The organism is Micromonospora cynarisoli (assembly GCF_030518815.1).
Taxonomy (GTDB): Bacteria; Actinomycetota; Actinomycetes; order Mycobacteriales; family Micromonosporaceae; genus Micromonospora; species Micromonospora wenchangensis.
Genome location: NZ_CP130426.1, coordinates 5,208,450 through 5,323,018, shown reverse-complemented (window position 1 = coordinate 5,323,018; position 114,569 = coordinate 5,208,450). Strand labels below are relative to the sequence as shown.

The following is a 114,569-nucleotide window of genomic DNA, read 5'->3' as shown; positions in this document are numbered from 1 at the left end:
GCGCGGCCGGGACAGCTGGTAGAGCTTCAGGTACACGTCGTGGGTGAACTTCAGCCGGCCACCGGTGGTGAGCTGGAGGTCGTCCCACGCCTTGCGGGCGTAGGGCACCAGGTACTGGCCGAGGGCCCGGTTGTCGGCCCGGGAGTAGCCGTCGACCCGGGGACCGTGTTGCATGCCCGGCTCGTCGTCGGCCGAGTTGAGGAACCGGCCGACCAGTTCCATGACCAGTCGGGCCAGGGTGGTTGGCGCGAGGGGTGCCAGCTCCCCGGCGATCTGCACGGGGCTGTTGAAGCCGAGGAACTCGGCGACCTGGCGGGCCGGCACCCGGGGGCCGTTGAGGCGGTCCCGGTAGTGCCGGCCGACCGGCCCGAACGCCAGGGAGTGCGCGGTGCGGCAGTCCACGGCCGGCGGGAAGTCGGCGCGGGCCGACACCGCGAGGGCCTTGTTGTACGCGACGTAGAGGCCCTTGCGGTGGGGCTGCGTCTGCGCGGCCATCTTCAGGGTGCTGCTCTTGCCGCAGCCGGCGCCGGCCTGGGTGACGATCGTCGGCCGGTCGGCGGACCGGAAGGCGTCGATGACCTGCTGCTGCTCGTCGGTGGGCTTGTGGCTCATGCGGTCGCTCCGATCGGCTGGCGGCGCTGCCGCTGCTGGCCCTCCAGGGCCCGGATGATCTGTTCGATGTCTTTCGCGTCGGTCACCTCGGACATGGAGGTCACCTCGCGGCCGAGAACGCGGGCGGCGATGGTGCGGCGCTGCTGCTGGTTGGCGGGGCCGTCGTATCCGAGGTCCCGGAACAGGGCGAAGAGCCGCTTGCGGCGCCGGTCGGAGAGGTCGTCGCCCGAAGCCGCGGGCATCTTCGGGTCCAGCTCCTTCGCTCGGCGCTCCATGAGCACCGAAAGCTGCTCGTCGTCACCGTGCTCGTTGGTGACCCGCTTGGCGGCGACGGCCGGGTGTTCGCTGAGCAGCTTCGTGGCGGCCTTGCGGATGCCGTCGGCGGTGCGGTCCGGCTTCAGCGTCCAGTCCCGGACCCCGACGGCGGTCGGCGCGGGCCGCGGCTCGGCAGCCGGCGGCGAGGACACCGGACGCTCGGGCTGCGCCGGCTCCTGGTGCTCGTCGACGGCGGCCGGCGCGGTGCCGGGCTCCGGCTGCACCGGGGCGTCCTCGGCGGGCAACTGCGCCGGCTCGACCGCAGCCGTCCCGGCCGGGCCGACCAGCGACCGATTCACCGTCGCCCCGATACCGCCGCCGTTGTAGAGCGACAGGCCGAAGCAGTCGCCGAGGTTGACCGCGCACCGCTTCAGCGCCTGCGACAGCGCGGTCTTGGAGGCGTTGTCGTGGCAGTCACCCACGCTGGGCTGATTGGTCGAGTCGCCGCACGCGCCGTCCTCGAGGACGACCTTCCCCCCGAACTGGTCGTACACGGTGAGCCGGACCTGAGCCCGGTAGACGACGGTCCAGATGGTCTTGTCGTTCGACCCGCCGTTGCGGTACTTGATCGTGCCCGGCGCGATCTCCAACTCCTTGACGAGGTCCAGGGCGATGGTCTCGACGTCGAAGCAGCCGAAACCGAAGACGCGGATCAGCCAACGGCGGACGTCCCACGCCTCCAGGTGGGAGAAGCCCTTCGGGTTCTTCCCGACGCGGTTGCCGTCGAGGGGCATCGTGAGGCGTTCGTACTGCTCGGGGGTGAGCTGGAAGCGGGGTCGCAGGGCGTTCACCGCTGCTGCTCCTCTCGGGTGTCGGTCAGGGCGCGGACGGCGGCGGTGTCGATCGGCGCAGTCGACGCCAGCGCGGTCAGACCGCCGGTCGGCACGGTGGGGCGGAGTCCGTCGACCCACTGCTCGATCTCGTCGGGCTGGTCGGCGGCGGCCCGCCGGGTGATGGCGGCGAGCACCTGCCGGGGGCTCACCGGTTGCCGTCCCGGTGGCGGCCGGTGTAGCCGGCGGGCGCGGTGTCGGCCGGGGCCGGCTCCAGACTCGTCGACGGGCGGCGGACGGCCGGGAGGATGGTGGTGGGCAGGTCGCGGTGGTCGGCGTCGGGCCGGCGCAGGGCCGTCAACTGGCGGTACGAGGTGACGCTCATCTCGGGTACTCCCGCTCGTGAGTCATGGGCAGGGCGTCGAGGTCGGCGAGCATCGCGGCGGTCGCCGACGGCCGGGTCCGGTACTGCACGTCCAGCTCGTCCCGCAGGGCCTCGATGCGCTCCTGCTTGTGCCGGATCTGGATCTGCCGGACGCGCAGCCGGTCGGCCTGGCGGTGGGCGATGTGGGCCCAGCGGTCGGCGTCGCGGGCGTCGATGCGCCAGAGGGCGCAGACGCCGACGAGGACCGCGATCAGGCCGAGGACGGCGAGGGTCAGCCAGGTGATCACGCGACACCGCCCAGCGCCTGGTCCCGCAGCGGCACCAGGCCGGGGGCGTGCACCGGCAGCACCACGACCGAGCCCCAGTCCGGCAGCGCGTACTCGCCGTCGCCCCGGGCGATGGACGCCCAGTACGCGCACGACCCGTCGTGCATCTCGCCGGGCAGGTGCCCGCAGTACTCGCCGACGATGGTGACCGCGCCCGCGATCGGCGTCGGCCGGCCAGACCGGTGCCGGCGCGACGTCCGGACCGGTCCGGCCGCCGGTGCCCGGGAACGGGCCCAGGGGGCGGGTCGGCGCGTGGTCCGGGACCGGGTCCGGCGTCGGGTCGGCCGCGCTCACCGGGTGCTGCCCTGCTGCGACTCCAGCTCGGCGACCCGCGCCCGGAGCCGCTCCAACTCGCCGCGCGGCTCCGGGTGGGTCTGCGCCCTGACGTGCAGCTCCTCAAACCGCTCCCCGAGGCGCAGGGTGCGCTTGACGTGCGGGATGCCGCTGGTGGTGTCGACCTTGACCGTGCTGTCCAGGTAGGCGGCCCACCGGTCCAGGTCGGCCCGGTTGTCGAGCACACCAAGGCTCAGCCCGGTGTCGTCGGCGATCGGCAGGTCCAGGCGGGCGATGTCGTCGACGATGCGGTGCAGCTCGGCCGTGAGCCGGTCGCGGACGGTCAGCGGCGAGTCGGACGGCCCCGGGATGGACTCCCGCAGCGCCCGTACCTCGTCCGCGAAGTCGGCCAGGGCCTGCCCATCGGCCGGGGAGTAGGCGGCGTTGGCGCGCTCGTCCATCTGGCCGGCGAGTTGGCCCAACTGCCGGCGGAACTGCCGGCGGTCGGCGTACAGCCGGTCGACCAGGTCCGACGCCTCGTCGTGCATCTGGTGGGCCCGGTCGGCGTCGGCGCGAGCGTTCGCCAGGATCGCGGCCATGGTCGGGCTGACCGACTCGGCCGGCGGGGTGGTCGTGTCGGGTAGGGTCTGGGACTGCATCGGGACTCCTTGCTGATGGGTTGATGTCCTGGTGGAGCCCTCGCGCCGTGGCAGCGGCCGGGGGCTCGCGCGTGTCAGGCGGCGATTGCCACGCGGGGGTCGCCGTTCCGGGCGGCCCGCGCCTTCTGCTTCTGGCGCTCGATGTACGCCTCGACCGATTCGCGCAGCACCATCCGGGTGCCGCCGACGTAGATCGCTTCCAGCTCGTCCTCGGCGATCAGCCGGGACACGGTCTGGCGGTTGATGCCGCCGAGGACGTGGCCGGCAGCCGGGAGGCGCAGCACAAGGGGTTCGATCTGGACGACGACGGCAGCCGGCGGGGTGCCGACTTCGGCTCTCTCAGTGCCATGCATGGCAATGACGATAGCGCCCATGTTGAGCTATTGCCAACTATGGCAACGCTCGTACTTTCGGTCACTCTGCTCGGGGCCGGTTGGCCCTAGGCTGTCGCCATGTCTCTCGTCGATATCCGCCCAGTACCGCTTCCCGCGCATCCCGGGCTAACGAGCCGCATGCGGCAATCGAGCCGCGTTCGGCAACCTAGTACCGAATCCGGCACCTATGGTGAGATCGTGCCGCCGACTAGCAACGACCCGCGCGTCCGCCTGTTCGGCGGCTTCATCAAGCGCGCTCTCGATGAAGCCCGCGGCAGGGGCTTGAGCATCGAGGACATCGAGCGGCTGACCAGCGTCGGCAGAGCAACGTTCTATCGCTGGTCACGCTCCGAGAGCCCGAACCCGCAGCGGGAGAAGGTGCTTGCTTTCTGCGAGGGCCTCGGCATCCCCGCACACACCGCCTCACAGATCCTTGGCTGGGATGGCAGCCGACAGCCGACCGAGCCTGAGCCGATCGTTGAGCCCGACATTCGCGCGATCATGCGCAAGCTCAACGACCCCAACGTCACGGCCGCGGAGAAGACCGTTATCCGAGCAACGCTGAGGCACCTCGCCAAGGAGTGATGCAGCCGTGCCACGACAGCCCAACCGTCGCCCGTCGATCTACCTGGGCAGCGACGGGCTGTACCACTGCTGGGTGACCCTCGGGACGAAGCCGAACGGCAAGCCTGACCGCAAGCACCGCAAGGGCCGGACCGCCACCGAGGTGGCCGCGAAGGTCGACGAGCTGCTGGAGCGGGCCAAGCGCGGGCACGGCGTACCGCAGAAGATCGAGACGGTCGAGCAATGGCTGACGCACTGGCTGGAGCACGTCATCAAGCCACGCCGGGCCTACGGCACGTACACCGCCTACCGGGCGCTGATCAACAACTACGCCATCCCGCACATCGGGGCCTGGAAGCTCGACGGGAACAACCGCCGCCTGGAGCCGGAGCACCTCGACGCGATGTACACGGCGATGGCCGCGACGAAGGTCGTGCGGGGCAGCCGCGGCAAAGACCGGGCGCCGCTGATGGCTGCCGCCACCATCCACAAGACGCACCGGATGCTGTCCGTCGCTTTCAAGGCCGCAGTCCGCCGGGGCAAGGCCGCCCGCAACGTGTGCGACCTCATCGACCCGCCCAGCTACCGCGCCAAGAAGGTCGCCGCCCTCACCCTGGCCGAAACTGAGGCGGTCATCCGCGAGGCGCTCCAGGATGAGATGGCGGCCCGCTGGCTACTCGGCCTGCTGATGGGACCGCGGCAGGGAGAGACGCTGGGGATCCGCTGGCCCCGGGTGCACCTCGACCCGCCGGCCGGGGAGGAGCCGTGCGTCGAGCTGGAGACGCAGCTGCAGCGGCGGGCGTGGCAGCACGGCTGCGACGATCCGGTGGCGTGCACGGAGGGCAAGCACCGCACCGAGGCGTGCAGGCCGCCGTGGGAGCACGGCTGCAAGTCGCCGGCCGCCTGCCGGCCCCGGCCGCACTTGTGCCCGTCCCGGTGCCCGGGGAAGGGCTGTGCCCGGCACACCCGACCATGTCCCCCGCTGTGCCCGCCGGGCTGCACCGGCCACGCCCGCCGCTGCCCTCGGCGGGTCGGCGGCGGCATCGTCGAGGTCGACCTCAAGACCGAGAAGTCGGTCCGGCCGCTGGCGCTACCGGCGGTGCTCGTGGAGCTGCTGCGCCGGCACCGGGAGCGGCAGCAGCAGCAGTTCCGCACCCTCGGCCTGGAGTGGGCGGCGGAGGGGCTGGTCTTCACCTCACCGTGGGGTCGGCGGCTGGACGCCGGCCAGGACCACCAGGCGTGGGAGGCCCTGCTCTGCCGCGCCGGGGTGGCCGACGCGAAGTTGCACGCTGCCCGGCACACCGCCGGCACCATGCTGATCGCCTCCGGCGCGGACATCAGCGTGGTCCAGGAGGTGCTCGGCCATACCCAGATCTCGACGTCGCGGATCTACGTGGACGTGGCGAAGAAGACGCAGCGGGAGGCGGTCGACCGGGCGGTGTCGGCGCTGATGGACGGCAACCTCGCGGCGCTACTGCAACCGAAGGGCGCAACCCAGACCCCTCCGGGCTGATCTCCCCGAGCGTAGAGAAAGGCCCCGTGACCGAGGCGTTGAGCCTGGTCACGGGGCCTTTCGGTTACCCGAGCCGCCTGACGGAATCGAACCGTCGACCTACGCATTACGAGTGCGTCGCTCTAGCCGACTGAGCTAAGGCGGCAACGACCGCCAAGTGTACGGTACGACCCCCGACGGGACCGAGGGGGTTCCCCGGCCGGAGGACCCGGACATCAAGGGACATCGGTGTCGGGCGGGAGGGCTAGGCTGCCCGGGTGAGCGACGATCCCGCCACCCCCGAGCGCCCCGCCACCCCGGGCGGCCCCGGAACGGACCCGGACGCCGAGCACGCCCCCGGGGAGCGGGCCGTGCGCAGGCCACGCGGCACCGATCCGGTGGAGCTGGGCTTCACGCCCCGCAAACCGGTCCCCTGGCTGGCGCCGTTCCTGCTGATCAGCACCGGCATCCGGACCCTGCTGGCGATGCTGTTCGGGGCGTACCTGGACAAGCGGGAGTTGCAGAACGCGCTCGACGCCAGGATCGGCACGCAGGTCGGCCCCGACGGTGGGCTCTGGCTGGACTACGTGGCCGACCTGGGCGACGGCTTCGACGCCACGTACTCGGTGGCGTACCTGCTGGCCCAGCCGGAGCTGACCGTGGACGGGCACCGGCTCCCCCGGGCGCAGACCCTGGTGATGGGGGGCGACCAGGTCTATCCGTCGGCGGCCTACGAGGCGTACGAGGACCGGTGCAAGGGGCCGTACCAGGCGGCGCTGCCGGTGGCACCGCCGCAGCGGCCGATGCTGTTCGCCGTGCCCGGCAACCATGACTGGTACGACGGGCTGACCGCGTTCCTGCGGCTGTTCGTCCGCTCCCGGGACCGCAACTTCGGCGGCTGGGGCACCGGCCAGTCCCGGTCGTACTTCGCGGTGGAACTGCCGGCCGGGTGGTGGCTGCTCGGCCTGGACGACCAGTCGGGGTCCTACCTGGACGATCCACAGCTGTCGTACTTCGACGAGGTGGCCCGCCGGCTCGGCCCGGAGTCCCGGGTGATCCTGGCGGTGCCGGCGCCGACCTGGGTGAAGTCCGTCGATCATCCCACCGCGTACGACTCGATCGACTACTTCGTCCGGACGATCATCGCGCCTACCGGCGCGCACGTGCGGCTGCTGGTCTCCGGCGACCTGCACCACTACGCCCGGTACGCCGGCCCGGAACGCCAGTTGATCACCTGCGGCGGGGGCGGGGCGTACCTGTATCCGACGCACACCCTGCCCGAACGGATCGAGGTGCCGCCGAAGGACACCCTGTCCCGCCGGGCCAGCCGCACCCGCGCGTACGACCTGGTGGCCCGGTTCCCGGACGCGGCCCGCTCCCGCCGCTACGGCTGGGGGATCTTCCACCGGCTGCCCCGGCGCAACCCGGGTTTCGGGACCCTGCTCGGCACCCTGCACACGCTGCTGATGCTCGCCATGGCCGGGGTCGCAGGGAACCGTACCGGCACCGAGCAGCGGTTGTTCAGCGTCCCGCTGGTGATCATGTTGGGGGTGACGCTGCTCGGCGCGGCCTTCTTCGCCAAGCCGCCCAGCGCCGGCGGGAAACGGCACGTCCGGCACTGGCTGCTCGGCATCGGTCACGGCCTGGCGCACGTGGCACTCGCGGTCGCCGGCACGTGGGCCTGGCTGCACCTGCCGTTCTACCACTGGCCGTGGCCGCTGCCGGCGGTCGCCGCCGCCGTGGTCTACGGCCCGGTGATCGGGCTGGCCGCCACCCAACTGGTGGCCGGATACCTGCTCGTGGCGGGAGCCTTCGGGGTCAACGTCAACGAGCTCTTCGCCGGGCAGGGCATCGAGGACTCGAAGTCGTTCCTGCGGATGCGCATCGACCCGGACGGCACGTTGACCGTCTATCCGATCGCCGTCGACCGGGTCTGCCACGACTGGCAGCTCAACCCCGACCAGGCCCCCACCGCCTCCTGGCTGACCCCCCGCACCCCGCTGACCCCCCGCCTCGCCGAACCCCCGGTAACCCTCACCTGACTTCCCGGCCACACCCGGACCACACCCCGGCACGGACCCCGCCGCGCCGCCCGCGCCCCACCCGACCACCCACCACCCGCTGCCCGCCGCCTCCGCCGCCCGCCGAAGTTGACCAAGAAGTTCGCGTCACCCGCCGTGCCCACACTGACGCAAACCTCTTGATCAACCCCGGTCGCCGGCGGGGGGCGGCGGCGCGGGCGGGGAGGCCAGGGAGTGGATCATCGACTTGAGGGCGTGGAACGCGGCTGAGCGCTCGGGGCCGGTCATGCCGGAGAGCATTCTGACCTCGACGGAACGGACCGCCGCGCTCGCCCGCTCCAGGCTGCGTCGACCGCTCGGCGTGAGTCGCGTGGGCAGCGCCTTGCCGACGGGTGCCGCCGCCGGCCTTACCACGTAGCCCTCCCGTTCCAGATTCTGGAGCAGCACGTTCATCGTCTGCCGGGTCACGAACGCGCCCCGCGCGAGTTCGGAGTTCGACATGCCCGGCCGCTGCGCCAGCAGTTCGAGGCAGGCGTAGTGCGTCACACCCATCCCGAGTGGTCGCAGCACCTCCTCCATGGCCGCCCGCAGGGCGCTCGACGCCTCCTTCAGCAGGTAACCCAGGGACGTCTCCAGGTCGATGCCGGCATCAGCTTGACTCATGTCAGCATTCTGACATAGCTTGTGCATGTCAGGAACCTGACATTACTGAAGGAGTATCGCATGCCCGTCACCGGCCCCGACTTCATCTCGTTCCAGACCCGCGACCTCGCCGCCTCGCAGGCGTTCTACGAGCGCTACCTCGGCCTCGTCCGCTCGCCGGCCGGGCCGCCGCACGCCGTCGTCTTCGCCACCACACCGATCGCGTTCGCCCTGCGCGACGTCGTCCCCGGCACCGATCTCGCCTCCGCCGCCCGGCCCGGCATCGGTGCCGCGATCTGGCTCCACGCCACGGACGTACAGGCCATCCACGACGCGCTCGTCACCGACGGGCACACCATCGTCTCCGCGCCGGTCGACGGGCCCTTCGGCCGGACGTTCACCTTCGCCGACCCCGACGGCTACCAGGTCACCCTGCACGACCGCGCCTGACGGGCCGGGCCCGACACCCGTGAACCGTCGGTCAGTGCGCGGCCCCTCCGGGGCCGGCCGGGCCACGGCTCTCGTAGGCGCTCCGGGAGCCGCAGACGTCCGCGCGGGAGCACAAGGAGCGCGAGCCGTCGGCATCCAGGCGGACGGTCACCGCGTCCCTCGGGACGCTGTGGCCGACCACCCGGCCGTCCCCCTCGGGCGTGCTGACCCGGCTGCCGATCGCCGGGGCCGACTCGGTGAACCTGGCGTACAGCGGGTGCTCGTACTTCAGGCAGCACATCAGCCGGCCGCAGGCGCCCGAGATCCGCAGCGGGTTCAACGGGAGATCCTGGTCCTTGGCCATCCGGATGGTCACCGGCTCGAAGTCGTTGAGGAAGGTGGCGCAGCACAGGTCCCGGCCGCAGGAACCGATGCCACCCTGCACCCGCGCCGAGTCCCGGGCGGAGAGCTGCCGCAGCTCCACCCGGCAGTGCAGGGTCGCGCCCAGGTCCCGGACCAGCGAGCGGAAGTCCACCCGGTGCGGGGCGGTGAAGTAGACGGTCGTCCGGTCCCCGGCACCCTCGGCGGCGGCGAGGACGTGGTCCACGGCGACCACCTTCATCGGCAGACCGTGCTCCCGGATCAGCCGCTTCGCCGCCACCTTCGCCTCGGCCTTGCGCCGCCGCAGCAGTTCGTCGCGGCGCAGGTCGTCGTCACCGGCCATCCCGGCCAGCTTCGGGAAGCCGTCGGTCTCCTCGGAGACCCACTGCGCCGCCCAGACGCACTCCGCCACCTCGGGGCCGTCGTCGGTGGGGACGAGCACCCGGTCACCGACCTGCGGGCTGAACTCCCCCGGGTCGAGGTAGTAGAGCCGCCCGTACCGGTTGAAGCTGACCGCGCAGAGCATGCCCATGCGTTCAGCCTACGACGGATCGACGGAACCGGTCAGGGCGCGACGGACGGGCCCCCGCCGGGTCGGTAGGTCCATCAGCCGATCCGCACCGGGCCGCCGTGGTACGACGGCCCGCCGGTCGGCCGCCAGGTCGACTCGGCGAGGCTGGGCGACCACTGACGCAGCAGTGTCTCCGCCCCGTCGTAGGCCACCCCGAGCACCGAGAGCACCCGGGTGGCGATCTCGGCCGCCGCAGCCGCCCCGGCGGGCCCGGCACCCGCCCCGGCCGCCGCCCGGACCCGGACTGCCTCGGTGGAGCCGAGCACCTCGGCCAGCACCCGGGCCACCGCCAACCGGCTGCCCTCCACCCAGTCGGCCAGCGCGTCGGCGTAACCGGCGGTGGACTCCAGCCGGCCCACCAGGCTCTCCGGGCCCTCGTCCAGGTGGCGCAGCAGGGCGGTACGGGCCTCGTCGTAGGACGCCCCGGCCGGGCCCGACCAGACACCCGGGTCGGTGAGGGCGGCGCACGCGTCGTCGTACCCCCGCACGAGACGGCGCACGGCGTGGCCGGCGGTCGCCAGCGGCGCGGGATGCAGGTCGAGGAAGGCGCGCAGGGCCTCCCCCGGCAGCAGTTGCATCCGGCGCAGCAGCGGCCAGACCGGGTGCGCCTCGGGCGCACCGGCGGCGAGCAGCGTGTCGACCCGGGCGAGCAGGTCCAGGCCCGGTTCGGCGAGCCGGTCCAGCGGGTCCATCACGCCTCCCCGGCCAGCCGGCGGCGGGCGGCCTCGTCGGTGGACGTGTAGCGGTCGGCGGCGCTGCGGACGGCCGACGCGGCGGCGGCCAGCCGGGCGGCGGCGGCACCCGCCTCGCGGGCCCGCCCGTCGGTGGCGGTCGTCCACTGCCGGTGCAGGGCCCGGCCGACCTCGCCGGGACGACCGGCGGCGTGCGCACCGAACGCCGGGTGCGGCGGGTCGGTGGCGGTGACCGTACGGGACAGCGCGGCGAGGGTGGCGCTGGCCTCGTCGAGGCGGTCGGCGAGGGCGCGCAGGGCGTCCATCTCACGCCCCCGCGAGCGGGCGGTAGGCGGTGAACGTCTCGTTGTGCAGCTTCTCCCGGGCCCACTGGGCGGCGTCGGCGGCGGCCGTGACGGCGGCCTGCACCGAGCCGGCCACGTCCCGGGGGTGGCGGTTGTGCAGCGGCCCGAGGAAGCGCACGTCGGTGATCCGCCCGCTGGCGGTGACCACCACCTCGACCAGCCCGTCGGGCGAGCGGACGGTCACCTCGACGGTCTCCACCGCCCGGTCGAACTCGGCCTGGAGGGACTCGATCCGGCGGTACCGCCGCACCGCCTCCTCGATCCACGCCTCGTCGATCTCGCCGCGCGGCATCCGATCTCCCCCCAGGTCGACCTCACCCTGCGTGCCACCACGATCACCGCGGCCCACCGGGACCGTACCGCACCCCGTCAACACGTGTCGATGGGCGGGAACCGGGGGTCAGCCGCGCCAGAGCGAGAGCATCATCGCCTCCACGGCGATGCGGGGTTTGACGTTCGCCTCGATCGCGGCCCGGCACTCCAGCACCGCCTCCAGCCGGCGCAGCGCCCCCTCCGGGGCCCACTTCTGCCCACCCGCCTCGGCCAGCGTGGCGGTGTCGGTGTGCACCGGGGCGACCGGCGCGCGCAGCGCCGAGGTGAGCGCGTCCCGGTAGAAGCCGGCCAGGTCCACCAGGGCCCGGTCCAGGGCGTCCCGCTGGGCCCTGGTGGCCCGCGACTTCTGCCGCTTCTCCAGGTCCTTGAGCTGGCCGGCGGAGCCGCGCGTCGCGCCCGCCGCACCCCGGCCGGTGCCGCCCGCGCCCAGCGCGGTCTGCAGCGCGGCCCGCTCGGCCGCGTCGGACTCCGCCACCGAGGCCGCCGCCTCCGCCTCGGCCGCCTCGATCAGCGCCGACGCCGCGTCCAGCGCGGTGCCCACCCCGGTCAGCCGGCGCGGCACCGCCAGCACCGCGTCCCGGCGCTGACGCGCCTCGGGGTCGCGGGCCAGCCGCCGGGCCCGCCCCACGTGCCCCTGTGCGGCGGCGGCCGCCCACTGCGCCACGTCGGGCGCGATGCCGTCCCGCCGGACCAGCACGTCGGCGACCGCCGCCGCCGAGGGCTGCCGCAGCGGTACGACCCGACACCGCGACCGGATCGTCACCGAGACGTCCTCCGGGTGGGTGGACGGGGCGCAGAGCAGGAAGACCGTCCGCGGGGGCGGCTCCTCGACCGCCTTGAGCAGCGCGTTGCCTGCCGCCTCGGTGAGCCGGTCGGCGTCCTCGATGATCACCACCTGCCAGCGCCCGCCGGACGGGGTGCTCGCCGCCCGCAACACCAGGGCGCGCATCTCGCCGACGCCGATGGAGAGCCCCTCGGGGGCCACCAGCCGGACGTCGGCGTGCGTGCCGGTGAGCGTGGTGTGGCAGCCGGGGCAGACGCCGCAGCCGGTGCCGTGCACGCACTGGAGGGCGGCGGCGAAGGCGCGGGCGGCCACCGACCGACCGGAACCGGGTGGGCCGGTGAAGATCCAGGCGTGGGTCATCCCGGCACCCGGGTCGACGGCCGTGGCGGTCCCCCCGGCGGCGGTCCCGTCGTCGGCCTCGGCCAGGGCGGCCAGGTCGTCGTCCGGGTCACCGGCGGCGGCGGAGGGTGCCGGGAGGTGGGCGGCGCGCAGCACGGCGGCGGCCGACGCGGCGGCCCGGCGCAGGGTGTCGACCGCGTCGTCCTGGCCGACCAGATCGGCGAAGACGTCAGGCATCAGGTCCGGTGCTCCATCCCCACCAGCTCCGTGTCGGATAACTCGGGCTGGACCGAGGTGTCCGGCCCGTTCGCCGGGCGCGGGTGCACGATGCCGGCCGGGTCCACCAGGAGCTCCTGCACCCGGCGGCCGACCTGGCCGGCGATCTCGTCGACCGGGCGGGAGGCGTCGAGCACCAGGTAACGCTTCGGGTCGTTGGCCGCGAGGTCGAGGAAGGCGTAGCGGACCCGCTCGTGGAAGGCCACGGACTCGGCCTCCAGCCGGTCGGCCCCCTGGTTGCGGGCGGCGGCCCGGGACAGTCCGGTGCGCGGGTCGACGTCGAGCAGCACCACCAGGTCGGGCTTGAGCCCACCGGTGGCCCAGGAGGAGAGCCAGGAGACCTCGTCGACCGGCAGCGTACGACCCGCGCCCTGGTAGGCCAGGGACGAGTCGACGTACCGGTCGCTGATCACCACCGCGCCCCGGATCAGCGCGGGGCGGACCACGGTGGCGACGTGGTGGGCCCGGTCGGCGGCGTACAGCAGCGCCTCGGCGCGCGGGGAGGGGGCGTCCGCGCCGGAGTCCTCCAGCACCAGGGCCCGGATCCGCTCGCCCACCGCAGTGGCCCCCGGCTCCCGGGTCACCACCACGTCCCGGCCCTGCTCGCGCAGGCGGGTGGCGAGCACCTCCAACTGGGTGGACTTGCCGGCCCCCTCACCGCCCTCGAAGACCACGAAGAGCCCGTTGGAGACGAACGGCTCGGCCGGCATCAGCGGTCGGCCGCGCATCGAGCCCCACAGGTCGGCCAGGACCGGCACGCCCTTCTTGTCGTCCATCTGACCGAACGCGCTGATCCCGGCGAAGATGCCGGCCAGGCCGGCGGCGAGCAGCAGCAGCCGGGTGGAGGAGACCGAGATGCCGAGGTCGGCGATGGCGAGCTGACGCGAGCCGCCGACCCCGACCAGCAGGCTGCTCAGCGCGATCGCCAGGATCAGCACCAGCCGGGTGCCGATCTGCACCACGGCGAAAACCCGGCCGCGTACCTCGTCGGCGACCTCGCCGCCGAGCAGCGTGGTGCCGGCGAGGAAGGCCATGCCGGCGCCCGCGCCAACCATGATCGCGCCGAGGATGGCCATCGACAGGTGGATGGCGAAGGCCAGCACCAGCACGGAGGCGCTGGCCAGCACGATGCTCATGCCGAACCAGCGGCGGCGGGACATGTCCCGCACGACCATCGGCCCGAGCCCGATGCCGACCGCCAGGCCGATGAAGATCGCGCCGAACAGCATGTAGAACGCGGCGTCGCCGGCACCGAGCGAGGCGGCGAAGAACTTGGCGGTGCCGATCACGATGCCGCCGCCGGCGAACGCGCCGAAGATGCCGAGCACCAGGCCCCGGACCAGGGGGGTCTGGCCGATGAACTTCCAGCCCTCGGTGAACTGGCTGAACATGCCCTGCTCGGGGCGCTCGCCCCGCTCCCGGGCCTGGGCCTGGCTGATCTCCTTGATGCCGAAGGCCACCACCAGTGCGGTGGCCAGCCGGGAGAGGGCGTTGAACCAGAGGGCGAGCTGGGCGGGCTCGGCCCAGCTCGGCATCTCGCCGCCGGTGACCCCGCGCACGCTGCGGTCCAGCACCGCCAGGGCGATCGCGGCGGCGACCGGGGTCAGGCCGTACGTGGTGATCAGGGTGAGCTGGTTGGCCGTCTCCAGCCGGGCGCGCGGGATGAGGTTGGGGACCGCAGCCTCCTTGGCCGGAATCCAGAGCAGGGTGATCGACTCGATCAAGAAGGTGGCGACCGCCGCCCAGGTGACCACCACCCCGCCCCGGACGCCGAGCAGCGCGACCAGCGGGATCGAGGCGAACAGCAGGAAACGCAGCAGGTCGCAGATGACCATCGTCCAGCGCCTGTCGAACCGGTCGGCGAGGACACCGGCCACCGGCCCGAGCACCAGCGCCGGGAGCAGCCGGATCGCGATCACGCCACCGAACACGGCCCCCTGGGCGGTGCTGCCGGAGACCTGCGCGGCGGCGAAGACGGAGGTGGCGAGCAGGCCGAGCCAGTCACCGAAGGAGGCTGCGCCGAGCACGATCCAGAGCCGCCGGAACGGCCGGATACGCAGTACCGACCGGATCGCCGCAGCGCCGGACCGGTCGGTCTGGGCGGCGGCACCGGCGGGCCCGGACGACGGCACGCCGGACGACTCGCCGTTCTGCTGGCTTTCGATGGCCGTACCTCCACGCGCCGGCCCAACACTGGGCAGTCCCGGTGCAACACTCTAGACCCGGTGGGAGCCTCCCCACCGGCGACATTCTCCTGTTCGCCGAGCCTAGGCCGCGGATGCCACCGACCGCAGCCCGGTAGGACGTGAGGGTATTTCGCATTGCCGTCCGGACAGTTAGCGTGCATTCGTGGCCATCGACAGCGACACCCTGCGCGAACGCCTCGACAAGGCGACCGCCCACCTCGACCCGCCCTACGCCGTGGTGGACCTCACCGCCTTCGACGCCAACGCCGCCGCGTTGGCCGCCCGCAGCAGCGGCAAGCCGGTCCGCGCCGCCAGCAAGTCGATCCGGTCCCGCGAACTGCTCGGCCGGGCGCTCGGGCAGGCCGGCTGGGCCGGCGTGATGGCGTTCACCCTGGCCGAGGCGAACTGGCTGGTCCGCTCCGGCGCGACCGGCGACGCGCTGGTGGCGTATCCCACCGCCGACCGGGGGGCGCTCGCCGCCCTGGCCGGTGATCCCCAGCTCGCCGCTGCGGTCACCCTCATGATCGACAGCACCGAGCAGCTCGACCTGATCGACACGGTGTGCGCCCCGGGCCGCCGCCCCGAACTCCGGGTCTGCCTCGACCTCGACGCCTCCTGGCGACCACTGCGCGGCCGGGTGCACGTCGGGGTCCGCCGCTCGCCGGTGCACAGCGCCCGGGCCGCCGGTGCGCTCGCCGCCGCCGTCGCCCGCCGGGCCGGTTTCCGGCTGGTCGGCCTGATGTCGTACGAGGCGCAGATCGCCGGGCTCGGGGACGCCCCGCCCGGACAGGCCGCGCTCAGCGCCGCGATCCGGATCGCCCAGCGCGGGTCGTACCGGGAGCTGCTGGCGCGGCGGGGTGCGGCGGTGGCCGCCGTCCGCGAACACGCCGACCTGGAGTTCGTCAACGGCGGCGGCACCGGCAGCGTGGCCGCCACCAGCGCCGACCCCTCGGTCACCGAGGTCACCGCCGGCTCGGGGCTGTACGGCCCGACGCTGTTCGACGCCTACCGGGCCTGGCGGCCGACCCCGGCGGCGTTCTTCGCCTGCTCGGTGGTCCGCCGGCCGACGCCGGAGATCGCCACCGTGCTCGGCGGCGGTTGGATCGCCTCCGGACCGGCGGCGACGAGCCGGCTGCCGCGGCCGTGGCTGCCGGCCGGGCTGGACCTGGTCGGCACCGAGGGCGCGGGTGAGGTGCAGACCCCGCTCACCGGCACCGCCGCAGCCGCCCTGCGGGTCGGCGACCGGGTGTGGTTCCGGCACGCCAAGGCCGGTGAACTCTGCGAACGGGTCAACGATCTGCACCTGGTCGACGGGGACAGCGTGGTCGCCACGGTGCCCACCTACCGGGGCGAGGGCCACGCCTTCCTCTGATCCACCCCGTCGTGGCCGGTGCCGGGCCGCCCACGGACGGCACGGGCCCGGCTGCGGCCGGTTCCGGGGCGGCTCGCGGGCCGGGTCGGCCGGCCGGTCAGGGCTGGGCGGCGGGTTCGGCCGGGGCCTCGACGTGGCGGTGCAGGTATTCCCTGATGAGCGCCTTGGCCTCGGCGAGGACCCGCTCGTCGCCCTCCTGCTTGCGGCGGAACGCCAGCTTGATCAGGGCGTCGGCGGCCTCGACGGCGATCTCCAGGCAGAACCGCAGGCGCGGCTCGTCGGCCATGCCGAACCGCTCGGTGAGCACCCGGGCCAACTGGTCGGCGATCACCCCGTTGTTGTCCCGCTGCTCGTCGAGCAGGTGCAGGTCGACGACGTCACCGAAGTGCAGGGTCCGGAAGCCCGGGACCGTCCGGTGCATCGAGATGTACTCGTCGATGCCCGCGTCGACGCCGTCCCACCAGTGGGTCAGGTCGTCGGAGGCGAAGCGCTCGTCGAGCCGCTGGAGGTAGGACTCCATCGTGCGCAGCGTCAACGCCTGCACGATCGCCCGCTTGTCCGGGAAGAACTGGTAGACCGACCCGATCGCCACCTCGGCCCGCTCGGCGAGCAACGTGGTGGTCAACCCCTCGTACCCCACCTCGTCGACGAGCTCGGCACAGGCGTCCAACATCCGTTGGACGCGCGCGACACTTCGACCCTGCACCGGAACGCGGCGCAGCGGCCCGGTCGTGGCGGCTGGTGTGGACACTCGACGCCACCCCCCTTCGACGGAAGAACATATCCACATGTCACGAGGCCGTGACTACCGGTACAACGAGCGGGCCTCGATTGCGGTATTTACCAGGCACAACGTTCCTGATATGAAGTCAGTTCACGTTCATGTCGAGGAGCGCCGATGGCCGGTACCACCACCGCTTGGTCCAACTGGGCGGGCAACCAACGCAGCGTCGCCACCGCCATCCTGCGCCCTACCACCGTCGAGGACACAGCCGAGGCGGTCCTGGACGCGGCAGGCGCGGGTGAGCGGATCAGGGTGGTCGGCAGCGGCCACTCGTTCACCCCGATCGCCCTGGCGGACGGCCGACGGATGGAATTGTCCGCCCTCGACACCGGCGTCCGGATCGACCGGGACGCCCGGCTGGTCACCGTGCCCGCCGGGACGACCCTGCGGGCGCTCAACGCACTGCTCGCCGGGCACGGCCTGGCCATGCCCAACCTGGGCGACATCGACGCGCAGACCATCGCCGGGGCGATCTCCACCGGCACCCACGGCACCGGTGCCGCGTACGGCTGCCTGTCCACCTTCGTCGAGGCGCTCACCCTGGTCACCGGCACCGGCGAGGTGCTGCACTGCTCGGCCGAGGAACACCCGGACATCTTCGCCGCCGCCCGGGTCGGCCTGGGGGCGCTCGGCGTGCTCGTCGAGGTCACCCTGCGCTGCGTCGACGCGTTCACCCTGCGCGCACACGAACGCCCCGCCCCGCTGGACGAGGTGCTGGGCGACCTGTCCGGCCTCATCGGCCGGCACGACCACGTCGAGTTCTACTGGTTCCCGTACACCGACCGGGTGCAGCTCAAGACCAACGACCGGGTGCCCGCCGACGACCGGCCGCTGCCCCGCTGGCGGGGCTGGCTGGACGACGACTTCCTCGCCAACACCGTCTTCGCGGGGGCCTGCCGGCTCGGTCGGGCCGTACCGACGCTGGTGCCCACGATCAGCGCGGTCTCCGCCCGCGCGCTCACCGAACGCACCTACACCGGCCGCTCCGACACCGTCTTCTGCACCCCGCGCCGGGTCCGCTTCGTGGAGATGGAGTACGGCATCCCGCGCGCCGCCCTCCCGCAGGCGCTGGCGGAACTGCGCCGCCTCGTCGACCGGCTGCCGTTCAAGGTGCTCTTCCCCGTCGAGGTGCGGTTCACCGCCGCCGACGACATCTGGCTGTCCCACGGCTACGGCCGCGACTCCGCCTACCTCGCCGTCCACCAGTACGTCGGCATGCCCTACGAACCGTACTTCCGGGCGTTCGAGGAGGTCGCTGCCGGGCTGGGCGGCCGACCCCACTGGGGCAAGCTGCACTACCGGGATGCCGCCTCCCTGGCGGCCGCGTACCCGAGGTTCGCCGACTTCCAGGATCTCCGGGCCCGCCTCGACCCCGGCCGGGTCCTCACCAACCCCCACCTCGACCACATCCTCGGCCCCTGACCCACCCCGCGACGATCTTGGAGAGAAACGGCCCCTGCGGGGGCACTTTCCCTCCAAGATCTGGTGGACCCACGGGGAGGGCCGGTCAGCCGGGCCAGCCGGCCGCACGCAGGGCGGCACGGAGTTGGGCGACGACCTCGTCGGGGCGGGCCCGCAACGCCCAGGCCGGAAAGCGGAGCACCCGGTCTCCTTCGATCCAGAGAGAGTTCTGCCGTCGCATGTCCGCCCAGGCGTGGGCCGGGTCGAGATGCTGTCCTCCGTCTATCTCCACGTGCACCCGCCACGGGGCGAAGTACGCGTCGAGGTAGCGGCGTCGGCCGGCCGGGTCGTACCGGACCTGTTGCCGGGTCGGAGCCGGCAGGCCGGCCCGGCGGGTCAGGTCGAGGAAGTCCAGCTCACCGAGTGAGTGGGAGCCGCCTGCGGCATCGGTGACGGTCGCGGTCACCAGTGCCCGGCGGCGCAGGCGCGGCAGCCGGGCCAGCACCTCGTGTACCTCCCCGCCCGTCACCAGGCGCCGCTGGAAGGCCGCCGCGACGATGGCGCGCCTCGTCGTCACCTGCCGCCCACTGGGCCGCGTCGACGACCGACCGCGCCGGCCTGGTACGGGGAGGCTGCCCGACGGCGAGCACGTCCTGCGGGGGCAGGAGGCTTGTCCGGTGTACGCGTACCCCCGGCGGCAGCACGTCGCGGCGGGACGACGCGGGGAGCAACAGGTCAACCGGGCGGGCCCGGAAGCCGCGCAGACCGCCGGCCTGGGCCGCGCTGAGGCCACCCAGCACGGCGTGCGGCCCGGCGGCCAGCACGGCGATCCAACGAACTGTCCGGCGTCTACGGGACCGTTGTGTGTCACGAACACCGCCCGGTGGACCTGCCGCCACCGTCCCGTCTCCACCCGGTGCCGGATCGCCTTGCGGGACAGGTACCGGGACGCCTGGGCCAGGCTGATCACGTCCTCCTGTCGGAAGCGCAGCCAGGTCAACTCGTCCGCGTCGTCGGCGGGAAGCGCCCGCCGGAGCCCCGCACCCGCCCGCACCCGTGGACCGGACCCCGTACCCCTTCGAACCGTCACCCCCGCACACTGCCCACCCGCACCCGTCACGCGCAGCCCCTGTGGACAACGGGTGGATCTAGCCGGCGAGGCCGGCGGACGGGTCACTCGGCGGCGGTGGTGGCCTTGCGGGGGGCGGCCTTCTTGGCGGGGGCCTTCTTCGCCGGGGTGGCCTTCGCCGCGGTGCCGGTCTTGGCGGTGGTGGTCCGCTTGGTGGCGGTGGACTTCGCGGCGGCGGTCTTCTTCGCCGCGGTGGTCTTCGTCGCCGCGGCCTTCTTCGCTGTCGCCTTCTTGGCCGGGGCCTTCTTCGCCGCCTTCTTCGGGGCCGGGCCCTTCGCCCGCTTCTCGGCCAGCATCTCCGACGCCTGCTCGATGGTCAGCTCCTCCGGGGTCTGCCCGCGCCGCAGCGACGCGTTGAACTCCCCGTCGGTCACGTACGGCCCGAACCGGCCGTCCTTGATCACCAGTGGCTTCTCGGTCAGCGGGTCGACGCCCATCTCGCGCAGCGGGGGCGCGGCGGCCCGACGCTGGCGGGTCTTCGGGGCGGCCAGCAGGGCCAGCGCCTCGTCGAGGGTGACGGTGAACATCTTGTCTTCCGAGTCCAGCGAGCGGAACTCGTCACCGCGCTTGACGTACGGGCCGTAACGGCCGTTGTTGGCGACGACCTCCGCGCCGTCCGGGGCGACCCCGATCACCCGGGGCAGGCTGAGCAGCTTCAACGCCTCGTCGAGGGTGAGCGAGTCCGGGGTCTGCGTCCGCAGCAGCGACGACTTGCGCTCGCCGCTGGCGACGTACGGGCCGAACCGGCCGGACTTGAGCAGGATCGGCTCCCCGGTGGCCGGGTCGTCGCCGAGTTTGCGCTCACCGCCCCCGCCGAGGAACAGCTCGTGCACCTTCTCCGGGGTCAGCTCGTCGGGGGCCAGCCCCTCCGGGATCGGTGCCCGGTCGCCCTGGCCACCGCCCTCCTCGCCGTCGACCTTCGGTGCCGGCTGCTCGCCGGGCAGGGCGCGTTGCAGGTACGGCCCGAACCGGCCGACCCGGACGACGACCTCGCGCCCCTCGTCGTCGGTGTGCAGCGGGATCGAGTTGACGCTGCGCGCGTCGATCTCGCTGAGGTTCTCGGTGACCAGCTTCTTCAGCCCGCCCGCGTGGGCGATGGCCTGGTCGCCGGTGCCGTTGCTGCTGCCGAAGTAGAACGCGGTGAGGAAGTCGACGGCGGCGTGGTCGCCCCCGGCGATCTCGTCCAGCTCGTTCTCCATGCTGGCGGTGAAGTCGTAGTCGATCAGGCGCGGGTAGTGCCGTTCCATCAGCCCGATCACCGCGAACGCCAGGAACGTCGGGATCATCGCCTGGCCGCGCTTGGTGACGTAGCCCCGGTCCTGGATCGTCTGCATGATCGACGCGTACGTCGACGGGCGGCCGATGCCCAGTTCCTCAAGCGCCTTGACCAGCGACGCCTCCGTGTAGCGCGACGGCGGCTGGGTGTGGTGGCCCTGCGCGGCCAACTCGTCGGCGGTCAACGGCTGGTCCTTGACCAGGGTGGGCAGCCGACGCTCGGCGTCCTCCGCCTCGGCGTTCTCGTCGTCGCTGGACTCGACGTACGCGCGCAGGAAGCCCGGGTCGGTGATGGTCTTGCCGGTGGCGCCGAAGTCGGCCTCCTCCTGGGCGACGGAGACCGCCCGGATGCGCACCGACACGCTGGAGCCGACCGCGTCGGTCATCTGCGAGGCGATGGTGCGCCGCCAGATCAGCTCGTAGAGCTTGAACTCCTCACCGGACAGCTCCTTGGCCACGTCGCCGGGGGTGCGGAAGTTGTCGCCCGCCGGGCGGATCGCCTCGTGCGCCTCCTGCGCGTTCTTCACCTTGCCGGTGTAGCGACGCGGCTCCGGCGGCACGCTGCGCTCGCCGTACAGCTCGACGATCTGCCGGCGGGCCGCCGCGATGGCCGTCTCGGAGAGGTTCACCGAGTCGGTACGCATGTAGGTGATGTAGCCGTTCTCGTAGAGCCGCTGCGCGGTGCGCATCGTCTGCTGCGACGAGAACCGCAGCTTGCGGGCCGCCTCCTGCTGGAGGGTGGAGGTGATGAACGGCGCGTAGGGGCGGCGGCGGTAGGGCTTCTCCTCGACCCGGGTGACGGTGAACGGCCGCCCGTCGAGGCGGGCCGCCAGGCCCCGCGCCCCGCTCTCGTCGAGGTGCACCACGCCCGCGCCGGGCCGCACCCTGCCGGTGGTCGGCTCGAAGTCCTTGCCGGTGGCGACCCGGTCACCGTTGAGCGCGACCAGGGTGGCGTGGAAGTTGCGCGGGCCCTCGCCCGCGTCCGTCACCGCGAGGGTGGCGAGGATGTCCCAGTACTCGGCGGTGCGGAAGGCCATCCGCTGGCGTTCCCGCTCGACCACGATCCGGGTCGCCACGGACTGCACCCGGCCCGCCGAGAGCCTCGGCATGACCTTCTTCCACAGCACCGGGGAGACCTCGTAGCCGTAGAGCCGGTCGAGGATGCGACGGGCCTCCTGGGCGTCGACCAGGTCCCGGTCGATCTCGCGGGGGTTCGCCACCGCCGCCTGGATGGCCGGCTTGGTGATCTCGTGGAAGACCATCCGCTTGACCGGCACCTTGGGCTTGAGGGTCTCCACCAGGTGCCAGGCGATCGCCTCGCCCTCACGGTCCTCGTCCGTGGCCAGGAAGATCTCGTCGACCTCCTTGGCCAGCTTCACCAGCTTGCTGATCTGCTGCTTACGATCGGCCGAGACGACGTAGAGGGCGTGGAAGCCGTTGTCGACGTCCACCCCCAGCCGGGCCCACGGCTCACCCTTGTACTTGGCCGGCACGTCGGCGGCGTTGCGGGGCAGGTCCCGGACGTGGCCGAAGCTGGCCTCCACGACGTACCCCGGGCCGAGGTAGCCCGAGATCGTCTTGGCCTTCGCCGGTGACTCGACGATGACCAGACGGGTGGTTCCAGCTCTGCTCGGCACGTCTCTCCCCGACCTCGCTCCTGCTCCAGGCCCGTTTCGGGCCCGTGTTGCGCCCGCCGGACCACCGTCGGTCCGGATGTCCAACGTAACGCGCCGCCCTGGTTCCGGGTCCCGGGGGCGGCAAACAGCGTCCGCGCGGCGGCACCGCCGACGCCGCGCGGCCTCAGTGACCGGACGGCGCCACCGTACACCGTGGGTAGGCCCCGAAGTGGGCCATGGTGACGACGCCGGCCCTCCGACCTGGGCGAACCCGGGTGTTCACGGAGTGAGACCACTAGCATACTGTCCGCGATGCCGTCCTTGATCGGACACCTGCCGGTGGGCCGAGGTCGCGGCATCCCTGTCGCTCCGACACCGCACCATCGCCCCCGTCGTGCCCGCCGGCCGGTGGTCAGTCAGGGCCAGAGGTCGGCGGGGGCGGCCGGCGGGCGGTCACCGACCAGTTCGGCCAGCCGGGCCAGCCGTCGCCCACCGATCCGGTACGCCGGGCCACCGGCCTCCACCTCCAGCAGCGCCGCCGGCAGGCCCACCACGGCGAGCGCCGCCCGCACCACAGGCCACCACGGCTCGTCGCGCCGGTCGAGGCGCAGCAGCAGCCCGGCGTCGTCGGCCGCCCCGGCGGCGGCCAGCCACAGCCGCAGCCGCCGGCCGTGCAGGTGGAACCGGGGCGGCGGCCGCTTGACCCCGCCGGCCAGCCAGGCGGTCGCCAACGGTGCCAGCGTGGTCAGGTACGGGGTCCGCACGACGTAGCGCTGCTCCCCGGTCGACTCCCAGCCCGCCGCGAGCCCCCGCCGGGCCAGCTCGTCGACGAGCACGTGCACCCGCCAGGCCGCGTCCACCCCGACCGACAACCGGGCGGTACGGCCCATCCGGTGCACCTCCCCCGGGCCGGCGAGCAGCCCGGCCAGGTCGGCGACGGACGGATCGGCCGCCTCGGTGCCGAACAGCGACAGCTGACGCCCCGGTTCCCCGGGCGGGTCGGCACGCCTCAGCGACACTCCGGAACCTCGTCGAAGGCCTGTTTGAGCTCTGTCGAGTTGAGCCGCCCGGTGTCCAGCGCGCTCGCGTCGTACTCCTGGTTGAGCGTGTCCACCGCGGCCTGGACGCCGTCGTAGAAGGCGGCGGCCCGCGTGGTGTCCAGGGCGTCGATGGTGTCCCCGGCGCGGCCGTAGGCGTCCCTGATCTTCGCCAGGGAGGTGCGGAACCCCTTCGACACCTCGTCGCCGTGGTCGGTCTCCGGGATGCCCGCGTCGGCGATCCGGCGGCGGGCCGTCTCGCTCGCCTGCTCGGCACCGCCGAAGAGCCGCACCAGGTTCTCCTTCGCCTGCGCCGGGGTGGTCTGCGCGGTCATCTGCTGGTGGGTGCTGCTGGTGAGCTTGCTGATCTCGGCCCGCCACGGAGTGAGCGCCTCGCAGACCGACGCCGCCCAGGCCCGGGGGCTGGGCCCGCCGCCGCACCCGGCCACGACGAGTACGACCGTGACGAGGACCACCGTGAGCTTCCCGGCGTCACCCGCCCGACACGTACGCATGCGTTGCAGCGTACGGCCTCCGGGCGATTGCGCCAGCGGTCAGGTTTCGGGTGCGCCGCCCGGCGCGGCGGGCCCCCGCAGGACCGGGGACCCGCTGCGTCGTGACTCAGGCGTTGGCGGCCTCGACCCGCTTCGGATCGGTGCCCGTGCCGCTGCCGCCACCGTCCGGGTCGGAGTCCATGGCGACGCCCTTGCGCTTGCTGAACACCACCGCCGCGACCACGATCAGGGTGGCGACCACCGCGACCGTCAGGCGCAGCGGGGTGTTCCGGTCGTCGCCGACGCTCCACGCCACCACGGCGGGCGCGATCAGCAGCGAGACCAGGTTCATCACCTTGATCAGCGGGTTGATCGCCGGGCCGGCGGTGTCCTTGAACGGGTCGCCGACGGTGTCGCCGATGACCGTCGCCGAGTGCGACTCGGAGCCCTTGCCGCCGTAGGAGCCGTCCTCGACGAGCTTCTTGGCGTTGTCCCACGCGCCACCGGAGTTGGACAGGAAGACCGCCATCAGGGTGCCCGCCCCGATCGCCCCGGCCAGGTAGGAGGCCAGCGCGCCGGGGCCGAGGCCGAAGCCGACCGCGATCGGGGCGAGGATGGCCAGCAGGCCGGGGGTCATCAGCTCGCGCTGCGCGTCCCGGGTGCAGATGTCGACGACCTTGCCGTACTCGGGGCGCTGGGTGCGGTCCATGATGCCGGGCAGCTCACGGAACTGCCGGCGGACCTCCATCACCACCGCGCCGGCCGAGCGGGACACCGCGTTGATGGCCAGCCCGGAGAAGAGGAAGACCACCGCCGCGCCGATGATCAGACCGACCAGGTTGCGCGGGTTGGCGACGTTGAGCGCGTTGAGGATCTCGCTGCCGACGTCACCGACGCCCGCGTCGGAGTACGCGGTGCGCAGCGTGTCGGTGTACGAGCCGAACAGCGCGGTGGCCGCGAGCACGGCGGTGGCGATCGCGATGCCCTTGGTGATCGCCTTGGTGGTGTTGCCGACCGCGTCGAGTTCGGTGAGGATCCGCGCGCCGTTCTCGTCGATGTCGCCGGACATCTCGGCCACGCCCTGCGCGTTGTCGGAGATCGGGCCGAAGGTGTCCATCGCGACGATCACGCCGACGGTGGTGAGCAGACCCGTGCCGGCCAGCGCGACCGCGAACAGCGACAGGGTGATGGAGCTGCCGCCGAGCAGGAACGCGCCGAAGACCCCGGCGCCGATCAGCAGGGCCGAGTAGACCGCCGACTCCAGGCCGACGCTGATGCCGGCGAGGATGACGGTGGCCGGGCCGGTCTGCGAGCTCTTGCCGATGTCCTGCACCGGACGCCTGTTGGTCTCGGTGAAGTAGCCGGTCAGCGCCTGGATGGCGGCGGCCAGCACGATGCCGATGACGACCGCGCCGATGGCGACCACGCGGGGGTTCTGGTCGACGTCGGTCAGCCCGCCCTCCAGCTCGCCGAAGCTGGCCGGGAGGTAGAGGAAGGCGGCGACCGCGACAAGCACCGCGGAGATGACGGCGGAGAGGTAGAACGCCCGGTTGATGGCGGTCAGGCCGTTGCGGTCGGAGGGGCGTAGCCGGGTGATGAAGACCCCGACGATGGCGATCAGGACCCCGATGGTGGAGATGATCAGCGGGAAGACCAGGCCGTCCTCGCCGAACGCGGCGCGGCCGAGGATCAGCGCGGCGACCAGCGTCACCGCGTACGACTCGAAGAGGTCGGCGGCCATGCCGGCGCAGTCACCGACGTTGTCGCCCACGTTGTCGGCGATGGTGGCGGCGTTGCGCGGGTCGTCCTCGGGGATGCCCTGCTCGACCTTGCCGACGAGGTCGGCCCCGACGTCGGCGGCCTTGGTGAAGATGCCGCCGCCGACCCGCATGAACATGGCGAGCAGGGCGGCGCCGAAGCCGAAGCCCTCCAGCACCGTCGGCGCGTCACCCTTGAACAGCATGACCACCAGCGCCGCGCCGAACAGGCCGAGACCGACGGTGAGGAAGCCGACCACGCCACCGGTGCGGAAGGCGATCTTCATGGCGGCTTCCCGGCCACCGGCCGCCTCCCGGGCGGCGGCGGCGACCCGCAGGTTGGCCCGGGTGGCCAGCCACATCCCGGCCCCACCGATGAACGCGCTGAACAGGGCACCGACCACGAAGAACGCCGATCGGCCGACCTTCACCGCCAGTTCGCTGCCGTCGGTGTCGTGCACCGGCAGCAGGAAGAGCAGCACGACGGCGACGACTACGAAGATCGCCAACGTCCTGAACTGCCGGAGCAGATAGGCGGAGGCGCCCTCCTGCACCGCGCCGGAGATCTCCTGCATGTTGGTGGTGCCCTTACCGGCTGCCAGCACGGCCTTGGTCAAGGCGGCGGCGAAGACGAGTGCCACCAGCGCGATGACCGCGGCGATGACGACGTACGTCACGTTCTCTCCGGTGAGGGACAGCGCGCCGCCTTCGGCGGCCAAGGTCCCGGACATCTATGTCCTCCTGTACCGAACACTGTCGCGCCGGCCAGTGGACGTATGACCGACGCCTGGATGCGGTGGCGCACGTGCTCCGACCCGCCCCGACGGAAGATGATCAACATCCATATCCGCTGGCTGCGGGAACGATCACGTACTGACAACCCACAGACTGTAGCCCCGCCCAGTGTTGGAGGTCACACCTGGGGGACACCGTGTCCGGATGATCTCTGTAACTGTGTTATGAGGAAAAATCTGATATAGGAGGCCATCGACACCACGAGGCCGCGACCCACGAAGGGTCACGGCCTCGCATACTTGCAGTGACTGTCAGCGGCCGACCGGCCACACCATCCGGACCTCGGTCCCGATCCCCTCGGCAACCGGCCGCACCTGGAGATCCTCCACGAAACCGGCGAGCAGCGCGAAGCCCACGCCGGTGGTCAGCGCCTCGTCGGTCAGCGCCTCGTTGGCCAACTCGTCGGCGTTCAAGGCGGCCAGGCCCAGCCCCGCCTCGATCGGCGCCCGGTCCACCACCCGCACCGAATACGCTCCGGAGTCGGACATCTCCACGAGCACCGGATCGGTCAGCCCGTACTGGTGGTGCAGGGCGACCGCCCGGGTGCACGCCTCACCGATGGCCAGCCGCACCTCGTCGAGCAGGTCCTCCCGGACCCCGGCCCGGCGGGCCACCGCCACACCGACCAGACGGGCGGTGCGGACGTGCACCGGCGCCGGCGAGAAGGAGAGCCGGACCGTCGCCATCACGCGCCGGGGACGGTGGGGTCGGCGGCGACCGCCGCGTCCACCGTCGGGTGCAGGGGGAAGACCTGGTCCAGGGCGGTGATCCGGAAGATCTTCAGCAGCGGCTCTTTGTCGCAGACCAGGGCGAACGACCCCCCGGCCGACCGCAGCCGCTTCAGGGCACCGACCAGCACACCCAGGCCCGTGGAGTCGAGGAAGTCAACCCGCCCCAGGTCGACGACCACCCGCCGGGCACCGCCGTCGATCAACTCCAGGAGCCGTTCGCGGAGTCGGGGTGCGGTGTAGACGTCCACCTCACCGCCGACCTCGAGCACCGTGTGCTCCCCCACGGTGCGGGTCGCCAGCGACAGCTCCATCAGTCCTCCTCCGAGAGCCGTAAACTCTCCTGGGCATCTAACCATCCCCGCCGGACGGCCCGGCGAGGTCACCGGCGACGGCTCCCCCATACCCACCGGCCCGGTTGTTCAGCACCGAACACCAGTGCGAGAGTGCAGGACGTGAACCCCGCAGCCACCGCCACCGCAGCCCCCGGCACCGGGCGAGGCCCGGCCGAGCTGCTGCACCGGCTGCGCACCAGGCATCCGGTCGACCCGGTCACCCACGTCGAGCGGGTACCGGCCCGCGCCGGCCAGCAGGCCCCCTGGCCGCAGTGGGCCCCCGAGGAGCTACGGGCGGCGTTCGCCCGACGCGGCGTGGCCGCCCCGTGGCGGCACCAGGCCGAGGCCGCCGAGCTGGCGTACGCCGGGCAGCACGTCGTGGTGGCCACCGGCACCGCGTCCGGCAAGTCCCTGGCGTACCAGCTCCCGACGCTGGCCACGCTGCTGGCCGACCCCCGGGCCACGGTGCTCTACCTGGCCCCCACCAAGGCCCTCGCCGCCGACCAGCTCCGCGCCGTCGCCGGCCTCGACCTCGACGGGGTACGCCCCGCCACCTACGACGGGGACACCCCGCGCACCGAACGGGAGTGGATCCGCCGGCACTCCCGGTTCGTGCTGACCAACCCGGACATGCTGCACCACGGCCTCCTGCCCGGCCACACCCACTGGTCGGGGTTCCTGCGCCGGCTGACGTACGTGGTCGTCGACGAGTGCCACACCTACCGGGGCGTCTTCGGCTCACACGTGGCGCACGTGCTGCGTCGGCTGCGCCGCCGGTGCGCCCAGTTCGGCCGCACCCCCGTGTTCCTGCTCGCGTCGGCGACGTCGGGTGACCCGGCGGCGACCGCCGGGCGGCTCACCGGCGTGCCCGTCACCGCCGTCACCGAGGACACCTCACCGCGCGGCGGGGTCACGTTCGCGCTCTGGGAACCGCCGCTGCTGCCGCCGCCCGCCGACGTCGAGGCCGTCGCCGACGACCTGACCCAGGTCCGCCGGTCGGCGCTGCGGGAGACCGCCGACCTGCTCGCCGACACCGTCGCCGAGGGGGTACGCACGCTCGCCTTCGTCCGGTCCCGGCGCGGCGCGGAGGTGGTCGCCGCGAACGCCCGCCGGGCGCTGGACGAGGCGGTGCCCGGCCTCGGCGAGCGGGTGGCCGCCTACCGGGCCGGCTACCTGAGGGAGGAACGCCGGAAACTGGAACGGGCCCTGCTCCACGGCGACCTGCTCGGGCTGGCCTCCACCAACGCGCTGGAACTCGGCGTCGACCTGGTCGGGCTGGACGCGGTGCTGATCTGCGGCTGGCCGGGCACCCGGGCGTCGCTGTGGCAGCAGGCCGGCCGGGCCGGACGCTCCGGCGACGAGGCGCTCGCCGTGCTGGTGGCCCGGGACGACCCGCTCGACACCTACCTGGTGCACCACCCGGAGGCGCTGTTCGGCCGCCCGGTCGAGGCGACGGTGCTCGACCCGGCCAACCCGTACGTGCTCACCCCGCAGCTCGCCTGCGCCGCTGCCGAGTCCCCGCTCACCCCGGCCGACCTGGACCTGTTCGGCGACGGGGCGAAGGAGGCCGTCGACGAGCTGGTGCGGGCCGGTGACCTGCGGCAGCGGCCCACCGGCTGGTACTGGCGGCACCGGGAACGCCCCGAGATCGACCTGCGCGGCGAGGGCGGGGCACCGGTCTGCGTGGTGGAGGCGTCCACCGGACGGCTGCTCGGCACCGTCGACGGCGGGTCGGCGCACTTCCTCGTCCACCCCGGGGCGGTCTACCTGCACCAGGGCGTCTCGTACGTGGTCGACGCCCTGGACCTCGACGACGGGTGCGCGCTGGTGCACGCCGAGGAGCCGGACTGGTCCACCCACGCCCGGGACGTCACCTCGCTCTCCGTGGTGTCGGTCCGGTCCTACCGGGACGCCGGGCCGGTCGGGCTCTTCCTCGGCGAGGTCGACGTCACCAGTCAGGTGGTCTCCTACCAGCGTCGACGGATCGCCTCCGGCGAGGTGATCGACACCCGCCCGCTGGACCTGCCGGCCCGGGAGCTGCGGACCGTCGCGGTCTGGTTCACGCTCTCCCCGCAGTCGCTGGCGGCGGCCGGGGTCGAGCCGGCTGACGTACCGGGGGCGCTGCACGCCGCCGAGCACGCCGCGATCGGGCTGCTGCCGCTGATGGCCACCTGCGACAGGTGGGACATCGGCGGGCTGTCCACCGCCCTGCACCCGGACACCGAGGCACCCACCGTGTTCGTCTACGACGGCCACCCCGGCGGGGCCGGCTTCGCCGAGCGGGCCTACCGGACGGCGGCGGCCTGGCTGGGCGCCACCCGGGACGCCGTCGTCGAGTGTGGCTGCGAGTCGGGCTGCCCGTCCTGCGTCCAGTCCCCGAAGTGCGGCAACGGCAACAACCCGCTGTCCAAGTCGGACGCGGTCCGGGTCCTCGACGTGGTCCTGACCAACCTGTCCGCCGTCGCCGCCGCGCCCGCCCAGCCGGGTCCGGCCGACCGGTAGCGGGCCCCACCGGCGGTCGCGCCGTGGGGTGGCCGCCATTGGATCCCGGGATCGTGCTTGAGCGGAACGACATCTGGGCATTGATGCATGGGAGCGCTTCCATCGATAATCGGAAGTGCATTTCACCGCCGACCCTGCCGTTCATGCCGACCCGGAGGAGAAGCCGTGGCCGACACCATCGCCGAGACCGTCGACCTGCTCTACACGATCGACCAGGACAATCTCACCCCCGACCAGTTGATCGCGCTGGGTGCCGCCCTGGCCGGCCTGGCCCAGGCGGAACGCCTCGACCAGATCAACGAGCGGCTGCGGGGCATCCACCAGGTGCTCAACACCTGGGCGCTCAAGGCGACCGCCGACGGACGCTGACGGCGACGGTGGGCGCTGCCCGTGGGGCTGCCGACCGGCGACGTTGGACGCTGGCCGACCGGCGACAGCGGGCGGGTGGCTGCCGGTCTTCGGCGAGCGCTGGTCGTAGGGTTGTGCGAGACTCCGGCGCACCCTTCGGAGGAGTTCTCATGCAGTTGGACAGTTTGCAGGCACAGCACCAGTTCCACGTCCGGCAGCGCATTCGGATGATGGTCAACCAGTACGAGGTCCGGGCGGTGGCGGCGGACGGCACCGAGGGCGAACTGCTGGCGTTCGCGCAGCAGAAGCGGCTCGCCTTCAAGGAACAGGTCACCATCTACTCCGACGACTCCAAGCAGCACCCGCTGCTCGGTTTCAAGGCCCGTCAGCGGCTCGACCTCGGTGCCACGTACGACGTGACCGATCACGCAGGCACGCCGATCGGGCTGTTCCGCAAGGACTTCGCCCAGTCGCTGCTCCGCTCGACCTGGCACGTCGAGCAGGCCGGCCTGCCCCCGGTCACCGGCCAGGAGCGCAGCATGCCGGTGGCGCTGCTCCGCCGGTTCGTCGACTCGCTGTCGTGGCTGCCGTACCACTTCGACTTCACCGCCGGTGGTCAGCCCGTCTTCTCGGTGATCAAGAAGTGGGGCCTGCGGGACCGTTACGTCGTCGAGGTGCCGCACCCGCAGATCGACAGGCGACTGGTGATCGCCATGGCCATCGGCCTGGACGCGCTCCAGGGTCGCTGAGCCACCGCAGCCCGGTCGCGGGCCGGCCCGCCCTGTTCCGGGGTCGGCCGGCCCGCCCTGTTCCAGGGTGGGCCGCCCTGTTCCGGGGCGGGCCGGCCTGATCCGGGGCGGCAAACCGGCCTGATCCGGCCGGTCTCAGCCCGGCGCTCCGGTCGGTCAGCCCCGGACCGGGCCGGCGCGGGCGGTGGCCGCGGCGTACCGCCGCAGCCCCGGCAGCGGGGTGACCGCCACCTCGACCGTCACCACCACGTCGAGCCCGTCCGCCCGGCAGGTGACCAGCCGGGCGGCATTGGCGCGGACGAACTCGTCGGCGGTCGCACAGGCCACCCCGGCACCGTGCGGCGCATCGCCGGCCCCCGCCAGGGCACCGAAGTCGGCAGCGACCCGGGCCTGGTGTCGCGCCAGCCGTGCCGCGCCGATCGCCGCCCCGAACAGCCCGACCAGTACGAAGACCAGGCCGACGGCGAGCAGCAGCACGGTGGCCCCACCCCGATCGGCGACGCCACGGGGCCCCTTCCCCTCGGGACCCGTCACTCCGGCTCGGTGACCAGCGCGCTGTGCCCGGCAGTCGCGACTCACGAGCCGGTTCCCAACTCGTCCGCCCCGGGTCCACCCGGCGCGGACGCATCCGCGACGGGCGTATCCGGGATTCGTGCGTCCAGGACTGGTCCGCCCGGTTCCCATGCGCCGGGTTGCGGCATGCCTGGCTGGGGTGCGCCAGGTCTTGACGTGTCTGGCTGGGGTGCCTCCGGTTGCGGTGGGCCCGGTTGCGGTGTGGGCAGTTCCGGCATGCCCGATTGCGGTGCGCCCGGTTCCGGTGTGCCTGGCTGTGGTGCGCCGGGTTCGACGGCGGCGACCGTGCCGGCCTCGACGGTGAGTCGGGGCAGCCGGGCACCGAGCGCACGGACGGGGGCGCGGACCGTGGCGGTGACCCGCCCCTCGTGCACCGCGATCGACACGACCGCCGACTCGGGCGCGATCCGGGTGCCCGCGCCGGCCCCGTCCTCGCCCCGGGAGGCGGCGAGCGCCGCCTCCCGGGCCGCGTCCAGGCAGGCCGCCTTCGTGGTGACCGCGTCGACGGCGGTGATTCCGGCGAACAGGAGCAGGAGCAGCGCCGGCAGGCCGGCCGCCAGTTCGGCGGTGAACGAGCCCCGGTCCCGACCGGCCGGCCGGCGCGGTCTCACTTCAACGCCCGGTCGATGACGGCCGTCAGTGCCGACTGCACGTTGCCCGAGGTGAGCACCTTGAGCAGGATGCCCGCGAAGGCGACGGCGGCGAGGGTGCCCACGGCGTACTCGGCGGTGTTCATTCCCGCGTCCCCGCGAAGCCGGGTGAGAAGTTTGCGCATCGCTCGTTCCTTTCTCGATGTTGGGTCACAGCACGTCGCCGAGGACGGCGACGATCACCGGCACCAGGCCGGCGAGAATGAAGGCCGGCAGGAAGCACAGGCCCAGCGGCAACACGATCAGCACGCCGGCCCGCCGGGCGGACGCCTCCGCCGCCGTGGACCGGTCGGCCCGCAGGTCGTCCGCGACGCGGCCGAGGGCACCGGCCAGCGCGGCCCCGCTACGGGACGAGCGCAGTGCGGCGGCCACCACCCGGTCCGCCCCGGGCACCGGTGCCAGGTGTGCCCACGCCTCCGACGGTTCGCCGCCGAGCAGCAGCGTCCGTCCGATCCGAGCGAGCCGGGCGGCCAGTGGGCCGTCCAACGCGTCGGCCACCGCGAGCACCGAACGGTCGACCGGTGCGCCGGCCCGCATCGCCGCCGCCAGCAGGTCAGCGGCGAGCGGCAGGTCGGCGGCCTCCCGCAACCGGCGTTCCCGTACCGCAGGCGGGGTGATCCGGCGCAGCAACCGGTCCGCCACCGGCGCGGTCACCGCACCGCCCAGCACCCCGGGCCAGCCGCCCACCAGCAGAAAGACCGCCAGGCCCGCCAGGACGGCCCCGAGTCGTGTCCGGTCCGGCCACCAGTCCGGCCGGCTGCGGTCGGCACGCCTGTCGGTCAGGACGTTCCACCGCCGGCCGGCCCGGTTGCCGCGCACCGCGACCAGCAGCGCGGCCAGGACCAGGCAACCGGCCGACAGGTGCGTCGGGGACATCACCCGCCCCCGCCCGGAACGGCAGCCAGCCGCTCGGCCCAGAGCAACCCGCCGGCCTGAAGGCCCATCGCGACGAGGGCACACCCGGCACCGACCGGGGTGTGCAGCAGCACCGCCAGCGGATCGACGCCGATGCCGTAGCCGAGGGCGATGCCGCCGAGCGGGAGCGCGGCCAGCAGCAGCGCGGTGGCGTTGGCCCCTGCCGCCTGGGCGGCGGCACCGGCCAGTCCCCTGTCGAACGCCCGCGCGTCGGCCTCGACGCGTTCCAGGAGCTCGGCCAGGGGCGCTCCGGTCCGGTCGGCGAGTCGGACCGCCGACCGGGTCAGCCGGGCGAGCCGGTCCGTCCCGGCCGGGTCGTCGTCCGGTCGTGCCGCCCCGGGTTCCTGGTTGAGTGCGGCGTCACCGGGAACGGGCAGGCCGGCCCGCAGGTCGGCGGCGAGCGCCCCGAGCCGGTCCAGCTGGCGGCGACGTTCCCGGCCGACCTGCCCGGCCAGCCGCCGCCGGTGTACGGCACGCGCCCCGAGCATCCCGTAGCCGGCCAGCAGGACGGCGGCGACCGGCCCGGCGGCGAGGCCACCCGTACCGGCACCGACGAGACCGGCCAGCAGCAGGACCCGCCTCGGCGGACCGGACACCAGCCGGTGCAGCAGTCGGCGACCAGGGGCCGACCGGTGGGGGTCGCCGGGCTCCGGCCGGGGGCGTCGCGGTGCGGGGAGCACGCTGTGGCGTCGGCGTCGACTGCTGCGTACCGGCCAGGCGACCACCAGAGCCGCCCCGGTCAGGAGGGTTGCGACCAGCCACAACGGCGGCGTCATGCCCGCCCCGTCGGACCGGGCCGGGGTGCCCGCAGCAGGGGCGGCACCGGCACTCCCCGATCGCGGAGCAGGATCGCGAGAGCGGGGCCGGCCGGGCCGACGCCCTTCCCGCGTGCCCAGGCGGGCACCACCGTCACCAGCCGGTCGGGGCCCTCGGCCAGCAGCAGACAGATCGACTCCACCAGTCGACCGTCGGGGCCCCGGCGTACCTGGACCAGCACCTGGAGGGCGGCGGTGACCTGCGCGTGCAGCGCCGCCCGGGGCAGGCCGCCGAGCAACCCGAGCGCCTCCAGCCGGGCCGGCACGTCGGCGGGGGTGTTGGCATGCAGGGTGCCCGCCCCTCCGTCGTGGCCGGTGTTGAGCGCGGCCAGCAGGTCCACCACCTCGGCACCCCGGCACTCGCCCACGACCAACCGGTCGGGACGCATCCGCAGCGCCTGCCGGACCAGCTCGCTCAGCCCGATCACGCCCGCGCCCTCCACGTTGGCCGTCCGGGCCTGGAGACCGACCACGTGCGGGTGCACCGGGTGCAGTTCGGCCGCGTCCTCGACCAGCACGATGCGTTCCGTCGTCGGCACCAGGCCGAGCATCGTGTTGAGCAGGGTGGTCTTGCCCGAGCCGGTGCCGCCGGTGACCAGGTAGGCCAGTCGGGCGGCCACCACCGCGGCGAGGACCGGTGCGACCTGCTGCGGCACGGTGCCCTGCCGGACCAGTTCGTCGAGGGTGAACGGCCGGTGCCGGAAGGTGCGCAGCGACAGGTAGGGCCCGTCGGTCGCCACCGGCGGCAGCACCGCGTGCAACCGGGTGCCGTCGGGCAGTCGGGCGTCCGCGCACGGCGAGCCGTCGTCGAGCCGACGGCCGGCGGCGGCGGTGAGCCGTTGGGCCAACCGGCGTACGTCGTCGACAGTGCCGAGCGGCACCGCCACCTGGTGCAGCCCGGCACCCCGGTCGACCCAGACCCGGACGCCGTTGACCAGCACGTCGGTCACCTGTGGATCGGCGAGCAGCGGGGCGAGTGGCCCGGCACCCACCAGATCGTCGTGCACCCGGTCGGCGATCCGCAGCACGGCGGTGTCACCGAGGACGGCGGCGGACGGTTCGGCGCGTACGGCGGAGACGATCGCCGCCGGGGTGACAGGCGTCGTCGTGTCGACCATCCGCTGCCGGACCCGGGCGGCGAACTCCTCGGGTCGCCCGGTCACGCCGCACCCGGCACAGGCAGCCCGGTCAGTTCGGTGACCAGTTGGCGGCAGAGTGCGGCGAGCGGTCCGCGACCGGCGGCGGCCGGTGCCTCGCCGCGTTCCAGCCCCCGGCACAGGGCCGGTTCGGGGCGCAGCGTGCCGGCGAGCGGCAGCCCGAGGGCACGGGCCACCTCGGCCGCCCGCAGCCGGCCCGGGGCGGGACCCCGGACGATCACCCCCAGGGCGGCGCAGTGCGGGGCCGTCGCCGCGACCACCCGGGCCGCCGCGGCGGTCGCCCGCAACTCGGCGGGCACCACCACGTACACCTGGTCGGCGGCCTGGAGGGCGAGCACGGCCGCGTCGTCGAGTTGGCGCGGCAGGTCGACGACGACGAAGTCCCGGCCCCGACGGGCGGCGTCGAGGGTGGCGGCCATCGCCGGGGCGGGCAGGGCCAGCGGCTCGCCCCGGTCCCAGGACAGGACGACCAGATCGCCCCGGTGCGGCAGGGCGCGGACCAGGGCAGGCGCGTCGACCCGACCGTCGGCGTCGGTGAGCGACGGCCAGCGCAGCCCGTCCAGATCCTCCCAGCCGAGCACCAGGTCGAGCCCGCCGCCGAGCGGGTCCGCGTCGACCAGCAGGGTCCGCAGCTGGGCGCGGGCGGCGGTGACGGCCAGGCCACCCGCGAGGACGCTCGCCCCGGCCCCTCCCCGACCGCCGAGCACGGCGACCGTCCGGGCCGGGGCCGCCGGTTCGCCGCCGGGCGCGCACTCGGTGAACCGGTCGACCAGCCACGGTTCGGCGGCGGGCAGGGTGGCGACGTGCTCCGCACCGATCAACTCGGCGATCTCCCAGCCCGGGTCGAGTTCCCCCGACCGTCCGACCAGCACCGTCCGGGGCCGCCTGGGCAAGCGGGCCCGCAGGCAGGCCTGGGCCTGGTCGCTGCCGACGAGGACCAGGGGCGCGGGGAGCCAGCGGGACCGGGCGGCGGCGGGATCGGCGGCCACCTCCACCTCGGTGCCGCCCGCCGCGGCGAGCCGCAGCAACTCGTCGAGGAGGTCACCGTCGGAGGTGACCAGCAGCGGCAGTCGTCGGTACGGCGGAAGGGAGGTACGGGGTGGCATCACGGCCTCCAGCGCTCGGGGTTGCTGGGACAGACCCTGCGCCGTCGTGTCCGGTACGCGCCGCCCGCGCCGCCTCACCTGTGGACAACGGGACGGGCTGTGGACAGATCTCCGCCACCGCCGGTGATCTGTTAGGTGGAATCGCGGGTCGTGCCGGCCGTCGGGTTCTCCCCGGTCGGCCTTTCGACGCCTCCGCCGATCCGGTCGGAGGGGGCTGACCAGCACCGGAGGCATGCCCAGCGCCCCGTACGGCGGGCCGGGACGACCGAACGACGCTGGCGGCACCGGTGCCACCCCGAGGAGGAACGCGAAAAAATGTCCCGTTCACCCCGCCCGAGTGATTGACGGCATACCGCGTCGTACGTCGATAATCGTGTCCGCCACCGCGAAGGTGGCATCCGCCGCTCTCGGAAACGGGGCCATGGCCGACTCATCCGACGAAACACCCCCCACCCTGCGCATCGGCGGCTGGCTGCCGGCACCCCGGTACCGCCAGACGCTGCCGCCGTACCTCGTCCCCCCGGCCGGTCGGCATCTGATCGACGTTCCGGCGTCCGGGTCACCGAGCGACCCGTTGCCGTCCCCCGTGCACACCGTCGAACCCGCCGGCATCGGACGGACCCTGCTGGTGACCGGAGTGGCGTTCGGCCTGGTCACCAGCCTCGTCCTGGCGCTGTCACCGTTGTGGTCCGGGCCGAAGCGCAACGATGCCGCCCTTCCGACGACGCCCTCGTGGGTCGCCGACCGCCCGGATCTCGCGGCCGTGGAGAGTCCCACCCCGGTCGCCGACCACTCGCGCGCCCCGGCCTCGCTGGCCACCCGCGCCGCGACCCCGGTCGCGCCGCCCCCGGCACCACCCCGCCAGCCGCAGAAACCCGCCACGGGTACGACGTCCCGCCCGGCCCCCACCACCACGCCGCCCCGGCCGGCCCCGACGACCACCGCGCCCCGCCCGACGCCGAAACCACCGACGAACCCGCCCGGACCGGCCGAGTTGACCCCGCTGCCGGGCTGGCAGGAACACTCGCTGCGGTCCAGGTCGAACGGTCCCTCGACGTACGTCGAGTTCGTCAATGCCCGTAGTTCGCGGGTCGTCGTCCACTGGCTCGACTATCACGGGCAGCGCCGGCAGTACAGGGTGCTCGACGCGGGCCGGTCCTACCGCCAGCAGACGTACGTGGGGCACCCGTGGGTGGTCACCGACCGGCACGGCCGCGCCCTGGCCTGTTTCCTGCCCGCCCGGACGACGATGCGGGCGGTCGTGCGGTAGCCCTACCGGCGTCTCCGCCGCCCCGCGCCCTGTCGAGCAACCGGGACGCGGGGCGGTCCGTCTGGCTGGGCTCGGGCGTACCGGCAGGAGGGCTCGCCGCACGCCACCGCCGGAGTGCTCGCCGCAGGTCACCGGCGATAGCACCCGTACCCGAGCCGTCGGCTTCGTGCGCCCGTCGACAGGGGAATTGCGTACCTCCGAAATCCGACTGATCCCGCCGGTCGACGACCACCACGCGACTCACAGCGGAACAATGCCATCCACAGGAATCCCCGGTGCGCATATTCGGTTCCGTCGAAACGTCGAAACTCAAGTCTCCGCTTCTCGCGCAATGTTGGCGACGACCAGGGCATTCACGATCCACCACACTGTCGGGCGCGAGAAGAACCCGGACCGAACAGCCTTGACGTTGCACCAAGGAGGCAATAACTTGGCGAGTACGGGCAAAGGTGCAGATCGATGCAAACATGCTGACAAAACCATGGAGGTAGCAGTGCAGGGCCGCCTGGAACGACTCAGCCCAATGTTGGGTGACACGCTGTTCGACAGCATTCTTGCTGGCCACGAGTACGACATGAGCCTCCTCAACGAAGGACTCCGTGAAAGGATCGCGAGCGGGCGGTTCAACCGCATCGTCTTCTACGGCATGGGGTGTTCGTCGGTGGTCTCCGACATCGTCAAGGGATTCTTCCTGAAGGAAGGCATCCCGATCCACGTCGACGTGGTCAACGACTACGATTTCGAGTGGTTCGTCAACCCGAGGAACCTGGCGGACGAGCGGACCCTCACCATCATCGTCTGCTACAGCGGCTGGTCCGTGGAGCCCTGCCTCTTCTACGAGAAGATGCGTCGGCTGACCGGCAACAAGAACCTGGTCGTGCTCTCCGGCGGCGGAAAGATCGCGTCGCTGTGCCAGGAGCAGGGAACCTCGCTGATCCTGTACAAGCTCCGGTACGCCGACCGGGAGTACCCGCTGTACCACGTGCAGCAGTTCTTCGCGATCTTCCTCGACCTCTTCCACGTCCTCGGCATCACCGAATCGTCGTACCGGGACGAACTCGAGGAGTGCGTGCGACACCTCAAGCACACGTTTGACGGCGCCACGCTCAAGCGGGCGGAGGACATCGCGGAGCGCCTGCAGGGAAGTCGGATCGCGCTGTTGGCAACGGCGGACTGGTACGTCGCCCTACTCAAGCAGACGACGATGTTCTTCAACGAGATCGCCATGGTCCCGACCCACCGCAACCTGCTCCACGAGTTCAGCCACACCGAGGTGGCAGCCTACTCGGACCCCGCACAGAAGCAGGCCATCGTCACCATTCGGGACTCCTCCTGCGACGAGTACACGAAAAGCAAGATAGACATCATGGAGAAGCTCTTCACGGAGCAGGTGCCGCAGAACCAGAACATCGAATTCGTCATCGTGGACCTCGACCAGGACACCTTCCTGAAGAAGTTCTTCTTCGGACACTTCTTCACGGTGTACATCGCCTACTACCTGGGTCGCCTGGCCGACGTCACCGGACGCGATCTCATCTCGATCGCCGCGCAGAACCCGTGGTGGAGTCAGCAGTCGATCGAGCTCTTCCCGAGCTGCGTCGACATCCCCTCGGACCTCTCCCCGCAGGATGCGGTTGCCACGGGCAGCCGATGACGGAAACGTACCTGCCCCTCGCCGTGGTCACCGGAGGCAGCCGGGGGATCGGGCGGTGTCTGGTCGAGGCGCTGCTCAACGACACCGCGGTCCTGAACCTGTCACGGGGCCCCACACCGCGGCCCCCGGGCGCTTCCGGCCACGAGTTGCACAACCTGAGCGTCGACCTGGCCGATGTCGGAAAGGCTGTGGCGACCCTCGGCGGATGGCTCGAAGCGAATCCCGGATACCGGGTCACGGCCTTCGTCTCGAACGCGGCGACCACCGGGCTGGGATGGCTGAACCAGGAGCCCGTGATGGCGGAGATGGAACGGGCGTTCAGCGTGAACGTCTACGCTCCGCTGGCCCTCACCGCCACGATCCTCAACCTGGACCGGTTCTCCAGGACGGGGGACGGAGCACGCGTCGGGTACGTCGTCTCCTCGCTCGGCCGGGCGGTGCCGGAACTCTCCTTCGCCGGCCTCGGCGTGTACAGCATGACCAAGGCGGCGCTGGGCAGGGGCGCTCTGGTGCAGGCCCGGGAGTTCGAGATCGCGGCACCGCACGTGAAGGTCCTCCGGATCCATCCCGGCATCGTCGACACCGAGATCCAGCGCGAGCTCCGCGGTGCGGCCGGAATCGACCCGCGATTCGCGGTAAAGACGGCGGGCCTTCCGCCGTACCGGGACGGCGAATGGCGGGGGTGCTCGCCGGCCGAGCACATGCGCACCATCTCACCACGGTTCGCGGCCGACTTCGTCCTGTGGACGTTGCGTCACGGTACGTCGAGCGCCCAGGAATACGACTTCTACCGCACGGAATCCTTCCACTCGACACGATGACCGCCAAGGGGACTCCGATGGGCCATCTGGTGTTCGTGGAGACGTCCGGCTCCGGCGTCAACGCGATGAGCTACGCGAAGAGGACCGGTCACCGGGTCAGCTATCTCTACTCGGATCGGTACGACTTCACCGCTACGCCGGGCCAGAGAAGTCACGCGCGTCGTCTCGCGGATGACGCGATCGAGATCGACCCCGATGCCGATGCCGATGAACTGCTGGTGGCGCTGCGCGGCGCCGACGTACGGACCGAAGGCGTCGACGCGGTGCTCACCACACTCGCGTTCTGCGTCTCCCGGGCTGCGGGGCTCGCCGAGTTGATCGGCAGCCGAGGGACGTCAGCCGCGGCCGTCGAGACCGCACGCGACAAGGCACGCTTCCGGCAGGCGCTGCGGGAGGCCGGCGTGCCAAGCCTGCGGTTCGCGATCGCCCGGAACGAGGCCGAGGCCCTCACGGCAGCCGACTCCATCGGCTACCCCGTGATCGTCAAACCGGTCCTCGGCGTCGCCAAGGCGGCCACCGTGGTGGCTCGTACCAGTGACGATGTCCGCAGGCACTTCGGTGCCCTGGCCGAGCAGCTCGACACGCTGCCGGTGGGCATGTCGACGCAGTTCGACGGGCGGTTCATCGTGGAACAGCTGGCCGTCGGCGAGCTGTACTCCGTCGAGGTGGCGACAGACGGGCGGGTCTGGACTCCCCTGACCACCACCCGGCAGAAGACCGGCGCGGAGGATCCGGTCCTGGAACTCGGCTGCACCGCTCCAGCCGGGCTCGACGCCCGGCTGGAGCAGGAGATGGGAGCCTACGCCGTACAGGTGTGCCGGGCGGTCGGCCTCGATCTCGGGATCTTCCACTGCGAGATGATCCGCACGGCCGAGGGTTTCCGGGCCACGGAGGTCAATCCGCGGATAGCCGGCGGGGCACTCCCCGAGACGATCAATGCGGTGGCGGACGACGACATGTTCGGCATCCTGGTCGATCTCTACCTCGGCCGGCCGGCACCGGCGCGGCCACTACGCCTGAACGGCGCCGCGTCGCACTCCGTGCTGGGGGCGAGGTCAGGTGGCACCGTCCGCCCCGACCTGGCACCGGACTGGTTCAAGACCCATCTCGACGGGCTGCACTCCGGTTGGGTCCAGGCCGTTCCGGGCCGGCGGCTCCCCGTGATGCGCGGCAACTTCGACCGATTCGGCGTCATCCGCGTCGTCGCCGGCGATCCCGCAACCGCCCGCGACAGGTGCGCCGCGGTGAAGGCCGACATCGGACGTGAGCTCGGTATCACGCTCGCGGCGGCGGGCGGCGAGGTCTAGGCACCGCGCGGGAGCGACTCCGCCGCCAAGGAAGGAGACACCGTTGAGTGACGGACCGATCCAGTCGTACTGGCCCAACTACATCGACGGGAAGTTCTGCAACGGAGGTGCCGGCCGGATCGCGGTCGAGAACCCCGGCACGGGCGCTGTCCTGGCCGAGCAGGCTCTCGCCGACCCGGACGACGTGCACCGCGCCGTTGCGGCGGCACGACGCGTACACCAGACCGGCGCGCTCGCCGACCTGCATCCGATGGAACGCGGCGAGATGGTGCGCTCGATCGGCAGGTATCTCGCCGAGAACCGCGAGGAGATCAAACGTACGATCACCCTGGAGCAGGGCAAGCCGCTGTTCGAGTCAGAGGCGGAGATCAGGCTCGCCATCCGCCTCTTCGAGTACTTCGGGTCGCTGGCCGAGTCGCTGGAAGGCCGTTCCGTGCCCGGCGACGACACCCGCTTCGACTTCACGGTGTACGAACCCCTGGGCGTCTCGGCCCAGTTCATGCCCGGCCACTATCCGATCTACATCCCGGCACGCGCTCTCGCCGTCGCGCTGACGGCCGGTAACGCCTGCGTGATGAAGACGTCGGAGCTCGCTCCACTCTCCGCAGGCTGGCTCGCGCACGCCGCGACGGCGGCCGGACTTCCCGACGGTGCGGTCAACATCCTCTGCGGGCGGCGTGCCGATGCGGGGGCGACTCTGGCCGGCCACCGGGACATCAACCACCTGGTGTTCATCGGGCAGTCGGCGGCGGCCACCACGGTCCTCGCCAGCGCCGCCGAGAACCTGGTGCCCAGCATCGTCGAGGTGGGAGGGACGTCACCGACGCTCGTCTTCGAGGACGCGGATCTTGAGGACTTCCTTTCCGAGGCCCGGCTGGGCACGTACCTCAATGCCGGGCAGTTCTGCTGCGGGATGTACCGCATCATCGTGCACGAGTCCCGGTACGACGAACTCGTCGACCGGTCGGTCGCGCTGGCGGAGAGCCTGACCGTCGGGCCCGGCATCGAGAGCGGGGACGGCGATTTCAAGCCGTACATGGGACCGCTCGACAGCAGGGGGCAGCGCGACCGCGTACTCGCCATCATCGATGACGCGACGCGGGCCGGCGCCAAGTGCGTCACCGGCGGCTCAGCGATTCCGGGCCGTGGCTCCTTTCTCGCGCCGACGGTGCTCCGCGACGTCGAACCGCACATGCGGGTGGCCAACGAGGAGGTCTTCGGACCGGTCATGGCGGTGATGAGGTTCCGTACGGAGCGTGAGGCGATCGAACTCGCCAACGCCGCCCGCCACAGCGGCATGATGTGCGGCGTCTTCACTCGCGACCTCCGGCACATGCTGCGCGCGGCGAAGGGGGTCCGCGCGGGACACATCGTCGCCAACCAGTCGCTCATCGGCGGGCCCGAGGTGCCGTTCGGCGGCTATGGGCGGGGTGGTTACGGCAGCCTCAAGGGCCGGGAGGCGCTCATGGGCTATGTCCAACGGAAGAACGTCCTGCTCAACGTGTGAACCATCGTGTGCGGAGGAGCACCCCATGACAGAGGTAGTGCCGACGCGAGACCCGGGCGTGTGGAGTTGCAACGAATGGGATCCACTGGTCGAGGTCATCGTGGGGAATCCCCTCAAGGCACGACTTCCCCACCCTGACGAGAGCACTCGCGTCGCCGAGTTCCCCGGCTCCGCGGTCGAACAGATCCCCACGGGCGAGTTCCCGTCGTCCGTCATCGAGGAGACCGAAGAGGATCTCGCCGCGATGGTCAAGAGCCTCGAAGACCTCGGAGTTGTCGTCCGGAGGCCCGAGACCTGGCCGCACGACCACGAGATCTCGACACCGTTCTGGTCGTCGAAGGGCTTCTACAACTACTGCCCACGCGACATATTCCTGGTCGTCGGCGACCAGATCATCGAGACGCCGAACGTGATGCGCGGCCGGCTGCTCGAAACGTACAGCTATCGCAAGATCCTCGTCGAATATCTCCGGGCCGGCGCGAAGTGGTACAGCGCTCCCCGGCCCATGCTGCTGGACAGCCTCTTCGACGTCGATCCGTCGTGCCCCGTTCCGACCGACGACGAGCCCGTGTTCGACGCCGCCAACGTGCTGCGGCTCGGCCGGGATCTCGTCTATCTGGTCAGTTCGACGGGCAACGAACTGGGTGCCCGGTGGCTCCAGACCGTCCTGGGGGACGAGTACCGAGTCCACCTGTGCCGGATCAACTACCACGGCAGCCACATCGACACGTCGTTGGTGGCACTGCGGCCCGGCCTGCTCCTGTGCAACCCGGAACGGGTGACCCGGGACATGCTTCCGCCGATCTTCGACAACTGGACGGTCCTCTACAGCCCGCCGATGGTCGGTGCCGATCGCTTCGACAGCGAATACCTGTCGCGCACGATCGGAAGCCGTTGGATCGACATGAACCTCTTCAGCGTGAGACCCGACCTCGTCGTGGTGGACCGCGACCAGGCCCCGTTGATCAGGCTGCTGGAAAAGAACGGTCTCGACGTGCTCTCGCTCAAGCTCCGCCATTCCCGGATGCTGGGCGGCGGCTTCCACTGCACGACGCTCGACACCCGGCGCCGGGGTGCCATGGAGAGTTACTTCGAGGGAAGTGTTGTTTCTTGACCAGAAGCGTCTACGAGACCGTCGAGTCCGAGGTGCGATATTATTCCCGCCTGGTCGCGGACGAACTGACCACGGCACGGAACGCGTACGTGCAGGCCGCCTCCGGGACACGGTACATCGACTTTCTCTCCGGGTGCGGAGCACTGAACTACGGTCACAACGATCCGGACATGAAGGACGCCCTCCTGCGGTATGTGGCGGGCGACGGCATCGCCCACTCGCTGGACTTCCACTCGACGTCTAGGAGGGCGTTCCTCGAAGCGTTCACCGAGGTGATTCTCAAGCCGCGCGCGCTCGATTACAAGATCCAATTCACCGGGCCGACCGGCACCAACGCGATCGAGGCGTCGCTGAAGCTGGCGAGGAAGGTGACCGGCCGGCTCAATGTCATCGCGTTCACGAACAGTTTCCACGGCGTCTCCCTGGGCGCGCTCTCCGCGACCAGCGACCAGAGCAAGCGGAGCGCCGCCGGGCTTCCCCTGTCCGGCGTGACGCGTACCCCGTACCCCGGTTACTTCGGACCGAACGTCGACACCATCGCCTGGCTCGACCGCATCCTGTCGGACCCGTCGAGCGGGATCGACCCGCCGGCCGCGATCCTCGTCGAGGTCGTGCAGGGCGAGGGGGGCCTGAACACCGCCTCGCCCGAGTGGCTGAGACGACTCCGGGCACTCGCGACCCAGCACGGCGCGCTGTTGATCGTCGATGACGTGCAGGCGGGCTGCGGCAGGACGGGCACCTTCTTCAGCTTCGAGTCGTCCGGCATCGTGCCGGACATGGTGGTGCTCGCCAAGTCCCTCTCCGGGTTCGGCCTCCCGCTGGCCGTGGTGCTGCTGCTTCCCGAGCACGACGCATGGCGGGCCGCCGAGCACAACGGAACCTTCCGCGGAAACAACCATGCGTTCGTCACCGCCCGCGTGGCCATCCTCAAATTCTGGTCGAGTGGTGTCTTCCCGGCCGCGATCGAGTCGAGGTCCCGCGTCATCGAGTCCACACTCGACTCGTTGCAGGACCGTACCGGCTGGCTCCGCAAGGGCCGGGGGCTGATGCAGGGCCTGCTGTGCCCGACCCCGGAGGCGGCAGCCGCGGCGCAGGACCGCTGCGTGGAGGCCGGCCTGCTACTGGAGCGGTGCGGGCCCCACGACGAGGTCCTGAAGCTGATGCCACCGCTGACCATCGAACCCGAGGTGCTCCGCGAGGGGCTCTCCCGCTTCGCCGACGCGGTCGACCTGACGTGTGGTGACCGCACCGAGTCCCGCCTCGCGGCGGCCCAGGGATGATGAGGAAGCGCCATGCCGCGATTCATGCTCTTCGGTAAGGGCAACGCCAAGGAACAGGCGTTCTGCGAACAGAGCTGGCGAAGCAGCGTCCACGCCGATGACCTGCTGTGCTGCATGTACGGCCGGAACTACTACCTGGAGCGCCGGCCGGGCACGCTGCGTGTCGCGGGCGTCGACGAGGCGATCGTGGTGGGCAGGGCCCACGGTGTGGACACCGTCGTCATGTTGGCGCTCGAAGAGTTCGAGGCCGGCCGGGTCGAGGTCTTCCGGGATGCCGGCTTTCGCGTCTTCGGCGTCCCGTCGGCGTCGGTCTTCCTGGAGAACGACAAGGTCCGGGCCAAGTCCTTCATGAAGCGGCACGGGGTGGCCTGCGCATTCAGCGCAGCCTTCGACGATGCCGACGAGGCCGAGAAGTTCCTGATCGACAACTGGGCCGACCGGCGATTCGTCGTCAAGGCGAGCTGCTACCTCGACGACATCAGGTACAGCTGCGCCGTGCCCGACACGTTGGCGGAGGCGGTCGACGCCGTCCATCAGCTCTCCGGGCATCTCGACCTGATCGGAGCCTCCGGCGACATGGTGCTGGAGGAGCGGCACGAGGGACGGGAGTTCTCACTGCACGTCCTGGTCGACGGTGCCGACTACCGGGTCCTCCCGATGGTCAGGGACTACAAGCGGCTCCGCGACGGCGACGTAGGGCCCAACACCGCCGGGATCGGCTCCATAGCCACGGCGACCGGCTGGCAACCGGAGGTACTCTCCGCGCTACGGGCACGGATCGTCGAACCGACGATAGCCGGCCTGCTGCGGGACGGGGTCGCGTACCGCTTCGTCCTCTATGTCGGCGTCATGATGACCCGCGACGGCCCGATCGCCCTGGAGTACAACGTGCGTCCCGGCACACCCGAGTTCCCCACGCTGCTGGCCCTGGCCAGGACCAGCGGGCTGGACATGGTCGCGGCGATCCTCCACGGCGACCTGGGATCCCTGGACCTTCGATGGCACGACGACGAACCCCACGCCGTCGCGGTCACCCTGATGACGCCCGGATATCCCTTCTCGGCCGACGGGATCGGTGAGCCGATCTCCGGCCTGGAGACGCTGGACGACGACGTCTGGCCGCTGACGGAGTACATGCTCACCGATCCTGGCCCGATCGTGTCCGACGGCCGGGCATTGACGCTCATCGCACGTGGCAGGTCCCTACGCGAGGCGCGGGAACGCGTCTTCGGGAACGTGGATAGGATCCGATTCCGTGGACTCCACTGCCGACAGGACATCGGCGACCTTGCCGCACTCGAGTAACCGCGCGGCACCCGGCCTGGCCTTCTTCGTCCTGCTGACCGCGATGTCGGTGCTTCCGGTGAACATCTATCTGCCGGCCCTGCCCGACATCGCCGACACCTTCGGGGCGAGCTTCGCCCTGGTCAATCTCTCGGTCGCGGGATATGCCATCGCCACCGCCCTCACCGAGGTCGTCGCCGGCGCCGTATCCGATCGCTACGGACGTCGACCTGTGGTGCTGGTGTCGGTCTCGATCTTCATCGTCGCGTCCCTCGGGTGCGCGCTCGCCCCCACCGTGGAGTTCTTCCTGGTCTGCCGCATGCTCCAGGCGGCGATCGCCGCGTGTTTCTCGGTGGCCATGGTCGTCATCAAGGAGACGTCGAGCGGACGCGAGGCGGCCAGGAAGATCGGCTTCGCGGGCATGGGATGGGCGCTCGCTCCCATGTTCGGCCCCACCCTCGGCGGGATCGTGAACGAACTCCTCGGCTGGCAGGCGATCTTCGTCATCCTCGCCGCCCTCGGTGGAGCCGTTCTTGTCGTGTCGATGCGGCGACTCGGGGAGACGTCCCACAGCTCCGGTAGCCCGCAGGGCACCCTCCTGGCCTCGTACCGGCAGGTAGCCGGCTCGCCGCGGTTCTGGGCGTACACCCTGTGCATGGCCTGCGCGACCGGGACGCTCTACGTCTTCCTGGGCGGAGCGCCCGTCGTCATGAGCGATCGTCTCGGCGGGTCGAGCGCGACGCTGGGCCTCGCCATGGCCGTGGTGCCCGGCGGTTTCGTGCTGGGCAGCTACCTGACGGGAGCCGTCGCCTCCCGGTTCTTCAGGAGCCACGTCCTCGTCGCGGCGCGCGTGCTGACCTTCGTGGGCCTGTCGGCCGGTCTCGTCGTCGCGACGCTGCGCGACCTGCATCCGGTCGCGTTCTTCGCTTTCTGCGCCTTCGTGGGGATCGGGAACGGCCTGACCACTCCGATCGTCAACCTGGGGGTGATGTCCGACCATCCGAGCCTGGCCGGAACCGCGACGGGCCTGTCCGCCGCGACGGCCATCGGAGGCGGCGCGCTGGTCTCCTCCGTCGCGGGCGTCGCCCTGGGTACATCCGACTCACCCCGGACACTGCTGACCCTGCTGCTGGCCTCGGCATCACTCGCGCTGGTGGCGGCGCTCTGGGCGGCAGCAGCCGACCGGAACACCGCAACCACCCGGTCGACGCGAGCGACCTAGGCACAAAGGGACGACCCCCGTCGGGGGGAGACGGGGGTCGTCGGAGGGTTCGGCTCCGGGGGGGTTGAGCCGAACCGGCCCGGCGGTCACGGGGGGTGCGACCGCCGAGGGTCTCTCAGCTTTCCGGGACATGAATCGTTGTCGTGCGGACAAGTCTGCCCGAGCAGACTGTTCACGTCGAGTGTTGTCGACCCCACTCATTGCGAAATTATGATCGGAGCGTGTGACTGCGATCACGTTGAGCATTCGTGGTCGGAATGCTCCCGCAGGTCGAGTGGGGTATTGGCCCCAGGGCACCCGCTGACCCTAGAGCATCGGACTAGACTTGCGCGCCGTGGGCCGAAGTGCCGCTTTCTTCGATCTGGACAAGACCGTCATCGCCAAGTCGAGCGCCTTGGCATTCGGTCGGCCGTTCTACCGGGACGGGCTGATCACACGACGGGACGTCGTCAAGTCGGCGTACGCGCAGCTGATGTTCCGGCTGGGCGGCACCGACGAGCAGACCATGGCCAGGACCAGGGACTATCTCGCCGCGCTCTGCAAGGGCTGGCGGGTGGAGCAGGTCCGTCAGATCGTCGCGGAGACGCTCCACGAGCTGATCAACCCCTACGTGTACGCCGAGGCCGCCGCGCTGATCGAGGAGCACCAGGCGGCCGGCCGGGACGTCGTGCTGGTCTCCGCCTCCGGCGAGGAGATGGTCCGGCCGATCGGCGCGCTGCTCGGGGTGACCGACGTGATCGCCACCCGGATGAGCGTGCAGGACGGCCGCTACAGCGGCGAGGTGGAGTTCTACGCGGCCGGCCCGAGCAAGGTCGAGGCGGTCAACGAGCTGGCCGCCGCCCGGGGTTACGACCTGGCCGACTCGTACGCCTACTCCGACTCGTACAGTGACCGGCCCCTGCTGGAGTGCGTGGGGCATCCGAGCGTGGTCAACCCGGACCGGGCGCTGCGCCGGCTCGCGGTGGAGAACGCCTGGCCGGTGCTGGAGTTCCGGCACCCGATCCCGCTGGGCCGGCGGCTGCGGGAGCGGCCTGCGGTCCCGGTGGCCGCGGCGGCGCTCGGCGTCGGCGTCGGGGTGGCGATCGGCATCGCCTGGTACGGCCGGCACCGTCGCACCCGCGCCGTCCAGGCCGCCTGACGACCCGACCCTTCGGGTACCCGACCAGCCCCGCCCTTCGAGCCACCCGCCCCGGTCGGCCGGGGCCACCCCGACCGGTCCCGCGTTCGGGCCACCCACCCCGCCCTGTCCGGCCAGGTCCATCTGACCGGCCCGCCGTTCGGGTCACCCCCCACGCGGGCCACCCGCCCCACCCCGCTGTTCGAGCCCTGCACCCCCGGATTGAGCGATCGCTCAAATCGGCCTATGCTCGTTTTTGAGCAGGTGCTCAAAAACGGGAGGTAGCGATGAACGAGCCGGATCGACCGCCCCGCCGGACCGCCGCGAACTGGGTGCTCGCCGGCCTGATCTCGGCCTTCGGCATGGTGGTGTTCGTCGCCACCGTGCACGACGGGCGGGCCGACAGCGCCCTGCTCTTCGTGCTGCTCCCGACGGCCCTCGCCGCCGCTCTCGCCCTGCTGCCCGGCCGTACGGCGCACGGCCGGGTCTTCGTGGTCACCACGATCGCCCTGCTGCTGGCGGCGGTCGCGCTGCACGAGGGGGCGGTCTGCGTCATCCTCGCCGCCCCACTGGTCTACGCGGTGTCGCACGGGACCACCGCCCTGATCCGCGCGCTGCGCGACGCCTCCCGCCCGTACGCCGTCCTCGCGGTGCCGTTGCTGCTCCTGCCGGGGCTGGAGGGCAGCGGACCGGCTCCCCGGCTGGCACCCGACCAGTCCGTCGAGGTGGCCCGAGTGGTGGCCCTGCCGGCCGACCAGGTGGCCGCCCGGCTCGCCGCCGGTCCCCGCCCCGTACCGGTGCGCTCGGTGCCGCTGCGGCTGCTCGGCGTGCCCACGCCCGGCCAGGTCAGCGGGGACGGGCTCGACCCGGGTGACAGGTGGATGTTCGGCTACCACGGCAGCGCGCACGGCCCCGGCGGTCACCTGCTCGCCGAGGTGGAGACGGTGGGGGTGCAGCGGGTCGGGTTCCGGTTCGTCGAGGACAGCTCGATCACCGCGCGCTGGTTCCGCTGGCGGCACGCCACGCTGAGCTGGCGGGCCGTCGACGAGGGGCACACCGAGGTACGCATCCGGGTGGACTACACCCGGGGGCTCGACCCCTCCTGGTACTTCGGGCCGATCCAGCAGGTCCTGCTCGGCGCGGGGACGGGACACCTGCTGGACATGATGGCGCTGCGATGATCGCCGCCCGCTACCTCAGCCTGGCGGTGCCGTTGCTGGCCGTGCTCGCCGCCGCCCGGGTCGACCGGAGCCGCGCCGGTCGGGCGGCGGCGCTGCTGGCCTTCCTCGCCGCGGGCATCGGCATCGCCGCCCTCGACGAGGTGGCCCGGCGCACCGGCTGGTACGCGTTCGCCCCGGTCCGGGGACGCTACCGGGGCATGCCTGTCGACCTGTGGATCGGCTGGGCCGTGCTCTGGGGTCCGCTGCCCGTGCTGCTGCGCCGGAGCCTGCCGTTGCCGGTGGCGCTGGGCCTGCTGCTCTGGGTCGACGCGGTGGCCATGCCCGCGCTGCACCCGCTGGTCCGGCTCGGCCCGGACTGGCTGGTCGGCGAGCTGGTCGGGCTGCTCGTGGTGGCCCTGCCGACGCAACTGCTCGGTCGCTGGTGTGCCGACCGGCGGCACCTGGCGGCCCGCGCGCTGCTCCAGGTCGGGGTCTTCACCGCCCTGCTGCTGTGGCTCGTCCCCAGCCTGGCCTTCGAGGTCGGCGACGGGTCGTGGGCGGCGGTGACCGGGCTGCCCCGGCCCGTCCTGCTGCTCCTCGCCCAGGTGGCGCTGGTGCTGGCCGCCCCGGCGCTCGCCGCGGTCCGCGAGTTCGTCACCCACGGTGGCGGCACGCCGTACCCGTGGGACCCGCCCGTACGGCTGGTCACCACCGGGCCGTACGCCTACCTGGCCAACCCGATGCAGACCGGTGCCGTGGCGCTGGTGCTGCTCACCGCCGCGCTCACCCGCAGTTCCGCACTGGTGCTGGCGGCGGTGGTGGCGGTCGCCTTCAGCGTGGCGGTGGCCCGCCCGCACGAGGAACACGACCTGGCCGACAGGCACGGCGGCGCGTGGCGCGCGTACCGGAGGCAGGTCCGGAACTGGTGGCCGCGTCGGCGGCCGTACCACGTGGGGCCGGCGGCGGTCCTGTTCCTCGACGACACCTGCGGCCCGTGCGCCGCGACCTGGCGGTTCGTCGCCCGTCGCCACCCGGCGGGCCTGCTGGTACGTCCCGCCACCGAGGCCGAGGGGGTGCTGTGGCGGGCGGCGTACACCGACGGCGACGGCCGGTCGGAACGGGGGGTGGCCGCCGTCGCTGCCGCGCTGGGGCACCTGCACCTCGGGTGGGCGGTGGTCGGCTGGATCCTGCGGCTGCCCGGGATCGGTTGGCTGGCGCAGCTGGTGACCGATGCGATGATCACACCGCCGCATCCGGCGGGCCCCCGAGGAGGACGATGTCCGGCACCAAGCAGCGACTCCTGGACGGCGCCGTCACCGCCATCCGTACGCACGGCATCGCCGGTGTGTCCGCCCGTACCATCGCCGCGGCCGCCGGGGTGAACCAGGCGCTGGTCTTCTACCACTTCGGCACGGTCGACGACCTGCTGACGGCGGCCTGCCGGGCCAGCACGGCCGACCGGCTCGCGCACTGGTCGGCCCGGCTGGCCGGGGTGGGCTCGCTGCGGGAACTGCTCGCCGTCGGGCAGGAGCTGCACGAGCAGGAGCGCGAGCTGGGCAACGTCTCGTTCCTGGCCCAGATGCTGGCCGGGGCGCAGACCGACGAGCGGCTCGCCGCGCCCACCGCCGCCGCGCTCCAACTCTGGGTGGACGAGATCGAGTCGGTGCTGCGCCGGCTGCTCGCCGGTTCACCCTTCGCCGAGATCGCGGACGTGCCCGGCCTGTCCCGGGCCGTCTGCGCCGCGTTCGTCGGTCTGGAACTCTACGACGGGGTGGACCGGGCGGGCGTACGGCAGGCGATGTCGGCGCTCGACCAGCTCGCCGTGCTCATCGAGATCGTCGACGACCTCGGGCCGGTGGCCCGGCGGGCGCTGCGTTCCCGGGTGAACCGGGCCGCCCGCCGGGACTGACCGCGCACCCGGCACCGGTCGGGAGGCGCGGACGGCACCCGGTCAGGCGGCGGCGATGATCTCGTCGCCGACGACGGTGAGCTGGTCCGCGCCGACCTCCACGGCCGTCAGGTAGTGCCGCAGCCAGGAGCGCAGACCGTCGGGGGTGCCGGTGGCGAAGGCCCCGGCCGCGCCGACGTACTCGGGTTGCCGCTCCCGGTGGCCGACGTCGACGGCGACCAGGCCGCGCGGGTCGAACCCCCGGGACATCAGCACCAGCCGGGCGGCGGCGCGGGCCACCACCCCGGACGGGCCGGCGAAGGGCCGCAGGTTGAGCAGTTCACCGTGCACCACGGCGGCGAGGACCAGCGGGGAGACCGTCGTCCCGCCGGCGACCAGGCCGGCCAGCCCGTCGAGCCGGGCGGCCACCACCGGGTCGGCGACCGGCCGCCCCAGCTCGGCCTCGGCGACCACGTCCCGGGCGGCGAGGACGTGCAGCCGGGCCAGCGCCTGCCGGGGGGCCTTCGGCCACAGCTCGGTCAGCCCCGGCAGCGCCCCGGCCACCCGCAGCGCCCCCTGGAGCACCGGTTCGGTGACGGTGCCGGCGCGGACCGCCTCGCGCTCGTGGTCGTACCCCTCCAGGGCGGCGCTGGCCACCGCGCTGCGCAGGCCGACCTCGGCCGCGACCTGGCCGCCGTGGCGCCGCAGCGCGCGGTGTCGCATCGCCTGGTCGACCCGCTCGCGGGTCCGCTCGACGGCGGGGGCGATGTCGGCGAGCGCGAGCAGCGGGGCGAGCGGATCGGTGGTCACCCCGCCACGCTAGCGACCGGACGACCCCGGCCGGACGCCACCCGCCGCCGGGGCGGACGCCACCCCACCCGGCACCGGTCCGCCGACGGTCGTGATCAGCCCCGCCGGGACGTCGCGTCCGTTCCTGATCAGGGCGGGAATCCGGGCCGTCGAGCGCGCCGGGACGGCCGCTGAGCGCGCCGGCCGGCACCTGGGGTGTCGCGGTCCCGAGCTGCCCGGACTAACCTCGGCCGGGTAGCGACGCAGGTCACCCGACGAAGGAGTCACCGCATGAGCGAGGCCTTGGCCAACCTGCTGAACGAGACGCGCCAGTTCCCGCCGCCGGCCGCACTCGCCGCCCAGGCCAACGTCACCGCCGGCGCGTACGACGAGGCCGGCGCGGACCGGCTCGCCTTCTGGGCGCGGCAGGCCGACCGGTTGGCCTGGGCCAAGCCGTGGGACGAGGTGCTCGACTGGTCGAACCCGCCGTTCGCGAAGTGGTTCGTCGGCGGCCAGCTCAACGTGGCGTACAACTGCCTGGACCGGCACGTGGAGGCCGGCCGGGGCGACCGGGTGGCGATCCACTGGGAGGGCGAGCCGGGCGACACCCGCACCCTCACCTACGCCGACCTGCACCGGCTGACCTGCCAGGCGGCGAACGCGCTGACCGACCTGGGCGTGGTCGCCGGTGACCGGGTGGCGATCTACCTGCCGATGATCCCCGAGGCGGCGGTGGCGATGCTGGCCTGCGCCCGGATCGGCGCGACCCACAGCGTGGTCTTCGGCGGCTTCTCCGCCGACGCGCTGAGCAACCGCATCTCCGACGCCAGCGCCAAGGTGGTGATCACCGCCGACGGCGGCTACCGGCGGGGCAAGCCGTCGGCGCTGAAGCCGACGGTGGACGAGGCGGTGGCGAACTGCCCGTCGATCGAGCACGTGCTGGTGGTCCGGCGCACCGGCGAGGAGGTCGGCTGGTCGGCGAAGGACCACTGGTGGCACGAGACGGTCGAGACGGCGTCGGCCGAGCACGCCGCGCAGCCGTTCGACGCCGAGCACCCGTTGTTCATCCTCTACACCAGCGGCACCACCGCCCGCCCGAAGGGCATCCTGCACACCACCGGCGGCTACCTCACCCAGGCCGCGTGGACGGCGCACGCGGTGTTCGACCTGAAGCCGGAGACCGACGTCTACTGGTGCACCGCCGACATCGGCTGGGTCACCGGGCACTCCTACATCGTGTACGGGCCGCTGGCCAACGGCGCCACCCAGGTGATGTACGAGGGCACCCCGGACACCCCGCACAGGGGCCGGTTCTGGGAGATCGTCGACAGGTACCGGGTGAGCATCCTCTACACCGCGCCGACGCTGATCCGCACCATGATGAAGTGGGGCGAGGACATCCCGGCGGGCTTCGACCTGTCGTCGCTGCGCCTGCTGGGCAGCGTCGGCGAGCCGATCAACCCGGAGGCGTGGATGTGGTACCGCCAGCACGTCGGCCGGGGTGAGCTGCCGATCGTGGACACCTGGTGGCAGACCGAGACCGGCGCGATCATGATCTCCCCGTTGCCGGGGGTGACCGCGGCCAAGCCGGGTTCGGCGATGACCCCGCTGCCCGGCGTCGTCGCCGACGTGGTGGACGACCAGGGTCGGTCGGTGCCCAACGGTGGCGGCGGCTACCTGGTGCTGCGCGAGCCGTGGCCGTCGATGCTGCGCACCATCTGGGGCGACGACAGCCGGTTCATCGAGACGTACTGGTCCCGGTTCGAGGGGATGTACTTCGCCGGGGACGGAGCCAAGAAGGACGACGACGGGCACATCTGGCTGCTCGGCCGGGTCGACGACGTGATGCTGGTGTCCGGGCACAACATCTCCACCACCGAGGTGGAGTCGGCGCTGGTGTCGCACCCGGCGGTGGCCGAGGCGGCGGTGGTCGGCGCAACGGACCCGACCACCGGGCAGGCGATCGTCGCGTTCGCCATCCCGCGCGGCACCGCCGACACCTCGGGCGAGGCGGGTGAGCAGCTCATCGCCGAGCTGCGCAACCACGTGGCCAAGACGCTCGGCCCGATCGCCAAGCCCCGGCAAATCATGCTGGTGCCGGAGTTGCCGAAGACCCGCTCCGGCAAGATCATGCGCCGGTTGCTGCGGGACGTGGCGGAGAACCGGTCGCTTGGTGACGTGACGACGCTCCAGGACTCCTCGGTGATGGAGCTGATCTCGTCCGGCCTCGGCGGCGGGAAGTCCGACGAGGACTGACCACAGCCGCACCCGACGGTGGGTGCCGGTCCGCGAGGGCCGGCACCCACCGTCTTTTTTTAGGGGTACGAATCGGTCGGTAGGCCGAGCCGACTCGGGCTGAACGGGCAGACGCACCGGTCCCCCCTTCCGGGCGCGAACCCTTCTCATTTAGGTTCAGCGATATCGACTGGGCTCGACGCAGGTCTCACCGGCGATCCCTTTCCCATGCCCGAGAAACGGAGTGGCATGAACATTCTCCCGTCCACCAGGGCACGTCGACGGCTCATCGTCGCGTTGCCCGCCCTCGCTCTCGTCGCCTCGTCACTGACAGTGGCCGGCAGTGCGGCGGCCCAACCTGCCGGGCCCGCGGTGCCGACCCGGATCGGGGCCGACGAGCACTACCTCAACTACGCCGAGCCGGAGGTGCAGCCGGACACCGCGGGCAAGGAGGTCCGGGGCGCCGACGGGGTGCTCACCTCGGCGGCGGACGAGGCGCGCGCGTACGACCGCAAGTTCGCCGGCGGCAACCCGCTGGCCGCCCGGGAGTTGGCCCGCAACGAGGCGCGGGCGATCCGGACCGGGCAGAGCCCGCGCGCGTTCAAGAAGGCCAAGAGCACCCAGACGGCCAAGCTGCTCACCCTGCTTGTCGAGTTCAACGACCAGGCCGACGACGACTTCACCGGGGTGATGGTCCCGAAGACGGTCTTCGAGGACCGTACCTGCGTGCCCGGCACCGTCCAGAACGGACCGAAGCACAACAACATCCCCAACCCGGCGACCCTGCCGCACGAGGACAACAACTCGATGTGGGTGCCGGACTTCTCCCCCGCCCACTTCGACAAGATGCTCTACACCAAGCAGGGCATCACCGAGCGGGTCCGTAAGGACCTCAAGGGACCGGACGGCAAGAAGGGCATCGACCTGTCCGGCCGCACCATGCACAACATGTACCTGGAGATGTCCAAGGGCGCGTACACGGTGGACGGGCAGGCCAGCCCGTGGATCACCGTCCCGCACTCGGAGGGCTGGTACGCGGCCTCGCGCTGCTTCCAGGACGAGACCGGCGCCTGGGTCGCCGGCCGGCAGCAGGCGATGAACGGCCACCCGGACAACCCGCAGGGCGCGGGGCGGCTCGCCACCGACGCGATCGACGCGCTGGCCGCGGCCGACCCGAACTTCCCGTGGGCCGACTACGACATCGAGGACCAGGGCGACCGGGACGGCGACGGCAACGTCAACGAACCGGACGGGGTGATCGACCACCTGGTGCTGGTGCACGCCGGTCAGGGCAAGTCCCGGGGCGGCGGCGACCAGGGTGTGTACGCGGTCTGGGCGCACTCCTCCACGGTCGCCGGCGGCTACACCATCCCCGGCACCAACCTGAAGGTGTCCAACTACATCGTGCAGCCGGAGGACGCCGGGGTCGGCGTCTTCGCCCACGAGTTCGGCCACGACCTGGGCCTGCCGGACCTCTACGACACCTCGGGCAACGCCGACTCGGACGTCGACTTCTGGGACCTGATGGCCTCCGGCTCGCACACCGGTGAGATCTTCCAGGCCCTGCCCACCCACATGGGCATCTGGGACAAGTGGGTGCTCGGCTGGGCCGATCCGCTGACCATCGCCCCCGGCACCCGGACCCGGACGGCGACGCTCGGGCAGACCTCGCGGACCCCGGTGGGCACCCAGGACGGCATCAAGATCGATCTGCCGGACAAGGTGGTCACCCTCGCCCAGCCGCACAGCGGCACCGGCATGTGGTACAGCGGCGCCGACCAGGCGTGGGCGGACGTCAGGCTCAGCCGGCAGGTGGCCGTCCCGGCCGCCGGTGACGCGAAGTTCTGGATGTGGAACAACTACGTCATCGAGGAGGACTGGGACTACGGCTTCGTGGAGGTCTCCACCGACGGCGGGGCCACCTGGGCCGAGCAGAAGGTCTACGACGCGGCCGGCGCGCTGGTCTCCACCAACGACGGTTACGCCGACCCGAACGGCCGCATGGTCGACTTCGGCAACAAGAAGTACGGCCTGACCGGCAGCACCGCCGGTTGGCGGCACGACTGGGTCGACCTGTCGGCGTACGCCGGGACGACCGTGCAGGTGCGGCTGCGGTACGCCACCGACGAGGCGTTCCAGGAGCGGGGCTGGTTCGTCGACGACCTGTCGGTCACCGGCGGCGGGGCCACCACCTTCAGCGACGACGTCGAGAGCGGCACGAACGGCTGGACGCAGACCGTCGGCACCTTCACCGACACCACCGGCGCGGGCTGGCACATCGACCCGGGCACCCAGACCAAGGCGCAGTACTACCTGGCCGAGTGGCGCAACTTCGACGGCTTCGACATGGGCCTGAAGTACGCCTACGACACCATCTACTCGCACGAGGCGTGGAAGGTGGACCGGATCTCGTACAACGCGCCGGGCATGCTGGTCTGGTACCGGGACACGATGCTGGGCGACGTCAACCACGTCACCGGCCAGATGACCGCGCTGCCCAGCTACGGGGCCAAGGGTGGGCTGCTGATCGTGGACTCGCACTACGATCCGCTGCGGCGTACCGGTGAGGCGGCGACGAAGGACCCGTCGGTGCTGGACAACCTGCCGAGCCGGCCGCAGTCGTCGAACGCGGCGTTCTCGCTGAACCCGACGTACCCGTTCACCGAGTGCCTGGAGGCGGCGGACGAGCCGTACAGCGCGTACTGCACGAAGTTCGGGCGGCAGCGCCCGGTGTCGGGCTTCACCGACGCCAAGGGCTGGTACCCGGGCATCGAGATCCGCGACGGCTCGCCGTACGCCCGGGACAACGACGCCTCGGTGGTCGTCCCGTCGCGGGGCAACAAGCCGTACACCACCCGGGTGGTGAACCCGGACGGCACGCCGGCCACCGAGTTCTACGGGGTGACCCTGGGCGGTGGGGCGATCGTGCTCGGCACGGGCAACCCGTCGGACTCGAAGGTCCGCAACGGCGTCTCCATCAAGATCGAGTCGGCCGCGCCTGACAACTCGTACGCGGTCGTCCGGATCACGCCGGCGAAGTACTGAAGTCGCGCGCCGGATACGCCCGGCGATGCGGTGGTAAGGGGCAGTAACTGACTGGCCGGTGAACGGTGGGCCGTTGGCGACAAGCCGGCGGCCCACCGTTTCCCGCACCACGGCAACGGAATCGAAATACATCACTACGATTCTCGACCGGGCCGTCCGCGCTGCTCATGACCGTTGGGGAACACCCGGTGTGTGACGGTGAAAAGCGCTCCCATCAAAATCTTGCAACAAATCGACGCGGACATCTTCCCACCCGTCCCAGCAGTGTCTATGTTCACCATGGGTCCCACTAGTGGGACGTCGATGCCGGCCCGTACCCCCGTTGGGCCGGTTCCCTCACACCGGAGGTACCACGTGCGCAAAGTCGCAGTGGGTCTGCTCGGGCTCTCGCTGACGGCGACAGGTCTGGTGACGGGTACGTCCGCCAGCGCCGCGCCGACGCCGAAGCTCCCGACGGCCGCCCCGTCGGTCGCGGAGCCCGCTAACGCGGACCACGATCTGCCCAACCCGCTCGAAACCAAGCGGCGGGCGCTGCGTCAGGAGGGCCTCAGCGAGGTTCTTTCCGGCAAGGCCAAGGCGCAGAAGATCAACGGCAGCACGGTCGTCAAGGTCGGCAAGACCCAGGCTGCGGGCAAGAACGCCCGGACGACGGCTTCGGGCGTCGCCCAGACGCAGGACCAGTACGTCGAGCTGGGCCGCGAGCAGACCGACAAGATCTTCGTGATCCTCGCGGAGTTCGGCAACGAGCGGCACCCGAGCTACCCGGACCAGGACACGGCCCCGGCCGTCCCCGGCCCGACCCGGTTCGACGGGCCGCTGCACAACGAGATCCCGGCCCCCAACCGGGCGGTGGACAACTCCACCGTCTGGCAGGCCGACTACAACGCCGACCACTTCCGGAAGCTGTACTTCGGCACCGGGCAGGGCGACGAGTCGCTGAAGCAGTACTACGAGGCCCAGTCCTCGGGTCGCTACAGCGTCGAGGGCGAGGTCACCGACTGGGTCAAGGTGAAGTACAACGAGGCCCGGTACGGCCGTTCCAACGGCTACCCCTGCGCCTCGAACGTCTGCAACAACACCTGGGCCCTGGTCCGGGACGCCGCCAACCAGTGGGTCGCCGACCAGAAGGCCGCCGGCCGCACCGACGCCCAGATCGCCGCCGACGTCAAGGCGATGGACCAGTGGGACCGGTACGACTTCGACGGCGACGGCGACTTCAACGAGCCGGACGGCTACATCGACCACTTCCAGATCGTCCACTCCGGCGGCGACCAGGCCGACGGCGACCCGATCCAGGGTGAGGACGCCATCTGGAGCCACCGGTGGTACGCCTTCGCCAGCGACCAGGGCAACACCGGCCCGGCGAACTTCCCGGCCGGCGGCACCCAGATCGGCAACACCGGCGTCTGGATCGGCGACTACACCATCCAGCCGGAAAACGGTGGCCGGAGCGTCTTCTACCACGAGTACGGTCACGACCTCGGTCTGCCGGACGACTACAACGTCATCAACAGCGGTGACAACAACAACGAGCACTGGACCCTGATGGCCCAGAGCCGGCTCGGCGCCAAGAACGACGGTGGCATCGGCGAGCGGGGCGGCGACCTCGGCGCGTGGAACAAGCTCCAGCTCGGCTGGCTCGACTACGAGGTAGTGGTGGCCGGCCAGCAGAAGACCCTCAACCTGGGCCCGCAGGAGTACAACTCCGACAAGGCGCAGGGTGCCGTGGTCGTGCTGCCGCAGCGGGAGTACAGCTTCCAGAACGGCAAGCCGTTCGAGGGGACGAAGCAGTTCTTCTCCGGCAACGACGACGACCTGAACACCACGATGACGCGGACGATCGACCTCACCGGGAAGACCAGCGCCGCGCTCACCATGAAGGGTCGTTACGCGATCGAGGCGGACTACGACTACCTCTTCTTCGAGGCCAGCACCGACGGCGGCCAGACCTGGGCCACCCTGCCGGGTACCGCCAACGGCAAGGCCCTCAAGGAGATCTCCCCCGGGCGCTTCGCCCTGGACGGCTCCAGCAACGGCCAGTGGGTCGACGTCAACATCCCGATGAACGCGGCTGCCGGCAAGGTGGTGCAGTTCCGGCTGCGCTACCAGACCGACGGTGGCGTCTCCGAGGGCGGCTTCTACGGTGACGCGATCACCATCACCGCCGACGGGCAGACCGTGCTCACCGACGGTGCGGAGGCCGGTGCCGCCGGCTGGACCCTGAACGGGTTCAGCGTGGTCGCCGAGACCTACATCCGCAAGTTCGACAACTACTACATCGCCGGCAACCGGTCGTACGTGTCGTACGACCAGTACCTCAAGACCGGCCCGTACTACTTCGGTTACGCGAACACCCGCCCGGACTACGTGGACCACTACGCGTACCAGGAGGGTCTGCTGATCTCCTACTGGAACCTCCGGTGGGCCGACAACGACACCTTCGACCACCCGGGCGAGGGTCGGAACATGATCATCGACGCGCACCCGGAGCCGCTGTACAACCTGACCGGTGCCCCGTGGCGGGCCCGCGTCCAGGTGTACGACGCGCCGTTCAGCCTGAAGAAGGCGGACTCGTTCACGCTGCACATCAACAGCGTGCCGCAGTACGTCCGCGGCCAGGCCGCGCAGCCGCTGTTCGACGACACCAAGCAGTACTGGTACCCGGAGCTGCCGAACCACGGCGTCAAGCTCCCGGCCACCGGCACCAAGATCCGCGTCGTGGAGCAGAACGGCACCTCGCTGAAGGTCCGCTTCTCCTGATCCGCTGATCAGCGCACCACCCGCTGTACCCGATGCCCGGGCAGGACTCCTGCCCGGGCATCGGCCCGTCCGGGGCCGGCCGGATGCCGGTCCGCCGCCACCGTGGCACGCTGGCTCTGCGCGTACCCGTGGCGGGTGCGCCGGGAACGGAGGCGACCCTGACCGACGACCGGACCCCGACCAACGACCCGCCGGCCGGCACCCGACCGCCGGCCGACCGCCCACCGGCACCGCCCGCCGGCCGACCGGCACCGCTCTCCGCCGCCCCGCCGCCCGCCCCGCGCCGGCCCGCCGCACCCCCACGACACCCCACCGACCGACGCCGGCCGGACCGGATCGCCGGGAGGATCACCCGGGGCGGCGACGGCCCCTGCTACGCCCTGGTCACCGACGACGGCCACGAGTACGCGCTGCACGGCCCCGGCCTGGGCACCGTCGCCACCGGCAGCACCGTCGTAGTCACCGTCGACCCGGCCGCGCCACCCGCCGCCTGCGGCCCCGGCACCCCGGTCGGCGTCGTCCGGATCAGCGTCGTCCGCTGAGTCCGCTCAGCCCGTCGGCGTCCGGTCCGAGGCGCGTACGGCCGTCCCGTCCGGGTCGGCGGGGCGATCGACAGGCACCGAGGTCCTAGGCTGTGCCCATGACCGAGCAGCGTGGCGGGCCCCCCGACGAGTCCTGCGTCCTCACCGAGGGGCCGTGGACGCACCGGTTCGTCGGCGCGAACGGCAGCCGGTTCCACGTCGTCGAGGCGGGCACCGGACCGATGGTGCTCTTCCTGCACGGCTTCCCCGAGCACTGGTGGGCCTGGCACACAATGCTCCCCGCCGTCGCCGACGCCGGCTTCCGGGCCGTCGCGGTGGACCTGCGCGGTTACGGCGCCAGCGACAAACCGCCCCGGGGGTACGACGGCTACACCCTCGCCGCCGACGTCGCCGGCCTGATCCGCGCCCTCGGGGAACGGTCCGCCACCGTGGTCGGCGCCGGCTCGGGCGGGCTGATCGGCTGGACAGCCGCCTCGTTCCACCCCACCCTCGTCCGCCGGCTGGTGGTGCTCGGCGCGCCCCATCCGCTGCGGTTGCGCGCGGCCATCTTCGCCGACCCGCGCGGTCAGTTCGCCGCCTCCACCCCGGCGCTGAAGTTCCAGCTCCCCCGGTACGAGCACGTGCTCACCCGCAACGACGCCGCCGAGGTGCAGCAGATGCTGAGCCGTTGGGGCGGCCCCCGCTGGGTCGCCGGCCCCGACTTCGCCGGGTACGCGCAGCGCTGCCGGGAGGCGATGCTCATCCCGCAGGCCGCCTTCTGCGCGCTGGAAGGCTACCGGTGGGCCTTCCGCTCGGTGCTGCGGCTGCACGGCTACCGGTTCGTCAGGCTGATGCAGAAGCCCCTGGTCACCCCCACCCTCCAACTGCACGGGGCGGCCGACGTCGCGTCCCTGCCGCGCACCGCGCAGGGCTCCGGCCGGTACGTCAGCGCCCCCTACGAGTGGCGGCTGCTCGACGGGGTGGGCCACTTCCCCCACATGGAGGCCGGTGACGTGGTGCTCGGCGAGATCCTGCGCTGGACCAAGTCCTGACCCGACCGGCCGGGTGGACGGTCCCCTGTCGACGGTCGCGTTCGTGCCGGGGCCCGCTCTCCGGGGCCGGCGGCGGTCAGACGCGCTGTTCGCGCAGGTCGGCGACCTCGGTGGCCGGTGCCCAGCCCTGATAGACGCCGAAGTCGAAGACCTCAAGCCCCATCGCCTGCGCCACCGGCCAGCGACCACCCGTGTACTCGACCCGCAGCCACCCGTCGTGTTCACCGAGCACGATGAACGGCTGCCCCTGCCAGGTGCAGGTGGTCCGCACGTACGCCAGGTCCTCGACCTCACCGACCGGCACGACCCGCACGTACCGGCCGGGGCGTACCTCCTCGAAGCCGTCGGCGGGTTCCGGCTGGTAGATCCGCACGTGGTCGCCGTCCGGGCTGACCTGGTACTCCCGCCCCTGCCAGCGGGCCACGTAACCGTCACGCATCACGGCTCGCCCACCCGTCGCCAGACCAGCGCGTCGGTGTCGAGGATGGCGATCACCCGTTCGGTGCCCTCCGTGCCGATCCGCCAGAGCTGTGCGCCGTGCGGCAACCGGGCGCTGTCCACCTTGAACTCGGCCACCACGTCGCTGCTCTCCCCGGGGGCGAACCCGTTGCCCCGGAACGGCGCGCGCTCGATCACCCAGCCCTCCATGGCCCGCATCGCCGCCTCGTTCTGCCCGCCGTACGGGATGCGGTAGAGACTCGGCCGGTACGCGGGCCAACGCAGCACGTAGGTCGCCTCGGCGTCGCGGGCGAAGGGCGAATCGGGGTAGCCCAGCCCCAGGGCGTCGTGCAGTTCCGCAGGGGTGGTCAGGTGGGCCAGTTCGCCGGCCCGGTGCACGAAACCGGAGACCCGGTCGTAGCCGCGTTCCAGGTAGTAGGCGAGTTGGCTCGGGGCGACCGCCTTCTGCATCACCACCGGACGGGACGGGTCGGTGACCGGCGGGGCGTACCGGGTGCGTTCGGCGGGTGTTTCGGCGGCGGCCACGGGCTCCACGTCCGCCTCGTCGCCGAGCCCGACCTCGGCCGCCCAACTGGCCAGGGCGACGATCTGCTCACCGGGGAGCTTGGCGCCGACCGGGGTGCCCGGATTGACGGCGAACGCCCAGCCCGGGTCCGGCCACCGCCGGATCAGCTGGACGAAGCGCACCTCGATCGTCTCGACAGGCGGCACGTCGTGCTCGGCCAGCCGTTCCGGGGAGGTGTAGACGACCACGTACGTCTCACCGTCGGTCGTCCCGGTACGCCACTGGAAACCGGGCTCGCCGGGGCGGCTGCCGGCCACCGAATCGGGGTTGACCGGAAGCAGCACCCGGGCCAGCAGCAGGGTGGAGAGGAAACCGTCGGTGCTGCCGGCGCCGGCCGCGTCCAACAGGTTCTCCTCGACCTCGTTGGCCGGCAGGAACGGCTCGTCGGCGGTCGTCGGGGTGTCCGCACCGGCGGTCGTCGACGGGGTCCCGGGCGGCGCGCTGCCGGCCGGGGCCGGCTCGGCGGCCGGCCCCGGTGCCGCCGGAGAGGTCGGCACGGCGGTGGTGGGCGCGGCGGTGGGTACGGCGGCGGTCGGTGCCGCCGGGGAGGTCGGCGCGGCCCGTTCGGCGGCGGGGGTCCACAGGTCGACCGGGGTGGAACGCGGGTCGACACCGTCCGATCCCGGCACGGCGGCGTCCGATCCCGGCACAGTGGCCGCCGGGGCCGCCCCGGCCGGCGCACCCTGCGTGAAAGGACCGGCAGCGTCCCCCGTCGCCGTCGGGGCGACGGGCGCGCTGTCCGCCGGTGCGGTGTCGTCAGGCGTCGCAGTCCACGCCTGCGTCGCCGCAGCCGGGCCGGTGACCGGTGCGTCCGCTGCCGGCGCGGGCGGGGGGACGGTCGGAGCGCCGGCCGGCGGGGCCGCCGCCACCGGTGGGGGTGCCACGTCCGACGGGGCCGCCGCCACCTCCGCCCGGGCCTTCGAGGCGGCCCGCTCGGCCGACGGGGTCCACAGGTCACCCGGGGCGGGACGGGGCCGGGCGGCAGGCGGCGGGCCGGCGGGCGACGGCGGGGGAACCAGCCCGGATCCGCGACCGAAAGCGCCGACCGGGCCACCGGTCCCGTTCAGGTTGACCGTGTCCTCGACGCCCGGCCCCCCGGCCGGCGGCACCGGAGCCGCCGTGGGCGCGGGTGCCGACGGCTGCGGTGGCGCGGGAGCAGCGGGGGAACCGAACGGCCCGGCGGCCGGCGGAGGGACGACCGGCGGCACGGGAGCCGCCGGGGGGACGAACAGCGGACCCTGGGCGGCGGACGGGGCCGGTGCGGGGGCGACGGGGAGGTCGCGGGACTCCAGGATCACACCCTCTATCACGATGGGCATGAACCCCCGGCGGGACACCGGTGGCGCGGAGACCGGCTCGGCGACGGAGGGCGGCAGTTCCTCCGCCTCGCCCTGGGCGGGACCTGCCGGAGCGGGTGGGGCGGCCGGAGCGGGCGGGGCGGCGAACGGGTCGACCGGCGGGCGGGGCTGGCGTACCCCGGAGGAACCGTCCGGGGTGGGCTGCCGGCGGGGCAACGCCTGGGTGGCCTCCGCCGCCGGCGGTGGTGGCGTACGGAAGGCCCGGGTGGCCTCCGCCGCCGACGGGCCGACGGAGAAGGCCCGGGTGGGCTCCCCGCCGGGTGGGTCCACCCGGAAGGCCCGGGTCGGTTCCTCGGCCAGCGGGTCCGGGGAACGGCCGGCCGGCGACGCCCCGTTGCCGGGACCGGGCCGGGCCGGCGGATCGGCCACCCGGAACGCGCGGGCGGCCTCGTCCTCGCCCGGTTGGGCGGGTGCGGGGCGGCGTCGGGGGAAGGGCTGACCGCCCATCCCGGGCCGGGTCGGTGAGGCCGCCCGCTCACCCGAACGCAGCGGACTCTCCCGCGGCGACCGGGCGGCCCCCCGGGCACTGGACGGCTCGAAGAACGAGGTACGCCCGTTGGCCGGGCCGGCGGACTCCTCGCCCAGCAGCCGGCGGCGGGGGACCGCCGGCCAGCCGGCATTGGTCGTCCCGGGCACGGCGGTGGGGTCGGGGAAGGCGGGCCGACCCTGCTCGGGCGGACCGGCGGTGGTGGTGCGCGGTCCGCCACCGGACGGACCGCCACCGGGCGGGGCGACCGGACGCCCCCGCTCGTCGGTCAGCGACGCGCCCGTCGCCGGCCGGATGCCACCCCCGGCGGGTGGAGCGGTGGCGGACGACGCCGGCCGGGGCTGGGCCCAGCCGGCGGAGAGGTCGGCGGTCGGCTCGACGTCGGCCGGACCGCCGGGCGTGCTCCGGCCGGGCGTCTGGTCGGCCTCCCGGGACCGCACCCCCGGGGGGCGGCCGGGCAGCCGGACGTCACCCCGGGAGAGCTGCGAGACGAACCAGGCGGGCAGGTAGCCCTCGATCGGCAGACCGGGGTTCACCGCCAGCCACCACTCGTGGTTGGGCCACTCGACGGCCAGGTCGGCGTAACGGCTACGCCGGTAGGGGCCGGCGGAGGACCCGAGACAGGCGTGCATCGCGGCGGCCGAGGTGAAGGCCAGCACGTGGGTGCGGCCACCGGTGGTCCAGGTGCCCCAGCCCATCGGCGTCGCACCGGCGAGGGCCTGACCGGAGACCGGGAGGAAAAGCTCCGTACCGGCCAGAATCCGGAAGTAGAGCTCCTGGTCACCGGCGTGCAGCGCGTCACGCATCGCCGTCTCGGCCTCGGTAGCCGGCTCCCAGTCGGTCACGGCCACCTCTCCTCCCGGATCAGGCCACAGGCGTCGCGTACAACCTACAAGGTGAAAACAAGATCACGATAAGTCGGTCACCGGCCGGTCGGCCTGGTAACGGACCGGGCGCTAACATCCCGTTGCGGAGTCGACACGATACGGAGGCGGTCGATGTCCCGATCCGGCAGCCGCCCGGCGTTCGTCACCCTGGCAGCGGCCCTGCTCGCCGTACCGCCGACGGCCGTCGTGGCGTCGGTCACGCCGGCCCGCGCCGCGCCCGCCTGCGTCACCTCACCCGCGCCGGCCCGCCCGGTCGCCGCCGCCCCGTGGCCCCAGCGACGGTACGCCCCACAGCGGCTCACCCCGCTGTCCACCGGTGCCGGCGTCACCGTGGCGGTCGTCGACTCGGGCGTCGACCGACGGCATCCCCAACTCCGGGGGCGGGTGCTCGACGGCGTGGACTTCCTCGACCCGGGCGGCGACGGCACCCGGGACTGCGCCGGTCACGGCACCGGGGTGGCCAGCATCATCGCCGCCGGGCAGGCCGGCGGGGTGGCCTTCCGGGGGCTCGCACCCGACGCCCGCATCCTGCCGGTACGGGTCAGCGAGCAGCAGGTCGTCGAGGGGCGGGAGGCGGGGCGCACGGTCAGCGCCGCCGGTTTCGCCCAAGCGGTGCGGTGGGCGGTGGACCACGACGCCGACGTGCTCAACCTCTCCGTCGTCCTGTACGCCGACAACCCGGCCGTACGCGACGCGATCGACTACGCGCTGCGGCGGGACGTGGTCGTGGTGGCCGCCGCCGGCAACCTGCACGACGGCGGGGACCCGCTGCCCTATCCGGCGGCGTACGACGGGGTGCTCGGCGTCGGCGCGGTCAACTCGACCGGCGTGCGTGCACCGTTCTCCCAGGTCGGCCCGTACGTCGACCTGGTCGCACCGGGCGATGACGTGCTGATGGCCGCGCCGGGGCAGGGTCACCTGCGGGCCGGAGGCACCAGTTACGCCGTCCCGTTCGTGGCGGGCACCGCCGCCCTGCTGCGGCAGTACCGGCCGGAACTCAACGCCGCCGAGGTGGCCCGCCGGATCGTCGGCACCACCGATCCGGCACCGGGTGGCCGGGAGGGCGGTTACGGTGCCGGCGTGCTCAACCCGTACCGGGCGGTGGTGGAGACGGGCGGCGCTCCCCGACCGGCCGCCCGCCCGACGACCGCTCTGCCGGTGCCGCAGGCCGATCCGGTGCTGCTGGCGCAGGTGCACCGGCGGGCGGCGGCCCGGCAGCGCGCGTTGCTGGTCGCCACGGCCGTCGGCGGGACGGTGGTGGTGGCGGTGCTGCTGGCCGTGGTGCTCCCCCGGGGCGTCCGCCGCCGCTGGCACCCGGCCGGCCCGGCCTGACGGCAACGCCCGATCGTCGACCGGCCGGACGTCACCGCCGGAGCGCCGCAGGCCGCGTCACCGTCGGAGGTCCGCCCGGCGAGCCGGCGGCACGGCGCGGCTCGCCGGGCGCACCGGGAAGCCGGCCGGTGGCCGGTTCACTGGAACAGGCCGGTGTTGCGTTTCTCGGTGTCGAGGTAGTCGGCGGCGGAGTCGTCCACGGCGAGTTTGATGTCCCGCAGCATCGCCTGGAGATCCTGCGATGCGGAGCGCCACCGCGCCTGCCGCTGCTCGTACGCCCGGCGGGCCTCGCCGTCCCAGCCGGCGACCAGCGGGGCGGCGTCCCGTTCCAGCTGGCCGAGCTGCGCGTCGAGGGTGTTCAGTGCCTTCTGGATGTCCGCGCCGGCCTGGTGCAGCGCGGCGAAGTTGACGACCAGCACACCGTGGTCCATCGGATCGTTCCTCCCCGGGGATCGGTTAGAGCGGCAGTTGGATGCCGCGACTGGTGCCGGCGACCCGGCCGGCGGCCTCGGTGTCCGAGGCGTCGTACTGGCGGCCGGCGGTGCGGATGGCCGCCGCAGTCTCCCGCAGGGCCCGTTGCAGCACCGCCTGGTCCCGCCCCCACTGCTGCTTGACCTGCTCGAAGGAGCGCCCACCGGCACCCCGCCAGGCCTGCTGCAACACCTCCAGCTCGGCCATCAGGCCGGTCAGCATGGCCTGCAACGACTGGTCCACCTGCTCGAACCTGGCGGCGGTGTGCTGCATCACCGCCGCTTCTGCCTGGGTCTGGGACACCCGGACGTCACCTCGTCTCCCCGGTCGGGCCGGCCGCCGGCCGTCCACTGCGGACGTGCCGTCCGTCGGTACGGGACCGGACGGACCTGGTCGGCGAATCAGTCGCTGACGGTAGTCGCACCGTCGCCGTTGTGCTACCCCGTCCACCTCCCCTGTGGACAACGCCCCCGACGCCTGACGACGGGCTCCCGCCGGGCCGACCGGGCCACTACGATGGGTCACGCTCCCGTCGCGTTCCGGTCCCGGCCGGGTGTCCGCGGCGGGACGCCCCGGAAGGTCAGCCGGGACGACCGATCCGGCGGGCACACGGAGGAGATGCGGTGACGGCGAGCACGACCGATCGCCCGCTCCGGCGGACCGCCGAGAGCCCGCCCCGGTCCCGCACCGGCACCGCCGTACACCCCGGTCAGGTCGTCGCCACGCAGGTCGCGCTGGCGCTGCCGGTGGCCGCGTACGGTCGCGGGCCGGTGCCGGCGGTGCTCGCCGCGGTCGGTGCGGTGGTCCTGGCCGGTCTCGGCTGGGGGCGCTGGCGCGGGCGGTGGCTGTTCGACTGGTGGGGCGTCGCCGCCGGGTTCCTCACCCGCCGGCACGGCCTGCCCGCCGACACCGACCCGGCCGCCCTGCTGGACCTGCTGCTTCCCGATGCCGCGCTGGCCGCTGTGGAGTTGGCCGACGGGCCGGCGGGGGTGGTCGACGACGCCACCGGGCTGACCGTCCTGCTCGACCTGGGCGACCCGGGCGACCTGCTCGGCGACCGGTCCCACCCGCTGCCGACACCCGGCACGCTGCTGCCGCCGGCCGGGCCGGAGCAACCGCCGGTGCGGGTGCAGGTGCTGCTGCACGCCGTGCCGGCCCCGGCGGCCGGTGGCGCGGCCGGCACGTCGTACCGGCAGTTGACCGAGGGGCGGCTGCCGGGTCAGGAGCGGGCGCTGCTCGCCGTCCGGGTGTTGCGGGCGTCCGGGTGGTCCGACGCGGACCTGCGTCGGGCGCTGGCCGGCACGGTGCGTCGGATCGTCCGCCGGGTGGGGCCGCTGCCGGCCCGTCCGCTCGGCGGGCACGCCGCGCTGCGGGTGCTCGCCGAACTCGCCCATCACGAACCCGGTCGGCCGGTGCGCGAGAGCTGGTCGACGCTCTGCACCGGCGACCGGCACCAGGCCACCTTCCGGCTGGTCCGCTGGCCGGACGCCCGGGTCGATCCGGGCCGCCGGTTGGTGTCCCGGCTGCTGGCCCTGCCGGCGACCGCCACCACCGTCTCCCTCGGGGCCGGACCGCAGGCCGGCGACACCGCGCCACCGACATGCCTGACGGTACGGCTGGCCGCCGTCACGCCGGTCGCGCTGGAACACGCCGCCGAGGGGTTGTCCCGGCTCGTCGCCGACGCCGGCGGTGAGCTGCGTCGACTCGACGGCGCGCAGTTGCCCGGCCTGGCCGCCACGTTGCCGTTGGCGGTGCCCGGGGTGGCCACGCCGGGGGTCGAGCCGCCGGAGCTGACCCTCGGCGGGGCGGGCCTGATGGTGGGGGCCAACCGGCACGGCGGTGCGGTGACCGTCCGGCTGTTCCGCGCCGAGGGCACCCGGCTGGTGCTGGTCGGCGGGCTGGCGGCGGCCCAACTGCTGGTGCTGCGGGCGTTGGCGCTGGGGGCCGGGGTGCTGGTGCAGACCGGTCGGCCACGCGCCTGGGAGCCGTTCGTCCGGGGGGTCGGCGGGCAGCAGGGCGGGGTGGTGGTGGTCCCCACCGGGCGGGCGGTCGGCGTCACCGGTTCTCCGCTGCGTCCACTGCTGGTGGTGGCCGACGCGGGTACGGCGGCCGGCGAACCGCCACCCGGCCAGGGATGGGTGTCCACCCTGGTGGTCCGGGACGAGTTGACCCCGGCGGACGTCGACACCCTCGGCCGGGCCGACCTGGCGGTGCTGCAACCCCTCGACCCGTCGGAGGCCGCCCTGGCGGGCACCGCGCTGGGGCTGGGCGGTGCGGCGGAGTGGTTGACCCGCATCCGGGACGACATGGTCGCGGTGGTCAACCGGCGGGCGCTGCGGTGGGCGCTGCTCTCGCCCACCCCGATCGAGTCGCAACTGGTCGGTCGACCCGGCCGGCGCTGACCGCACGGGTCACGGTGCTTTCCCTGGCTGGACCGCACATGGCACGATCCCGGCCATGGATTTTCTGAAGGGTCTTCTGATCCGGCTGGGCTCCACGGTGGTGGCCTTCTGGCTGGCGACGCTGCTCATCCCCGGCATCTCGCTCGACACCGGTTCGGCAGGCGAGGCGATCGTCACCCTGGTGCTGGTCTCGGTGATCTTCGGCGTGGTCAACGCCGTGCTCCAGCCGATCATCAAGACCGTTGGTTGCGGCTTCTACCTGCTCACCCTCGGGCTGATCGCCCTGGTCGTCAACGGGCTGCTGTTCCTGCTCACCAGCTGGATCGCCGGTCAGGCGGACCTGCCGTTCCACGTGGACGGGTTCTGGCCCGAGGCGGTGCTGGGCGCGCTCCTGGTCGGCATCGTGACCTGGGTTCTCGGGGCCGTCCTCGACCGCGACTGACCCGGTTGCCGGCCGCCGCCCCGCCGGGGGTGGTGGCCGGCCGGAGCGGCCACCGGACGGGAATTGGCTGGCGGGACCGCCACCGGGTGGGGCTAGCGTGGCGGGGTGTTCTCGTTGACCCACCCCGACGGCTGGCAGCTCGACACCGACCCGGAACGCCTCGACCGGGGCCTGGTGCACGACTGGCTCTCCACCGACGCCTACTGGGCGCTGGGGCGGAGCCGGGAGACGACGGAGCGGGCCTTCGCCGGCTCGACCCCGTACGGCGTCTACCGACCGGAGGACGGCGCACAGGTCGCCGTCGCCCGGGTGATCACCGACCGGGCCACCTTCGGCTGGCTCTGTGACCTCTTCGTCGCCCGGGAGGCGCGGGGGCGTGGCCTGGGCACCTGGCTGGCCGGCGCGATCCGCGACCACCTCGCCGGGTACGGCGTACGCCGGATCGCGCTGGCGACCGCCGACGCCCACGGGGTGTACGCGAAGCTGGGCTTCACCCCGGCACCCCCGGACCAGTGGATGGAGTGGGTGAACGAGCGGTGACCCCGCTCACCGGAAAGGAGCCTGCTCCGCCCGTACCCCTTACGGTGGGATCGTGACTCCGCTGCGGCTCGGCTACCTCTACGGCTTTGGTGCGTACCTGATCTGGGGTTTCATCCCGCTCTACCTGAAGTTGCTCCGCCCGGCCGGGCCGATGGAGATCCTCGCCCACCGGATCGTCTGGTCGGTGGTGTTCGTCGCGCTGCTGCTCGCCGCCCTGCGCAACGTCGGCTTCCTGCGGTCGCTGGCCCGCCGCCCCCGGACGCTGGCCGGGATCGTCGTCGCGGCGGCGCTGATCGCGGTGAACTGGGGCACCTACATCTACGGGGTGAACTCCGCCCGGGTGGTGGAGACCGCCCTCGGCTACTTCATCAATCCGCTGGTGTCGGTGCTGCTCGGGGTGCTGGTGCTGCGGGAGCGGCTGCGCCCGGCGCAGTGGGTGGCGCTCGGGGTGGGCGCGGCGGCGGTCGCGGTGCTCACCGTCGACTACGGCCGGCTGCCCTACCTGGCGTTGATCCTGGCGGCCAGCTTCGCCGGCTACGGGTTGGCCAAGAAGCGGCTCGGGCTGCCGGCGGCGGAGGGGCTGTTCGTCGAGTCGGCGGTGCTGGCGCTGCCCGCCCTGGGCTACCTGGGCTGGTTGGCGAGCCGGGGCGGGTCGACGTTCGGCGGGGTCTCGGCCGGGCACACCGCGCTGCTGGTGGCGGCCGGGGCGGTGACGGCCGTCCCGCTGCTGCTGTTCGCGGGCGCGGCCAACCGGCTGCCGCTGACCGCGCTCGGCATGCTCCAGTACGTGGCCCCGGTCCTCCAACTCGGCTGCGGCGTGCTGATCTTCCACGAGCCGATGCCGCCGGCCCGGCTGGCCGGTTTCGCCCTGGTCTGGCTGGCCCTGGTGATCTTCAGCCTGGACGCGCTGCGGAACGGCCGACGTACCCGGGCCGCCGCCCGCGCCGCCGCGCCGCTGCCCGCCGCCGCCCACTGAGCGACCCGACCGTCGCGCGGCCTCCGCGCTCAGCGGACGTCGTAGCTGAGCACCAGGGTCCCGTCGGCCCGCAGCAGTTCGAGGCGGACCAGTTCGGCGTCGGTGAACCGGGTCGCCCCGCGCAGGTTCACGTCGTCGCCGGGGGCGGCCAGCCAGGAGGCGATCTGTTCCGTCGCGTCGTCCGGACCCCGGGCCACCAGCCGGAACGTGTACGCCTTGCCGTAGCCCGCCGTCGCGTCGTACCCGCAGTGCATGGTGACCTCGGTGCCCCACTTGGTGCCGCTCAGCCCGATCTCGGCGTGCACCGCCGGGGTCTTGGCCGCCACCGGCGACATCGACACCATCCGTACCGCCTGGGTGGTCGGCGCGGGCGTCGGGGCCGGACGCAGGGCGGACGCCCCGGCGACGCCCAGCACCAGGGCGAACCCGGCGGCGACGAGGGCGGTCAGCGCGTACCGTCGGCGGTTGCGGGTCCGTTCGCGGCGGCGGCGGTCCCGGGCGGCGGCGATCAGGTCGGGCACCCGGCTGACCTCGGGCGGTGGCGGGAGGAACTCCTCCAGCGTGGTCGGGTCGAGCCGGCCCAGCAGGCCCGGCAGCACGGCGATCTCGGCCACCGCGTCCCGGCACGCCGCGCACCCGGCGAGGTGCCGCTCGTAGGCGGCGCGGTCGGCGGGGGCGAGCGCACCCAGCACGTACGCGCCGTCGTCGTGTGCGAACTCGCAGCGGGTCATCCGGTCACCCCCATCTCGGCCAGGGCCAACCGTAGTGAACGCAGCGCGTAGTGGGTGCGGGACTTGACCGTTCCCGGTGGCACCCCCAGCCGGGCCGCCGCCTCGGCCACCGAACGGCCCTGGTAGAAGCATTCGACCAGCACCTCCCGGTGGGTGGGGCTGAGCCGGTTCAGCGCCTCGGCGATGGTCCAGGCCTCCACCGCGCGCTCCGCTTCGTCCACCGTCTCGGGCGGCTCGGGCAGGTCGTCGGTGAACACCTCGCCGACCCGGGTCGACCGTCGCCGCCAGGCGTCGATCGCCAGGTTCCGGGCGGTCGTGAAGAGCCACGCGCGGACCGAGCCGCGACGCGGGTCCAGCGACTCGGGGTGACGCCACGCCCGCAGCAGGGTCTCCTGCACCAGGTCCTCGGCCCGGGTGCGGTCCCCGTTGACCAGCCGCAGCGCGTGCGCGTAGAGCGCCTCGGCGTGCTCGTCGTGCAGGGCGCGCAGCAGTTGGGCGTCGTGGTCGCTGATGGTGATCCCCTCGCTTCCCGCCCGACAGGTCCGGCGAACGTGTCCGCCGGTTATTACGCGCCGTGACCCCGATCGGTTCAGCGGTGACTGCTGTTCACATCCGGTTCACACCGAGTCCGGTGGCCGCTCACCCCGTCCTGGCAGCGTCCGCCCGGTACGCACGTCGCGCAGGTGACAACGGCGTGCCACCGACCTGCTTCCAGGAGGCTCCCTTCCATGAGCGACCGTCCCCGGCTGCTCCCGCTGCTCGGCACCACCCGGCACGGCAGCCGCGATGCGATGACCTGCCTGTACCGCTGCGGCAACGCCTGCGACCATCCGGTACCCAACACCTCCGACAACACCTACTTCGGCGACCTGGTCGAGGGGGAGGTGACCCGACGGGGCGTGGTCCGGGCGGGTGCGGTCGGCGCGCTGGTGCTCGGCTTCGGCGGTGCCGCCGCCGGTGCGCTGGCCGGGGCCGCCCCGGTCGGTGCCGCGCCGGCCACCCCGGTGGTGCCGGAGGTCGGCGACCCGACCGCGGCGCAGCGCGGCGTCGGCAACGGCGCGCTGACCTTCAAGCCGATCCCGCCGAACCAGCTCGACACCCTGGTCGTCCCCAACGGGTACGACCATCACGTGGTCATCCGCTGGGGCGACCCGGTGCTGCCCGGTGCGCCCCGGTTCGACCTGCACGGGCAGACCGCCGCCGCCCAGGCCAAGCAGTTCGGCTACAACAACGACTTCGTCGGGGTGCTGCCGCTGGACCGGCGGGGCAGGCGGGCGCTGCTCGTGGTCAACCACGAGTACACCAACGAGGACCTGATGTTCCCCGGCTTCACCGGCCTGGACAACCTCACCGTCGAGCAGGTGCGCACCGCGATGGCCGCGCACGGCATGTCCGTGGTGGAGTTGGAGCGGGTGGACGGCACCGGGCAGTGGCGGGCGGTGGGCCAGGGCCGCCGGCCGTACAACCGGCGGGTCACCGCGCTGGCCACGAAGTTCGAGCTGACCGGCCCGGCCGCCGGCTCGGCGTGGCTGCGTACCGCCGCCGACCCGAGGGGCCGCACGGTGGTCGGCACCCTGAACAACTGCGCCGGTGGGGTCACCCCGTGGGGAACGGTGCTCTCCGGCGAGGAGAACTTCAACCAGTACTTCGTCGGTGCCGACGCCGCGCCCGCCGAGCTGAAGCCGAAGTTCGACAGGTACGGCATCACCACCGCCGCCCGCCACCCGAGCGGCAGCCGTAGGTGGGAGCGGGCCGACGAGCGGTTCGACCTGGCGAAGCACCCCAACGAGGCGCACCGGTTCGGGTGGATCGTCGAGATCGACCCGTTCGACCCGGAGAGCCGTCCACGTAAGCACACCGCGCTGGGCCGGTTCAAGCACGAGGGCGCCAACGTGATCGTGGCCCGCGACAAGCGGGTGGTCGCGTACATGGGTGACGACGAGCGCTTCGACTACCTCTACAAGTTCGTCTCCGACAAGAAGTTCATGCCCGGTGACTCCTGGGTGGCCCGCAAGAACAACCTGACCCTGCTGGAGTCGGGCACCCTCTACGTGGCGCAGTTCGGCCAGAGCAGCGCCGCCGAGATCGACGGCTCGGGCAGGCTGCCCGCCGACGGCGCGTTCAACGGCACCGGCCGGTGGATCAGGCTGGTCAGCGGCACCCGGTCGTACGTCGACGGGATGACCGCCGCCGAGGTGCTCACCTTCACCCGGCTCGCCGGGGACAAGGTCGGCGCGACGAAGATGGACCGGCCGGAGGACGTCGAGCCGAGCCTGCTCACCGGCAAGGTGTACGTGGCGCTGACCAACAACACCGACCGGGGCAAGGCCGGCAAGCCGGCGGCCGACGAGATCAACCCGCGCAACCTCAACAAGCACGGGCAGATCCTGGAACTGGTCGAGGACCGGGGCGACAACACGGCGGAGTCCTTCACCTGGTCGCTGCCGATCGTCGCCGGTGACCCGGCCGACCCGTCGACCTACTTCGCCGGGTACGACAAGACGAAGGTCTCGCCGATCTCCTGCCCGGACAACGTCGCCTTCGACGCCACCGGCAACCTCTGGATCTCCACCGACGGCAACGCGTTGGGCAGCAACGACGGCCTGTTCGCCACCGCCGTCGAGGGGCCGGAGCGGGGGCACCTGAAGCAGTTCCTGACCGTGCCGCTGGGTGCGGAGACCTGCGGGCCGTTCATCACCGGCGACAACCGGTCGGTGTTCGTGGCCGTGCAGCACCCCGGTGAGATCACCGGCGCGTCGGTGGAGAAGCCGGCGTCGACCTGGCCGGACGGCGACTACGCCAAGCCGGGCGTGGTGGTCACCTGGCGGCTCGACGGCGGCCCGATCGGCAGCTGACGCGCCCGTCCCGGGTCGGCCCCGCCGGGCCGGCCGCGAAGGTCCTCTCCCGCTTCGGTCCGGGAGGGGGCCTTCCCCGTGCGCCGGGCGGCGTCAGAGGTCGGCGGCGATGCCGTCGGCGACCGCGCGGGCGGCGGTGAGCAGCTTGGCGCGCACCACCCGGGCGGAGGTCATCATCTCGCTGGCCGGCAGCGCGCAGGCCAGCACCACCCGCCGTTCCATGTCCTTGTCCGGGGTGACCAGGACTGCGGCGCACGCCACCCCCTGCCGGAACTGCCCCAGCTCCAGCTGCATGCCCCGCCGGTCGCCGGCGGCCAGATCCGCCTCGAACGCCTCGGGGCTGGTCAGGGTGGCGGTGGTGAACGGCCGCATGCCGTAGTCGCGCAGGTAGCGCAGGCGCTGCTCGGCGGTGAGGGTGGCCAGCAGCGCCTTGCCCAGGGCGGTGGCGTGCGCGCCCTCGTCGAAGCCGGGGACCATGTCCTCCAGGTACGGCGAGCGGGCCCCCTCGGCGACGGCGGTGACCGCCACCTGACCGCCGACGAACCGGCCCAGGTAGTGGCTCCACCCGGTGTCGACGGCGGCCCGCCGCAGCGACTCGCCGACCGCGGCCGGGCCCCGGAACGCGGTGACCAGTTCCCGGTACCGGTCGGCGATCTCCAGGCCGACGATGTAGGTGCCGTCCTCGCGCCGGATCACGTAGCCCTCGTAGGCCAGGGTGCGGACCAGGTGGTACGTGGTGGCGACGGTCAGCTCGCAGCGCCGGGCGATCTGTTTGACGGTCAGGCCCTTCGGGGCACGGCCGACCGACTCGAGCACGCGTAGCGCGCGGGAGACACTTCGGATCAGATCCGAAGGTTCCGCCAGGGGGTCACGCACAACCACCTCCGCAGCCGGGGACTTACACCATATGAAAAACCCGGCCGGGACGGAACGCCCGTTCGGGTGGAGGATGCCAGATCAGGCGGTATACGGCGGGTTCCCGGGCGACACGCCGAGGGTTGTCAGGAACACGACTCGCGTAGGTTGGGCCACGATGACCGACACCGCCCTCGGCCGTACGCCGGGCCGACCGACAGTCCGCCCCCTGCGGGCCGGCGGCGGGGCCGTCGCCACCACCATCGCCAGCGTCCTGCCGGTCTTCCTGGTCGGCGGGCTCGCCGTGCAGATGGGCGACGACCTGGGGTTCTCCCCCGCCGGGCTGGGCCTGGCCGTGTCGGTCTACTTCGGCGTCAGCGCGCTCGCCTCGATGCCGTCGGGCCGGCTGGTGGAGCGGGTTGGCCCGGCCGTGGTGGCCCGTGCCGCCATCGGTCTCGCCGCCGGCTGCCTGCTCGCCATCGCCGGACTGGCCCGCTCGTACCCGGTGCTGGTCGGTCTGCTCGCGCTCAGCGCCGCCGCCAACGCGCTGGGCCAGCTCGCCAGCAACGCCGCGCTGGCCCGGCACGTGCCCGCCCGGCGGCAGGGCCTGTCGTTCGGGGTGAAGCAGGCCGCCATCCCCGCCTCCACCCTGCTGGCCGGGGCGGCGGTGCCGGCGATCGCCCTCACCGCCGGCTGGCGCTGGGCGTTCGTGGCCGCCGCCGGGGCCGCGCTGGCCGCACTGCCGGCCGTACCCCCGCAGCCGGCCGGACCGGTGCGGAACCGCGCGGCGCAACGCGGCGGCGGGGCCACCACGGCGCTGGTGGTGGTCGGCGTGGCCGCCACCCTCGCGGCGGGGGCCGCCAACGCGCTGGGCACCTTCGTGGTCGACTCGTCGGTGCACCGGGGCCTCGCCCCCGGCCCGGCCGGGCTGGTGCTCACCCTGGGCGGCGCGGTCTGCGTGGCGGCCCGGATCGGCGTCGGCTGGCTGGCCGACCGGCGGGACACCGGTCACGTCGCGTTGATCGCCGCGATGCTGGTGGTCGGGGCCGTCGGGTTGGGGCTGCTGGCGGTGGCCGGGGCGGTGCCGCTGACCGTCGGGGTGGTGCTCGGCTTCGGCCTGGGTTGGGCGTGGCCCGGCCTGCTGAACTTCGCGGTGGTCCGGCTGCACCCGCAGGCCCCGGCCGCCGCCACCTCGATCACCCAGACCGGGGTGTACGCCGGCGGCTGCCTCGGCCCGCTCGGTCTCGGTGCGCTCGCCGGGGCCGGTGGCTACCCGGTGATGTGGCTGACCGCCGGGGTCGCCATGCTCCTCGCCGCCGTCCTCATGCTCACCGGCAGCCGACTGCTGCGCCGCTCCGCCGCGCCCTGAGCGGGCCGGCCCCGGGGCGGTACGCGGGTCAGCCGGTGCGGTCGGCGATGTAGTCGCAGAGCGATTCCAGCGCCTGCCGGGCCGGAATCCGCGGCAGCGGCGACAACCGGGCGCGGGCGTCCTCGGCGTAGCTGCGGACGGTCTCCCGGGCCCGCTTGAGCGCCGGGGACTCCCGGAGCAGGCCGAGCGCCTCGGCGTGCAGCGCGTCGTCGACCAGCGGGCCGGTGGCCAGGATCTCCCGCAGCCGCACCGAGGCCGCGTCGGAGTCGTCGCCGGCCAGCGCGTAGAGCACCGGCAGGGTCGGCACCCCCTCCCGCAGGTCGGTGCCGGGTGTCTTGCCCGACTGCACCGACTCGGAGGAGATGTCGAGCAGGTCGTCGGAGAGCTGGAAGGCCACCCCGATGGTCTCGCCGTAGCCGGCGAGGGCCTCGGTGTGCTCCTCGGACGCCCCACCGAACATGCCGCCGAAGCGGGCCGAGGTGGCGATCAGCGAACCCGTCTTGTCGGCGATCACCCGCAGGTAGTGGTCGACCGGGTCCTCCGTGCGGGGGCCGACGGTCTCGGCGATCTGCCCGTGCACGAGCCGGGCGAAGGTGCGCGCCTGGAGCCGTACCGCCTCGGGACCGAGGTCGGCGGCGATGTCGGCGGCCCGCGCGAAGAGGTAGTCGCCGACCAGGATGGCCACCGAGTTGGTCCAGCGGGAGTTCGCGCTGGGCGCGCCCCGCCGCACGGCGGCCTCGTCCATCACGTCGTCGTGGTAGAGGGTGGCGAGGTGGGTGAGTTCCATCACCACGGCCGCGGGCACCACCTGCGGGCCCGCCGGGTCGCCGAACTGCGCGCCCAGCGCCACCAGCAACGGCCGGAACCGCTTGCCACCCGCCTCGACCAGGTGCCGGGCCGCCTCGGTGACGAGCGGGTCGGCGCTGGACACGCTGGCCCGCAGCTCCACCTCGACGTCGTCCAGCAGGCCCAGCACGGACGCCTCGACCCGCGGATCGGCCAGATGCACGCCGAGCGCGCCGACCTGACCCGTGCCCGCCCGACCCCGACGACCACCGGAGCCGACGGCACCTGAACGCTCCCCCGCCGGAATCACCACACCATCAACCATGCCACACCCGTTCGACCTGCTCCGGACGGGGGATACGGCCGTGGGGCCGGTACGCCTGCGCGCACCGGCCCCACGGTCGTACGGAACGGATCACCTGACGAATGCTGCCGCGTCCGTCGCCAGGTCGAGCAGGGGCGCCGGCAGCACGCCGAGGATCAGGGTGGCGGCCACCCCGATCATCAGCGCGGTGGCGGTCAGCCCGCCCGGCACCGCGACGGTCGGGGTGGTCTCGCCCGGCTCGGAGAGCCACATCATCACCACGACCCGCAGGTACGGGAAGGCCAGCACCATGCTGGTCAGCACACCGGCCACCACCAGCCAGGCGTGCCCGCTCTCCAGCGCCGGGCCGAAGACCGCGAACTTGCTCATGAAGCCGCTGGTCAACGGGATACCGGCGAAGGCCAGCAGGATGAAGGTGAAGACCCCGGCGTAGAACGGCGAGCGGCGGCCCAGCCCGGCCCAGCGGGACAGGTGGGTGGCCTCCCCGTCGGCGTCCCGGACCAGGGTCACCACGGCGAACGCGGCGAGCACCGAGAAGCCGTACGCGGCCAGGTAGAACATCGTGCCGGAGACGCCCGCGCCGGTCGGGGCGAGCACCCCGACGAGCAGGTAGCCGGCGTTGGCGATCGACGAGTACGCCAGCAGCCGCTTGATGTCGGTCTGGGTGACCGCCAGCACCGCGCCGATCAGCATGGTGAGCACCGCCACCACCCCGAGGACCGGGGTGAAGTCCCAGGCCGCCTGGTCGAACGCCACGTGGAAGACCCGCAGCAGGGCACCGAACGCGGCCACCTTCGTGCAGGCCGCCATGAAGCCGGTGACCGGGGTGGGCGCGCCCTGGTAGACGTCCGGGGTCCAGACGTGGAACGGGGCGGCGGCGGCCTTGAACAGCAGGCCGATGGCGATCAGCGCCATCCCGGCGAAGAGCAGCACCTCGCTGGACGGGGACTCGTTCACCGCGGCGTGCACGGTGGCGAAGTCGACGCCCGCCGAACGGCCCGGGATGCCGGCGGTGAAGCCGTACACCAGGGCCACGCCGAACAGGAAGAACGCCGAGGCGTACGCGCCGAGCAGGAAGTACTTCATCGCCGCCTCCTGGCTCAGCAGCCGCCGGCGACGGGCCAGCGCGCAGAGCAGGTAGAGCGGCAGGGAGAAGACCTCCAGCGCGATGAACATGGTCAGCAGGTCGTTCGCCGCCACGAAGATCAGCATGCCGCCGATCGCGAAGCTGGTCAGCGGGTAGACCTCGGTCGCCCCGTTGCGTCCCTCGGCCTGCTGCCGGTCGTCGGCCGACTCGGCGGTCACCGCCGCCTGGGCGACGAATGCGCCGCCGCGCTCCACCGACCGCTCACCGATCAGCAGCAACGCCATCGCCGCGAGCACCAGGATGGTGCCCTGGAGGAAGAGGGTGGGGCCGTCCACCGCCAGCGCCCCGCCCGCCGTGACCAGCCGGGCGTCGGCGCTGAGCACCACCATCACCAGCGCGGCGAGCACCGCCAGCAGGGACAGCGAGAGCTGCACCAGGTGCCGGCGGCGGCGCGGCACGAACGCCTCCACCAGGACACCGAGCAGGGCGACCCCCAGCATGATCAGGATCGGGGAGATCGCCGCGTAGTCGATCGACGGCAACTTGAGTTCGGTCATCGCAGATGCTGCCTTTCGCCCGCGACTGCGGGGCTCACTCGCTGCGCCCGTTCGCTCCTCGCGCTCACTGTGCAGCCTCCTGGACGCTGCCGACCTCGGGGGCGGGATCGGTCTTGCCGACGTCCTGCATGGTCGCCTGGACGGCGGGGTTGATCACATCGGTGACCGGCTTCGGATAGAAGCCGAGCAGCACGATCAGGGCGATCAGCGGGGCGACCACGACCTTCTCGCGCAGGGTGAGGTCGCGGTGCATCGCCTTGACCTCGGTCAACTCCGGGTTGAGCGTGCCCTGGGTGGTGCGCTGCACCATCCACAGCACGTACGCGGCGGCCAGGACGATGCCCAGCGTGGCGATCACCGCGACCGGCTTGTTCACCGTGAAGGTGCCGATCAGCACCAGGAACTCGGAGACGAACGGCGCGGTGCCGGGCAGCGCCAGCGAGGCCAGACCGGCGAAGAAGAGCACCCCGGCCAGCAGCGGGACCAGCTTGCCCGCCCCGCCGAAGTCGGAGATCAGCGACGATCCCCGGCGGGCGATGAGCATCCCGACGACCAGGAACAGCAGGCCGGTGGCGAGCCCGTGGTTGAGCATGTAGAGCACCGCGCCGGTGCCCGCCTGGGTGGTGAAGGCGAAGATGCCGACTCCGATGAACCCGAAGTGCGCGATCGAGGTGTACGACACCAGCCGCTTCAGGTCGGACTGGCCGACGGCGAGCAACGCGGCGTACAGGATGCCGATCAGCCCCAGCGCCAGCGCCCACGGGGCGAACCACTTCGACGCCTCCGGGAACAGCGGCAGGCAGTACCGCAGGATGCCGAACGTGCCGACCTTGTCCAGCACGCCCACCAGCAGCGCGGCGGCACCCGCCGGGGCGGCCCGACCGGCGTCCGGCAGCCAGGTGTGGAACGGGAAGAACGGCGCCTTGATCGCGAAGGCGAGGAAGAAGCCGAGGAACAGCCAGCGCTCGGTGCCGGTGGAGATGTCCACCTGGGTCAGCGTCTGCCAGTCGAAGGTCTTGCCGCCGACCACCCACAGGCCGATCACCGCGGCCAGCATGAACAGGCCGCCGACCAGCGAGTAGAGGAAGAACTTCACCGCCGCGTACTGCCGCTGGTGGCCGCCGTAGCTGCCGATCAGGAAGTACATCGGCACCAGCATGACCTCGAAGAACACGTAGAACAGGAAGACGTCGGCGGCGGCGAAGACGCCGATCATCGTGGATTCGAGGACGAGCAGCAGGGCGAAGTAGGCAGGCACCGACCGCTTCGACGCGTCGGCGTCGTGCCAGGAGGCCAGGATCACCAGCGGCACCAGCACCGCGATCAGCATCAGCATGACCAGCGCGATGCCGTCGACGGCGAAGGTGAAGTTGACGTCCCAGGTGGGGATCCACGGGTACGACTCGCGGAACTGGAGCCGGTCACCGTCGGCGGAGAACGAAACCCACATCACCACCGACAGCGCCAGCACCAGCAGCGACCAGCCGAACGCCACCTGCTTGGCCAGGTCGGGCCGGCGACGCGGCAGGAAGGCCACGACCAGGGCGCCGACCAGCGGTGCCACGGTCAGCACCGAGAGGAACGGGAAGTTGGACATTATGCGGCCTTACCTCCGTCGTGGATGCGGGGCCCGCCGGCGGGGGCGGTCGCATTGAGGTCGATCACGCCAGCCACCCCGCCTGCACCGCCAGGAACGCCGCTACCACGAGCAGCGCGCCGGTCAGGATCGAGGTGGCGTACGACCGGACGAAGCCGGTCTGCCACCGCCGGAGCCGACCCGAACCGCCCCCGACCCCGGCGGCCAGGCCGTTGACCAGCCCGTCGACGCCCCGGTTGTCGAGGAAGACCAGCGCCCGGGTGAGGAAGATGCCCGGCTTCTCGAAGACCACCTCGTTGAAGGCGTCCGTGTAGAGGTTGCGCCGGGCGGCGGTGACCAGCACCCCGGCGGGCTGCGGCGCGGTGGCCGTGCCGTTGCGGAACAGCGCCCAGGCCAGACCGGCACCGAGCACCGTCACCACCAGCGACAGCGTGGTCAGCAGCCAGTGCGGCAGCACCGCGGCGTGCTCGGCGTGCTCGCCGCCCAGCCCGGCGGTGGCGGTCAGCCAGTCCGGTACGGACGTGGCGAGCAGGAAACCGGCACCGACCGAGCCGATCGCCAGCAGGATCAGCGGGATGGTCATCAGCTTCGGCGACTCGTGCGGGTGCTCGATGTCCTCGGTCCACCGCTTCGGGCCGTGGAAGGTCAGCACGAACAACCGGGTCATGTAGAAGGCGGTCAGCCCCGCGCCGAGCAGCGCCGCCCCGCCGAACAGCCAGGCCGTCCAGCCCTCCCGCTCGAACGCGGCCACGATGATCGGCTCCTTGGAGAAGAAGCCGGAGAACGGGAACATGCCGATGATGGCGAGCCAGCCCATCATGAAGGTGATCCAGGTGATCTTCATGTACTTCGACAGCCCGCCGAAGCGGCGGATGTCCACCTGGTCGTTCATGCCGTGCATGACCGAGCCGGCGCCGAGGAACATGTTGGCCTTGAAGAAGCCGTGCGCCAGCAGGTGCACGATGGCCAGCGCGTACGCCGCGCCGCCGAGGCCCACGCCGAGGAACATGTAACCGATCTGGCTGACCGTCGACCAGGCCAGCACCCGCTTGATATCGTCCTTGGCCGCGCCGATGACGCAGCCCATCAGCAGGGTCAGCGCGCCGACGCTGACCACCACGAGCTGGAGGGTCTCGTTGGCCGAGAAGATCGGGTTGGACCTGGCGATCAGGTAGACGCCCGCGGTGACCATGGTGGCGGCGTGGATGAGCGCCGACACCGGGGTCGGGCCCTCCATCGCGTCCGGCAGCCACGCCTGGAGCGGGAACTGACCGGACTTGCCGGCCGCGCCGAGCAGCAGCAGCAGACCCAGCACCAGCACCGTGCCGCTGGCCAGCCCGCCGACGGAGGAGAAGACCTCGTCGTACTGGGTGGTGCCGAGGGTGGCGAACAGGATGAAGATGCCGATCGCCAGGCCGGCGTCACCGACCCGGTTCATCAGGAACGCCTTCTTACCGGCGGTGGCCGCGCTCGGCCGCCCGTACCAGAAGGAGATCAGCAGGTACGACGCCAGACCGACGCCCTCCCAGCCGAAGTAGAGCATCACGTAGTTGTTGCCGAGCACCAGCAGCAGCATCGCGGCGACGAAGAGGTTGAAGTACGCGAAGAACCGTCGCCGGCCCTCGTCGTGCGCCATGTACTCGACCGCGTAGAGGTGGATCAGGAGACCCACCCCGGTGATCAGCAGGACGAAGACCGCGGCCAACGGGTCGAAGAGCAGACCGAAGTCGACCCGCAGGTCACCGACCGTGATGAAGTCCCAGAGGCTCAGCTCGACGGACTTGTTCTCCAGCCCGCGCAGCTGGAAGAACGAGGTGAGCCCCAGCACGAACGCGGCACCGATCGCGGCCACGCCCAGCCAGTGCCCCCACCGGTCGGCCCGCCGGCCGAGCAGCAGCAGGATCGCCGCGCTGGCCAACGGGATCGCCACCAGCAGCCAGACGCTGCTCAGCAGGCCGTCCGCCGCCGCGTAGGTGACGGCGCCGGTCGGCTCTGCCTGGGCGTACGTCAGAATCTCATCCACCGCAGGGCCCCTTTAGTACTTCAGCAGGTTGGCGTCGTCGACGCTCGCGGAGCGCCGGGTCCGGAAGATCGACATGATGATCGCGAGCCCGACCACGACCTCGGCCGCCGCCACCACCATCACGAAGAACGCCATGATCTGTCCGTTGAGGTCACCGTTGATCCGGCTGAAGGTGACCAGCGTCAGGTTGGCCGCGTTGAGCATCAGCTCGACGCACATGAACAGCACGATCGCGTTACGCCGCACCAGCACGCCGACCGCACCGACGGTGAACAGCACCGCGGCCAGGATCAGGTAGTAGTCGGGGGTCACCGGACCGACCTTTCGTTCGCGACTGCGGGGCTCCGCTTCGCTGCACTCCTCGCGCTCACCGAGGCCACGCCGCCGTTCGCGACTGCGGGGCTCCGCTTCGCTGCACTCCTCGCGCTCACCGTTCCGTCCCCTTCAGGGTGGTTTCCTCGGCGGTCAGCTCCCGCTGCGGCAGGATCGCCGGGGTGCTGCGGTCGGTCAGCCGGCCGTCGGGCAGCCGGGCCGGGGTGGCCACCGAGGAGGAGGTGGCGAAGACGCCCGGACCGGGCTTCGGACCGGGGTAGTTGCCGGGGCGGAACCGGGCCTTCATCGTGGCGACCTGGTCCATCTTGTCTTCCTTGCGCCGCTCGATGTGCGCCAGCACCATCGCCCCGATCGCCGCCGTGATCAGCAGCGCGGAGGTCAACTCGAAGGCGAGGACGTACTTGGTGAACAGCAGCCGGGCGATGCCCTGCACGTTGCCCTCCGCGTTGGCCTGGTCAAGGCCGACGGCGGTGACCCCGTTCAGCGCCCGGTACAGGCCGGTGCCGACCAGCCCGGCGAAGCCGAGCCCGAGCACCACCGCGGCGACCCGCTGGCCGCGCAGCGTCTCGATCAGCGAGTCGGAGGCGTCCCGGCCGACCAGCATCAGCACGAACAGGAACAGCATCATGATCGCGCCGGTGTAGACGATGATCTGCACCATGCCGATGAACGGCCCGGCCTGGAGCACGTAGAACACGCCCAGGCAGAGCATGGTGAGCACCAGGAACAGCGCCGAGTGCACGGCGTTGCGCGCCCAGACCATGCCGATCGCGCCGATCAGCGCCAGCGGGGCGAGGATCCAGAAGGTGACCTCCTCGCCCCCGGACACCTGGCCCGCCGCGGCGAGCACCGTGGACGTGTTCATGCTCCGGCTCCCTTGCCCGCCGCCCGCTGGGCCGCCTGCTCGGCACCCGGGAAGGTGACCCCGGGGTGCTCCTCGACCCGGTAGCGGCCGGGCCCCATCGGCGACTGCTCGGCACCTGCCGAGGTGCCCGGGTTGGTCAGCGCGCCGACGTAGTAGTCCTTCTCGCTGTCACCGAGCCGCATCGGGTGCGGCGGCTGCTCCATGCCTTCGAGCAGCGGAGCGAGCAACTGCTCCTTGGTGAAGATCAGGTCCTGCCGGTTGTCCCGGGCCAGCTCGTACTCGTTGCTCATGGTCAGCGAACGGGTCGGGCAGGCCTCGATGCAGAGCCCGCAGAAGATGCACCGGGCGTAGTTGATCTGGTAGACGCTGGCGTACCGCTCGCCCGGCGAGAAGCGCTGCTCGTCGGTGTTGTCGCCACCCTCGACGTAGATCGCGTCCGCCGGGCAGGCCCAGGCGCACAGCTCGCAGCCGATGCACTTCTCCAGGCCGTCCGGGTGCCGGTTGAGGATGTGCCGCCCGTGGTAGCGCGGCGCCGAGACCGGCGGCTTGAACGGGTAGTCGGTGGTGACGACCTTCCTGAACATGTGCGAGAAGGTGACCCCGAAGCCCTTGAACGTTCCGGTGATCGCGCCCACGTCACACCTCCCTGGAGTCCGAGCCGGTGGCGATGTTGGCCGGCTCCCGCTCGGCGACCACGCGCTTGGTGCGCGGGCTCGGTGGTACCTGTAGATCCAGCGGGGGCAGCGGGAAGCTGCCGTACGGCCGGTTGTCGGCCTGTTCCTGCGGGGTCGGCTTCGGGGCCGGCTTGCGGCTCGGCCACAGCAGCGTCGCGAGCAGCAGCACGCCCGCGCCGATGGCGGTGGCCAGCAGCCGGTCCCGCGACTGCCAGTCCTCGATGGAGCGCAGCCCGGAAAGGACGAGGATCCAGACCAGGTTGATCGGCAGCAGCACCTTCCAGCCGAAGCGCATGAACTGGTCGTAGCGCAGCCGGGGCAGGGTGCCCCGCAGCCAGACGAAGACGAAGACCAGCAGCAGCACCTTGCCGAAGAACCAGAGCATCGGCCACCAGCCGGTGTTGGCGTCGGCCCACAGGGTGATCGGCCAGGGGGCCCGCCAGCCGCCGAGGAACAGCGTCGTGGTCACCGCGGACATGGTCACCATGGCGACGTACTCGGAGAGCATGAACAGCGCGAACTTCAGCGAGCTGTACTCGGTCATGAAGCCGGCGACCAGCTCCGACTCCGCCTCGGGCAGGTCGAACGGCGCCCGGTTGGTCTCGCCGACGGTGGCGATGAAGAAGATGATGAAGCTGGGCAGCAGCAGGATCGCGTACCAGCCAGGTGCGGGGATCTCGACTCCGGCGATGGTGAGCCGGGTGGCGTCCCCCTGGGCGGCGACGATCCCGCTGGTGGACATGGTGCCGGCGGTCATGAACACCGCCACGATGCTCAGCCCCATCGCCACCTCGTACGAGATCATCTGGGCGCTGGAGCGCAGGCCGCCGAGCAGCGGGTACGTCGAGCCGGAGGCCCAGCCGCCGAGCACGATGCCGTAGACGGCCAGCGACGAGCAGGCCAGCAGCACCAGCACCGCCACCGGCACGTCGGTGACCTGCAACGGCGTCCGGTGGCCGAAGATGCTCACCATCGGGCCGAACGGGATCACCGACAGCGCGGTGACCGCACAGACCACCGAGATGACAGGCGCGAAGAAGTAGACGACCTTGTCGGCGGCCTTCGGGAGGATGTCCTCCTTGAAGGCCATCTTGAGGCCGTCGGCGAGGGTCTGGAGCAGGCCGAACGGGCCGACCTGGTTGGGGCCGGGCCGGACCTGCATGTAGCCGACGACCCGCCGCTCGAACCAGACGCCGAGCAGGGTGGCGAGCAGACCGAAGACGAAGGCAAAGACGATCTTGATAAGGACCAGCCACCACGGGTCCCTGCCGAAGTCCGCAAGTGTCGGGTCCTGCGCCAGGAGGGTGTTCACTGTGCACCTCCGGAGATCCGTACCACCGTGCCGGACGCGACGCCGAGGCTGCGCCGTACGGTCGAACCGGGCGAGTTGGTCGGCAGCCAGACGACGCCGTCGGGCATCTCGGTGATGGCCGCCGGCAGGGTGACCGCACCCCGGTCGGTGCCCACCGTGACCGGGTCACCGTCGGCGACACCGAGCGTCTCGGCGGTGCCCTTGCCCAGCCGGACCACCGGCGGGCGGGCGGTGCCGGCGAGGTGCTCGTCGCCGTCGGTGAGGCTGCCCAGGTCGATGAGCTGGTGCCAGGTCGCCAGCACCGCCTCGCCCGCACCCGGCTGGGGCACGGTCGCCGGGGCGACCGACGGGCTGACCGGCCGGTCCGCCCGGGTCGGCGGCAGCGCGCCCAGCTCCCGGCGGATGCTCGACACGTCGCCGGTGCCGAGCCGGACGTCGAGCTGCGCGGCGATCGCGTCCAGCACCCGGGCGTCGGTCATCGCCGCCGTGTGCAGCACCGCCTCGAAGGTGCGCAGCCGGCCCTCCCAGTCGAGGAAGCTGCCGGCCTTCTCGACCACCGGTGCCACCGGCAGCACGACGTCGGCCCGGCGGGCCACCGCCGAGTTGCGCAGCTCCAGGCTGACCAGGAAGGGCACCGCGTCGAGCGCCTGCTCGGCCAGCCTCGGGTCGGCCAGGTCGGCCGGGTCCACGCCGGCCACCACCAGGGCGCCGAGCTGGCCGTTCGCGGCGGCGGCCAGGATCTGGTCGGTGTCCCGACCGGCCTGGCTGGGGATCACCCCGGCCGGGATGTCCCACGCCTCGCCCAGTTCGGCGCGGGCCGACGGCTCGGTCACCGGACGCCCACCGGGCAGCAGGTTGGGCAGGCAGCCCGCGTCGACCGCCCCCCGGTCACCCGCGCGCCGCGGCACCCAGGCCAGCTTCGCACCGGTACGCCGGGCGACGTCCGCGGCGGCGGAGAGGCCACCGGGCACGCCGGCCAGCCGCTCGCCGACGAACAGGATCGCGCCCTCGGCGCTCAGCGCCTCGGCCACCGTGTCGTGCTCGGCGAGCACGCTCGCCTCCTCGCCCGGCACCACCCGGGCCAGCTTGGCCCCGAGCTTCTCCAGGCCCCGGGTGGCGAACGGGGCGATCGCGTAGACCGTCAGCTTCTTCTTCAGGTACGCCTTGCGCAGCCGCAGGAAGAGGATCGGGCACTCCTCCTCCGGCTCCAGCCCGACCAGCACCACCGTGGACGCCTTCTCCACGTCGGCGTAGGTCACGTCGGTGACCCCGGCGACGGTGCTGGCCAGGAAGTCGGACTCCTCGCGGGAGACCGGCCGGGCCCGGAAGTCGATGTCGTTGGTGTTCAGGGCGACCCGGGCGAACTTCGCGTACGCGTAGGAGTCCTCGACGGTCAGCCGGCCACCGGTCAGCACCGCCGTGCCGCGCCCCTCGTCGCGGGCGGCCCGCAGCCCGTCGGCGGCCCGGGTCAGCGCCTCACTCCAGGACGCCTCCCGCAGCTCACCGGACTTCTCGTCGCGGACCAGCGGGGTGGTGAGCCGGTCGAAGGCGCGGGTGTACTGGAAGCCCCACCGCCCCTTGTCGCAGTTCCACTCCTCGTTGACCTGCGGGTCGTCCCCGGCGAGGCGACGCAGCACCTTGCCCCGCCGCCAGTCGGTGCGCTGCGCGCAGCCGGCCGAGCAGTGCTCGCAGACGCTCGGGCTGGAGACCAGGTCGAACGGGCGGGCCCGGAACCGGTACTGCGCCCCGGTGAGCGCGCCGACCGGGCAGATCTGCACGGTGTTGCCGGAGAAGTACGAGTTGAACGGGACGTCGCCGGAGTCGCCCTCCGCGCCGTACGCGTCGTCCCGGTAGATGTTGATCTCCTCGGCGGACGACCGGCCCATCAGGTCGATGAACTTGTCGCCGGCGATCTCCTCGGAGAACCGGGTGCAGCGCTGGCAGAGCACGCAGCGCTCCCGGTCGAGCAGCACCTGGGTGCTGATCTCCATCGGCTTCTCGTACTCCCGCTTGTGCTCGTGGAAGCGGGAGTCGGTACGGCCGGTGGACATCGCCTGGTTCTGTAGCGGGCACTCACCACCCTTGTCACACATCGGGCAGTCGAGCGGGTGGTTGACCAGCAGCAGCTCCATCACCCCCTCCTGCGCCTTCTTGGCGACCGGGGAGGTGAGCTGGGTGCGGACCACCATGCCCTCGGCGACGGTCTGGGTGCAGGAGGCGACCGGCTTACGCTGCCCCTCCACCTCGACCAGGCACTGCCGGCAGGCGCCGGCCGGGGCCAGCAGCGGGTGGTCGCAGAACCGGGGGATCTCGGTGCCCAACTGCTCGGCGACCCGGATCAGCAGCGCCCCCTTGGGGGCGGTGACCTCGACGCCGTCGATGGTGAGCGTTACGGTCTCGGCGGCCTTCGCCACGTCAGTCATCAGTGGGCTCCAACCAGCTGCTTGTCGGAGAGCTTCGGCGCGGTACGCCCCTCGATGTAGTCGAGGTAGTCCTGCTTGAAGTACTGCAACGACGAGGTCACCGAGCTGGTCGCGCCGTCACCCAGACCGCAGAACGAGCGGCCGAGGATGTTGTCGCAGGTGTCGAGCAGGGTGTCCAGGTCCTCGTGGGTGCCCTGGCCGGCGAGGATGCGCCGGTAGACCCGGACCATCCAGTAGTTGCCCTCCCGGCACGGGGTGCACTTGCCGCACGACTCGTGGTGGTAGAACTCCAGCCACCGGTAGGTCGCGTAGACCGGGCAGTCCTGGTCGGAGAAGATCTGGGTGGCCGTGGTGCCCAGGATCGAGCCGGCCGCCGCCACCCCCTCGAAGTCCAGCGGCACGTCCAGGTGCTCGGCGGTGAGCAGCGGGGTGGACGAGCCGCCAGGCGTCCAGAACCGGAGCTGGTGACCGGGCTGCATCCCGCCGGCCAGCTCGATCAGCTCCCGCAGGGTGACGCCCAGGCCGCACTCGAACTGGCCCGGGTTGACGATCCGGCCGGAGAGCGAGTAGATCATCGGGCCGGACGACTTCTCGGTGCCCATGGACTTCCACCAGTCCGCACCGCCCAGCACGATGTACGGCACGCTGGCGATGGTGCCGACGTTGTTGACCACCGTCGGGCTGGCGTACAGGCCGTGGGTGGCCGGGAACGGCGGGCGGAGCCGGGGCTGACCCCGGAACCCCTCCAGCGAGTCCAGCAGCGCCGTCTCCTCACCGCAGATGTACGCCCCGGCACCGGAGTGCACCACCAACTCCAGGTCGAACCCGGTGCCCAGGATGTTGCGCCCGAGGTAGCCCTTGGCCTGCGCCTCGGCCACCGCGTTGCGCAGCCGGCGGGCGGCGTGCACCGCCTCGCCCCGGATGTAGATGTAGGCCCGGCTGGCCCGGATCGCGTACGAGGCGATGATGACCCCCTCGACCAGCGAGTGCGGGTCGTGGGTCATCAGCGGCAGGTCCTTGCAGGTGCCCGGCTCGCCCTCGTCGGCGTTGACCACCAGGTAGTGCGGCTTGCCGTCGCCCTGCGGGATGAAGCCCCACTTCAGGCCGGTGGGGAAGCCCGCGCCACCCCGCCCGCGCAGACCGGAGTCCTTGATCAGCTGGATCAGGTCGTCCGGGTGGGCCTTGAGGGCCTTGCGCAGCGCGGCGTAGCCGTCGAGGTTCTCGTAGGTGCCGATCCGCCAGGCGTCCGGGGAGAGCCAGCGGCGGGTCAGCACCGGGGTCAGCTTGGCCAGGGTCTCCGGCCGGGGAGTGGTCACTTCTGGGCCCCCGTCTCGCTCGCGACGGCGGAGCCCGCGCCGGCAGCGCCCGTTTCCGCCTCGGCTTCCTTGAGGTTGCGCTCCTGCGCGCCGGCCTCGTCGCCGGCGGGCTTGCCGTCACCGGCGGGGGCGTTCGCGGCCACCCCGGCCGCCTGCGCCGCCTGCGCGTCGCGGGGGGCCGGTGGCGCGCCGTCGGTCGGGACCCGGGTGCCGGGGGCGTCCGGCACGGCGGTGGCCGCGTCGGGCTGCCGGGTCTCGGCGGTACGCACCTGCGGCGACTTGTCGTCCGGAGCCTTCACGTCCGGCGCGGTGCTGCCGCTGACCTGCTCCGGCTTCGCCGCCGGGGCGGCCGGCGCGGGGGCCTTGGCGGCCTCGGCCTTCGCCTTGGCCTCGGCGGCGGCCCGGTCGGCCTCGGCCTTGCTGCGGATCGGGGTCTTCGGGTCGTAGCCCGGTGCCGCGATGCCGTGCTGCTCGGCCAGACGCAGGCCACGCAGGGTGGCCTCGCCCGGTCCGCCGTCGGCGACCGCGCCCTCGCGCTCGTCGGCGAAGCCGGCGAGCTGGACGGCCATCTCCTTGAGGGTGCAGAGCCGGGCGCCCCGGGTCGGCATCGGCCGGCCCCCGGCACGCAGCTCGTCCACCACGCCGACCGCGCCCTGCGGGTCGACGCCGTCGAAGAAGTCGTAGTTGACTGTCATCACCGGGCCGTAGTCGCACGCCGCGAGGCACTCGGCGTGCTCCAGGGTGATCTTCCCGTCGGCGGTGGTCTCGTCGTGCCCGACGCCGAGGTGCTCGACGAGCGTGTCGTAGACCTCCTGCCCGCCGAGCACGTTGCACATCGTGTTGGTGCAGACGCTGACCAGGTAGTCACCGGTGGGCCGGCGCTTGTACATGGTGTAGAAGGTGGCCACCGCACCGACCTGGGCCTTGTTCAGCCCCAGCACCTCGGCGCAGAACGCCACCCCGGCCGGGGAGACGTAGCCCTCCTCGGCCTGCACCAGATGCAGCAGCGGCAGCAGCGCCGAGCGGGACCGGTCGGCCGGGTACCGGGCGATGATCTCCCGCGCCCGCTCGCGCGTGGTTTCGTTGAAGACGGTCATCGGTCACATCCACCCATCACGGGGTCCAGCGAGGCGCCACCGGCGATCACGTCGGCGATCAGGCCGCCCTCGGCCATCGCCGGAAGGGCCTGGAGATTGACGAAGCTCGGCTCCCGGTAGTGCACCCGGTACGGTCGGGTGCCGCCGTCGGAGACCGCGTGCACGCCCAGCTCGCCCCGGGGCGACTCGATGCCTACGTACACCTGGCCCGGCGGGACCCGGAAGCCCTCGGTGACCAGCTTGAAGTGGTGGATCAGCGACTCCATCGACTGACCCATGATCTTGGCGACGTGCTCCAGCGAGTTGCCCATGCCGTCCACGCCGATGGCGAGCTGCGCCGGCCAGGCGATCTTGCGGTCGGCCACCATCACCGGGCCCGGCCGCAGCCGGTCCAACGCCTGCTCGACCAGCTTGAGCGACTCCCGGATCTCGGCGAGCCGGACCAGGTAGCGGCCCCAGACGTCGCCGTCCGGGTGGGTCGGCACGTCGAACTCGTACGTCTCGTAGCCGCAGTACGGCATGGTCTTGCGCAGGTCCCAGGCCAGGCCGGCGGAGCGCAGCACCGGACCGGTGACGCCGAGCGCGACACAGGCGGTCACGTCGAGCACCGCGACACCCTGGGTGCGCTCGGTCCAGATCGGCTGGCCGGAGAGGAGGTCCTCGTACTCCTTGAGCTTCTTCGGCATCATCTTCAGGAAGTCGCGGATCTTGACGATCGCGGCGTCCGGGACGTCCTGCGCCACCCCGCCGGGGCGGACGTACGCGTGGTTCATCCGCAGGCCGGTGATGGTCTCGAAGATGTCGAGGATGTATTCCCGCTCGCGGAAGCCGTACAGCATGATCGAGATCGCGCCCAGCTCCATGCCGGTGGTGGCCAGCCAGACCAGGTGCGAGGAGATCCGGTTCAGCTCCATCATCAGGACCCGGATCGTGGTGGCCCGCTCGGTGACGTCGTCGGTGATGCCGAGCAGCTTCTCCACCGCGAGGCTGTACGCCGTCTCGTTGAAGATCGGGGCGAGGTAGTCCATCCGGGTCACGAACGTCGAACCCTGCACCCAGTTGCGGTATTCGAGGTTCTTCTCGATGCCGGTGTGCAGGTAGCCGACGACCGAGCGGGCCTCGCGGACCGTCTCGCCCTCCAGCTCCAGGATCAGCCGGAGCACGCCGTGCGTCGACGGGTGCTGCGGACCCATGTTCACGACGATCCGCTCGTCGTTGATCGGGTCGGTGCCGGAGACGACCTGGTCCCAGTCCCCACCGGTGACGGTGAAGACCCGGCCCTCGGTGGTCTCCCGCTCGGTCGCGTAGTTGGACGTGGTCACTGGTACGACCTCCGGCGGTCCGGCGGCGGGATCTCCGCGCCCTTGTACTCGACGGGGACGCCGCCGAGCGGGTAGTCCTTGCGCTGCGGGTGGCCCTCCCAGTCGTCGGGCATCAGGACCCGGGTCAGGTTGGGGTGGCCGTCGAAGATGACCCCGAACATGTCGTACGCCTCGCGCTCCTGCCAGTCGGCCGTCGGGTAGACGGAGGTGACGCTGGGCAGGTGCGGGTGCTCGGCGGAGACGGCCGCCTCCAGCCGGACCCGACGCCGGTAGGTCATCGAGGTGAGCTGGTAGACCACGTGCAGCCGGCGCTCGTCGGCACCGAGGTAGTCCACTCCGGACACCGAGGAGCACAGCTCGAAGCGCAGCGCGAGGTCGTCCCGCATCACCTGGCACACCTCGGCGATCCGCTCCGGGCGGACGTGCAGGGTCAGTTCGCCCCGGTCGACGACGACCTTCTCGATCGCGTCGCCGAACTGCGGGTACGCCTCCTCCAGCGCGTCCCGCACCTCGTCGAAGTAGCCCCCGTACGGTCGGGGGGCCTCCTCGATCGGGGTGCGCTGGCGGACCAGGCCGCCGTAGCCGGACACGTCACCGGTGCCCTGCATGCCGAACATGCCGCGCCCGGCGGGGCTGGACGGCGGCAGCTCGGCGGGAGCACCGCTCGTCGCACCGGCCGGGGTGACAGGTACCGGCACCCCGCCGTCGTTGGTGCGGTCGTCGGTCACTTCGGGCCCCCCTGCGACTGGAGGTGGTTCTGGGCGTTCATCCAGTTCTCGATCCGCAACTGCTCCTCGCGCCCCTCGCGGACCGCCTTCGTCCACTCGGCACGGCGGGCCTTGTCGTTGCGGTACGACGACGGCATCGAGCCGTACGGCACCACGGGCACGTCGCCGCGCTCCAGGCGGGCCGCCTGCATCTTGCGGCCGTTCGGGCCCAGCGGCTCGTACATGATCTTCTCGCGGAGCTTGAGGATCGCGTCGATGAGCATCTCGGGGCGGGGCGGGCAGCCCGGCAGGTACATGTCGACCGGGACGACGTGGTCGACGCCCTGGACGATCGCGTAGTTGTTGAACATGCCGCCGCTGCTGGCGCAGACGCCCATGGAGAGCACCCAGCGGGGCTCGGCCATCTGGTCGTAGATCTGGCGCAGGACCGGGGCCATCTTCTGGCTCACCCGGCCGGCCACGATCATCAGGTCGGCCTGGCGCGGCGAGGCGCGGAAGACCTCCATGCCCCAGCGGCCCATGTCGTAGTGCGGGCCACCGGCCGCCATCATCTCGATGGCGCAGCAGGCCAGGCCGAAGGTGGCGCCCCAGACGGACGACTTCCGCGACCAGTTGACCAGCTTCTCCACGGAGGTGAGCAGGACGCCGGCGGGGAGTTTCTCCTCGATGCCCATCTGACGTTCCTCCCTCAGTCCCAGTCCAGCCCGCCGCGCCGCCACACGTAGGCGTACGCGACGAAGACCGCGACGATGAACAGGACCATCTCCACGAAGCCGAAGATCGGCAGGGCGTCGAAGGAGACCGCCCAGGGGTAGAGGAAGATGATCTCGATATCGAAGACGATGAAGAGCATCGCCGTCAGGTAGAACTTGATCGGGAACCGTCCACCGCCCACGGGCTGCGGGCTGGGCTCGATCCCACACTCGTACGCCTCGAGCTTGGCCTTGTTGTAGCGCCGGGGACCGGCGAAGCGGGCGGCGGCCACGGAGAACAGCGAGAACGCCGCGGCGAGGGCGAACAGCCCGATGATCGGTGCGTAAGGCGAGAGCGACATCTTTTCTCCTGCTCGTCCTTCCCCTGCCCCAGGTGCTTGACAAAATTCACACTATTCACGTCCCTCGTGACTGCCGTCAGCGGGGGTCGATCCCTGTCCGTGCCGGTGCCGCCGTTGGCCCTGGCCCGGTCACGCCTCACACGGCCGGGGCCGCCTTCGTCATCGCGTTGATGACCCGGTCCATCGCGTCCCCGCCGCGCGGGTCGGTCAGGTTGGCCAGCAGCTTGAGCACGAAGCGCATCAGCATCGGGTGCGGCATGCCGTGCCTGGTCGCCATCCGCATCACCTCGGGCCGGCCGATCAGCTTGACGAAGATCCCGCCGAGCCGGTAATAGCCACCGAACCGGGCCTTCAGCTCCTGCGGGTACGCGGTCAGCGCCCGCTCCCGCTCCGGGCCGGCCGGCCGGGCCAGCGCCTGCACGATGACCTCGGCGGCCAGCTCGCCGGACTCCATCGCGTACGCGATGCCCTCGCCGTTGAACGGGTTGACCATGCCGCCGGAGTCGCCGACCAGCAGGACCCCCCGGGTGTAGTGCGGCACCCGGTTGAAGCCCATCGGCAGCGCCGCGCCGAGGATCGGGCCGTCGGCGTTCGTCTCGTCGGTCATCCCCCAGTCCGCCGGGGTGTTGGCCAGCCAGTCGGTGAGCAGCCGCCGGTAGTTCGTCTTGCCGAACGCGGACGAGGAGTTGAGCACGCCGAGGCCGACGTTGACCCGGCCGTCGCCGAGGCCGAAGATCCAGCCGTAGCCGGGCAGCAGCGCGTCGCTGCCCTTGCTGCGCAGCTCCAGCCAGGACTCCAGGTAGTCGTCGTCGTGCCGGGCCGGCGAGCGGTAGTAGCGGCGGACGGCCACGCCGATCGGGCGGTCCTCCCGCTTGGCCAGGCCCAGGGCGAGCGGGAACCGGCCGGAGACGCCGTCCGCGGCGACCACCAGCGGGGCATGGAAGGTGGCCGGCTCCCGGTCCGGGCCGACCTCGGCGGTCACTCCGACCACCCGGTCGTCGCCGTCGAGCACCGGGCCGATGACGTTGACGTTGGTCCGCAGCTCGGCACCGGCGGAGACCGCCCGTTGGGCGAGCAGGTCGTCGAAGTCCAGCCTGGTCCGGACCAGGCCGTAGTTGGGGAAGCTGGCCAGGTCGGGCCAGTCCAGTTCGAGGCGTACCCCGCCGCCGATCACCCGCAGGCCCCTGTTGTGCAGCCAGCCGGCCTCGGTCGAGGTGTCCACGCCCATCCGGATGAGCTGCCGGGTCGCCCTGGGGGTGAGCCCGTCCCCGCACACCTTCTCGCGGGGGAACTCGGTCTTCTCCAGCAGCAGCACGCGTACGCCGTGCCGCGCCAGGTGGTACGCCGTCGCCGATCCACCGGGACCGGCGCCCACCACGATCACGTCGGCGTCGTTCTCCACCGATGTCATCTGCGCCTCCTCCCGCACGCTCGTGAAATGCTTCACAAGCCGATCGGGTTGGAGTCTATGACCGTGGTTACACAGCTGCCGGGTGAGGGGTACCTAACTTCCTGGAAACATGCCGGTCGGGGTGGGTTCGTCCCTCAGTTCCGGGCAATGTCGAGCCCCTCGTCGGCCCGGACCGCCGCCGGCAGGTGGTCACGCAGCGCTCCGCCGGCCGCCCGGTCGAGGGCACCCAGCACCTCGGTCACCACCTGACGGACCTCGGCCGGGTCCGCGCCGGCCAGCTCTCTGAGCTGGGCGACCAGCTCGGCGGCAGCGTCGTCGGCGGCGGCCGTGGGGTCGGTGGGCGCTACTCCGGTCATGTCAGGGAGCTTACGCCACAAATCGGGCGAAATACGGACATCGGGGAAAGAGGGTGTTCACCCTCGGTCACAACCGGACGGCCCGGTGCAGGGCCACCACCCCGCCGGTCAGGTTGCGCCACGCCACCCGGCCCCACCCGGCCGCGCCGACCCGCGCCGCCAGGGCCGCCTGGTCCGGCCACGCCCGGATCGACTCGGCCAGGTAGACGTACGCGTCGGGGTTGCTGGACACCGTCCGGGCCACCACCGGCAACGACCGCATCAGGTACGACAGGTAGACGGTGCGGAAGGCCGGGTTCACCGGCGTGCTGAACTCGCAGACCACCAGCCGGCCCCCCGGCCGGGTCACCCGGGCCAACTCCCGCAGCGCCGCGTCGGGGTCGTTGACGTTGCGCAGGGCGAAGGAGATCGTCACCGCGTCGAAGGAGGCGTCGGCGAAGGGCAGCCGCAGCGCGTCCCCGGCCAGCAGCGGCACCTCCGGCCGGACCCGCTTGCCGGCGTGCAGCATCCCCTGTGACAGGTCCGCACCCACCGCGTACGCCCCGGAGCGGGCCAGTTCCTGCGTCGACACCCCGGTGCCGGCGCCCACGTCCAGCACCCGCTCGCCGGGGCGCAGCCCGAGCGCCGCCCGGGTGGCCCGTCGCCACGACCGGTCCTGCCCGAAGGACAGGACCGTGTTCGTCAGGTCGTAACGGGCGGCCACCCCGTCGAACATCGCGGCGACCTCGGGTGGCGACTTGTCCAGGCCGGCGCGCTGGCCCTGCGGGGTACGGCTCACCCCTCCACTGTGCCAGCCTGATCCCACCCGCCCGGCGCGGGGTGGGTCTCCCCACGGACAGCCGGCGGGCGGGGTGGTCGCCCACCCCGCCCGCCGGCTGTCCTACGCGAAAGACCTGCCTCCGGTCAGCTCTGCGGCTTCTCGTCGCCCGGGGTCACCAGCACGAGCCGACGCCGACGGGCGAGCATCAGCAGCGCGCCGCCCGCGAGCAGCACGACGGCACCGATGCCACCGATCAGGGTGGCCTGCGCGCCGGTCACCGGCAGACCGCCGTCGCCGCCACCGGTGCCACCACCGGTCGTCGGGCTGACGCTGGTGCTCGGGCTGGGCTGACCGCTGGTGCTCGGGCTCGGCTCCCCGGTCGGGCTCGGGCTGGGGCTCGGGCCGGTGCTCAGGTCGACGAAGACGTCGAACAGCGACGTGTTGTCGCCGTCGTCGGTCTCGGTGAAGGTCTTCCGCTGCGCCTTGCTGGCGACCCGCGGCTCCTCCTCCGGCGTGCCCTCGGCCTCGGTCAGCCCGGCGGCGAACAGGAAGCCCGGGGTGAGCACCTTCTCGGTGACGCCCGCGCCGACCTTCACCCGCACGTCGGCGGTGTAGAACTCGCCCGGCCGCAGCACCGCGCCGGGGTCCTCGCAGTACGCCACCACGCCACCCAGATCCTGCGTGACGCAGCTCTCCGGCAGGTCGACGAAGCTGGCACCGTCCGGCAGGGCGATCCCGTAGAAGACGCCTGTGGCCCGGCGGCTGCCGCCGTTGTAGACCGCCCAGTCCAGCGGGGCGGTCCCGCCGGGCTTGACGCCTGTCAGTCCACTCTCGCCGACCTCGTCGCCGTCGACCACCACGTCGGCGTAGACGTCCTGCACCCAGGTGGTCAGGTCGTAGCCGGGCTTGACCACCATGATGTCGTGGTCGACCGAGTCCGAGGTGGCGTTGGACCCGCTCACGGTCACCTTCAGCACGCCCCCCTTGCCCCGCGTGTCGGTGCCGAACAGCGGGATGCCGAACTCCTCGGTGGTGCCGGCGGCGATGCCGTCGGTGGTGCCGCCCAGGTCGGACAGGGAGCAGGTGAAGGCGGTGCCGCTGACGGCGCAGCCGTCCGGCACGAGCACCCCGACCTTGTTCGCCTTCAGGCCCGCGGTCTCGACGGTGACCTTCACGTCCTTGGCGTCGACCGTGCCGCGGATGTTCTGCACCGAGAACTTGAACGGCTTGGCCTTGGCCTCCTTGACCCCCAGGGCCAGCTGGGAGCTGAGCGGGACGAGGTCGAGCTGCGCCTGGTCGGCGGCGCTGGCCGGGGCGGCGACGGTGGCGAGGCCACCGACGGCGAGCAGGGCCACGGCGCCGACGCGGGCCAGGGCCGAGCGGTGGAACAGAGTCATCGATCCCCCGGGGGGCTAGGGACTGCTGGGAAAGGTGGGGCTGATGTGGCGAACCGAGCGGACGTTATCCGAGATCGACGCCGGTGCGCCAGCCGTGACGTGCGTTTCTGTCCGAGACGGGACCGAACGGACGAGGAGCGGGGGCGGGACGGTCACCCGTCCCGCCCCCGTTTTATATGAACGGCCCTCCCGGGCCGATGGAGGACGTACGACACTCGTCATCCGCCTACCGCAGGCGGTGGGCGGAGGTACGTCGGGCGCACGTTAGCGGGCGCCGACGCGCCACGCCAACCCCCGCGCCGCAGCGCCGGGAGCGGGATATCCGCCCAGCGTGCCGCACGCCGCCCCAATTGCCGCGTCTTGTGGGGGCTGATCCTGCGCCGCCTCGGCCGAACGGCGACCACTAATATCCCCCGGGCCGACACCCGGACCCGTTCAGCCAGTCACCACACCGACCCGCCCGCTCACTCCCCGTGACGGCCGGGGTGGCTCAGCGGGCCTCGACGAGCGGCAGCGTACGGCCGGCGCCACCGCCGGGCATGGCGATCGAGGAGAAGTGCGACACCACCCGGTCGTCGGTCGGGTCGTCGGCCGGGGTGTGGTGCACCGCCAGCCGGCGGTAGAGGGTGTCCCGCTGGGCCGGAATCCGGTCCGCCGAGCGGATCATGCCGATCAGCTCGTGCAGGTTGGACCGGTGCCGCGCGCCGGCCGAGGAGATGACGTTCTCCTCCAGCATGATCGAGCCGAGGTCGTCGACGCCCATGTGCAGGGCGAGCTGGCCGACGTCCTTGCCGGTGGTCAGCCAGGACGCCTGCAGGTGCGGCACGGTCTCGAAGAACAGCCGGGCCACCGCCACCAGGCGCAGGTACTCCAGCGTGGTGGCCTGGGTGCGACCCTTGAGGTGGTTGTTCTCCGGCTGGTACGTCCACGGGATGAACGCCCGGAACCCCCGGGTGCGGTCCTGCACGTCGCGGATCATCCGCAGGTGCTCGATCCGCTCGGCGTTGGTCTCGCCGGTGCCCATCATCATCGTGGCGGTGGACTCCAGGCCCTGCCGGTGGGCCAGCTCCATGACCTCCAGCCAGCGCGCGCCGGACTCCTTGAGCGGGGCGATCGCCCTACGCGGCCGGTCCGGCAGCATCTCGGCCCCGGCACCGGCGATCGAGTCCAGCCCGGCGGCCTTGATCCGGGCGATGGCCTCGTCCAGGCCGACGCCGGAGACCTTCGCCATGTGCAGGATCTCGCTCGGCCCGATCGAGTGGATCGCGAGCTGCGGGTACGCCGTCTTGACCGAGGAGAACAGCTCCTCGTAGTACTCCACGCCGTAGTCCGGGTGGTGTCCGCCCTGGAGCATGACCTGGGTCGCGCCCAGCTCGACCGCCTCGCCGCAGCGGCGCAGGATCTCCTCGGTCGGGTGGGTCCAGCCCTCGGCGTGCTTGGGGGCCCGGTAGAACGCGCAGAACTTGCACGCCGTCACGCAGACGTTGGTGTAGTTGATGTTGCGGTCGATCAGGTAGGTGACGATGTTGTCCGGGTAGCGCCGTCGGCGTACCGCGTCCGCCGCCTCGCCCAACGCGTGGAAGGACGCCTCGGTGTAGAGCAGCAGCGCCTCCTCGGGCGTGATCCGCCCCCCGTCCGCGCCGCGCTGCAGGATGTCGTCGATCTCCCGGTTCGCCGTCACGCCTTCGAGCGTACGCCGGCCTTCCACCCAGCCGCCCGGGGGCGCGTCGGGCGTGACACGTCCCGCACCGCCGGACCCGGCCCCACGGGAGCGCCATCGGGCCACCGACAAGTCATTGATCCATTACCATGCATCAATGACTGGACACCCTCCACCCGCCCCGGACCGCCAGGTCCCCCGGCGTACCCTCCTCGGGCTGGTCCCGTTGGCCGCCGCCGGCCTGGTCCTCGCCGCCCCACCCCGACCCGCCCGCGCGGCCACCCCCGCGCCGGAGTGCCTCGCCGACCTGCTGGGTCGCTGATGGCGACCATCCCCTGGCTCGCCGACGTGCTGCGCGGGGCCGGCGTCACGGTGGTCGAGGAGGGCAACTGGCTGGGCCGGGTGGCCGGCAGCTCGTTCAACCCGATCGGCGTGCTCTGGCACCACACCGCAGCCACCTCCAGCGCCGCCAACCCGCACCCGGCCCTGAACATCTGCATCAACGGCCGCTCCGACCTGCCCGGCCCGCTCTGCCACGCGCTTGTCGACTACCACGGTGTGTTCCACCTCATCTCGGGTGGTCGGGCCAACCACGCCGGCACCAGCCGGGGCAGCGGCCCCGTACCTTCCGGCGACGGCAACACCATGCTGGTCGGCTGGGAGATCGACTACAACGGGGTCGACCAGGCCATGACCGGTGCCCAGTACTCCGCCTCGGTGCTCGCCACCGCCGCCGTCCTGCGCCGGCTCGGCCGGGACGCCAGCTACGCGCGGGGTCACCGGGAGACCAGCACCAGCGGCAAGATCGACCCCTCCTTCGTCGACCTCGACTCGATGCGCGCCGACGTGGCCCGTCAGCTCACCGGAAACCCGCCCCTCGACCTCACGGAGAACGACATGAAGCTGATCCAGTCCACCAACCGGGGCATCGCCCTCGTCGGCCCCGGCTACTTCCGGCAGCTCAGCAACAACGAGGAGGTGTACGCCGCCGTCGCGCTGGTCGGCAACCCCCTGGTCGGCAACGACCGCCAGTTCGACCTGTGGCGCAGCATCGCCTTCGACGGCCAGGTCAAGCGCCCGTCGGCCTGACCCCGACGATGACCACGTACTCCCGTCGCCAGGCGCTCACCCTGGCCTCCACCGGAGCCGCCCTCGCCGCCACGGGTGTCGGGCTGTCCCAGGTCACCTCCGGCGAGCCGGCCCGGGCGACCTGCTCGTCGATCCCGCCGAACGCCGACGATGCCGTCCTGACCACCGTCTACCAGGTCGCCACCGGGCTGTCCGCCACCGAGCGGGTGCTGCTCGCCGGCTTCGAGGCGGGGTGGGTCGAGTCGCGGATGAACAACCTGCCCTGCGGGGACGCCGACTCCCTCGGCGTGTTCCAGCAACGCCCCTCCCAGGGCTGGGGCACCGCCGCGCAGATCATGAACGTGGCGTACGCCGCCACCGCGTTCTTCGTCCGGGCCGTCCCGCTGGCCGCCGCCAATCCCGGCTGGTCCGCCGGGCGGGTGGCGCAGGGCGTACAACGCTCGGCGTACCCGGACCGTTACGACGCCGTGCAGGCCACCGCGCAGGCGCTCATCGCCCGCGCCCGGAGCCTGACCCCGACACCCCCGCTCGACCTGTGGAAGGACGACATGAGGCTGATCCAGTCCCCCGGCCGGGGCATCGCCCTGGTCGGTGCCGGCTACTTCCGCCAGCTCCGCAACGACGAGGAGGTGCACGCTGCCGTCGCGCTGGTCGGCAACCCCCTGGTCGGCAACGACCGCCAGTTCGACCTGTGGCGCAGCATCGCCTTCGACGGCCAGGTGAAGGCCCCGAGCTGAGGTCGCTCCCGGAGCGACACCGGGGCGCACCCGGCCGGCGGGGCCCGCAGCGGTGACGGTGCTGCTGCCGTCAGGTGGTCGCCGGACCGTAAGGGGCGCGCAGGACGCACGCGCCGACGGTCCGGCTATCCGTCGTAGTCGACGGTGAGGGTGTCGGTGACGGGGCTGGACTGGCAGGTCAGCACGTACCCGGCCGCCACCTCGTCCGGCTCCAGCGCATAGTTGCGGGCCATCGTCACCTCGCCCGAGACGACCTTCGCCCGGCAGGTCGAGCAGACCCCGCCCTTGCACGCGTACGGCAGTTCGCCGCGCACCTTCAGCGCCGCGTCCAGCACCCGTTCGTCCCGGCGCATGGTGAACCGCGACGACCGGCCGTCCAGCAGGATCGTCACCTCGGCCCCGCCGGTCGGCACGTCACCCGGCCGGCGCACCGGCTCCGGCGGCGCGTCGACGTGGAACAGCTCGGTGTGCACCGCCGACTCCGGACGGCCCCGCCCGGTCAGCACCGCCTTCGCGTCCAGCACGAGCTGGTGGGGGCCGCAGAGGAACCACTCGGTGATGGCGTCGCCCGGCACCACGGTGTCCAGCAGCCGGCCCAGCCGCTCGGCGTCGATCCGGCCGGACAGCAGCGGCGACTCGCCCTGCTCCCGGGAGAGCACGTGCACCAGGTGCAGCCGGGTCGGGTAGCGGTCCTTGAGGTCGGCCAGTTCCTCGGCGAACATCACCGTGCCGGCCGTGCGGTTGCCGTACACCAGGGTGAAGGTGCTGGCCGGCTCGACGGTCAGGGCGGTCGCGACCAGCGCGAGCACCGGGGTGATCCCGGAGCCGGCGACCACCGCGCCGTAGTGCCGCACCCGGTCCGGCGCGAACGCCGTGGTGAAGTGCCCCAGCGGGGGCAGCACCTCGACGGTGTCGCCGTGCCGCAGCGCGCCGCAGGCGTAGCTGGAGAACGCGCCGCCGGGGATCTCCCGCACCCCGATCCGCAGCCGGCCGTGCCGGGCCAGGTCGTCAGGCGTCGAGCAGATCGAGTACGACCGTCGCACGTCCGCACCGGCCCCGGGTCCGCCGTCGGTGCCGGCCGCGTCCGACGACGCCGCGGGCAGCCGTACGGTCAGGTGCTGGCCGGCGGAGAACGCGAAGGTCGCCCGCAGTTCCTCGGGCACCGCGAAGGTGATCGCCACGGCGTCGTCGGTGAGCCGGTCGACGGCGGCGACCGGAAGCGGGTGGAAGGCCGGCCGGCGACGGACCGGGCGGGAGATCGTGACAGTCACAGCGCCTTCAGGTGGTCGAAGGGTTCGGAACAGGAGCGGCAGCGCCACAGCGCCTTGCACGCGGTGGAGCCGAACCGGCTGAGCTGGGTGGTCTCCGGCGACCCGCAGCGCGGGCAGCGCACGGCCAGCGTTACCGGTACCGCCGTGCCGTCGCCGCGCGGGGCGGGCGGGGCGATGCCGGCGGCGGCGAGCTTGGCCCGGCCGGCGGCGGAGATCCAGTCGGTGCTCCACGCCGGGGTGTAGACCGTGCGGACCTCGGCGTCGGGATGCCCGGCGGCGGTCAGCGCCCGCCGGATGTCGGCCCGGATCACGTCCATCGCCGGGCAGCCGGTGTAGGTGGGGGTGATCGTGACGACCACCCGACCGGTGGCCGGGTCCTCGTCGACCGCCCGCAGGATGCCCAGCTCGTCGATGGTGATCACCCGGATCTCCGGGTCCACCACCGCCGCGACGGTCGTCCTGGGGTCGGTCACCGCTGCCGTCCCCGGCCCGACCCGCTCACCACCGGGCCCCGGGGTGGGCGCGGTGCAGCACCTGCATCTCGGCCAGCAGGAAGGACAGGTGCTCGGTGTGCACGCCGTCGCGGCCACCGCCCGGCGTCCAGCCGGTCTCGGGCCGGGTCAGGGTGGCCTCGGCCAGCACCGGGTGCACCACGGCGTCGAAGTCGGCCCGCAGCGTGGCCGGGTCGACAGGTGCCGCCGGGTCCGCCGTGAACAGCTCGTGATGGTACGGCCAGAGCTGGTCCAGCGCGGCCTGGGCGCGGCGGTGCGACTCGTCGGTGCCGTCGCCGAGCCGCCTCACCCACAGCGCGGAGTGGTCCAGGTGGTAGGCGGACTCCTTGCGCGCCTTCGCGCCGATCGCGGCGAGCCGCTCGTCGGGGCAGCCGGCCAGCGCGGTGTAGAGCGGCACCTGGTACGCCGCGAGCAGCAGCAGCTTCACCATGGTCACCGCGAAGTCGCCGTTGGGCAGCTCGACCAGCAGACAGTTGCGGAACTCCCGGTCGTCGCGCAGGTACGCCAACGCGTCCTCGTCCCGGCCGGCGCCCTCCAGTTCCCCCGCGTACGACAGCAGCAGGCGGGCCGCGCCGAGCTGGTCGAGGGCGATGTTGGCCAGCGCGATGTCCTCTTCCATCTCGGGTGCGCGGGTGGCCCACTCGCCGAGCCGCTGGGCGGCCACCAGCGCGTCGTCGCCGAGGGCGAGGGTGAAGTCGAAGGGGCCGTTCACAGGTGGGCCACCCCGTCCGGCACCTCGTAGAAGGTGGGGTGGCGGTAGACCTTGTCGGCGGCCGGGTCGAAGAAGGCGTCCTTCTCGTCGGGGCTGGACGCGGTGATCGCGCCGGCCGGCACCACCCAGATGGAGACGCCCTCCTGCCGCCTGGTGTAGAGGTCGCGGGCGTTGCGCAGGGCCAACTCGGCGTCGGGGGCGTGCAGGCTGCCGACGTGGGTGTGGGACAGCCCCCGCCGGGCCCGGACGAAGACCTCCCACAGCGGCGAGGTCGCCGGCACCCGGGGCGGTTCGTGCTGCTCGCTCACGCGGCCACCTTCTCCCGCTGGTCGGTGGCCCGGGTCCGCGCGGCCCGCTTCGCGGCGTACGCCGTGGCGGCCTCGCGGACCCAGGCACCGTCGGCGTGGGCCCGTCGCCGGTGTTCCATCCGCTGCCGGTTACAGGGGCCCTCACCGGAGATCACCCGCATCAGCTCGTCGTAGTCGGGCTGGGTGAAGTCGTACGCCTGCCGGTCGTCGTTCCAGCGCAGGTCGGGGTCGGGGATACGGAGCCCGAGGACCTGCGCCTGCTGCACGCACATGTCGACGAAGCGTTGCCGCAGTTCGTCGTTGGAGAACCGCTTGATCTTCCAGGCCATCGACTGCGCGGAGTGGGTGGAGTCACCGTCGGGCGGGCCGAACATCGCCAGTGACGGGTACCACCAGCGGTCGAGCGCGTCCTGCGCCATCGCCCGCTGGGCCGGGGTGCCGTGCGCCAGGGTGTGCAGGATCTCGTAGCCCTGCCGCTGGTGGAACGACTCCTCCTTGCAGACCCGGATCATCGCCCGCGCGTACGGCCCGTAGGAGCAGCGGCACAGCGGGACCTGGTTGACGATCGCCGCGCCGTCCACCAGCCACCCGATCGCGCCCACGTCGGCCCAGGTCAGGGTGGGGTAGTTGAAGATCGAGCTGTACTTCTGCCGACCGTCGAGCAGCAGTTCGACCAGTTCGTCGCGGCTGACGCCGAGGGTCTCGGCGGCGGCGTAGAGGTAGAGGCCGTGGCCGGCCTCGTCCTGCACCTTGGCCAGCAGGATGGCCTTGCGCTTGAGCGAGGGGGCCCGGCTGATCCAGTTCCCCTCGGGCTGCATGCCGATGATCTCCGAGTGGGCGTGCTGGGCGATCTGCCGGACCAGCGTCCGGCGGTAGGCGTCGGGCATCCAGTCGCGGGGTTCGATCTTCTGGTCGGCGTCGATCACGTCGGCGAAGTACGCCGCCGGGTCCGCGCCGGGGGTGGGGCCGCCCCTGCGGGCGCGGGTCGCCGCCTCGCGCAGCGCCGCCTCGGCGGCCTCGACCTGACCGAGCAGGCCACCACCGGGCGCGTCCTGCTCCGGGGCGAAGTCGTTGCCATACATTCGTCAAGTGTTACAGCTCGCCTCCAATGACACCAGAGGGTGTAACAGGATTTGCGTAGCCCTTTCCGTAACCTGGCGGATGCGCTCGGTCGACACCAGGACACCCGGTCGGCTATGACTTGGGTCACTGATCAAAGATGAATACCAACAAGAGGCGCAAACCGTGCCTTTATCTCGACTTACCGGCAGTTTGCCGTGCGTCGGATTCTGGCGAGTCGGCTGTCCGGACGTAGACTCGCCCGGTCACCACCGATCGGCTACCGACGATCGCCAGCGAGACACAGGCCACCTTCCCCCCGGCCTCGGCGGTCGAGCCGACACCCGCGGAAACAGCCGGTCCCCCCGGCCCTGACATCTGGAGCTCACCCACTCATGCGATCTCGCGTGATCATGGTGCTCGCCGTTATGGCGGTGCTGCTCGGCACCGGTCTGCTGGTGCCGACCGCCTACGCCAAGCTCGCCGGCGACGACCCGGCCGGCGGCACCGGCGGGGGCGCGGCGGAGAAGGTGCCCGCGCCCGCGCCGACCGCGCCACCGGCACCCACCCTGGCCGCCGCGACGGTCACGGTGGACTTCAAGGGAGCGTTCTTCGGCTGGGCGCTGATGGACCGCAAGACCGGTCAGGTCTCCGGCTCGAAGAACATGGCCTCGACCAGCTCCACCGAGTCGATGCTCAAGGTCTGGATCGTCTCCGACTACCTGCGCGAGCTGGGCGACCGGAAACCGCCGGCATCGATGTTGAAGAACGCGAGCCTGGCCATCCGGGACAGCAACGACGACGCCACCAACCGGATCTACGCGGCGGCCGGCGGCTCGTACCGGGCGCTGGACAACGGCCAGCCCAGCCCGGTGCTCAAGCGGGCGATCCAGATCTGCGGCCTCACCGACACCAAGCGCGGCAACGTCCCCGGCTACGAGGGCTGGTGGAGCTTCACCCGGATGTCTCCCCGCGACGCCGTCCGGCTCGGCGACTGCATCGCCGACGGCAAGGCCGCCGGCCCCCACTGGACCACGTGGGTGCTCAACGAGATGGCCCAGGTCCGGGGCAGCGTGAGCAAGCAGCTGGCCCGCGCCGGCGGCGGCCGGTGGGGCATCATCGACGGCCTTCCCGAAGAGATCACCAAGCAGGGCCCGGTCGCCATGAAGAACGGCTGGACCCCCCTCAGTTACGACGGCAACTGGCACGTCAGCTGCCTCGCCGTCACCGACACGTGGAGCCTCGCGGTGATGATGCGCTATCCGGTCCGCCAGCAGTTGACGTACGGTGCCAAGGTGTGCGCCAGCGTCGCCACCCAACTGGTCGCCCCGCAGCCCGGCGCCGCGCTCAAGGTGCCGCAGCAGATCGGGAAGCTCTGATGTCGGGCAGCCGGCGGCCCGGCCGCTCCGCCCGACGGGACCAGCAGCCGTTGAAGATCATCGCGGTCGCCGCGGTCCTCACCGGTCTCGTGCTCGTCTCGCTGCGGCTGCTCCCCGGCTCACCGATGGAGTCCACCGCCGCCTCGCAGTGGGGTGACCCGTCCACCGCGTCCCGTTCCACCGGGTCGGCCGTCGACCGCCGCAGCCGGCCCACCCCGGCACCGTCGCCGACCCCGTCGCTCACGCCGCTGCCCTTCGCGGACCAGGACCTCGACCTCGACCTCAAGGGCTGGTACGCCTGGAGCGTGCTGGACCGCCGGACCGGCACGATCATCGGCTCGGACAACATGGCCGAGACCAGCACCACCGCCTCGCTGATCAAGTCATGGATCGTCGCCGACTACCTGCGCCGGGCCGCCGAGGAGGGGCAGACGCCGAGCGACGCCAAGCTCGCCGACGCCACCCGGATCATCAGGGACAGCGACAACACCCGGGCCGAGCAGTTCTACAACGGGGTCGGCCGGTCCGCCTCGATCAAGCGGCTGATCTCGCTGTGCAAGCTCACCGACAGCAGCGTGGCCGCCGACGGCGGCTGGAGCCGGACCAACCTCTCCCCCCGCGACGCCGCCCGGCTCGGCAACTGCATCGCCGACGGTCGCGCCGCCGGCCCCAAGTGGACCACGTGGCTGCTCAACGAGATGAGGCTGGTCCGGGGCTCGGGTGACTTCGGCATCCGCAAGGCGTTCCCGGCGGCCGAGCAGAAGACGATCGCCATCAAGAACGGCTGGATCGACCGGACCCGCGAGCAGGAGATGCACATCAACTGCCTGGCCATCGGCGACACCTGGACGATGGGCGTGATGGTCCGCTACCCGATCGACATGGGCTACGAGTACGGCATGAAGAACTGCCAGAAGATCACCGAGGCGCTGCTCGGCCCCAGCACCTGACCGGAGCCGGGCCGGTCCGGAGCCGGGCCGGCGGGTCAGCCGGCGAAGAACTCCGGGCCGCCCCCGGGCAGGGCGGGGGCCTCGCCGGTGGCCGCCGCCCGCCGGGCGAACTCGCGCAGTCCGGTGACCTGCCGATCGCCCAGCGAGAAGTCGAGGGCACGGAAGTACGTGGCCAGGGTCGCCGCGTCGAACGGCTCCCAGCGGGCCGCCGCCTCGGCCACCTGGTCCAGCTCGGACAGGCACAGGTCACGGGAGCGCAGGAACGCCTCGTGCACCTCCTTGACCAGGCCCGGGTGGACGGCGGCGAAGTCCCGGCGGACCGCCCAGACGGCGAACACCATGGGCAGCCCGGTCCACTCCCGCCACGCCTGACCCAGGTCGGTCACCGCCAGCCCCCGACCCGGTGCCTCGTAGAAGGCGCGCAGCGCCACGTCCCCGATCAGCACCCCGGCGTCGGCCTCCAGCAGCATCTGGGTCAGGTCCGGCGGGCAGCGGAAGTACTCCGGGCGGACGCCGTACCGGTCGGCGAGCAGGAGCTGTGCCAGCAGCACCCCGGTCCGCGAGGTCGAGCCGAGCGCGACCCGCCGGCCGTCCAGCTCGGCCAGCGGCCTGGTGGAGACCACGTTGACCGAGAGCACCGGCCCGTCGCTGCCCACCGCCAGGCCCGGCAGGAGCAGCAGTTCGTCGGCGTGCCGCAGGTACTCCACCTGGGAGATCGGGCCGATGTCCAGGTCACCGGCGACCAACGCCGCGCTGAGCCGGTCCGGCGAGTCCTTGTGCAGGTCGACGTCGAGCAGCGCACCGGAACGCATCAGCCCCCAGTAGATCGGCAGGCAGTTCAGGAACTGGATGTGCCCGACCCGGGGACGTGCCACGCGCTCAACCATGCTCCGACCGTATCCCCGCCGGCCCGTACCGGCTCACCGGGAGGTCCGGACAGTGGCCGAGCCCGCACCGCCTCCCAGCGGACCGACCAGGTCGGATCACGGGCGGCCCCGCTGCTGCGGCCGTAATTCGGTTGCCGGGCCGGTCGGCGGTAGTAGGCTGTTCTGTCCCGCCCGACGGCCGAGGTGTGTAGCACCGCAGCGGACGTCCCCGCGCCGACCCCGGTCGGAAACGCGAGCGGCAGCGTTCTTCCCGTGTCGAGGAGTACGAGGATGACCCTGCACGCCCCCGAACAGTCCCTGGACGACGAGCTCGCCGCCGAGCGGGCCCACCTGGCAACCTCAAGGCAGGCGCTACGGCGGATGCGTGACCGCGCCGAGTCGCTCTTCGCCACCGGCGACAAGGTCGCCGGGGACGCGTACACCGCCGAACAGCTCGGCCGGCACCTGGCCCGGCGGGTCGCCGAGCTGGCCGACGACCCGACCACCGCCCTCTTCTTCGGCCGCCTGGACTTCGGCCCCGCCGATCCGGAGCACGCCGGGCGGGGCTACCACGTCGGCCGGCGACACGTCACCGACGACCGGGGCGAACCGCTGGTCCTGGACTGGCGGGCCCCGGTCTCCCGCTCGTTCTACCGGGCCAGCGCCCGGGACCCGCAGGGGGTCGCGGTACGACGGCGGTTCGGGTTCAGCGCCGGGGCGCTGACCAGCTTCGAGGACGAGCACCTCGACCGGGGCGAGGAACTGGGTACGGCCAGCCGCATCCTCACCGCCGAGATCGAACGCCCCCGGGTCGGGCCGATGCGGGACATCGTCGCCACCATCCAGCCCGAGCAGGACGAACTGGTCCGGGCGGACCTGGCCGACTCGATCTGCGTCCAGGGTGCGCCGGGCACCGGCAAGACGGCGGTCGGGCTGCACCGCGCCGCGTACCTGCTCTATCTGCACCGGGAACGGCTGCGCCGGGCCGGGGTGCTGATCGTCGGCCCGAACCGGGCGTTCCTGTCGTACATCGCGGCGGTGCTGCCCGCCCTCGGCGAGGTCGAGGTGGCCCAAGCCACCGTGGAGGACCTGGTCGCCCGGGTGCCCGTCCGCGCGGTCGACGATCCGGCGGTCGCCGTGCTCAAGCACGATCCCCGGATGGCCGGGGTGCTGCGTCGGGCGGCGGACCGGCGGATCACCGCGCCGACCGAGCCGATCATGGTGTCGGACGGGTCGTTCCGCTGGCGGATCGGCCTGGACCCGCTGCACCGGGTGATCGAGGAGACCCGGCGGGAGGGCCTGCCGTACGACACCGGGCGGGAGCGGGTCCGGGCCCGGGTGGTCGGGTTGCTGCAACGGCAGGCCGAGGCCCGCCGGGCCGAGTCGCCGGGTGACGCCTGGCTGCGCCGGATGGGGAAGGCCCGCCCGGTCACCGCCTTCCTCGACGCGGCCTGGCCGGCGCTCACCCCGGAGGGCCTGGTGCACTCGGTGCTCGGCGACCCGGCCGTCCTGGCCGCCGCCGCCGACGGCCTGCTCACCCCCGACGAGCAGGCCCTACTGCTCGGCCCGGCGGCCACCGACCCGACCGGTACCGGGCCGGTCAGGATCCGGTCGGGGGCGGGCACGAAGCTCGGCCGGACGCCGAAGGCGACCCGGTGGACCGCCGCCGACGCGGTGCTCATCGACGAGGCGGCCGGGCTGATCGAACGGCCCGCCGGCTTCGGGCACGTCGTCGTGGACGAGGCGCAGGATCTCTCGCCGATGCAGTGCCGGGCCGTCGCCAGGCGCAGCGAGCACGGTTCGATCACCCTGCTCGGCGACCTGGCCCAGGGCACCACGCCGTGGGCGGCGAGCGACTGGCGGGAGTCCCTGGCCCATCTGGGCAAGCCGGAGGCGGTGGTGGTGCCGCTGAGCGTCGGGTTCCGGGTGCCCGCCGCGGTGGTCGCGTTCGCCAACCGGCTGCTGCCGGCGCTGGCGGTCGACGTGCCGCCGGCGGTGTCGCTGCGCCGCGACGGCGCGCTCGACGTGCGTACTGTGGGCGATCTGGTGGCGGCGACGGTGGCCGAGGTGCGGGCGGCGCTCGGGCACGACGGTTCGGTCGGGGTGATCGCCGCCGACGACGCGGTGGACGGGTTGCGGTCGGCGCTGGCCGACGCCGGGGTGCCGACCGCGACCGCCGACGACGTGGCGGCCTCGGCGCGGGTCACCGTGGTCCCCGCCACCCTGGTCAAGGGCCTGGAGTACGACCAGGTGGTGGTGGTCGAGCCGGCCGCGATCGTGGCCGCCGAGCCCCGGGGCCTGCACCGCCTCTACGTGGCGTTGACCCGCGCGGTGTCCCGGTTGTCGGTGCTGCACACCGCCCCGCTGCCCGGCCCGCTGGCCGACCCGTCGGACGGTCCGACGGCCTGACCGCACCTGGCCGGCGGCCGGCCCACCGCACGCCGCCGGCCCGAGCCCCGCTGTCCGGTGGCCGACCAGGACGGCCGACGTGTCGACTTTGTGTTTTAAAGTAGTTTGCATGAGCCCCGAAGACGACGCCCCGCTCGACGCCGCCGCCGCGTTGCGGCTGATCCACGAGCAACAGGCCAGCACCGTCCGGGGCCTCGAACCCGACCCCCGGGTGCACTACTGGCCGTGGGGGTTCGCCTGGCTGGTCGGCTTCGGGGTCTACTTCCTGCGCTTCTCCCCCGACGGCCGCACCATCGTCGCGATGCCCGCCTGGCTGCCGCTGACCGTGCTCTTCGTGCTGCTCGTCGCCGCCGCGGTGGTCTTCGGGGTGGGCAGCGCCCGCGCCTACCGGCACGTCGCCGGCGAGTCGGCCCGGCGCGGCAGGTGGTACGGCACGGCCTGGGGCCTCGGGTTCTTCGGCCTGTCCGTGGTGACCGGCCGGGTCACCGACAGCCTGCCGCCCGACCTCGCCGGGCTGCTCTGGTCGGCCCTGTCGGTGGGGCTGACCGGGGCCCTGCACATGGCCGGCGGCGCGATCTGGCTCGACCGCACCCTGTTCCGCCTCGGCGTCTGGCTCACCGCCGTCAACATCGTCGGCGTCGTCGCCGGACCCGGCTGGCACGCCCTGGTGGTGTCGGTGGCCGGCGGCGGCGGACTGCTGGTGGCGGGCGCGCTCGCCCGGCGGCGGCACGGATGAGCGAACTCGACCCGGTCATCCACGCCCAGGCCCGACTGCGGGTGGTGGTCACCCTGGCCACCCTCGCCGACGGCGACCGGATCACCTTTCCCCGCCTCCAGGAACTGCTCGCGATGACCGCCGGCAACCTCTCCGTCCACCTGCGCAAGCTGGAGGACGCCGGTTACGTCGAGATCGACAAGACCCACCGCGGACGTACCCCGACCACCCTGGTCCGGCTCAGCCGGCGCGGACGGCGGGCGTTCGAGGAGTACACCGAGAACATCCGCGCCCTGCTCGACCCCGCCGACCCCCGGGAGCCCCGATGATCCTCGCCCGAGCCGACCAGGCCACCCGCCGGTACGGCGACGTCCTCGCCCTCGACCGGGCCGACCTGACCGTCTCCGCCGGCGAACTCGTCGGCCTGCTCGGGCCGAACGGGGCCGGCAAGAGCACCCTGATCAACCTGCTGGTCGGGCTGCGCCGGCCCACCGCCGGCCGGGTCGAACTCTTCGGTGGCGACCCCCGCCAACCGGCGGCGAGGCGGCAACTCGGGGTCACCCCGCAGGAGACCGGCCTGCCCGGCACCCTCCGGGTCGGCGAGGTGGTCGACTTCGTCTCCGCGCACTTCCCCGACCCGGTGCCCCGGGGCGAACTGCTCGACCGGTTCGGCCTCACCGACCAGGTACGACGGCAGACCGGCGGGCTCTCCGGCGGCCAGCGGCGTCGGCTCGCCGTCGCACTGGCGTTCGTCGGCCGACCCCGGCTGGTAGTCCTGGACGAGCCGACCACCGGGCTCGACGTCGAGGCCCGGCGCACCCTGTGGGAGGCCGTCCGGGCGTTCCACGCCGACGGCGGGACGGTGCTGCTGAGCAGCCACTACCTCGAAGAGGTGGAGGCGTTGGCGCAGCGGGTCGTGGTGCTCGGGCAGGGCCGGGTGCTCGCCGACGACACCACCGCCGCGATCAGGGACATCGTCGGCGTCCGCCGGGTCAGCCTCGTCGTCGACGACCTGCCCACGCTGCCCGGCGTGGTCGCCACCGAACACACCGAGGGACGTACCCACCTGCTCACCACCGACGCCGACCAACTGGTCCGCGACCTGGTCACCGCCGGGGTGACGTTCCGCGAGCTGGAGGTACGCCCCACCTCGCTGGAGGAGGCGTTCCTCGCCATCACCGCCGACCCGGCCACCGCCACCGACGTCGCCGTCGGCACCCGACCCACCGCCTGAGGAGCCGACGCCGTGCCGCTCACCCTGGTCCACGCCCGCTACCAGCTCCTGGAAACCATCCGCATCCCCGTCGCCGTGGTCGGCAGCGCGTTCTTCCCCGCCGCCGCGATGCTCTTCTTCGTCGTCCCGTTCGCCGGGGACGACCCGACCGGCGCCACCTACGCCACCGCCGCGATGGTCACCT

General features: G+C 72.4%; 106 protein-coding genes, 1 tRNA gene and 2 pseudogenes (2 of these 109 cut by a window edge). 44 read left to right on the top strand and 65 right to left on the bottom strand.

Going from position 1 to position 114,569, the window contains the following annotated elements; all coding sequences use genetic code 11:
* The 8 genes from Q2K16_RS23220 to Q2K16_RS23185 all read right to left on the bottom strand — a co-directional run.
* Positions 1–612: the start of a UvrD-helicase domain-containing protein gene (locus Q2K16_RS23220; protein WP_302740123.1), read on the bottom strand. The gene continues 1,071 nt to the left of window position 1, outside the view; the window shows 612 of its 1,683 coding nt (coding positions 1–612); it begins with the start codon at positions 610–612; the stop codon falls past the left edge of the window.
* Positions 609–1,718 carry a Rad52/Rad22 family DNA repair protein gene (locus Q2K16_RS23215; RefSeq protein ID WP_302740122.1) on the bottom strand — a complete coding sequence of 370 codons (1,110 nt, stop codon included), beginning with the start codon at positions 1,716–1,718 and terminating at the stop codon, positions 609–611. Before Q2K16_RS23215 ends, Q2K16_RS23220 begins: the two co-directional genes overlap by 4 nt.
* A complete protein-coding gene (locus Q2K16_RS23210) occupies positions 1,715–1,909 on the bottom strand; it encodes a hypothetical protein (protein ID WP_302740121.1) in 195 nt (64 codons plus the stop codon). The genes Q2K16_RS23215 and Q2K16_RS23210 overlap by 4 nt, the downstream gene beginning before the upstream one ends.
* A complete protein-coding gene (locus Q2K16_RS23205) occupies positions 1,906–2,082 on the bottom strand; it encodes a hypothetical protein (protein WP_302740120.1) in 177 nt (58 codons plus the stop codon). Before Q2K16_RS23205 ends, Q2K16_RS23210 begins: the two co-directional genes overlap by 4 nt.
* Positions 2,079–2,369, bottom strand: coding sequence for a hypothetical protein (locus tag Q2K16_RS23200; RefSeq protein WP_302740119.1), 291 nt, complete (start codon positions 2,367–2,369; stop codon positions 2,079–2,081). The genes Q2K16_RS23205 and Q2K16_RS23200 overlap by 4 nt, the downstream gene beginning before the upstream one ends.
* A complete protein-coding gene (locus Q2K16_RS23195) occupies positions 2,366–2,515 on the bottom strand; it encodes a hypothetical protein (protein ID WP_302740117.1) in 150 nt (49 codons plus the stop codon). Before Q2K16_RS23195 ends, Q2K16_RS23200 begins: the two co-directional genes overlap by 4 nt.
* Before the next feature lie 183 nt (positions 2,516–2,698).
* Positions 2,699–3,340, bottom strand: coding sequence for a hypothetical protein (locus Q2K16_RS23190; RefSeq protein WP_302740115.1), 642 nt, complete (start codon positions 3,338–3,340; stop codon positions 2,699–2,701).
* A gap of 74 nt (positions 3,341–3,414) precedes the next feature.
* Complete coding sequence (locus tag Q2K16_RS23185; protein ID WP_302740114.1) at positions 3,415–3,693, bottom strand: helix-turn-helix domain-containing protein; 279 nt, start codon at positions 3,691–3,693, stop codon at positions 3,415–3,417.
* Positions 3,694–3,792: 99 nt separating this feature from the next.
* Between Q2K16_RS23185 and Q2K16_RS23180 the strand changes: the two genes are divergently transcribed.
* Positions 3,793–4,299 (top strand): helix-turn-helix domain-containing protein, encoded by a 507-nt coding sequence (locus Q2K16_RS23180; RefSeq protein WP_302740113.1) that lies wholly within the window; start codon positions 3,793–3,795, stop codon positions 4,297–4,299.
* A gap of 7 nt (positions 4,300–4,306) precedes the next feature.
* Positions 4,307–5,791, top strand: a complete 1,485-nt coding sequence (locus tag Q2K16_RS23175) for a tyrosine-type recombinase/integrase (protein ID WP_302740111.1) — start codon at positions 4,307–4,309, stop codon at positions 5,789–5,791.
* Between the two features lie 71 nt (positions 5,792–5,862).
* Here Q2K16_RS23175 and Q2K16_RS23170 read toward each other — a convergent pair.
* Positions 5,863–5,936 (bottom strand) — tRNA-Thr (locus Q2K16_RS23170).
* A 122-nt stretch (positions 5,937–6,058) separates the two neighbouring features.
* On the opposite strand from Q2K16_RS23170, the pseudogene Q2K16_RS23165 reads away from it, so the two are divergent.
* Positions 6,059–7,812: pseudogene (locus tag Q2K16_RS23165) on the top strand (metallophosphoesterase family protein).
* Positions 7,813–7,974: 162 nt separating this feature from the next.
* On the opposite strand, the gene Q2K16_RS23160 reads toward Q2K16_RS23165, so the two are convergent.
* Entirely contained in the window at positions 7,975–8,454 is a 480-nt protein-coding gene (locus Q2K16_RS23160) for a MarR family winged helix-turn-helix transcriptional regulator (protein WP_302740110.1), read from the bottom strand.
* Positions 8,455–8,514: 60 nt separating this feature from the next.
* Between Q2K16_RS23160 and Q2K16_RS23155 the strand changes: the two genes are divergently transcribed.
* The gene (locus tag Q2K16_RS23155; RefSeq protein ID WP_302740108.1) at positions 8,515–8,883 is read left to right on the top strand and encodes a VOC family protein; all 369 of its coding nucleotides are present in this window, start codon (positions 8,515–8,517) and stop codon (positions 8,881–8,883) included.
* Between the two features lie 31 nt (positions 8,884–8,914).
* Here Q2K16_RS23155 and Q2K16_RS23150 read toward each other — a convergent pair whose 3' ends face one another.
* From Q2K16_RS23150 to tmk, 6 genes are all read right to left on the bottom strand, one after another.
* On the bottom strand, positions 8,915–9,775 hold the full coding sequence (locus tag Q2K16_RS23150) for a PSP1 domain-containing protein (RefSeq protein ID WP_302740107.1): 861 nt from the start codon (positions 9,773–9,775) through the stop codon (positions 8,915–8,917).
* 74 nt (positions 9,776–9,849) lie between these two features.
* Positions 9,850–10,506 (bottom strand): hypothetical protein, encoded by a 657-nt coding sequence (locus tag Q2K16_RS23145; protein WP_302740105.1) that lies wholly within the window; start codon positions 10,504–10,506, stop codon positions 9,850–9,852.
* Positions 10,506–10,811, bottom strand: coding sequence for a hypothetical protein (locus Q2K16_RS23140; protein ID WP_145917506.1), 306 nt, complete (start codon positions 10,809–10,811; stop codon positions 10,506–10,508). The genes Q2K16_RS23145 and Q2K16_RS23140 overlap by 1 nt, the downstream gene beginning before the upstream one ends.
* A 1-nt stretch (position 10,812) precedes the next feature.
* Positions 10,813–11,142, bottom strand: coding sequence for a YbaB/EbfC family nucleoid-associated protein (locus tag Q2K16_RS23135; protein WP_302740104.1), 330 nt, complete (start codon positions 11,140–11,142; stop codon positions 10,813–10,815).
* Between the two features lie 108 nt (positions 11,143–11,250).
* Positions 11,251–12,543: a DNA polymerase III subunit delta' gene (locus Q2K16_RS23130; RefSeq protein ID WP_302740102.1), complete on the bottom strand. Its 1,293-nt coding sequence runs from the start codon at positions 12,541–12,543 to the stop codon at positions 11,251–11,253.
* Positions 12,543–14,654, bottom strand: a complete 2,112-nt coding sequence (gene tmk, locus Q2K16_RS23125) for a dTMP kinase (protein ID WP_489671931.1) — start codon at positions 14,652–14,654, stop codon at positions 12,543–12,545. The genes Q2K16_RS23130 and tmk overlap by 1 nt, the downstream gene beginning before the upstream one ends.
* Before the next feature lie 277 nt (positions 14,655–14,931).
* Between tmk and Q2K16_RS23120 the strand changes: the two genes are divergently transcribed.
* Positions 14,932–16,140, top strand: a complete 1,209-nt coding sequence (locus tag Q2K16_RS23120; protein ID WP_302740101.1) for an amino acid deaminase/aldolase — start codon at positions 14,932–14,934, stop codon at positions 16,138–16,140.
* Between the two features lie 97 nt (positions 16,141–16,237).
* Here Q2K16_RS23120 and Q2K16_RS23115 read toward each other — a convergent pair whose 3' ends face one another.
* Positions 16,238–16,891, bottom strand: coding sequence for a TetR/AcrR family transcriptional regulator (locus Q2K16_RS23115; protein WP_370516982.1), 654 nt, complete (start codon positions 16,889–16,891; stop codon positions 16,238–16,240).
* Between the two features lie 147 nt (positions 16,892–17,038).
* Here Q2K16_RS23115 and Q2K16_RS23110 point away from each other — a divergent pair, with 147 nt between their 5' ends.
* The gene (locus tag Q2K16_RS23110) at positions 17,039–18,346 is read left to right on the top strand and encodes a D-arabinono-1,4-lactone oxidase (RefSeq protein ID WP_302740100.1); all 1,308 of its coding nucleotides are present in this window, start codon (positions 17,039–17,041) and stop codon (positions 18,344–18,346) included.
* Between the two features lie 85 nt (positions 18,347–18,431).
* Here the strand turns inward: Q2K16_RS23110 and Q2K16_RS23105 are convergent, their stop codons facing one another.
* The 7 genes from Q2K16_RS23105 to Q2K16_RS23075 form a co-directional block, all read right to left on the bottom strand.
* On the bottom strand, positions 18,432–18,902 hold the full coding sequence (locus Q2K16_RS23105) for a DUF559 domain-containing protein (protein ID WP_302740098.1): 471 nt from the start codon (positions 18,900–18,902) through the stop codon (positions 18,432–18,434).
* Positions 18,903–19,498: 596 nt separating this feature from the next.
* A complete protein-coding gene (topA, locus tag Q2K16_RS23100) occupies positions 19,499–22,366 on the bottom strand; it encodes a type I DNA topoisomerase (protein ID WP_302740097.1) in 2,868 nt (955 codons plus the stop codon).
* Between the two features lie 395 nt (positions 22,367–22,761).
* Positions 22,762–23,364, bottom strand: a complete 603-nt coding sequence (locus Q2K16_RS23095; RefSeq protein WP_372444598.1) for a hypothetical protein — start codon at positions 23,362–23,364, stop codon at positions 22,762–22,764.
* A complete protein-coding gene (locus Q2K16_RS23090) occupies positions 23,355–23,897 on the bottom strand; it encodes a hypothetical protein (protein WP_302740096.1) in 543 nt (180 codons plus the stop codon). The genes Q2K16_RS23095 and Q2K16_RS23090 overlap by 10 nt, the downstream gene beginning before the upstream one ends.
* 106 nt (positions 23,898–24,003) lie before the next feature.
* Positions 24,004–26,364 carry a sodium-translocating pyrophosphatase gene (locus Q2K16_RS23085; RefSeq protein ID WP_302740094.1) on the bottom strand — a complete coding sequence of 787 codons (2,361 nt, stop codon included), beginning with the start codon at positions 26,362–26,364 and terminating at the stop codon, positions 24,004–24,006.
* A gap of 315 nt (positions 26,365–26,679) precedes the next feature.
* Positions 26,680–27,114, bottom strand: a complete 435-nt coding sequence (locus tag Q2K16_RS23080) for an ATP-binding protein (protein WP_145922524.1) — start codon at positions 27,112–27,114, stop codon at positions 26,680–26,682.
* Positions 27,114–27,470 carry an STAS domain-containing protein gene (locus Q2K16_RS23075; RefSeq protein WP_302740093.1) on the bottom strand — a complete coding sequence of 119 codons (357 nt, stop codon included), beginning with the start codon at positions 27,468–27,470 and terminating at the stop codon, positions 27,114–27,116. Before Q2K16_RS23075 ends, Q2K16_RS23080 begins: the two co-directional genes overlap by 1 nt.
* Before the next feature lie 141 nt (positions 27,471–27,611).
* Here Q2K16_RS23075 and Q2K16_RS23070 point away from each other — a divergent pair, with 141 nt between their 5' ends.
* The 3 genes from Q2K16_RS23070 (at position 27,612) to Q2K16_RS23060 (ending at position 31,090) form a co-directional block, all read left to right on the top strand.
* Complete coding sequence (locus tag Q2K16_RS23070; RefSeq protein WP_302740092.1) at positions 27,612–29,993, top strand: DEAD/DEAH box helicase; 2,382 nt, start codon at positions 27,612–27,614, stop codon at positions 29,991–29,993.
* 165 nt (positions 29,994–30,158) lie between these two features.
* Complete coding sequence (locus tag Q2K16_RS23065) at positions 30,159–30,362, top strand: hypothetical protein (RefSeq protein ID WP_204925801.1); 204 nt, start codon at positions 30,159–30,161, stop codon at positions 30,360–30,362.
* Positions 30,363–30,511: 149 nt separating this feature from the next.
* Positions 30,512–31,090, top strand: a complete 579-nt coding sequence (locus tag Q2K16_RS23060) for an LURP-one-related family protein (protein ID WP_302740089.1) — start codon at positions 30,512–30,514, stop codon at positions 31,088–31,090.
* A gap of 156 nt (positions 31,091–31,246) precedes the next feature.
* Here the strand turns inward: Q2K16_RS23060 and Q2K16_RS23055 are convergent, their stop codons facing one another.
* From Q2K16_RS23055 to ssd, 7 genes and pseudogenes are all read right to left on the bottom strand, one after another.
* Positions 31,247–31,624: an Rv3654c family TadE-like protein gene (locus Q2K16_RS23055; protein ID WP_302740087.1), complete on the bottom strand. Its 378-nt coding sequence runs from the start codon at positions 31,622–31,624 to the stop codon at positions 31,247–31,249.
* A 305-nt stretch (positions 31,625–31,929) separates the two neighbouring features.
* Positions 31,930–32,274: pseudogene (locus Q2K16_RS23050) on the bottom strand (TadE family type IV pilus minor pilin); the annotation flags it as partial.
* Positions 32,271–32,438 carry a DUF4244 domain-containing protein gene (locus Q2K16_RS23045; protein WP_013283643.1) on the bottom strand — a complete coding sequence of 56 codons (168 nt, stop codon included), beginning with the start codon at positions 32,436–32,438 and terminating at the stop codon, positions 32,271–32,273. The pseudogene Q2K16_RS23050 and the gene Q2K16_RS23045, both read right to left, overlap by 4 nt.
* A 25-nt stretch (positions 32,439–32,463) precedes the next feature.
* The gene (locus tag Q2K16_RS23040; protein WP_302740074.1) at positions 32,464–33,189 is read right to left on the bottom strand and encodes a type II secretion system F family protein; all 726 of its coding nucleotides are present in this window, start codon (positions 33,187–33,189) and stop codon (positions 32,464–32,466) included.
* A complete protein-coding gene (locus Q2K16_RS23035; RefSeq protein ID WP_302740072.1) occupies positions 33,189–34,004 on the bottom strand; it encodes a hypothetical protein in 816 nt (271 codons plus the stop codon). Before Q2K16_RS23035 ends, Q2K16_RS23040 begins: the two co-directional genes overlap by 1 nt.
* On the bottom strand, positions 34,001–35,206 hold the full coding sequence (locus Q2K16_RS23030; RefSeq protein WP_302740070.1) for a TadA family conjugal transfer-associated ATPase: 1,206 nt from the start codon (positions 35,204–35,206) through the stop codon (positions 34,001–34,003). The genes Q2K16_RS23035 and Q2K16_RS23030 overlap by 4 nt, the downstream gene beginning before the upstream one ends.
* Complete coding sequence (gene ssd / locus Q2K16_RS23025) at positions 35,203–36,306, bottom strand: septum site-determining protein Ssd (protein WP_302740069.1); 1,104 nt, start codon at positions 36,304–36,306, stop codon at positions 35,203–35,205. Before ssd ends, Q2K16_RS23030 begins: the two co-directional genes overlap by 4 nt.
* Before the next feature lie 421 nt (positions 36,307–36,727).
* Between ssd and Q2K16_RS23020 the strand changes: the two genes are divergently transcribed.
* The 13 genes from Q2K16_RS23020 (at position 36,728) to Q2K16_RS22960 (ending at position 51,951) form a co-directional block, all read left to right on the top strand.
* Positions 36,728–37,576 carry a VHL beta domain-containing protein gene (locus Q2K16_RS23020; RefSeq protein ID WP_302740067.1) on the top strand — a complete coding sequence of 283 codons (849 nt, stop codon included), beginning with the start codon at positions 36,728–36,730 and terminating at the stop codon, positions 37,574–37,576.
* Positions 37,577–38,150: 574 nt separating this feature from the next.
* Positions 38,151–39,230, top strand: a complete 1,080-nt coding sequence (locus Q2K16_RS23015) for an SIS domain-containing protein (RefSeq protein ID WP_302740065.1) — start codon at positions 38,151–38,153, stop codon at positions 39,228–39,230.
* Between the two features lie 23 nt (positions 39,231–39,253).
* Positions 39,254–40,051 (top strand): SDR family NAD(P)-dependent oxidoreductase, encoded by a 798-nt coding sequence (locus tag Q2K16_RS23010; protein WP_302740063.1) that lies wholly within the window; start codon positions 39,254–39,256, stop codon positions 40,049–40,051.
* Positions 40,048–41,358, top strand: coding sequence for an ATP-grasp domain-containing protein (locus tag Q2K16_RS23005; protein ID WP_302740061.1), 1,311 nt, complete (start codon positions 40,048–40,050; stop codon positions 41,356–41,358). The genes Q2K16_RS23010 and Q2K16_RS23005 overlap by 4 nt, the downstream gene beginning before the upstream one ends.
* 43 nt (positions 41,359–41,401) lie before the next feature.
* Positions 41,402–42,865 (top strand): aldehyde dehydrogenase family protein, encoded by a 1,464-nt coding sequence (locus Q2K16_RS23000; RefSeq protein WP_302740060.1) that lies wholly within the window; start codon positions 41,402–41,404, stop codon positions 42,863–42,865.
* Positions 42,866–42,890: 25 nt separating this feature from the next.
* The gene (locus Q2K16_RS22995; protein ID WP_302740058.1) at positions 42,891–43,979 is read left to right on the top strand and encodes a scyllo-inosamine-4-phosphate amidinotransferase; all 1,089 of its coding nucleotides are present in this window, start codon (positions 42,891–42,893) and stop codon (positions 43,977–43,979) included.
* The gene (gene ectB / locus Q2K16_RS22990) at positions 43,976–45,259 is read left to right on the top strand and encodes a diaminobutyrate--2-oxoglutarate transaminase (protein ID WP_302740056.1); all 1,284 of its coding nucleotides are present in this window, start codon (positions 43,976–43,978) and stop codon (positions 45,257–45,259) included. Before Q2K16_RS22995 ends, ectB begins: the two co-directional genes overlap by 4 nt.
* A gap of 12 nt (positions 45,260–45,271) precedes the next feature.
* A complete protein-coding gene (locus tag Q2K16_RS22985) occupies positions 45,272–46,564 on the top strand; it encodes a phosphoribosylamine--glycine ligase (protein WP_302740055.1) in 1,293 nt (430 codons plus the stop codon).
* Entirely contained in the window at positions 46,515–47,765 is a 1,251-nt protein-coding gene (locus Q2K16_RS22980; RefSeq protein WP_302740054.1) for a multidrug effflux MFS transporter, read from the top strand. The genes Q2K16_RS22985 and Q2K16_RS22980 overlap by 50 nt, the downstream gene beginning before the upstream one ends.
* Before the next feature lie 325 nt (positions 47,766–48,090).
* Entirely contained in the window at positions 48,091–48,903 is an 813-nt protein-coding gene (locus tag Q2K16_RS22975) for an HAD family hydrolase (RefSeq protein WP_194823264.1), read from the top strand.
* Between the two features lie 266 nt (positions 48,904–49,169).
* Positions 49,170–50,063, top strand: coding sequence for a hypothetical protein (locus Q2K16_RS22970; RefSeq protein WP_302740053.1), 894 nt, complete (start codon positions 49,170–49,172; stop codon positions 50,061–50,063).
* Positions 50,060–51,424, top strand: coding sequence for a methyltransferase family protein (locus Q2K16_RS22965; protein WP_302740051.1), 1,365 nt, complete (start codon positions 50,060–50,062; stop codon positions 51,422–51,424). The genes Q2K16_RS22970 and Q2K16_RS22965 overlap by 4 nt, the downstream gene beginning before the upstream one ends.
* Positions 51,319–51,951 (top strand): TetR/AcrR family transcriptional regulator, encoded by a 633-nt coding sequence (locus Q2K16_RS22960; RefSeq protein ID WP_302740050.1) that lies wholly within the window; start codon positions 51,319–51,321, stop codon positions 51,949–51,951. The genes Q2K16_RS22965 and Q2K16_RS22960 overlap by 106 nt, the downstream gene beginning before the upstream one ends.
* Positions 51,952–51,993: 42 nt before the next feature.
* Here Q2K16_RS22960 and Q2K16_RS22955 read toward each other — a convergent pair whose 3' ends face one another.
* Positions 51,994–52,740 carry a Fic family protein gene (locus Q2K16_RS22955; RefSeq protein WP_302740049.1) on the bottom strand — a complete coding sequence of 249 codons (747 nt, stop codon included), beginning with the start codon at positions 52,738–52,740 and terminating at the stop codon, positions 51,994–51,996.
* Positions 52,741–53,010: 270 nt separating this feature from the next.
* On the opposite strand from Q2K16_RS22955, the gene acs reads away from it, so the two are divergent.
* The 5 genes from acs to Q2K16_RS22930 all read left to right on the top strand — a co-directional run bounded on the left by acs (position 53,011) and on the right by Q2K16_RS22930 (position 62,332).
* Entirely contained in the window at positions 53,011–54,975 is a 1,965-nt protein-coding gene (acs, locus tag Q2K16_RS22950; protein ID WP_302740048.1) for an acetate--CoA ligase, read from the top strand.
* Positions 54,976–55,203: 228 nt separating this feature from the next.
* Positions 55,204–57,999: an immune inhibitor A domain-containing protein gene (locus Q2K16_RS22945; RefSeq protein ID WP_302740047.1), complete on the top strand. Its 2,796-nt coding sequence runs from the start codon at positions 55,204–55,206 to the stop codon at positions 57,997–57,999.
* Positions 58,000–58,368: 369 nt separating this feature from the next.
* On the top strand, positions 58,369–60,759 hold the full coding sequence (locus Q2K16_RS22940; protein ID WP_302746584.1) for an immune inhibitor A domain-containing protein: 2,391 nt from the start codon (positions 58,369–58,371) through the stop codon (positions 60,757–60,759).
* A gap of 32 nt (positions 60,760–60,791) precedes the next feature.
* Positions 60,792–61,301 (top strand): hypothetical protein, encoded by a 510-nt coding sequence (locus Q2K16_RS22935; protein ID WP_302740046.1) that lies wholly within the window; start codon positions 60,792–60,794, stop codon positions 61,299–61,301.
* A gap of 98 nt (positions 61,302–61,399) precedes the next feature.
* The gene (locus Q2K16_RS22930; protein WP_302740045.1) at positions 61,400–62,332 is read left to right on the top strand and encodes an alpha/beta fold hydrolase; all 933 of its coding nucleotides are present in this window, start codon (positions 61,400–61,402) and stop codon (positions 62,330–62,332) included.
* A gap of 76 nt (positions 62,333–62,408) precedes the next feature.
* Here Q2K16_RS22930 and Q2K16_RS22925 read toward each other — a convergent pair whose 3' ends face one another.
* Positions 62,409–62,774 (bottom strand): hypothetical protein, encoded by a 366-nt coding sequence (locus Q2K16_RS22925; RefSeq protein WP_302740044.1) that lies wholly within the window; start codon positions 62,772–62,774, stop codon positions 62,409–62,411.
* On the bottom strand, positions 62,771–66,046 hold the full coding sequence (locus Q2K16_RS22920) for an SseB family protein (protein WP_368052499.1): 3,276 nt from the start codon (positions 66,044–66,046) through the stop codon (positions 62,771–62,773). The genes Q2K16_RS22925 and Q2K16_RS22920 overlap by 4 nt, the downstream gene beginning before the upstream one ends.
* A 153-nt stretch (positions 66,047–66,199) precedes the next feature.
* Here Q2K16_RS22920 and mycP point away from each other — a divergent pair, with 153 nt between their 5' ends.
* Positions 66,200–67,420: a type VII secretion-associated serine protease mycosin gene (mycP, locus tag Q2K16_RS22910; RefSeq protein WP_302740042.1), complete on the top strand. Its 1,221-nt coding sequence runs from the start codon at positions 66,200–66,202 to the stop codon at positions 67,418–67,420.
* A gap of 137 nt (positions 67,421–67,557) precedes the next feature.
* Here the strand turns inward: mycP and Q2K16_RS22905 are convergent, their stop codons facing one another.
* Positions 67,558–67,851, bottom strand: a complete 294-nt coding sequence (locus Q2K16_RS22905) for a WXG100 family type VII secretion target (protein WP_088646135.1) — start codon at positions 67,849–67,851, stop codon at positions 67,558–67,560.
* A 25-nt stretch (positions 67,852–67,876) separates the two neighbouring features.
* Positions 67,877–68,194 (bottom strand): WXG100 family type VII secretion target, encoded by a 318-nt coding sequence (locus tag Q2K16_RS22900; protein ID WP_302740040.1) that lies wholly within the window; start codon positions 68,192–68,194, stop codon positions 67,877–67,879.
* Positions 68,195–68,514: 320 nt separating this feature from the next.
* Here Q2K16_RS22900 and eccE point away from each other — a divergent pair, with 320 nt between their 5' ends.
* From eccE to rarD, 4 genes are all read left to right on the top strand, one after another.
* Positions 68,515–70,293 carry a type VII secretion protein EccE gene (gene eccE / locus Q2K16_RS22895; RefSeq protein WP_302740039.1) on the top strand — a complete coding sequence of 593 codons (1,779 nt, stop codon included), beginning with the start codon at positions 68,515–68,517 and terminating at the stop codon, positions 70,291–70,293.
* Between the two features lie 55 nt (positions 70,294–70,348).
* Positions 70,349–70,735: a phage holin family protein gene (locus Q2K16_RS22890; RefSeq protein WP_302740038.1), complete on the top strand. Its 387-nt coding sequence runs from the start codon at positions 70,349–70,351 to the stop codon at positions 70,733–70,735.
* Between the two features lie 105 nt (positions 70,736–70,840).
* Positions 70,841–71,275 carry a GNAT family N-acetyltransferase gene (locus tag Q2K16_RS22885; RefSeq protein WP_302740037.1) on the top strand — a complete coding sequence of 145 codons (435 nt, stop codon included), beginning with the start codon at positions 70,841–70,843 and terminating at the stop codon, positions 71,273–71,275.
* A gap of 52 nt (positions 71,276–71,327) precedes the next feature.
* A complete protein-coding gene (gene rarD / locus Q2K16_RS22880; protein WP_302740035.1) occupies positions 71,328–72,251 on the top strand; it encodes an EamA family transporter RarD in 924 nt (307 codons plus the stop codon).
* A 29-nt stretch (positions 72,252–72,280) separates the two neighbouring features.
* Here the strand turns inward: rarD and Q2K16_RS22875 are convergent, their stop codons facing one another.
* Positions 72,281–72,982 (bottom strand): anti-sigma factor family protein, encoded by a 702-nt coding sequence (locus Q2K16_RS22875; protein ID WP_302740033.1) that lies wholly within the window; start codon positions 72,980–72,982, stop codon positions 72,281–72,283.
* Positions 72,979–73,473: a sigma-70 family RNA polymerase sigma factor gene (locus Q2K16_RS22870; protein WP_228543438.1), complete on the bottom strand. Its 495-nt coding sequence runs from the start codon at positions 73,471–73,473 to the stop codon at positions 72,979–72,981. The genes Q2K16_RS22875 and Q2K16_RS22870 overlap by 4 nt, the downstream gene beginning before the upstream one ends.
* A gap of 237 nt (positions 73,474–73,710) precedes the next feature.
* On the opposite strand from Q2K16_RS22870, the gene Q2K16_RS22865 reads away from it, so the two are divergent.
* Positions 73,711–75,837, top strand: a complete 2,127-nt coding sequence (locus tag Q2K16_RS22865) for a PhoX family protein (protein WP_302740032.1) — start codon at positions 73,711–73,713, stop codon at positions 75,835–75,837.
* A 93-nt stretch (positions 75,838–75,930) separates the two neighbouring features.
* Here the strand turns inward: Q2K16_RS22865 and Q2K16_RS22860 are convergent, their stop codons facing one another.
* Positions 75,931–76,713: an IclR family transcriptional regulator gene (locus Q2K16_RS22860; protein ID WP_302740031.1), complete on the bottom strand. Its 783-nt coding sequence runs from the start codon at positions 76,711–76,713 to the stop codon at positions 75,931–75,933.
* A 157-nt stretch (positions 76,714–76,870) separates the two neighbouring features.
* Between Q2K16_RS22860 and Q2K16_RS22855 the strand changes: the two genes are divergently transcribed.
* Complete coding sequence (locus Q2K16_RS22855) at positions 76,871–78,061, top strand: MFS transporter (protein ID WP_302740030.1); 1,191 nt, start codon at positions 76,871–76,873, stop codon at positions 78,059–78,061.
* Positions 78,062–78,089: 28 nt separating this feature from the next.
* Here the strand turns inward: Q2K16_RS22855 and Q2K16_RS22850 are convergent, their stop codons facing one another.
* The 20 genes from Q2K16_RS22850 to mqnC form a co-directional block, all read right to left on the bottom strand.
* Positions 78,090–79,172 (bottom strand): polyprenyl synthetase family protein, encoded by a 1,083-nt coding sequence (locus Q2K16_RS22850; protein ID WP_302740028.1) that lies wholly within the window; start codon positions 79,170–79,172, stop codon positions 78,090–78,092.
* A gap of 90 nt (positions 79,173–79,262) precedes the next feature.
* Positions 79,263–80,816: an NADH-quinone oxidoreductase subunit NuoN gene (gene nuoN, locus Q2K16_RS22845; protein ID WP_145917473.1), complete on the bottom strand. Its 1,554-nt coding sequence runs from the start codon at positions 80,814–80,816 to the stop codon at positions 79,263–79,265.
* A 64-nt stretch (positions 80,817–80,880) separates the two neighbouring features.
* Positions 80,881–82,413, bottom strand: coding sequence for an NADH-quinone oxidoreductase subunit M (locus tag Q2K16_RS22840; RefSeq protein ID WP_302740026.1), 1,533 nt, complete (start codon positions 82,411–82,413; stop codon positions 80,881–80,883).
* Positions 82,414–82,477: 64 nt separating this feature from the next.
* Positions 82,478–84,436 (bottom strand): NADH-quinone oxidoreductase subunit L, encoded by a 1,959-nt coding sequence (gene nuoL, locus Q2K16_RS22835; protein WP_302740024.1) that lies wholly within the window; start codon positions 84,434–84,436, stop codon positions 82,478–82,480.
* Between the two features lie 12 nt (positions 84,437–84,448).
* Entirely contained in the window at positions 84,449–84,748 is a 300-nt protein-coding gene (gene nuoK, locus Q2K16_RS22830; RefSeq protein ID WP_067300503.1) for an NADH-quinone oxidoreductase subunit NuoK, read from the bottom strand.
* Between the two features lie 115 nt (positions 84,749–84,863).
* Entirely contained in the window at positions 84,864–85,634 is a 771-nt protein-coding gene (locus Q2K16_RS22825) for an NADH-quinone oxidoreductase subunit J (protein WP_088646150.1), read from the bottom strand.
* The gene (gene nuoI, locus Q2K16_RS22820; RefSeq protein WP_067300509.1) at positions 85,631–86,269 is read right to left on the bottom strand and encodes an NADH-quinone oxidoreductase subunit NuoI; all 639 of its coding nucleotides are present in this window, start codon (positions 86,267–86,269) and stop codon (positions 85,631–85,633) included. The genes Q2K16_RS22825 and nuoI overlap by 4 nt, the downstream gene beginning before the upstream one ends.
* Position 86,270: 1 nt before the next feature.
* A complete protein-coding gene (gene nuoH, locus Q2K16_RS22815; RefSeq protein WP_302740020.1) occupies positions 86,271–87,620 on the bottom strand; it encodes an NADH-quinone oxidoreductase subunit NuoH in 1,350 nt (449 codons plus the stop codon).
* Entirely contained in the window at positions 87,617–90,043 is a 2,427-nt protein-coding gene (locus tag Q2K16_RS22810; protein ID WP_302740018.1) for an NADH-quinone oxidoreductase subunit G, read from the bottom strand. The genes nuoH and Q2K16_RS22810 overlap by 4 nt, the downstream gene beginning before the upstream one ends.
* Entirely contained in the window at positions 90,043–91,359 is a 1,317-nt protein-coding gene (gene nuoF, locus Q2K16_RS22805) for an NADH-quinone oxidoreductase subunit NuoF (RefSeq protein WP_302740016.1), read from the bottom strand. The genes Q2K16_RS22810 and nuoF overlap by 1 nt, the downstream gene beginning before the upstream one ends.
* Complete coding sequence (gene nuoE, locus Q2K16_RS22800) at positions 91,356–92,456, bottom strand: NADH-quinone oxidoreductase subunit NuoE (protein ID WP_302740014.1); 1,101 nt, start codon at positions 92,454–92,456, stop codon at positions 91,356–91,358. The genes nuoF and nuoE overlap by 4 nt, the downstream gene beginning before the upstream one ends.
* Positions 92,453–93,778: an NADH-quinone oxidoreductase subunit D gene (locus tag Q2K16_RS22795; RefSeq protein WP_302740012.1), complete on the bottom strand. Its 1,326-nt coding sequence runs from the start codon at positions 93,776–93,778 to the stop codon at positions 92,453–92,455. Before Q2K16_RS22795 ends, nuoE begins: the two co-directional genes overlap by 4 nt.
* Positions 93,775–94,506, bottom strand: coding sequence for an NADH-quinone oxidoreductase subunit C (locus Q2K16_RS22790; RefSeq protein ID WP_302740010.1), 732 nt, complete (start codon positions 94,504–94,506; stop codon positions 93,775–93,777). Before Q2K16_RS22790 ends, Q2K16_RS22795 begins: the two co-directional genes overlap by 4 nt.
* Positions 94,503–95,180 (bottom strand): NuoB/complex I 20 kDa subunit family protein, encoded by a 678-nt coding sequence (locus Q2K16_RS22785; protein ID WP_302740008.1) that lies wholly within the window; start codon positions 95,178–95,180, stop codon positions 94,503–94,505. Before Q2K16_RS22785 ends, Q2K16_RS22790 begins: the two co-directional genes overlap by 4 nt.
* Before the next feature lie 14 nt (positions 95,181–95,194).
* Positions 95,195–95,560 (bottom strand): NADH-quinone oxidoreductase subunit A, encoded by a 366-nt coding sequence (locus Q2K16_RS22780; RefSeq protein ID WP_067300536.1) that lies wholly within the window; start codon positions 95,558–95,560, stop codon positions 95,195–95,197.
* A 136-nt stretch (positions 95,561–95,696) separates the two neighbouring features.
* Positions 95,697–96,971: a geranylgeranyl reductase family protein gene (locus Q2K16_RS22775; RefSeq protein WP_302740004.1), complete on the bottom strand. Its 1,275-nt coding sequence runs from the start codon at positions 96,969–96,971 to the stop codon at positions 95,697–95,699.
* Between the two features lie 134 nt (positions 96,972–97,105).
* Entirely contained in the window at positions 97,106–97,327 is a 222-nt protein-coding gene (locus Q2K16_RS22770) for a hypothetical protein (protein WP_302740002.1), read from the bottom strand.
* 67 nt (positions 97,328–97,394) lie between these two features.
* On the bottom strand, positions 97,395–98,105 hold the full coding sequence (locus Q2K16_RS22765) for a demethylmenaquinone methyltransferase (protein ID WP_302740000.1): 711 nt from the start codon (positions 98,103–98,105) through the stop codon (positions 97,395–97,397).
* A 125-nt stretch (positions 98,106–98,230) separates the two neighbouring features.
* On the bottom strand, positions 98,231–99,484 hold the full coding sequence (locus Q2K16_RS22760) for an LPXTG cell wall anchor domain-containing protein (RefSeq protein ID WP_302739998.1): 1,254 nt from the start codon (positions 99,482–99,484) through the stop codon (positions 98,231–98,233).
* Positions 99,485–99,974: 490 nt separating this feature from the next.
* On the bottom strand, positions 99,975–101,165 hold the full coding sequence (mqnC, locus tag Q2K16_RS22755) for a cyclic dehypoxanthinyl futalosine synthase (RefSeq protein WP_302739997.1): 1,191 nt from the start codon (positions 101,163–101,165) through the stop codon (positions 99,975–99,977).
* Between the two features lie 136 nt (positions 101,166–101,301).
* Between mqnC and Q2K16_RS22750 the strand changes: the two genes are divergently transcribed.
* The 3 genes from Q2K16_RS22750 to Q2K16_RS33290 are packed head-to-tail and all read left to right on the top strand — an operon-like array spanning position 101,302 to position 102,970.
* Positions 101,302–101,466 carry a hypothetical protein gene (locus Q2K16_RS22750; RefSeq protein WP_302739996.1) on the top strand — a complete coding sequence of 55 codons (165 nt, stop codon included), beginning with the start codon at positions 101,302–101,304 and terminating at the stop codon, positions 101,464–101,466.
* A complete protein-coding gene (locus Q2K16_RS22745; protein WP_302739994.1) occupies positions 101,466–102,233 on the top strand; it encodes a peptidoglycan recognition protein family protein in 768 nt (255 codons plus the stop codon). Before Q2K16_RS22750 ends, Q2K16_RS22745 begins: the two co-directional genes overlap by 1 nt.
* Before the next feature lie 8 nt (positions 102,234–102,241).
* Entirely contained in the window at positions 102,242–102,970 is a 729-nt protein-coding gene (locus Q2K16_RS33290; protein WP_489671805.1) for a hypothetical protein, read from the top strand.
* Positions 102,971–103,095: 125 nt separating this feature from the next.
* Here the strand turns inward: Q2K16_RS33290 and paaE are convergent, their stop codons facing one another.
* Genes paaE through paaA form a run of 5 tightly spaced genes read right to left on the bottom strand, consistent with a single transcriptional unit; the run spans position 103,096 to position 106,855 of the window.
* Complete coding sequence (paaE, locus tag Q2K16_RS22735; protein WP_302739992.1) at positions 103,096–104,241, bottom strand: 1,2-phenylacetyl-CoA epoxidase subunit PaaE; 1,146 nt, start codon at positions 104,239–104,241, stop codon at positions 103,096–103,098.
* Entirely contained in the window at positions 104,238–104,714 is a 477-nt protein-coding gene (gene paaD, locus Q2K16_RS22730) for a 1,2-phenylacetyl-CoA epoxidase subunit PaaD (RefSeq protein WP_302739990.1), read from the bottom strand. Before paaD ends, paaE begins: the two co-directional genes overlap by 4 nt.
* A 25-nt stretch (positions 104,715–104,739) precedes the next feature.
* Positions 104,740–105,465 (bottom strand): 1,2-phenylacetyl-CoA epoxidase subunit PaaC, encoded by a 726-nt coding sequence (gene paaC, locus Q2K16_RS22725; protein WP_302739989.1) that lies wholly within the window; start codon positions 105,463–105,465, stop codon positions 104,740–104,742.
* A complete protein-coding gene (paaB, locus tag Q2K16_RS22720; RefSeq protein WP_302739988.1) occupies positions 105,462–105,773 on the bottom strand; it encodes a 1,2-phenylacetyl-CoA epoxidase subunit PaaB in 312 nt (103 codons plus the stop codon). Before paaB ends, paaC begins: the two co-directional genes overlap by 4 nt.
* Positions 105,770–106,855: a 1,2-phenylacetyl-CoA epoxidase subunit PaaA gene (gene paaA, locus Q2K16_RS22715; protein ID WP_302739987.1), complete on the bottom strand. Its 1,086-nt coding sequence runs from the start codon at positions 106,853–106,855 to the stop codon at positions 105,770–105,772. The genes paaB and paaA overlap by 4 nt, the downstream gene beginning before the upstream one ends.
* Positions 106,856–107,227: 372 nt before the next feature.
* Between paaA and Q2K16_RS22710 the strand changes: the two genes are divergently transcribed.
* Positions 107,228–108,211 (top strand): hypothetical protein, encoded by a 984-nt coding sequence (locus tag Q2K16_RS22710; RefSeq protein WP_302739985.1) that lies wholly within the window; start codon positions 107,228–107,230, stop codon positions 108,209–108,211.
* Positions 108,211–109,161: a serine hydrolase gene (locus Q2K16_RS22705; protein WP_302739983.1), complete on the top strand. Its 951-nt coding sequence runs from the start codon at positions 108,211–108,213 to the stop codon at positions 109,159–109,161. Before Q2K16_RS22710 ends, Q2K16_RS22705 begins: the two co-directional genes overlap by 1 nt.
* Before the next feature lie 35 nt (positions 109,162–109,196).
* Here the strand turns inward: Q2K16_RS22705 and Q2K16_RS22700 are convergent, their stop codons facing one another.
* Positions 109,197–110,048, bottom strand: coding sequence for a menaquinone biosynthetic enzyme MqnA/MqnD family protein (locus Q2K16_RS22700; protein ID WP_302739981.1), 852 nt, complete (start codon positions 110,046–110,048; stop codon positions 109,197–109,199).
* A gap of 270 nt (positions 110,049–110,318) precedes the next feature.
* Here Q2K16_RS22700 and Q2K16_RS22695 point away from each other — a divergent pair, with 270 nt between their 5' ends.
* The 5 genes from Q2K16_RS22695 to Q2K16_RS22675 form a co-directional block, all read left to right on the top strand.
* Positions 110,319–112,436, top strand: a complete 2,118-nt coding sequence (locus Q2K16_RS22695; RefSeq protein WP_302739979.1) for a HelD family protein — start codon at positions 110,319–110,321, stop codon at positions 112,434–112,436.
* Positions 112,437–112,545: 109 nt separating this feature from the next.
* The gene (locus Q2K16_RS22690) at positions 112,546–113,172 is read left to right on the top strand and encodes a transporter (protein ID WP_302739977.1); all 627 of its coding nucleotides are present in this window, start codon (positions 112,546–112,548) and stop codon (positions 113,170–113,172) included.
* The gene (locus Q2K16_RS22685) at positions 113,169–113,480 is read left to right on the top strand and encodes a winged helix-turn-helix domain-containing protein (RefSeq protein ID WP_088646174.1); all 312 of its coding nucleotides are present in this window, start codon (positions 113,169–113,171) and stop codon (positions 113,478–113,480) included. Before Q2K16_RS22690 ends, Q2K16_RS22685 begins: the two co-directional genes overlap by 4 nt.
* Positions 113,477–114,385 (top strand): ABC transporter ATP-binding protein, encoded by a 909-nt coding sequence (locus Q2K16_RS22680; RefSeq protein WP_302739975.1) that lies wholly within the window; start codon positions 113,477–113,479, stop codon positions 114,383–114,385. Before Q2K16_RS22685 ends, Q2K16_RS22680 begins: the two co-directional genes overlap by 4 nt.
* A gap of 12 nt (positions 114,386–114,397) precedes the next feature.
* Positions 114,398–114,569: the 5' end (the start) of an ABC transporter permease gene (locus Q2K16_RS22675; RefSeq protein WP_302739973.1), read on the top strand. The gene runs 566 nt beyond the window's last position; 172 of the gene's 738 nt are visible here — the first part of the coding sequence; it begins with the start codon at positions 114,398–114,400; the stop codon falls past the right edge of the window.

Coding starts and splice junctions, on each gene's coding strand:
- Q2K16_RS23140 (WP_145917506.1), bottom strand. CDS start 10,811: ATGGACGCCCTGCGCGCCCTCGCCGACCGCCTCGACGAGGCCAGCGCC.
- Q2K16_RS22905 (WP_088646135.1), bottom strand. CDS start 67,851: ATGGACCACGGTGTGCTGGTCGTCAACTTCGCCGCGCTGCACCAGGCC.
- nuoN (WP_145917473.1), bottom strand. CDS start 80,816: ATGACCGAACTCAAGTTGCCGTCGATCGACTACGCGGCGATCTCCCCG.
- Q2K16_RS23060 (WP_302740089.1), top strand. CDS start 30,512: ATGCAGTTGGACAGTTTGCAGGCACAGCACCAGTTCCACGTCCGGCAG.
- Q2K16_RS23135 (WP_302740104.1), bottom strand. CDS start 11,142: ATGCCGCGCGGCGAGATCGACGAGGCGTGGATCGAGGAGGCGGTGCGG.
- Q2K16_RS23160 (WP_302740110.1), bottom strand. CDS start 8,454: ATGAGTCAAGCTGATGCCGGCATCGACCTGGAGACGTCCCTGGGTTAC.
- ssd (WP_302740069.1), bottom strand. CDS start 36,306: ATGCCACCCCGTACCTCCCTTCCGCCGTACCGACGACTGCCGCTGCTG.
- Q2K16_RS22890 (WP_302740038.1), top strand. CDS start 70,349: ATGGATTTTCTGAAGGGTCTTCTGATCCGGCTGGGCTCCACGGTGGTG.
- Q2K16_RS23110 (WP_302740100.1), top strand. CDS start 17,039: ATGGCCGGTACCACCACCGCTTGGTCCAACTGGGCGGGCAACCAACGC.
- Q2K16_RS23185 (WP_302740114.1), bottom strand. CDS start 3,693: ATGCATGGCACTGAGAGAGCCGAAGTCGGCACCCCGCCGGCTGCCGTC.
- Q2K16_RS33290 (WP_489671805.1), top strand. CDS start 102,242: ATGACCACGTACTCCCGTCGCCAGGCGCTCACCCTGGCCTCCACCGGA.
- Q2K16_RS23090 (WP_302740096.1), bottom strand. CDS start 23,897: ATGCGTACGTGTCGGGCGGGTGACGCCGGGAAGCTCACGGTGGTCCTC.
- Q2K16_RS22935 (WP_302740046.1), top strand. CDS start 60,792: ATGCCCGGGCAGGACTCCTGCCCGGGCATCGGCCCGTCCGGGGCCGGC.
- Q2K16_RS22970 (WP_302740053.1), top strand. CDS start 49,170: ATGAACGAGCCGGATCGACCGCCCCGCCGGACCGCCGCGAACTGGGTG.
- Q2K16_RS23145 (WP_302740105.1), bottom strand. CDS start 10,506: ATGGACCCGCTGGACCGGCTCGCCGAACCGGGCCTGGACCTGCTCGCC.
- Q2K16_RS22855 (WP_302740030.1), top strand. CDS start 76,871: ATGACCGACACCGCCCTCGGCCGTACGCCGGGCCGACCGACAGTCCGC.
- Q2K16_RS22960 (WP_302740050.1), top strand. CDS start 51,319: ATGTCCGGCACCAAGCAGCGACTCCTGGACGGCGCCGTCACCGCCATC.
- Q2K16_RS23015 (WP_302740065.1), top strand. CDS start 38,151: ATGAGCCTCCTCAACGAAGGACTCCGTGAAAGGATCGCGAGCGGGCGG.
- Q2K16_RS23150 (WP_302740107.1), bottom strand. CDS start 9,775: ATGGGCATGCTCTGCGCGGTCAGCTTCAACCGGTACGGGCGGCTCTAC.
- Q2K16_RS23020 (WP_302740067.1), top strand. CDS start 36,728: ATGGCCGACTCATCCGACGAAACACCCCCCACCCTGCGCATCGGCGGC.
- Q2K16_RS22825 (WP_088646150.1), bottom strand. CDS start 85,634: ATGAACACGTCCACGGTGCTCGCCGCGGCGGGCCAGGTGTCCGGGGGC.
- Q2K16_RS22690 (WP_302739977.1), top strand. CDS start 112,546: ATGAGCCCCGAAGACGACGCCCCGCTCGACGCCGCCGCCGCGTTGCGG.
- Q2K16_RS22875 (WP_302740033.1), bottom strand. CDS start 72,982: ATGACCCGCTGCGAGTTCGCACACGACGACGGCGCGTACGTGCTGGGT.
- Q2K16_RS23085 (WP_302740094.1), bottom strand. CDS start 26,364: ATGTCCGGGACCTTGGCCGCCGAAGGCGGCGCGCTGTCCCTCACCGGA.
- Q2K16_RS22850 (WP_302740028.1), bottom strand. CDS start 79,172: ATGGTTGATGGTGTGGTGATTCCGGCGGGGGAGCGTTCAGGTGCCGTC.
- Q2K16_RS23035 (WP_302740072.1), bottom strand. CDS start 34,004: ATGACGCCGCCGTTGTGGCTGGTCGCAACCCTCCTGACCGGGGCGGCT.
- Q2K16_RS22965 (WP_302740051.1), top strand. CDS start 50,060: ATGATCGCCGCCCGCTACCTCAGCCTGGCGGTGCCGTTGCTGGCCGTG.
- Q2K16_RS22760 (WP_302739998.1), bottom strand. CDS start 99,484: ATGACTCTGTTCCACCGCTCGGCCCTGGCCCGCGTCGGCGCCGTGGCC.
- Q2K16_RS23190 (WP_302740115.1), bottom strand. CDS start 3,340: ATGCAGTCCCAGACCCTACCCGACACGACCACCCCGCCGGCCGAGTCG.
- Q2K16_RS23180 (WP_302740113.1), top strand. CDS start 3,793: ATGTCTCTCGTCGATATCCGCCCAGTACCGCTTCCCGCGCATCCCGGG.
- Q2K16_RS22840 (WP_302740026.1), bottom strand. CDS start 82,413: ATGTCCAACTTCCCGTTCCTCTCGGTGCTGACCGTGGCACCGCTGGTC.
- Q2K16_RS22705 (WP_302739983.1), top strand. CDS start 108,211: ATGTCGGGCAGCCGGCGGCCCGGCCGCTCCGCCCGACGGGACCAGCAG.
- Q2K16_RS23040 (WP_302740074.1), bottom strand. CDS start 33,189: ATGTCCCCGACGCACCTGTCGGCCGGTTGCCTGGTCCTGGCCGCGCTG.
- Q2K16_RS22695 (WP_302739979.1), top strand. CDS start 110,319: ATGACCCTGCACGCCCCCGAACAGTCCCTGGACGACGAGCTCGCCGCC.
- Q2K16_RS22685 (WP_088646174.1), top strand. CDS start 113,169: ATGAGCGAACTCGACCCGGTCATCCACGCCCAGGCCCGACTGCGGGTG.
- Q2K16_RS23075 (WP_302740093.1), bottom strand. CDS start 27,470: ATGGAGCTGTCGCTGGCGACCCGCACCGTGGGGGAGCACACGGTGCTC.
- Q2K16_RS22945 (WP_302740047.1), top strand. CDS start 55,204: ATGAACATTCTCCCGTCCACCAGGGCACGTCGACGGCTCATCGTCGCG.
- Q2K16_RS22770 (WP_302740002.1), bottom strand. CDS start 97,327: ATGACCGGAGTAGCGCCCACCGACCCCACGGCCGCCGCCGACGACGCT.
- Q2K16_RS22680 (WP_302739975.1), top strand. CDS start 113,477: ATGATCCTCGCCCGAGCCGACCAGGCCACCCGCCGGTACGGCGACGTC.
- paaA (WP_302739987.1), bottom strand. CDS start 106,855: ATGTATGGCAACGACTTCGCCCCGGAGCAGGACGCGCCCGGTGGTGGC.
- Q2K16_RS22775 (WP_302740004.1), bottom strand. CDS start 96,971: ATGACATCGGTGGAGAACGACGCCGACGTGATCGTGGTGGGCGCCGGT.
- Q2K16_RS22780 (WP_067300536.1), bottom strand. CDS start 95,560: ATGTCGCTCTCGCCTTACGCACCGATCATCGGGCTGTTCGCCCTCGCC.
- Q2K16_RS22995 (WP_302740058.1), top strand. CDS start 42,891: ATGACAGAGGTAGTGCCGACGCGAGACCCGGGCGTGTGGAGTTGCAAC.
- Q2K16_RS23045 (WP_013283643.1), bottom strand. CDS start 32,438: ATGCGCAAACTTCTCACCCGGCTTCGCGGGGACGCGGGAATGAACACC.
- Q2K16_RS22865 (WP_302740032.1), top strand. CDS start 73,711: ATGAGCGACCGTCCCCGGCTGCTCCCGCTGCTCGGCACCACCCGGCAC.
- Q2K16_RS23195 (WP_302740117.1), bottom strand. CDS start 2,515: ATGCACGACGGGTCGTGCGCGTACTGGGCGTCCATCGCCCGGGGCGAC.
- Q2K16_RS22700 (WP_302739981.1), bottom strand. CDS start 110,048: ATGGTTGAGCGCGTGGCACGTCCCCGGGTCGGGCACATCCAGTTCCTG.
- Q2K16_RS23080 (WP_145922524.1), bottom strand. CDS start 27,114: ATGGCGACGGTCCGGCTCTCCTTCTCGCCGGCGCCGGTGCACGTCCGC.
- Q2K16_RS22810 (WP_302740018.1), bottom strand. CDS start 90,043: ATGACTGACGTGGCGAAGGCCGCCGAGACCGTAACGCTCACCATCGAC.
- mycP (WP_302740042.1), top strand. CDS start 66,200: ATGTCCCGATCCGGCAGCCGCCCGGCGTTCGTCACCCTGGCAGCGGCC.
- Q2K16_RS23005 (WP_302740061.1), top strand. CDS start 40,048: ATGACCGCCAAGGGGACTCCGATGGGCCATCTGGTGTTCGTGGAGACG.
- Q2K16_RS22750 (WP_302739996.1), top strand. CDS start 101,302: ATGACTGGACACCCTCCACCCGCCCCGGACCGCCAGGTCCCCCGGCGT.
- Q2K16_RS22930 (WP_302740045.1), top strand. CDS start 61,400: ATGACCGAGCAGCGTGGCGGGCCCCCCGACGAGTCCTGCGTCCTCACC.
- Q2K16_RS23130 (WP_302740102.1), bottom strand. CDS start 12,543: ATGCCTGACGTCTTCGCCGATCTGGTCGGCCAGGACGACGCGGTCGAC.
- Q2K16_RS22710 (WP_302739985.1), top strand. CDS start 107,228: ATGCGATCTCGCGTGATCATGGTGCTCGCCGTTATGGCGGTGCTGCTC.
- Q2K16_RS23205 (WP_302740120.1), bottom strand. CDS start 2,082: ATGAGCGTCACCTCGTACCGCCAGTTGACGGCCCTGCGCCGGCCCGAC.
- acs (WP_302740048.1), top strand. CDS start 53,011: ATGAGCGAGGCCTTGGCCAACCTGCTGAACGAGACGCGCCAGTTCCCG.
- Q2K16_RS23155 (WP_302740108.1), top strand. CDS start 8,515: ATGCCCGTCACCGGCCCCGACTTCATCTCGTTCCAGACCCGCGACCTC.
- Q2K16_RS22985 (WP_302740055.1), top strand. CDS start 45,272: ATGCCGCGATTCATGCTCTTCGGTAAGGGCAACGCCAAGGAACAGGCG.
- nuoE (WP_302740014.1), bottom strand. CDS start 92,456: ATGACCGTCTTCAACGAAACCACGCGCGAGCGGGCGCGGGAGATCATC.
- Q2K16_RS22745 (WP_302739994.1), top strand. CDS start 101,466: ATGGCGACCATCCCCTGGCTCGCCGACGTGCTGCGCGGGGCCGGCGTC.
- Q2K16_RS22785 (WP_302740008.1), bottom strand. CDS start 95,180: ATGGGCATCGAGGAGAAACTCCCCGCCGGCGTCCTGCTCACCTCCGTG.